Genomic DNA, 107,016 nt, shown 5'->3' with positions numbered 1-107,016 from the left:
CGCGGGTCGATGTCGGGCTGGTCCGGATGTCGGCAATAGCCGACGCGGCGGATCACCTGCGAGCGAGAGTCCATGACCGACAGCGTCGGCGTGGCGGTGTCGTGGTGAACAATCATGGTCGGCGGCGTCCGTCATACACATGGGTGAAGACTGAACGCTTTTGGCTCGCGCCGATACTGTAAGAACTAACAGGTACAGAGTCGGCGCCGCCCAATTCAACTCAAAGATCCTCGATCAGGCTGTCGAGCCATGCATATTCAGTTTTGCTTCGATGCAACTCTTGCATGCTTTTTGTCGCGCAGATAATGCTGTCAGCATTATTGGCGGCCATGTGCGCGCGCATCTGCGGGTTTGCATTGAAGAGATCAACGGCCGTCTGAAGATCCGGAACGTCGCGCATTCCCAGGTAATGGCTGACCCCCGACAGGAACTCACTGTGGTCGTTCATAAAGACATTCAAATATTCGGCTGTCAGTCCACCGCGCATGATGACCTCGGAAACACCGCGCTCCGGAACGTCGTAAACGGTTAGCGGTTCCGATGTCAGAAAAGCACGCGCCTCGACGCCCAGGTAGAAATAATCCGACGCGTTGGGTCCGATGGCCGCGAACCGATCGATTCTGTTGGTGTGCAACATTTCATGGCCCAGCGTCAGGCTCAACGCCCCGGCGCGCAGGTATTTGCGATTGATGAACACCCGGCCATGGAAATCACCTTTGTACATCCAGGCCAAGTGATTGCCGGCAGTATCAACCCCCAGGAATTTATCGTCCCCCCAAAACCCTTGATACTCTTTGGAAACTGCCAATCCTCGCGAGACGCACTCAGAGAATCGCGGCGAAACGCTTTGGTGGTCGGTCCCAAAGTAGCTTTCGTAGACGGCATCGGCTTCCTGGTATTTCAGCGCGATTGCCCGACTGGCATCAGAGAACGTGCTTTGGACCACTCGCAACTCCGAGCGGATAATGGCTGCCTGCTCCGCAGGAAATTGCCGCAACCCACGCGCCACCAGAGTGGTGCCCGCGTCGAGTCCGAGCTCAAACACGTCATCCTTGCCGGTATGAATGCGGTCGCGTTCCAGTTTCCAGGTTTTGCTTTGCGGCTCGAAAAACAGTACCGGACCCGAGGGCTCCAGTTCAGACAACAGGGTCGCTCGATACTCTCCGCTCGTCCGGTCTCGCCTGACCTGGGCGATCTTGCCGGGCGCGATATCGACGTACAGCCGCCCCTTGACCACCCTGAAGCCTTGAGCATTGGCCTCAGCCAGTTTCTCCGGAGGTTTCAACAGATAGTGTTCAAGTGTTTTAACCTCGGGGCGAACAGGCAAAATCCCGGCAGACAGCAATGGGGTAATCGTAACGGCCGGGACTGCAGGAACCGACGCGCCAGGGTCGCGGGCAACCTCCATGTGTGCTTGCTCCGCATCAGGGCGAAAATTCTTTATCGCAGGCCCATCTCCGTCCAGCGGATTGCCGGGTCTTCTGCGGGGTGAATCTACGTCTGCCGGGCTACGGATGGTCGACGAGGTAGTAGCGGGTTTGCGAACAATGCTCATGAAAAAATCCTTTTTTCTAAGTGAATCTCCCCTTAAAAAAAACCGGGCAGACATCGCGACAGTCGTCTATCGCGCAGGCGTCATTACATCCCGAAGCGGACAACGCGGTGCGGTACATATGTATTGCACAGACGTTGGGGTTTTATGCTTTGCCGTGAGTAGCGATTCACACCGAGAAGGAAAAATTTCGCACAGGAAAATCAGAGAGCCTACAGGCCTGTTCCCTTTCCTTTGTCATCTGAAAGGCGCGGACCGGGCCAGGGTGTTTTCGGTCTGGCATTTGCTGAAGATGGCCAAGACGATGGTGGATCGTTCGATTGATTGTCTGGGGATGAAACCTTCTGGCTGAAGTACTTTGTCGCCAGTAAAACCGCTTTCGCGGGCAGGCTCGCACAGTTGGAATGCGTGCTCCTGTGTGTGGCGATGAGTTGCGCAGCAGCCCCCCGCCTGATGGCGTATATTCGCCAAACCTCCATCGCCCCACGCAGCCCAGCCATGAAGCAGACGCCCTCCGACCTTCAACAGATCACCGCCACCACCCTCGGCCACTACAACTCGGTGGCCGAAGACTTTCGCGAAGGCACGCGCGATCACGATGTCAGCCAGAACATTGATGCGCTGTTGCGGCACATTCAGGGTGCCGCGCCGTTCACCATTCTTGATTTCGGCTGCGGCCCAGGGCGGGATTTGCAGACGTTCACACGTTTGGGCCACGTCGCGGTCGGCCTCGACGGCTCGCAGGAGTTTGCGCGCATGGCCCGCGAGGACAGCGGTTGCGAGGTCTTGCAGCAGGACTTTTTGAAACTCGATCTGCCTTCAGAGCGCTTCGATGGTGTTTTCGCCAACGCCGTGCTCTTTCATGTGCCCTTGCAGGAGTTGCCACGGGTATTGCAGCAGTTGCGCAACGCACTGAAACCCGGTGGCGTGCTGTTCAGCTCCAATCCACGCGGGGATAACAGCGAGGGCTGGAACGGGCCGCGGTATGGCGCGTATCACGACCTTGAGGCGTGGCGCCGGTTGCTTACCACGGCCGGGTTCGTCGAACTGGAACATTACTTCCGCCCGGCCGGGCTGCCACGCGAGCAACAACCCTGGCTGGCCAGCGTCTGGCGCAAGGCCTGAGTCAGGGAGCAGCCTGCACCCGGTAGTGGCTGACGGCGCCGTCGGGCGTCAACACCGTGATGCTCTCGCCGGGCAAGGTCTGCCCCTGCACTTCACGCGATGCCTGATCAAAATTGGCCAGCAGTCGAGTGCCGTCTTCAAATGAAGTCTGCTGCACCTGCCGATCCTCGCTCAGCCATTGGAAACCGGTGAGTGCCTGAGTGGCCAGCCGCTCATGCAGCGGGCGGAAAAACGCATCCTGCCGCGCAATCAAAGGTAAGCGCTGCGCCAGCGTCGCCGCACTCAGGTGATACAGCGGCGGCACGTTGTAGAGCAACTGCGTGAGTTCGTTTTCTACCCGTACGTTGCTCAGCTTCAGGCTGTCGAACAACCAGTGATGCGTGGTGATGACCGAGCCGTGAAACACCGCCTGGTACAGCGGCAAACGGCTGGCCGGATCAAAGTGAATGCGTCGATACGGCGCTTTAATCGGCACCGGTTTGAAGAACACCGCCGGTTGCTCGGGTGGATACCATTGGCCCGTGAAGTATTCGGAGTCGCGGTTCTTGCTCATGTCGACATCACCCCATCCGATCACGGGCGTCTGCATACCATGGGCGAACAACACGCCCTGCGCCGTCGTCGCGTTGCCGTCCTCGGAACCGCTGGGCAGTTGCAGCGTTTCATTGATCCAGCGTGATGCCTGGACGTTACCTTCAGCGTTTTGCGCCTGGGTCATCGTCGAGCCCGGCCGATAGCTGTCGAACACCATGCCCGTGGCATACGCGTCGAGGAACCAGCTGTTGAAACCAGCGGCAGCGCTGACCGCTTTGACTCGCTGCTCCAGCAACGGGCGCACGCAACGAGGATCGGTGTAATGGCCCGACTGCTGAAAGCCGGTTTTCGGCTCACCGCTTTGCAGCACGATGGCGCAGTCCACGTTGGCTTTGTCCCCCAGGTGCGCCGTCGTCCAGTCCGGGTTCTCGTCACGGCTCAGCGCCGTCTCGTAGGAGTCGTACGGTGCCATCAGATACCCCGCCGCCACGCCAGCGCGAACCGCCTCAGGATGCCAGAGTCCACCCTCCCAGCCTTCGCCGAGCCCCAGCCACAGGCGTGTCAGCCCGGCACTCTGCAAGCCTTTGATGGTATCGAGCGACAAGGTACTGCCCCAACGCTTAGGATCGTCCGTCAAGGCGTCAACAAACTCAGTGGCCAACTGCGCACGCAGCGCAGCGTACCCGTCGACCAGCGCTTGCATGTCGGGCTGCGCGCGGGCCTGCCAGGTTTTGCGCGCCTGCGTGGCCAGCGCACGGTTGAGACCGCGCAACAGGACGGTTTGCTGGTAGCGGTTGACCACCGTTTGGGTGGCGAGCAGTTGCAATGCCTCACGATCCATCCCGGCGCGCAGCGCGCTGGCGAGCTCGCCCTGGCCGCGTAACTGGCCAAGCAGTGCCGGCCAGTTACGCACATCCTTTGACCCCAGCAGATCATTGCCCCACAGGTAGACATGACTGGCACCCAACAACTTGCTGGCCTGCGGGGTTTTCTCAAGTTTGCTGTTCAGGGTTTCGTAGCGCCCGTTATCGATCAGCCATTGCCGGTAGCGCTTGGCCCCCGCCAACGGCTCGGCCGCGCCCAGGTACAGGCTGAAGGTCAGCGGCGTTGAAGGGGCGAGTGCAGTGAATTGGTGCCGCGCCGCCAACGCCAGCGTGTCGCCGTCAGCGCTGAACAGCAGTTGATTGTTGTAGGGGTTGGTCAGCAACCAGTTGAGGCTGAACCCATCATGCTCAACGCCCCACAGCGGCAGGCTCAGGTCCTGGGTCGTGTTGAATTCGCCCTGCCCCAGCAAAAACTGTCGCCACACCGGATCAGCCCGGGGCACGTAATGTCCTTCGGCCAGTGGCCAGATCAGACCTTTGCCCATGGCGCTGCCGGGTTGGCGCAGGAACTCCAGTTCGGCGGGGTCGCGCGCGGTGATCGAGAAGGACAGGTCACGCTGATCGAGTTCTACGCTGAGCGACCAGGCGCCATCGTCCCATTGCCAATCGAGGCGATTGCCGCGTCTGACCAGTTGGCTGACCTTGTGCGCTTGCCCCCCCGAAGATGCCTGCACGGTCGCGCTGTTGGCCGGGGTGACCCGTAACGCGAGCGTCGCGGGGTCGATCTGCACCTGCCACAGCGAGTTTTCCAACAGCGTTTCGGCCAGCGATGAGGGCGACAGGCACAGGCCGGCCATCAACAGCAGTTGGCGCAGCCAGCAAGCGACAGTCGACATCGGGTGTCCTCCTCCAAATGGAGGAGGGACGGTAACGCAATAAATCATGGTTGTAAGTCAGACCGTTCCCAAAGGTGTAACAGGCGCCCTCAACGGGCCGATGTTGAAGCGTCTTTCTTCGGCTCGCGAATCTTGTACCAGGCCACATACAGCGCCGGCAGGAACAGCAGCGTCAGCAGCGTCGCCACCACGATCCCGCCAATCATCGCGTACGCCATCGGCCCCCAGAACACTTCCCGGGCGATCGGGATCATGCCCATGCTCGCCGCCGCCGCAGTCAGCAGAATGGGCCGGCGTCGATGCTCGGTCGCCTCCACCACCGCATCCCACGGCGCATAGCCTTTGCTCTCGTACTCATCGATTTGCGTCACGAGGATCACCGAGTTACGGATGATGATGCCGATCAGCGCGAGAATCCCGAGGATCGCCACGAAGCCCATCGGCGTGCCGGTCGGCACCAGCGCCAGCACCACGCCGATCAGCCCAAGCGGCGCGACACTGGCCACCAGAAACATCTTCTGCACGCTGTGCAACTGGATCATCAGGAAAGTCGCCATCAGGAACAGCATCAGCGGCAGAACCTTGGCTATCGGCCCCTGAGCTTTGCCGCTTTCTTCGACCGTACCGCCGGTGGCGACCTTGTAGCCCACCGGCAGTTTGTCGGCGAAGGCATCAATCGACGGTTTGAGCAGTTTCACCAGATCGGTCGGCTGGATCTCGTCGCGCACCGACGCCTTGATGGTGATGGTCGGCAAGCGGTCGCGACGCCACACCAGCGGTTGTTCCAGCTCATACCGCACCGTGGCGAATGCCAGCAGTGGAATCGACGCGCCGTTGGGCGTGACGATCTGCAGGTTCTGCAGGGTTTCTGGCGTGCCCCGCTCGGAGTCCACCGCACGACCGACGACGTTGATCAGGTAGATATCATCATCGACCTGGGTCAATGGCGAGCCGCTGACGATGCTGTTCATCACGTTCGCCACGTCTTCGGACGACAGCCCGAGTTGGCGGGCCTTGTCCTGGGCGATGTCGATGCGCAGGACTTTGCCCGGCTCGTTCCAGTCATAGATGATCTCGCCGATGTGCGCGTTCTTGTCCAGTTCGGTGGCCAGGTCGATGGCGTGCTTGCGCACCTGATCGATGTCTTTGCCGCTGACCCGGTACTGGATCGGACGCCCGACCGGCGGGCCCATTTCCAGTGCCTGGACATAACTGCCGATGCCGACGAAATCTTTGCGCAAGCGCTCACGCAAGCGTTGACTCAAGGCCTCGCGTGATTCGAAATTTTTGCTGACGATCACCAGTTGTGCGTAGTACGGGTTTTGCAATTGCTGATCGAGCGGCAGATAGAAGCGGATCGCACCCTGACCGATATAAGTGCTCCAGCGCACGATGTCCGGATCACCCTTGAGGGTTTCTTCCAGTTTGTCGACGACCTTGCGGGTCTCGTTGATCGAGGCGTTCTGCGGCAGGTTCAAGTCGACCAGAATTTCCGGTCGATCCGAGGAGGGAAAGAACTGGTTCTGCACAAACCGCATGCAGAACACCGACAGCGCGAACAACAGCACGGTGATGCCGATCGCCCACCAGCGGTTGCGCATGCACCACAGCAGACCACCGTTGAAGGCCCGCCCGATACGCCCGGGCTCGGCCTCATGGGGTTTCACATTGGCGCTGAGAATGTGGACACCGATGACCGGCGCAAACAACACCGCCACCACCCACGACACCAGCATCGCCACCGCAATCACCGCAAACAGGGTGAAGGTGTATTCACCGGCCGAACTGGCGTTGAGACCGATCGGCACGAACCCGGCCACGGTCACCAGCGTACCGGTGAGCATCGGGAAAGCCGTCGAGGTATAGGCGAACGTGGCGGCCTGCTCCTTGGTCTCGCCCATCTCCAGGCGCGTGACCATCATCTCCACGGTGATCATCGCATCGTCCACCAGCAGGCCGAGGGCAATGATCAGTGCGCCAAGGGAGATCCGCTGCATGGTGATGCCGCTGTATTCCATGAACACAAACACCATCGCCAGCACCAGCGGAATCGAGCACGCCACCACCAGACCGGCGCGCACGCCGAGGCTGACGAAGCTCACGACCAAAACGATGATCACCGCTTCGAACAAAGCGCTGGTGAAACCGCCGACCGCCTCTTCCACCACCACGGCCTGATCGGACACGGTGTGAACGCCGACACCGACCGGCAAGTCTGCCGTGAGCTGATCGATGCGCTCGTGCAGGGCCTTGCCGAAGGCCTGAACGTTGCCGCCCTTCTGCATGGCAATGGCCAGCCCGATGGCCGGCTTGCCGTTGAAGCGGAACTCGGGCGTGGCCGGGTCGACGTAACCGCGACTGATGTCGGCGATGTCGGCCAGACGGTAGAAGCGGTCATTGAGCTTGAGATTCACCTCGGCCAGGTCTTTCTCCGAGGCGAACTGCCCCGAGGTCCGCACGGAAATCCGCTCCGGCCCGGCTTCGATCACCCCTGCCGGGGTCACCGCGTTTTGCGATTGCAGGCTTTGCACAACCTGACGCTGATCGATGCCCAGCGCCGCCAGTTTGCGCGTGGAGAAGTTCAGGTAGATCACTTCATCCTGCTGACCGACCATCTCGATCTTGCCCAGCCCCGGCACATCACGGATCTCCGCCCGGGCCTGTTCCACGTAGTCGCGCAACTGGCGCATCGTCAGGCCGTCGGTGGTAAACGCATACACCGAGCCGTAGACATCACCGAACTCATCGTTGAAACCAGGCCCTTGAATCCCTTTGGGAAACTGGCCGCGAATATCGTCGACTTTCTTGCGCACCTGGTACCAGATTTGCGGAATGTCCTTGGCACTGGTGGTGTCGCGCAGGTACACGTAGACCGTTGATTCACCTGGCCGCGTGTAGCTTTTCACGTAGTCGAGGGAGTCGAGTTCTTCGAGTTTTTTCTCGATGCGGTCGGTGACCTGCTTGAGGGTTTCCTCTTGGGTCGCGCCCGGCCATTTGGTCTGGATCACCATGGTCTTGATGGTGAACGAAGGGTCTTCTTCACGCCCCAGATTGAAGTACGAGAACACCCCCATGAGTAATCCGACGAACATCAGATACCAGACGAAAGACTGATGCTTGATGGCCCATTCGGAGAGGTTGAAAGAGCCTTTCATTGACTGTCCTCGTCAAGATTCACGGATTGTCCGGGTTTGAGGCTGTTGACGCCGGCGCTGACCACCTGCTCACCATTCTTCACACCGCCAGCCAGCACCACGGTGCCGTCGGTGCGACTGATCACGCGAACGTCGCGAGGGCTGACGGTTTTGCTTTGGGTGTCGATCACCCAGACGCGCGATTGGCCATCGACATCCTGTATCGCCGTGGCGGGCAATTCGATGCGTGGTTTGATCGCCGAGCTGAGGGTCACGCTGATCGCCGTGCCGAGACGCAAACCGCTCGGGGTATCGGCCAGGGTCAAGCGTGCGCGGCGGGTGCGCGTAGCGCTTTGTGCCTGAGGCTCGATTTCGCGCAGGGTCGCTGTGGCGTTGATGCTCGGGTCGAGTTGCGCAGCGACCAGAAACACCACGTCGCGGGGGATCTGATCGACCAGGGTGTCGGGCAGGTCGATCACCGCTTCCTTGATATCGGGCTGCGCCAGGGTCACCACTTGCTGGCCGGCCGTCACCACTTGCCCGGCCTCGGCGTTCCACGCGGTGACCACGGCTTTGTGATCGGCGCGTAACTGGGTGTAGCCAAGTTGATCCTTGCTCTGATTGACCGCCGCCTGCGCCTGCTCCAGCGAAGCCTGGGTGGTTTTCAGATCCGTATTGGCGATGTCCAGTTGCGCTTGCGCACCGACCCCGCGATCAAACAGTGCTTGCTGACGCCGGGCGTTGGCCTGAGCGTTGATCAATTGCGCCCGGACCTGCGCCAGATCGCCCTGGGCTGAACGCAATTGGTTCTGCTGGTCGGAGGGGTCGAGGGTGGCGAGCAGCGTGCCCTTTTCAACCTCGGCGCCGACATCGACGTTACGGCTGGCGATGCGCCCGCCCACGCGAAAACCGGTGTTGCTCTCGTAACGCGCCTGAATGCTGCCGGCAAAACGCCCAAGGGTCTCCTCGTTCAGCGCTTGAACCCTGACCGACAGCACCGGACGCACCGGCTCCGGCGGCGGCTCGCTTTTCGAGCACGCGGCCAACAACACCGCCATGAACAACAGCCCCAGACGTTTCATGGCTGTGCTCCCGGTTGCAGATCCTTGTAAGTGTTTTCGGCAATCTCGACTTTGATGCCCGGATGCAACAACTGCCCACCGGCCACAATGACCTTCTCGCCGCCCTTGAGGCCGTCGCTGATGATGACTTTGCCGGTCAGGTATCGGCCGACCGTGACCGTGTGCAATTGCGCTTCACCTTGATCGTCGACCATCCACACCGCCGGTTCACTGACTTTTTTCGTCAGCGCCGACCACGGCAGTTCGACCGCCGACGTGCCACTGCCCTTGGCAGTAGCGCTGACCACCGAACCGAGTTGCATGCCCGGCGGCAGGCTGTCGAGGGTGACTTTGACCTGCACCGTGCCGGACTGCGCCGACACCGCCGGCGTAATTTCGCGCACGGTGCCGGTGGTTTTGATCGCCGGGTTATCCAGCAGGCTGACCACAATCGAACGATCCGAAGGACGCTCGGCCAGTAGCGACTCGTACACGTTGAACACCGCATCACGAGCACCGTCGCGGGCCAGCGTGAAGATCGGCGCAGTCGCCTGAACCACCTGGCCGACTTCGGCCTGACGCTCGGTGATGATGCCCGGTGCATCGGCAATCAATGAGGTGTAGCTGAGTTGATCTTTGGCATTGGCCAATTGCGCCTGCGCTGCGCTCAACGCACTTTGGCTACTGCGCAATGCCGCCTGCGCGGAATCGTATTCGCTCTGGCTGGTGTAACCCTTGGGCAACAGTTTCTGCTGACGCACGAACGCGGCCGCGGTCTGCTTGACCCGCGCCTGTTCGGCGGTCACTTGCGCCTGGGCGGAGTCGACATTGGTCTGCAAATCCTTGGGATCGAGTTTGGCCAACACTTGTCTGGCGCTGACGCGGTCACCGACATCGACCATGCGCTGGATGATCTTGCCACCGACCCGGAACGACAACTCGGTCTGCACCCGCGCCTGCACGTCACCGGTCAGGGTCACGGCGGCGGCGTATTCGGCGGGTTTCACCACTTGCACAAAGACCCGTGGCAAGTAGTCCTCAGGCGCTTCTTTCTTGCCGCAAGCGGTCAACAACGTGAACAGGCCCAGCATGACTGCTGTTTTCAATCCGGGACTCGCCATGCAGACTCCTTCCTGTGTACGAACGTGCAAGTGACGATACGACTGTGAGCTTAGAACAGGGTTCCGCGTCTGTATGCCCGATCCCTATACTCCCTGCGGTCGTTCACGGGGGCATTCCCACGCCGAGCGCCGGAACGATCAATGAGGAGCCCCATGCTCAAGACCCTCGCGGTGGCCAATTACCGCTCAATCAATAAATTGGTGATCCCGCTGGGCCGTCTGAACCTGATCACTGGCCCCAACGGCAGCGGCAAATCCAATCTCTATCGGGCCTTGCGCCTGTTGGCGGAGACCGCTCAGGGTGGCGTGGTCAACGCACTGGCCCGCGAAGGCGGACTGGACTCAACCTTCTGGGCCGGACCGGAAACCATCAGCCGGCGCATGCGCAACGGCGAAGTGGCGATCGAGCCGACGGTGCGCCAGGGCGTGAAGCGTCTGCGCCTGGGCTTTGCCGGGGAGGATTTCAGTTATTCGATTGCCCTCGGCTTGCCTGCACCAACCCACTCCTGTTTCTCGCTTGATCCAGAAATCAAAAAGGAATGCATCTGGGCCGGGCCACTGTATCGCCCGGCCAGCCTGCTGGTGGATCGCGACGGCCCGATGATCCGCGCCCGCGACGGCCGCCGCTGGGACGTGCTGGCGCAACACACACCGAACTTCGACAGCCTGTTCGATCAGGTCGGCAACTTGCGCAGCTCACCGGAAGTGTTCCAGATGCGCGAATTCATTCGGCGCTGGCGCTTTTATGACCACTTTCGCAGCGATGCCGACGCCCCGGCGCGCCAGCCACAACTGGGCACGCGCACGCCGGTGTTGCATCACGATGGCCGGGATCTGGCGGCGGCGTTGCAGACCATCGTCGAAATCGGTGATCCCGAAGCGCTGCGCACCGCCATCAGCGATGCGTTTCCCGGCGCACGGCTCGACATCGCTCCGTTGGCGGGAGGACGTTTCGCCATCGAGTTTTATCAGGAAGGGTTGTTGCGACCGCTGTCGGCGGCGGAGTTGTCGGACGGAACGTTGCGCTATCTGCTGCTGGTCGCGGCATTGCTGACACCGCGACCGCCGTCACTGATGGTGCTCAACGAACCGGAAACCAGCCTGCACCCGGATCTGTTACCGGCGTTGGCACGCTTGATTATCCGCGCCTCTGAGCAGTCTCAGGTATGGGTGGTGTCCCATGCGCGGCGGTTGATATCAGCGTTGCAGCAAGACCCGGAGTGCAACTGCATCGTGCTGGAAAAGACGCTGGGCCAGACCGGGATTGTCGGGCAGCGAGTGCTGGATGAGCCGGCGTGGAATTGGCCTGACTGATGCTGATCCCCACGCGAACGGTTTTACGTGTTGGCGGAGAACAAATAACAAGGCTATTTTTCCTTTTGCTGTAGGAAGGATCTTTTTTTCAAAAAAGGCCTCCAAGGACGAACAGCTTTTGGCCAGACTCCCCCGGCCCAACCATCACAAGGAAGAGAATATGGCTGACTTAAAAGTGCCGCAGCGCCTGGATCCGCAGGACATCGTGAAATTGCTGGTGGCGTTGCGAAGGGCATTAAAGGCCCAGGCGGTCTGAGATCACGGTCAACAGCAACCTCACCCAGCCCTCTCTCGGTGGGCGAGGAAACTGAGCACACACAAAAACGCCGATGACTATTTCCAGCCATCGGCGTTTTCATATCCAAACCCTGGAAGGGGTTTGCCGAATCGTCAAATCAGAACGCCGGCAGTACCGCGCCGTTGTACTTCTTCTCGATGAACGCTTTGACTTGCGGGCTGGTCAGGGCAGCGGCCAGTTTCTTGATGGCGTCGCTGTTCTTGTTGTCCTCACGGGCCACCAGGAAGTTCACGTAAGGCGAGTCGGCGCCTTCGATCACCAGGGCGTCCTTGGTCGGGTTCAACTTGGCTTCCAACGCGTAGTTGGTATTGATCATGTCCAGATCAACTTCGTTCAGAACGCGCGGCAGCATGGCCGACTCCAGTTCCTTGAACTTGAAGTTATGCGGGTTCTTGGCGATGTCTTTTGGGGTCGCCAGGGCGTTTTTCGGGTCTTTCAGTTCGATCAGGCCAGCCTTCTGCAGCAGGATCAGCGCACGGCCGCTGTTGCTGCCTTCGTTCGGGATGGCGATGGTCGCGCCGTCAGGCAGTTCAGCCAGGGTTTTGTATTTGCTCGAGTAGCCACCGAACGGTTCAACGTGAACACCTTGCACGGTTACCAGGTACTTGGACTTGTCGTCCTTGTATTTGCCGGCGTTGAAGCTGTCCAGATAAGGCTTGGTCTGGAAGTAGTTGGCGTCCAGGCGCTTCTCGCCCACTTGCACGTTCGGCTGCACGTAGTCGGTGAAGACTTTGATTTCCAGATCCACGCCTTCTTTGGCGAGGGTCGGTTTGATCAGCTCAAGAATTTCAGCGTGTGGGACCGGCGTCGCCGCCACCACCAGTTTCTCGCCGGCCTGGGCCAGGGAAGCCGTCAGCGCAGCCGCCAATGCGGTAAACAACAGAACCTTTTTCATGCAGTGTCCTTATCGAAAATCACGGTCGTCATCGACGACGGCATCTAATAGCGGTGCCAGTGAAGGGCTATCGCTGGCGTGAAGCGGACAATACCGGGATTTTTTATTCCCGGACAATAACGTTTATTCAGCTTCATATTCCATTTTGTTCATACAGAGTTACACGGCTCAAAGCCTCTCACTCAGGCTAATCAGCCACTCTTTCAATGTCTTGCGCTCGGCCACGCTGCCGCCAATGTCGATGTGCGTCACCAGCCGTTCGATCTGAAGCTGCGGCCCAGACGCCTCGGGCAGGTTCAGGTGCTGCGGCAAAATCTCGTCGCCGGTGCTCACCAGCAAGGCAAAGTGAATGACGTTTTCCAACTCGCGGGTGTTGCCCGGCCAATTGTGTTGCTCAAGCACATGCTGCGCCGCTGCGCTGATCAACGGCACCGGCAGACCCAGTCGCTGGCTATAAATGCCGAGAAAATATTCAGCCAGCGGCAGAATGTCGCCAATGCGTTCGCGCAGCGCCGGCAATGCCAACGGCCCCTCGCTGAGATAGTGATAGAGCCGTTCGTGGAATTTCCCGGCGTCCACCGCTTGCGCCAGATCGATGCTGGTCGCGGCCACCAGACGCACATCCACCGAGCCTGACTGATGCGCACCGACGCGGGTGACTTCGTGGGTTTCCAGCGCGGCAAGCAATTTGATCTGGATCGGCAACGGCAAGTCGCCGATTTCATCGAGGTACAAGGTGCCGCCATTGGCCGAACCGAACCAGCCTGCGCGACTGCTGGCCGAACCGCTGTAACTGCCGGCAGCGTAGCCGAACAGTTCAGCATCGGCGTAGGTCGGGCTGATCGCGCCGCAATTGACCGACACGAACAAGCCGCTGCGATCACTGGCGCGGTGGATGTGCCGGGCAAGCAACTCCTTGCCCGTTCCGGTCTCACCGCGAATCAATACTGAAATCGAACGCGAAGCCAGTTGCTCCAACTCTTCTCGCAACTGCCGCGAGCGCGGATCGACGAACACCAACGCCTTGGCGCGAATGCTCAGGGGGCTTTTTTCCGCATCGGGAAAGGTCAGCAATGGCTGACCGAACATTTCAATACTCATGGCTGACTCCCGCCCACAACCGCCAGCAGACGGGGGCGTTGCAAGAAACAGAAAAATCAGGCGCGACGTCGAGCGTTTTGTTCCATGCGGGTTTGCAGGCGATAGAGATAGGCAAAACCCTGTTCCCAACGCTGATGCCCGGATTTCACATTGATATGCCCGGCGCCAGCGAGAATCCCCGCCTCGGCGCCCCAGTTACGCGCCAGTTCCAGCGCTCGTGGCGCACTGACGGCGGCGTCGTTGTCGGAGCTGACGACCTGGCTTGGGAACGGCAGCAGATCACTCGGAATCGGCGCGAAGTTACGCAGCGCCGGCGCGCAGGTCGCACGCTCGACATCGGCCGGGGCGACCAGCAACGCACCGCGCACCTGACGCAGGTATTGCAGCGGCGCAGTGGCGGCCCAGTGGGCAACGGTGATGCAGCCCAGGCTGTGCGCGATGAGGATGACGGGCGTGCTGTCGGCAGCAATCGCCTCGGCCAGTGCGCCAACCCAGTCCTCGCGGCGCGGGGTCAGCCAGTCGGCCTGTTCCACCCGTGCGCTGTTGGGCAGGCTGTTCTGCCAGTGGGTCTGCCAATGATCTTCTGGCGATCCTTGCCAGCCCGGCACAATCAGGTAGCGAATTGATTCGTTGTGCATGGGGGCGTTCTCCTGCGTGTCTGTTGCTGACCGAGTATAGGGAGGGGATTTATATCCGTTAAGGAATAAGAAGCTATTTATTAATACCCATATCGAATATCAAATAGAAAATGGGTCGGCGCGAGCAAATAAAAAAGGGCCGCACCCTGCCAAGGAGACGGCCCCGGAAAATCAAAAATTCTTTTACCGCGCAGTGATCACCGATAAGTGAGTGATCCCCGTCCCGGGCGACTTCGCTGTCGCCCAAGTGCAGATGCCAGCCACATCATCATCTCCCCACCGTATAAACGTTTCGCGCGAATTTGGTTTCGGTTTTATGAATCTTGAATTTGATTGGTCCCTTGACCGAGCCGTTTTGGACGACATCTACATTATTGATTGACGCACTCTCCCCGCCAGCACGGATCTGCGGGCCACACTCAGAGTCGGTCTACACTCCAGTCAGCGTCATCGCCTTCATCGTTGAGCACCGTGATAAACCATGATGTTTGCACCTGCTCCGCAAAAAACCCGTACCGCAAACATACCACGACTTGTACAGTACGAAATCGATTCTAAAACCAACCTCGGCGCGCGCCTTCGAAGCCAGCAAAGGCAAGTAAACACTGATCTTCACCCACTTCAGGAGAGTCTCAACCTGTCGCGCCGCAGTACGATTGGGTGTAATCCGCATTCAAATCAGACCGATTTACAAGATCAGTCCCCTCTCCCTCTGGGAGAGGGTGGGTAACAGCAACTGTCAGGCCTCCACCGCCTCACCCGACACCACGACCTCATCCTTGCGAACAAACCGATTGGCCCGCCCGAACGTTCCGAAATCATTGAACCGCACGCCCATCTCACGCATCACTTTGTGCGCCACTGGCACGGTCATCTGGCGAATGTAGAACGGCTCCTTCACCACAAAATGGTGAATCCCGTGACTGCTGCCAAAGTTGAAGCAGAACGCCTGCAACGGCCACAACCACCATGGGTTCAACACCTGACATTGCTGCAGCACATTGCCCGGTTCGACATCCCCGTAGTAATGCATGTTCGAACTGATGAAGTGCAGGCAAAACGTGCGCAATACATTCGGGCCGATGATCACCACGGCGGCGATATCAATCACCTGCATCACGGACAACGTGGTCGCCGACCATTCAATCGGCGACCCCATCAGGTAGGCGATGCCATTGGCCGCATGAAAGCCGAGAAACACATACCAGGCGCCCCAATGCACCAGCGCCAGCGGCGCGTAGACCTTCAGCGTGCGTTTGAGGATGCTGAATTTATGCGCCCAGGTTTTCGCCCGCAGCAGGCGGATAAACGCCGACATCACGTTGTCGCCCACCATCAGCAACCGCGCAAAACCCCACGGCTCGCCATTGGTGATCGCCCGCTCTTCCATGTCGGTCTCAGTGCCGGAGACTTTGTGGTGATTGAGGTGCAGATGTCGGCGAATCCATGGGTTGATGGTGCTCGGCCGCGCCAGCCACACCAGACCCATCATCACGTTGTGCGGTACGCGCTGTTTGCGGAAATACATGCTGTGGATCAGGTCGTGCTCAAGCTCATGGGTGAGCGAGGCAAAAAACGCATTGAGTAGCAGGCACACCCACCAGGCCATGTAGCCACTGATGTACAGCGCCGCCGAACCGATCATCCCGACCAGGGCAAAGGCCAGAATCCCCGCCCCAAGTGCATCCTGATGCTTGAGAATCGGGTAGCGCTCGCGCAGTTCCACGCCTTTGGCCAGCACCACTTGGCGAATATGCGCTGATCGCTGGGCTGCATTGTGTCGCTGGGGACTTGCAGAAGTACCGTCCATGCTTCCATCCTCTGGTCATTGATACTCGCATCCTGCCCTGTGCCGATTGCGAACGTGGTAGCCGTGCACGCCAACCTGTTGACCGGAAGCGCCAATCAGCATGAAGGAACCGACCTCCCTCGCCAGTTGGACCCGTGCCTTGCGCAAGCAACTCGATGCGCTGGGGCTGGACAGCGCTGACCTGTGCCAACAGGCCGGGCTTGATCCACAGTTGATGGACGACCCCAACGCGCGCTACCCACTGTCCGGCACCACACGCCTGTGGGAGATCGCGGTGCAGGTCAGCGGTGATCCGGCGATTGGTTTGCGGGTGTCGCGGTTCGTCAGCCCGACCACCTTCCACGCGCTCGGTTATGCGCTGGTCGCCAGTGGCAGTTTGCGCGAGGTATTCGAACGCATCGTGCGCTATCACCCGGTGGTCAGCGATGCGCTGGAACTGGATCTGCGCCGCAGCGACGACCGCTATCTGTTCCGCCTGAAAGTCCCGCCAGGCAATCCCGCGCCGGCCTTCGAAGCCATCGACGCGTTTGCCGCCATCTATGTGCGCACCTGCCGCAATCGCCTGGGGCGTGACTATGCACCGCTGGCGGTGTACTTGCGCCGCCCGGAGCCGGCGGACGCGCATCAATGGCACAAAGTCTTCCGCGCCCCCGTGCATTTCTCATCCGCCGAAGATCGCCTGGAGTTCGCCCTCGCCGACTTCGACAGCCACCTGGACGACGCCAACCCGGAACTGGCCGAACACAACGAAGCGGTACTCAAACGCACCATGGCCCAGCTTCAGCCGCTGACCTGGGAGCGCAAGGTGCGCGACGCCATCGAAGAACAACTGCCCGAAGGCGAGCCCGGCGCCGAACGCATCGCCCAGGCCTTGCACCTGAGCTTGCGCAGCCTGCAACGGCATCTGGCGGATGAAGGTTGTCGCTTCGATACGCTGCTCAACGAGAGCCGCGAGAATCTTGCACTGCAGCATTTGCGTGATCCGCAGTGTTCATTGAGCGAGATCAGCTACCTGCTCGGCTTCGCCGACACCAGCAGCTTCAGCCGCGCGTTCAAGCGCTGGACGGGGCTGACGCCGGGGCAGTTTCGGGATGGGTTGCGCTGAGCGATATTTTTATTGGATTCACTGGCCTCTTCGCGGGCAATCCCGCGAAGGCGTCAGTCAGATCACCACAAAGCCCAGCTCAAACACCGTGCCCGTCGCATCACTACTGACCCGCACCTGGCCGCCATGCAATTGCATGATCGATTGCACAATCGCCAGCCCTAATCCGCCCGAATCACCCGGCTCGGCGCGGGCCGGGTCGACGCGGTAGAAGCGGTCGAACAGTTTGCCCAGATGCTCAGAGGCGATGGCCGGCCCCAGGTTGTGAACCTGTAACCAGCACCAGCCCGGCTCATCGCGACGGCGCAGGCTGATGACGGTGCCGGGATCGGCGTGGCGCACCGCATTGGCCAGCAGGTTGCCGAGGGCACGTTGCAGCAGTTGTTGATCGGCGTGCAGTTCACCGCGCAATTGGTTTTCCAGCAGCAGGCGGCGGTCATCGGCCAAGGCTTCGAAGTATTCACACAGTTCGCTGCCGACGCCGTGCAGCTCCAGCGTACGCCGCTCGAGCGCTCGTTCGGCCTGTTCGGCCCGGGCGAGGAACATCAGGTTTTCGGCCATGCGTTTGAGCCGTTCGAACTCTTCCATGTTCGAGGCCAGCACGTCCTGATACTCCGATGCGCTGCGCGAGTGATTCAGCGCCTGACCGTTGCTCGCCAGCAATGTGTGCAGCGGTGTGCGGATCTCGTGGGCAAGATCGGCAGAAAACTGCGACAAGCGCTGCACGCTGTCCTCCAGACGCGCCAGCATGCCGTTGAGCGCCTGTACCGGCTCAAGCAGTTCGGCGGGCGTGCGGGCGACGGGCAAACGTTGATCGAGGCTGCGCAGATCAATGCCGCGTAACGCTTCGCTCAATTGCCGTAACGGTTGCAGGCCCCGGCGCAGCAACAGCAATCCCAAACTGAAGGCCAGCACGGCACCGAGGCCGACCGCCAGATACAAACACAAACGATAGCTGGCGAGCATCTGTTCGCGCTCACTCAGCACTTTACCGGCGATCACCGTCAGCGACTCGCCGTTGGGCCCTTGCGCTTCGCCGGACAGCAGGGCCAGTTCGGCGCCGTCCGGTGCTTGCCAGGTCAGCACGTCGTGGCGTTGCGGGGTTTGCCCACGGGCGATGGCGTTGATCGGCGGCAAATCGCGGTGACGCGGGTTGATGGCGATCACGTTCGCACCATCGGCGCGGCGCACCAGCAAGAGGCTGTCGAGATTGCCGAGCATGTTCTGGTACAGGCGCGGCCGTGCCTGCAAAGCGTCGAGGCTGTCACTGTCGGCAAGCAAGGCGCGCACTTGCTCCAGACGCCCGAGCAAGGCCAAGTCATCGCGGTAGGCGATTTGCGCGGCGAGCGAGCGGTAAAGGAACACGCCAATCGCGCTCAGCACCAACGCGCAGACCACGGCGAACGCCAGCGCTAGGCGCCAGGCGATCGACCTAGAGCGCATCGTCAGGGGCTTCCAGTTGATAGCCAACCCCGCGCACGGTGTGGATCAGTTTCGGCATATACGGATCATCGACTTTCGCCCGCAGACGACGCACCGCGACTTCTACCATGTTGGTGTCGCTGTCGAAATTCAGGTTCCACACCTGCGAGGCGATCAGCGTGCGCGACAGCACTTCGCCCTGGCGACTGGCGAGCAGTTGCAGCAGGGCGAATTCTTTGTTGGTCAGGGCGATACGCTGGCCGCCCCGACTGACCCGTCGGCGCAGGACGTCGATCTCCAGATCGGCAATGCTGTAAGACTCGGCTTCGCGCATCGGCCCGCGTCGCAGCAGCGTGCGCACCCGCGCCAGCAGTTCGGCGAAAGCGAAGGGTTTGAGCAAGTAGTCGTCGGCGCCCAGTTCGAGGCCACGCACGCGGTCTTCGATGGCGTCCTTGGCGGTGAGGAACAACACCGGCGTGGCGCCGCGCTGACGGATCAGTTGCAGCAATTGCCAGCCATTGAGGCCGGGCAGCATCACGTCCAGGATAATCAGGTCATATTCCTGCTGCTCAATGTAATAGCGCCCGTCGAGGCCATTGAGCGCCACGTCCACAGCAAATCCCGACTCGCCCAGGCCCTTGGCGAGGAAGTTCGCGGTTTTGGCTTCATCTTCTACGACCAGCAAACGCATGGCACACCTCGATTGATCAGGCACACAGGCTAGGCGCCTTCGGCGGTGTTGCCCATTACAAACTTGTAATCAGACTGACGAGGTTCTGACGAAGACGGGCGGATAAGGTGGCGACCTTCGCTTTCGGAGCCTGTCCATGACCCTCAAATACCTTGTAGCCAGCCTGGCCCTCGGCCTCAGCGGCAGCGTTTTCGCTGCCCCCGAACTGCCGCGTCACGCCGACCTCGACCTGAAAACCGCACGCCTGCTGGCCGATACGGCGCAGCGCAATTGCACCGGCACGGTGTCGGTCCTCGACCGTGGCGGCAACTTGTTGGTGACGATGCGCGGCGACGGCGTCGGCCCACACAACACTGCCGCCAGCCAGCGCAAGGCCTACACGGCGCTGTCGACCAAAACCCCAACCCGGCTGTTCGCTGAACGCGCTCGCAGCAACCCGCAAACCGCCAATCTCAATACCCTCGACGAACTGCTGCTACTGGGCGGCGGCATTGCGCTGTTCGCCGGTGATGAACTGGTCGGCGCCATGGGCGTGGCCGGTTCCGGCGGTGGCGAGCAAGACGAAACCTGTGCAATCCGCGCCGCCGACAAGGCCGGCCTGTCCATTACCCGCCCCCAATAAGGAGCTTCATCATGACAACTTTGCGCATGACGTTCGCCGCCCTCGGCCTCAGCGCGTTTTCCAGCCTGGCGTTGGCCGCTGGCAACCCACTGAGCGTCCACGTACTCAATCTGGAAAACGGCCTGCCCTCAGCGGGTGTCAACGTGACGCTGGAAAAACACGTCGGCCAGAACTGGCAACCATTGGCCGAAGGCACCACCAACGAACAGGGACGCATCGGCGAACTGTTCCCGGCCAAACAGCCTTTTGAGGCCGGTGAATACCGCGTGGTGTTCAAGACCGGCGATTATTTCAAGCAAACCAGACGCGAGACGTTTTTCCCGGAGATCCCGGTGATTTTCGAAGTGAAGCAGACGGACCAGCATTACCACATCCCGCTGCTGCTGAGCCCTTACGGCTTCTCGACCTATCGCGGGTCCTGAAATCAACACAGATCAAAAATGTGGGAGCGGGCTCGGTTGCCCGCTAGATCGCGGCGAGGGCGCGCAATCGCTTGGCGTCGAGGATCTCGATTTCGCCATACCCAAGGCCGATAATCCCCTGCCCCTGCAAGTCCTTGAGAATCTGGTTGGTGGTCTGCCGTGACAGCGACAGCATCGACGCCAACTGCTCCTGCGGCAGTTGCAGCACCCGGCGCGGCGCACCGAGTTCGCCGTAGCCCTCGGCGATCATCAGCAATCGATGCGCCAGTCGTGCCGGGGCCGGCAGCAGACTCAGCTGTTCGAGATTGATGAAAGCAAGACGCAGTTTATGGCTCATCAGCAGCGCCAGATGCCGCCAGTACACCGGCTGTTCGTCGAGGATTTTCAGCAGCGTGGCAGGCGGGATATTCAGCAGGGTGCACGGCCCGACCGCATAAGCATCGTGAGTGCGTGGCTGGCCATCGAACAGGCAGATTTCGCCGAACCAGTGCGGCGCTTCCACCAGACTCAGCAACGCCTCCTTGCCCTGCTCGCTGACCGCACCGATGCGCACGGCACCGTCGAGTACCGCGTACAAACCGCACGGTGGATCACCTCGCTGGAACAGCCGTTGCCCCGCCGTCAGCCGCCGCTCCCGGGCCACTGCCAGCAGACTATCCTGAAAGGACGCAGGCAGATGGCTGAACCACTGGCCGGTCAGCAGCCGTGAACGCATATCCATGAACACTCCTGATTGTCGTCTGCCTGACAGTACCAACGCTGAACCCTGGGCATGATGCGATCACCCTACAGGAGGAACAACAATGAAAAGCCTCGTCGATCACCTGAGTCAATACGCCGCCTACCACCGTGATCCGCGCAACATCGCCAGCCACTTTATCGGCATTCCGCTGATTGTAGTGGCCGTGGCTGTTTTGCTGTCGCGCCCCGAGTGGTCGGTGGGGGTGTTGTGGCTATCGCCAGCCGTGCTCGTGGCGCTGGCTTCGGCGTGGTTTTACCTGCGCCTGGAAGTGAAGCTCGGTTTTTTGATGACGGTGCTGATGGGCCTTTCGGTCTGGGCCGGGCACGTGCTGGCGCAGCAGAGCACCCTGGTCTGGCTGAGCAGCGGTATGGCGATGTTTGTGATCGGCTGGGCGATCCAGTTTGTCGGCCATCACTACGAGGGCCGCAAACCGGCGTTTGTCGATGACATTTCGGGGCTGATTGTCGGGCCGCTGTTTGTGGTGGCCGAACTGGCGTTCATGCTCGGGATGCGCCATGAACTGAAAGAGCAGATCGAGGCGCGAGCGGGGGTGGTGCGGGTCAATCCGAATCGGGCGGCGGTGTAGACCGCTTTCGCGAGCAAGCCCGTTCCCACAATGGAATGCGTTCCCACTGCGGGAGCGGGCTTGCTCCGGGCGGCGATGCGACGAAGCTTTTGACGTTAGAGGCTGGCGATTTTCTGCCAGACCTTCGGCTTGAAGAACAGGGTTTCCCCTTTGGCCAGCCCCGTCAGGCTGTCGTGATCCTTCACCACTTCGGCTTCGATCAGATCCGTCTGCCCCTCAACCTTCAGCGTCACCCGCGTGGTCGCACCCAACGGCCGGATATCGCGGACTTCGGCGGCGTGATGATCCTCCAGCTCATGCCGTGACAGCGACACTTCATGGGGACGGAACAGCACATGATTGTCATCGCCCAAGTGCAGACGGTTCGAATCACCCAAGAAGTGATAAACGAAATCGCTGGCCGGGTTTTCGTAGACGTCGCCCGGTGAGCCGATCTGCTCGATCACGCCTTTGTTCATCACCACGATGCGGTCGGCGACTTCCATCGCTTCTTCCTGGTCGTGAGTCACGAACACCGAGGTCAGGTTGATGTCTTCGTGGAGCCGCGCGAGCCAGCGGCGCAGTTCTTTACGCACCTTGGCGTCAAGGGCGCCGAAGGGCTCATCCAGCAACAGCACTTTGGGCTCCACCGCCAACGCACGGGCCAGAGCAATGCGCTGACGCTGACCACCGGACAGTTGCTCCGGGTAACGATCCGCCAACCAATCCAGTTGCACCATGTTCAGCAGTTCATGAACTTTGGTCGCGATCTGGCTTTCGCTCGGGCGCTGGTTTTTCGGTTTCATGCGCAGGCCGAACGCGACGTTGTCGAACACCGTCATGTGGCGGAACAAGGCGTAATGCTGAAACACGAAACCGACGTTGCGATCCCGCACGTCGTGGCCGGACACGTCTTCACCGTGAAAGACGATGTTGCCCTGATCCGGGGTTTCCAGACCGGCAATAATGCGCAGCAAGGTGGTTTTGCCACAGCCGGATGGGCCGAGCAGCGCCACCAGTTCACCGCTTTGAATGTCCAGGCTGATGTTGTCCAGCGCCTTGAACGCATTGAAATTCTTGCTGACGTTACGCACTTCGATCGACATGAATTATTCCTCCGCGGCGCTGGCGCGCAGGCGGTTGATACGGTTTTCGCTCCACTGCTTGGCCAGCAGGATGAAGAGCGCCAGGATCAGCAACAGGCTCGCCACAGCGAACGCGGCCACATGGTTGTATTCGTTGTAGAGAATCTCGACGTGCAGCGGCAAGGTGTTGGTCACCCCGCGAATGTGCCCGGAAACCACCGACACCGCACCGAACTCACCCATGGCCCGCGCCGTACACAACACCACGCCATAGATCAGGCCCCACTTGATGTTGGGCACCGTGACGTGCCAGAACATCTGCCAGCCATTGGCGCCGAGCAGACGCGCGGCTTCCTCTTCCTGCGTGCCTTGTTCCTGCATCAACGGAATCAGCTCACGGGCCACGAACGGCACGGTGACGAAAATCGTCGCCAGCACGATGCCCGGCAATGCAAAGACGATCTGAATGTCGTGATCCTGCAGCCACGGCCCGAACAGGCCTTGAGCGCCGAACATCAGCACGTAGACCAGACCGGCAATGACCGGCGACACCGAGAACGGCAGGTCGATCAGCGTCACCAGTAGGCTTTTTCCACGGAACGCGTACTTGCTCACGCACCACGCCGCGCTGACGCCGAACACCAGGTTCAGCGGCACCGAAATCAGTACGGCGAACACGGTGAGCTTCAGTGCCGACAGTGCATCCGGTTCAAAGATCGCGGTGAAGAATGCGCCAAGGCCATTCTTCAAGCCTTGGGACACCACGATGAACAGCGGCAACAATAGAAACAGCGTGAAAACCAGCCAGCCGAGGCCGATCAGGATTCTGCGCGAAGTGGCACTGCCACGGCGCGCTGCGTTGGCCGAAGAGGCGGCGGCAATAGACGATTGGGACATGTTCGCGCCTCCTTATGGGGTTTCGATGCGCCGCTGCAGCAAGTTGATCAGCAGCAACAGGACAAAGGACACCACCAGCATCAAAACGCCGATGGCGGTGGCGCCGGTGTAATCGTACTGGTCGAGTTTGACCATGATCAGCAGCGGCAAAATCTCGGTTTTCATCGGCATGTTGCCGGCGATGAAAATCACCGAACCGTACTCGCCGACGCCACGGGCAAAAGCCAGGGCAAAACCGGTGAGCCAGGCGGGCAGCAGCGCCGGCACCAGAATGTAACGGAACACCTGCAACGGCTTCGCCCCCAGACACGCAGCAGCTTCTTCGACTTCACGGGGAATGTCGGCCAGCACCGGTTGCACCGTGCGCACCACGAACGGCAGGGTCACGAAGGTCAGCGCCAGGGTGATGCCCAGCGGGGTGTAGGCGATCTTGAAACCCAGGTCTGTGGCGAACTGCCCGACCAGACCGGTCGGCGCGTACAGCGCAGTCAAGGCGATACCCGCCACCGCCGTCGGCAGGGCGAATGGCAGATCGATCATCGCGTCGATGACCTTGCGCCCCGGGAAGGTGTAGCGCACCAGCACCCAGGCCAGCAGCGTGCCGATGATGCCGTTGATGATCGCGGCACACAGCGCGGTACCGAAGCTCAGCTTCAGGGCGGCCAGCACACGCGGCGCGGAGATGATCGTCCAGAACTGATCCCAGGTGAGTTGCGCGGCGTGGACGAACATCGCCGCCAGCGGGATGAGCACAATCAGGCTGAGGTACACCAAGGTGTAACCCAGCGTCAGCCCGAAGCCGGGTATGACGGGGGAGATACGACGCGACATAAAAGTCCTTGGTTAAAAAGCCTTCCGCTGAACGCATCAGGCTCGTGGTGTGGCTGAAGTCAGATTACTGCGCCTGATAAATCTGGTCGAACACGCCACCGTCGTTGAAGAATTTCGGCTGTGCGGCTTTCCAGCCGCCGAAGTCCTTGTCGATGGTCACCAGTTCCAGTGTCGGGAACTGCTGGGCATATCTGGCGGCGACAGCCTTGTCACGCGGACGGTAGAAGTTCTTCGCGGCGATTTCCTGGCCGGCCGGGCTGTACAGGTGTTTGAGATAGGCTTCGGCGATCTGCGCATTGCCCTTCTTCTCGGCGTTCTTGTCGACCACGGCCACGGGCGGTTCAGCGAGGATCGAGAGTGAAGGCACGACGATGTCGAACTTGTCCGTGCCGCCGTCTTCTTTCAGCGCCAGGAACGCTTCGTTTTCCCAGGCCAGCAACACATCACCCTGACCATTGTTGACGAAGGTAATGGTCGAGCCGCGAGCGCCGGTATCGAGAATCGGCACATGCTTGAACAGGGTCTGTACGTACTCCTTGGCTTTGGCTTCATCACCGCCGTTGGCTTTCAGGCCGTAGGCCCAGGCGGCGAGGAAGTTCCAGCGCGCACCGCCGGAAGTTTTCGGGTTAGGCGTAATCACCGAGACGTCGTTCTTGACCAGATCACCCCAGTCCTTGATGCCTTTGGGATTGCCCTTGCGCACCAGGAACACGATGGTCGAGGTGTACGGCGTGCTCGCCTGCGGCAGGCGCTTGTGCCAGTCGGCCGGCAGGGTTTTGCCGAGTTTGGCGATTTCGTCGATGTCACCGGCCAGGGCCAGGGTCACGACGTCGGCACGCAGACCGTCGATCACCCCACGGGCCTGCTTGCCCGAGCCGCCGTGGGATTGCTGGATTTTCACCGTGTCGCCGGCATGATCCTGCTGCCAGAACTGGATGAATTCGGCGTTGTAGTCCTGATACAGCTCACGCGTCGGGTCATACGACACGTTGAGCAGTTCGTAATCCTTGGCAACCGCGCAACCGGCAAACGCAGCACTGGCCACGGCGGCCAACGCGTAACGGCGAATCGACGACATGGTGAAAGCTCCTGGAATTCTGGGTGATGGCTTTTTCTTATGAATATCTGCAATCGAGTTGCCGGTCGGGATCTTTTAGCCCGGTTGCTTGCCCGGCTGCTGCAAGCGGAATTTCTCTTTGCGCTCGATCTGGACCACTTGCGCGTTGTGCACAGTGATCTCCACTGCGCCAAAGCGCAGGTCGCGCAGGGCACTCTGGATCTCACGCAAAATGGTGGCTTCGTCCTGACCGTCAACGCTACGCAGGGATGCGCTCATGGTGCTGCTCCTTTGAAGGGGATTGGCCTGGCAGCGGAGGGCACTGCGTTGGCGTGGGAGCAATATAAGAGAGGCACTGTTATTCTTAAAAATACTATTTAAGAATTTTTATATAACCGAAAAGAATTATCTATACGGACAAGGGGTTGCGATCTGTTGATCTTCAACCGATCAATGGCGCTCGCGACCAATCGATCTCCGGCGCCGGTACCGGCCGTCCAAACCAGTACCCCTGCCCCAGATTGCACTCCTGCTCCAACAGAAACGCCACCTGCTCAACCTGTTCGATGCCCTCGGCATGCACCTGCATGCCCATGCTGCGGGCCAGCGCGATGATCACCCGGACAATCGCCACATCATGTTCGTCCCCGGGCAATCCGGCGACGAACCCCTGATCGATCTTGAGTTTCTGCACCGGCAAGCGCTTGAGCCGCAGCAGCGATGAATAGCCAGTGCCGAAATCATCAATGGCCAAACGAATGCCCAATTCGCGCAAGCGATGCATCTGCTCCAGCGCCACTTCCGGGTCGTCCATCACCGCACTTTCGGTGACCTCCAGTTCCAGATAGGCCGGGTCCAGACCGGTGTCATGCAGCACCTGCGCCACCTGCTGATACAACTCGCGTCGAGCAAACAGCCGCGACGAGACGTTCACTGCAACAAACGCCAGCAACACCCCGGCTTTCAGCCATTGGCACATCTGCCGGCAAGCCTGCTGCATGACCCACGCGTCGATCTCGGCGATCAACCCGGTGCGCTCGGCAATCGGGATGAATTCGGCCGGCGACACCAGGCCGCGCTGCGGATGCTGCCAACGCACCAAGGCTTCAACGCCAATCAGGCGCCCGGTTTTCAGGTCATGCACCGGTTGGTAGTAGACCCGCAGCTCCTGCTGCTCCAGCGCTCGGCGCAATTCGAAAGCGATTTCGACCCGTCGCTGGGCATGGGCCGTCAGCTCTTCGGTGTACAAGGCGTAACCGTTGCGCCCGTTGCTCTTGGCCTTGAACAGCGCAGCATCGGCATTGCGCAGCAGTTGTTCGGCGCTCAGCGCATCGCTGGGAAACAGGCTGATGCCGACACTGGCGTTGATGAACAACTCATGACCTTCGATACAAAACGGCTCTTTGAGCGCGTCGAGAATGCGCCGGGCCAACGCCGCTGCCTGCACCAGTTGTGGACAACACTCGGCCAGCACCGCGAATTCATCGCCTCCGAGTCGCGCCAGAGTGATGCCGGGACCGAACAAGTCCTGCAACCGCGCAGCCACGGCCTTGAGCAGTCGATCACCGACGTTGTGACCGAGGCTGTCGTTGATCATCTTGAAGTGATCCAGATCGAGCATCAGCAGGGCGCAGCCGCGTTTTTGGAGCTGCGCCGAGGCCAGCGCCTGCTCGGCGCGGTCGCTGAACAACAGGCGATTGGGCAGATCGGTCAGCGGATCGTGGTGAGCGAGGTGCTTGAGCTCATGCTCGGAGTGCTTGATCGCACTGATGTCGGAGAACACCGCCACATAGTGACTAAGGCGCCCCTGATCATCGTGTATGACGCGGATGGTTTGCCACTGAGGATAAATTTCGCCGCTTTTACGGCGGTTCCAGATCTCACCGCTCCACTCGCCCTGCGACGCCAGCGTGGCGAACATCGCCTGATAGAAACCCGGCGGATGATGGCCAGACTTGAACAGGCTTGGCTGCTGACCCAGAACTTCCTCGCCTTGGTAACCAGTGATCTCGATGAACGCACGATTGACGTGCACGATCAGCCCACGATGGTTGGTGACCAGTACGCCTTCACGCGTGCAATCGAACACAGCCGCCGCCTGCCGCAGGCGTTCGCGATCAGCATGCCGCTCGCGCAAACGCGCGCCAATCCCCAGAAACGCACACAAACGCGCCCGCGCCAGAAAGATCAGCCCGGCACTGAACGCCGCCAATACATAACCGTTGATCAGTTGCCAACGGGCAAGATCGACGGCGTTATCGAAGAAACTGTTTAATAAATAACCAGTCCCCTGCAGCCAGACGACTGCAACTACAAGATAGAGCAGCGCTGCACGCAAGGCATCGCGATAAGTGGCTGACATTCGGCCGTCCATGTCCCTACAAAAAGGTTGGGATTATAGGTCAAGAAACATCCAGCGACTCTTATCTGAAAGGGTGACTGGTTTTATCTGTGTGCTTGGTGATAATGCAACGGCTGTTTTTATCTTTATCGAGGGCCCTATAGCCTATGTGGTACGAAGGTTTTCTTGGTTTGTCGGCCTGGTCACTGGTCGCCGTAACCCTGCTCATGACCCATGTGACAATTGTCGCCGTCACGGTCTATCTGCACCGTTACTCCGCCCATCGCTCGCTGGAGCTGAATGCCGGGCTCAAACACTTTTTCCGCTTCTGGCTGTGGCTGACCACAGCGCAGAACACCCGCGAATGGACCGCCATCCACCGCAAACACCACGCCAAATGCGAAACCGAAGATGACCCGCACAGCCCGGTCATCAAAGGTCTGTCCACTGTGCTGCGCACCGGCGCCGAACTGTACCGCGCCGAAGCGCAAAACCCCGAGACCCTGCGCATCTATGGCAAAAACTGCCCCGAAGACTGGATCGAACGCAACGTCTACAGCCGCTATCCGCTGCTGGGCGTGGCCATCATGGGCGTCATCGACCTGCTGCTGTTCGGCACCATCGGCATCACCATCTGGGCGATCCAGATGATGTGGATCCCGGTGTGGGCTGCCGGCGTGATCAACGGCCTGGGCCATGCCGTCGGCTACCGCAACTTCGAATGCCGCGACGCGGCGACCAATCTGGTGCCGTGGGGGATCCTGATCGGCGGCGAAGAACTGCATAACAACCATCACACCTACCCCAACTCGGCCAAGCTGTCGGTGAAGAAGTGGGAGTTCGACCTCGGTTGGGCCTGGATCAAAGTCTTCAGCTTCCTGCGTCTGGCCAAGGTGCAACGTGTCGCGCCGATTGCTCACCGTGTCGAAGGCAAGGGCAACCTGGACATGGACACCGCCATGGCGATCCTCAACAACCGCTTCCAGATCATGGCCCAGTACCGCAAGCTGGTCATCGGCCCGCTGGTCAAGCAAGAGCTGGCCAAGGTCGATCATTCGGTGCGTCACCAGTTCCACCGCGCCAAGCGTCTGCTCTCGCGGGAAACCAGCCTGCTGGAAGATCGTCATCACCTGCGTATCCAGACCATGCTCGAGCACAGCCAGGCACTGAAGGTAATTTACGAAAAACGTCTGGCCCTGCAACAGATCTGGGTCAAGACCAGTGCAAATGGCCACGACATGCTCGCCGCCATCAAGGAATGGATTCACGAGGCCGAGGCCAGTGGCATACATTCCCTGCGCGAATTCGCCGACCAGTTGAAAACCTACTCGCTGCGCCCTGCAGCGGTCTGAGACCGTTGATCGGTGCGTCCGGACTCCCGGGCGCACCCATCGGAACTTAGCCCGCAATCCCCTATCTCAAAGACACTTCGCCACCCCGGCGGGCCGTACTGTGGTCGTTGTCGAATTCCGGCACGCCCTTTGAGATCTGTGCCGATGGTCAACAACAACCAAAAAGACTCATCCCTCCCGCAATGGCCCGAGGCCGCGCAAACCCTCATGGCGTTGATGCACGCCCAAGGCGAAGTCGCCCGGCTGAGCGAGCGCGAGCAACTGTTCAGCGCCCTGCTGGTCAGCGTCAATGCCGTGCTGTGGGCCTTCGACTGGGAAACCCGGCAGGTGCTGTACGTCAGCCCCGCCTATGAACGGATTTTCGGCCGCTGCGCCGGCCTCTTGCTCGCCGACTACAACCAGTGGCGCGACAGCATCTACCCCGACGATCTGGACTACGCCGAACGCAGCCTCGCCGACGTCCTGCACAAAGGCGCCGTGGAAGATCGCGAATACCGGATCATTGCCGCCGACGGCCAGGTACGCTGGATCAGCGATAAATGCTTCATCAATCGTCAGGACGAACCCGGACAACCGGTGGTGATTGTCGGTATCGCCGAGGACATCACCGATAAAAAGCAGATGGAAACCGAGTTGCAACGCCTGGCCACTACCGACGTGCTGACCCAAAGCAGCAATCGGCGCCACTTCTTCGAATGCGCCAATCGCGAATTCGAAGAGGCGCGCCTGCAAGGTTCACCACTGGCATTCCTGCTGCTGGATATCGATGACTTCAAAGTGATCAACGACAGCTACGGCCATCCCGTGGGTGACAATGTGCTGCAACGGATCGCCGAGTGCGGTCGCGGTTCGCTGCGACGCGCAGATCTGTTCGGGCGTATTGGTGGGGAAGAGTTTGCCGCCGTGTTCCCCGGCTGCGCGCCAGAGATGGCGATGCAAGTGGCCGAACGGCTGCAACGAGAGATCCAACGCTTGAGTTTCAACCACAACGGCCAGACGTTCGGCATTACGGTGAGCCAGGGTCTGACCAGCCTCAAGGAGGGCGATGGCAGCCTCGACAGCCTGTTCGCCCGTGCGGATGCAGCGATGTACGAAGCCAAACGCCAGGGCAAAAACCGGATCATCTCTGCCTGACAACACAAAACAACTGTGGGGTTGTGAAAACTCCGGTTATTTGCGCATCCGCATCAATTCCGGCAGCCCGATCTTGAGCAACCGCGCCGTGCGGCTCTTCGCCAGTTCCTCAACACCTTCATGCTCCGTCAGGCGAGCCATCTGCGCCGCCATGTTCATCACCAGCGCCTCGCGGGAATACACCCCGCCGCCGAGCTGGTAGACCGAAGCAATCAGCTCACGCAGCTCCAACGGCAAACGCCAGCGTGTACGCAACGCCGAACCATACGCCGCGCCAAACTCGGCCAGCGCGTCGCCGACTTCCTCACACTCATCCAGCTCCCCGCCGGCCTGCTTCCACTCCTGCAGACAGCGCAGCAACGCCAGATCGCCCAAACGATGCAACATGCCGGCGCAATAGCAGCGCTCCTGATCCAGATCGAGCAAGCGCGCCAGGGTGCGAGCGTACTCCGCGGTGTGCAGCGACAGGCCCCAGTAACGCTCGGCATAGTCCGCCAGACACGGATCGCTGAGCCTGGCGCTGCGCTTGAGCGCCAACCCCAGAATCAGGTTCATGCTTTGCCCAGTGCCCAGCCGATGCAGCGCCTGCGCCAACGTCTGCACCGGTGCACCGTGGTGCTGCGCCGCGCTGTTGGCTGCGGCGATCAGTACGGCGGTGATCTGCGGGTCGATGCGGATTTCCTCTTCCAGCAGCTTCAGGTCCAGCCCATTGGGATTGAGGCTGCGTTTGACCGCCACCAGCACATCGGTCATCAGCGGGGCGCCGTCAGTCTGCTCGCGGCGTCGCTCAAGGAACACCGACAAGGTCATGCCCGGCGCGAGTGCCGGCACTTCGCAGAACACTTCCTCACCGGCATTGAGCAACAAACCTTGCAGACGCTCCGTCAGGCTTTCCATGTTCAGGGGTTTGGTCAGGTACGCCGTCGGCGCCAGCGGAAGGGCTTCGCGCACGCTCGCGCTGTCGTTGCGGCTGCTCATCAGAATGAACGGCAGCGGCGGATTGCGTTTGCGCTGGCGCACGCTGCGCAACACGCTCAAGCCATCGACACCGGGCAGCTCCCAATCGACGATGGCCAGGTCATAGGGCACTTCGCTGAGCAGCGAGAGGGCTTGCTGGCCGTCGGCACACAGATCCAGCCGCGCATCGCAGCGCACGTTGAGCAGCACTTGTTTGAGCAGATCACGAGACCATGGGTCGGCCTCGGCAATCAGCACTCGGGGTACGGCGGGTAAATCAACGGCAGTCATGCGCGCTCTCCCTTGCAATGCCTGAACCTTAGCCAATGCGAGCTATTCGATACAGCGCTAAACCTGATGATGTGATTCCACAGACGAAAAAAAACCCGCCGAAGCGGGTTTTTTGTCTATCCAGTCACACAGCGCCCGACCCTACAGCTCGGAGAAGCACTCTTCGATGATCGCCAGACCTTTGTCCAGTTGCTCATCCGGCGAGGTCAGCGGTACGAGTACGCGCAGTACGTTGCCGTAGGTGCCGCAGGACAACAGGATCAGGCCCTTGTCGCGAGCCTTGGCCACAACGGACGCCACAGCGGCAGCGTTCGGCTTGTGGCTGTCGCCGTTCTCGAACAGCTCGACGGCGATCATTGCGCCCAGGGCACGGACTTCGCCGATGACCGGGTACTTGGCCTGGATGGCTTTGAGGCCAGTGACCAGTCGCTCGCCGACAGCCTTGCAGCGATCCAGCAGTTTTTCTTCTTCGAAAACTTCCATCACCGCCAGAGCCGCCGCGCAAGCGATCGGGCTACCGGCGTAAGTGCCGCCCAGGCCGCCTGGAGCGATGGCGTCCATGTATTCGGCCTTGCCGCACACACCGGCCAGCGGGAAGCCGCCAGCGATGGATTTGGCAAAAGTGGTCAGGTCGGCAGCAACGCCCATCTGCTCCATGGCGAAGAAGGTGCCGGTACGGCCAGCGCCGGTCTGCACTTCGTCAGCGATCAACAGAATGCCGTGCTGGTCGCACAGGGCGCGCAGACGCTTCATGAACTCTTTAGGCGCGACGTAGAAACCGCCTTCGCCCTGAACCGGCTCGATGATGATGGCAGCGATGTCACGCGGCTCAGCGTCGTTCTTGAAGATGCGCTCGATGGAAGCGATCGAATCGTCGATGCTCACGCCGTGCAGTTCGTTAGGGTACAGCGCGCGGAAGATGCCGCCTGGCATCAGGCCCATGCCGGCCGAGTAAGGCACGACTTTACCGGTCAGACCCAGAGTCATCATGGTGCGACCGTGGTAAGCGCCGGTAAAGGCGATCACGCCAGCGCGGCCAGTGGCGGCACGGGCGATTTTCACGGCGTTTTCCACCGCTTCGGAACCGGTGGTGACCAGCAGGGTTTTCTTGGCGAAATCACCTGGCACCTTGGCGTTGATTTTTTCGCACAGCTCAACGTACGGCTCGTAGGCCAGCACCTGGAAGCAGGTGTGGGTCAGCTTGTTCAGCTGTTCGGTCACGGCGGCGATGATTTTCGGGTGCACGTGGCCGGTGTTCAGTACAGCGATACCGCCGGCGAAGTCGATGAATTCACGACCTTCAACGTCAGTCACAGTAGCGTTCTTCGCGGATTCGGCGAAGATCGGGTGAATCTGGCCAACACCACGAGGTACGGCAGCGGTACGGCGGGCCATCAGTTCAGCGTTAGTCTTGCTCATTACAGTCCTCATTCGCCGCTCATCGGGCGGCGTGGTTCAAGGATTAAGCGGGAGGAAGCGACGGTGGCAGCATGCGATGATCGACTGCCACGGCGTTCCCGGCCGCAGAGAAAATTCCGGTTTGAAACGACGCAAAGGGACAGCGCTCTCGTGCCCTTTGCGTTTGCAGCAATCCCTTTCCCGGCTTAGATGCCCAGGCAGAGGTATTTGATTTCCAGGTAATCTTCGATGCCGTACTTGGAGCCTTCACGGCCCAGGCCCGACGCCTTGATGCCGCCGAATGGCGCAACTTCGTTGGAGATCAGCCCGGTGTTGACGCCGACCATGCCGTATTCCAGGGCTTCGGCCACACGGAACACACGGCCCAGATCGCGAGCGTAGAAGTAAGAGGCCAGACCGAACTCGGTGTCGTTGGACATCGCGATCACTTCGGCTTCGTCTTTGAAGCGGAACAGCGGCGCCAGCGGACCGAACGTTTCTTCCTTGGCGACCGCTGCGTCTTTCGGCACGTTGGTCAGGATGGTCGGCTCGAAGAAGTTGCCTTCCATCGGCTTGCCACCGGCCAGCACGGTGGCGCCTTTGGCCACGGCGTCAGCGATGTGTTCTTGCACCTTGGCCACGGCTTTTTCGTCGATCAACGGGCCAGTGGTGGTGCCGTCTTCCAGACCGTTGCCGATCTTCAGTTTGGCCACGGCCACTTTCAGCTTCTCGGCGAAGGCGTCGTAGACCGAATCCTGAATGTACAGACGGTTGGCGCAGACGCAGGTCTGACCGTTGTTGCGGTACTTGGAAATGATCGCGCCTTCAACGGCCTTATCCAGGTCTGCGTCGTCGAACACGATGAACGGCGCGTTGCCGCCCAGTTCCAGCGAGACTTTCTTGATGTCCTTGGCACATTCGGCCATCAGTTGACGGCCGATTTCGGTCGAACCGGTGAAGGACAGCTTGCGCACGATCGGGTTGCTGGTCAGCTCGCTGCCGATGTCGCCGGCGCTGCCGGATACCACGCTGAACACGCCCGCAGGAATGCCGGCACGCTGGGCCAGTTCAGCCAGTGCGAATGCGGAGAAAGGGGTTTGCGAAGCAGGCTTGAGCACCATGGTGCAACCGGCAGCCAGCGCCGGGCCGGCCTTACGGGTGATCATCGCGGCCGGGAAGTTCCACGGGGTAATGGCTGCGGTCACGCCGATTGGCTGCTTGATCACGATCAGGCGTTTGTCCGGCTGGTGGCCCGGAATCACGTCACCGTAAATGCGTTTGGCTTCTTCAGCGAACCACTCGATGAACGAAGCGGCGTAAACGATTTCGCCCTTGGCTTCGGCCAGCGGCTTGCCCTGTTCGAGGGTCATCAGGCGAGCGAGGTCGTCCTGGTTTTCGATCATCAGCTCGAACCAGCGACGCAGTTTGCCGGCACGCTCTTTGGCGGTCAGTGCACGCCAGGCCGGCAGCGCTTTATCAGCGGCTTCAATGGCACGGCGGGTTTCGGCAGCACCCATCTTCGGCACGGTACCGAGAATTTCGCCGGTGGCCGGGTTGTTGACCTTGATCGTCTGACCGTTGTCCGCATCGACCCAAGCGCCATCAATGAAGGCTTGCTGGCGGAACAACTGGGTGTCTTTAAGCTGCATGTCGGCTTTCCTTAACAGCACCGCGGCCTGCGCGGAGCAAATTATGATTGTAGAAAGGCGCCTCGCAAGGCTGCCGTCAGGGAAATCAGTGACCGGGTGAGGCGCATCAATCGTGCACGACTCGAAACACCTGCGCTTCAACGCCCAGTCAACGAGCGTTTGAAATCTCAAACGGATCGTAGGAGCAAAGGGTTTAAAGGACAATAGGGCGTTCGAAAAAAAGAACAAAAACGGCGTGTTTGTGAAGTTTTTCAGATCAACGAGCAAAAAACCCCCACCGCAGGAAAACCATAGAACACCCCCGTCAAAGCGCCAAGCGAGGGTTTTGCAGGACGTTACCGCTTTATGGAATACAGCGACTCCAGCCGACACGCGCACTGACAATACGCCCCAAAACCCGGCATGGACGCCCTGACCCGACCTAGGTATGATGTCGCCCGCTGCACCAGTAGCTCAGCTGGATAGAGTACTGCCCTCCGAAGGCAGGGGTCGTGGGTTCGAATCCCGCCTGGTGCACCATCTTCTTTCCCTTGTATTACAAGGGGATAGCGCTCCTGACAGAAACCTGTCCTAGTCCTGAAAGTCGTTTTTGCCACAAATTTGCCACACTTAATGTGGCGGGAATGGTCGAAATGGCAACAATCAGGAATCGCGGCGAGTATCAGTGGGAAGCGCAAATCCGTCGCAAGGGCTATCCAGCCCAAAGAAAAACCTTCGAAACCAAAGCAGATGCCCAGGCCTGGGCGCGAATGATCGAAAGCGAAATCGACCGAGGCATTTTTGTCTCTCGCGTCGAGGCAGAGCGCACCGCCTTTCATCAACTCATTGATCGCTACATCTCAGAGATCGCTCCGAAGCACAAAGGCGCGTACTCGGAAATCAAACGTCTGGAAGCGCTCAAGCGTCATCCGCTGGCTAAGCGCATCGTTGCCACCCTCACCTCCTCCGACTTTGCCCGCTACCGTGACGAGCGCCTGAAAATCCGCAAGGGCAATACGGTCAAGCGTGAGCTGGCATTGTTTCAATGCGTGATTGAGGTCGCTCGCCGCGAATGGGGAATCCATCTTGCCGAGAATCCGGTGCGGATGGTCAGCCGCCCTAGCTATAACGACGAACGCTCGCGGCGGCTGGACCCGGTTGAGGAGCAGTACATTCTCAGCGCCCTTGAGCTTCGAGAGCGCCATGCTGATGGCACCTATGCAGATGCGTCGCACAATCCTTGGATACGGCCCATCGTTCAATTGGCGATTGAGACAGCCATGCGCCGTGGCGAAATTTTCGAGCTGCGCTGGAAGCATGTGAACCTAGATCGCAGGACCGCGCATCTTCCAGCGACTAAGAACGGACTGCCCAGAACCGTCCCGCTTTCACCAAAGGCTATTCAGCTGTTGAAGGATTTGCCGCGCTCGCTGTGCGGTCGAGTCTTCCCCACCACCGCCGACGCTCTCAAGAAGGCCTTTGTGCGAGGCCTGGAGCGAGCGAGGCTGAAATACCTGGGGGATTGCGGGGCGGCGCAGGTAACGCCTCAGGAAGACTTCCTGATCAATCTACGCTTTCACGACCTGAGGCATGAAGCGACATGTCGGCTTGCGACCAAGCTGCCGAATTTGATCGAGCTTGCCAGCGTAACGGGACATCGGGAAGTGAACATGCTGAAGCGTTACTACAACATCACCGCAGAAGAGCTCGCGGCAAAGCTGGCTTGATCAGACCTATGACTACTTCTCAATGGTCAGCTTAGAGCTGACCATTGATCTTGCAACACGCCCGCGCGAACTCAGCATAGGTGCACGGGGCCCTGTTGCCGGGTCAACAATCGCCCGTTGTTGCGGCCTCCTTCCTTCAGAAAACATGTCATCTGTTAAAAAGCTGTCCTAGTGATTGAGCGGCTGATTGGCAAAAGCTGGGCTCACCAGATCAATCGAGCGATAAAGCGATGACAGTAGATTATGAAACTATCCAGAAAATACAGAAGCTTGGCGACGATGTTCTGATTGGCGTGGTTGAAGTAGCAGCGCTGACCGGCTTCAGCGTGCTTACGGTCCGTCAGCGCAAACTGCCGAGGCTTGAGCCTGTACCGGGACTGTCAAGGTTGAGATGGAGACTGGGTGATCTGAGGACTTGGATGCGCACCGGCAACACAGAAAGTCGAGATTCAGCCACCGTCATCGCACCTGTTTCACATCCGAAACGCACAGGGAGGCCCACAAAGAAAGCGCAGGTGGAGGCGCGACAATGACCTGTCCTAGCTCGATTCATCTCCTTTGCACCGGAAGCAGTGAGCATGAGTAGACAACGAACCATTCGGGACCAGAATTTTTGGCGCTCCCCACGCTTACTGAATTGCACCACCGAGGACAAAGTTGCTTTGCTGCACCTGTTAACGGCTCCTGACAGCAACATTACGGGCGTATACCCACTTGTTCCACGCATTGCCGGAGCAGAAATTGGATGGACGGCGGATCAGTGGTTGCAGGTCATCCATCGCCTCCAAGATGAAGACCTAGCCAGGTATGACAACGTCAGACTCATAGTTTGGGTAAAAATCTGGTGGGATCACCACTCTGCTACTCAAGTGACAGGGCCAAAACTACGAGCCAGAGCGTTGGAAGAAATTCGCCGTATACCAAGCGAGTGGCTAGACGACTTTCTGAATGACTTCAAAGAAAGGCTGAACGACGACCAGCAGGATTGGATAGATGAATCCCTCCGGCCGCGCTCAAAGCGATACGTAGAAGAAGACTCGATACTACACGGATGCCATATCGATACCGTATCAGCCGGTGTCATACCTAACACTAAACCTCAACCCAAACTCTCAACCAAAACACCAACGTCTTCGCCCACCTCTTACGAATTGGATATGTCAGGAATCCCTCCTGAACATCGGACGGATGTCCACAGAGCGCTTGTGAAGGCGAAGGTAAGCGGAAAACTTAGACATAGGCCGCAACTCGTAGTCAACGCGATGGCAGAAAATTACCGATCTGCTTCAGGTAAACCACATAGCGCCATGGCCTTAACTCTGTATCTGGCCGAGAATCTGAATGGCGGTAACGAAGTGAACTAGGTTTGTCTGAAGCCAACTCAAACGGGGAGGATGAATGCTATGGCTAGAAGGAGTCGTGCCGCCGTTGAGCGAATAATCCTCCAAGCTCGGATATGGGGGTGGGATATGTCCTGGTCGTTCAGCATGGCCACGCCTACCGATACCAGGCCAATCGGTCACCATTATTCAGAGCATATTGCGCTCAAGCTTTACGGCTCCGTCCGATACCCTGAAGCATTCAAGTACCCAACCTTAGAATGCTACCTACACGTTGACCCATTACTCCTAAGCGACAAGTCGGTTCCTCGCTGCATCGGCTCAATGCAGGCGACTGGCAAAAAACTCATCGCTTATGTCGCCGTTCACAACGACCGCTTGAACAGCTTAGTCATCGCTGCAAGTCGACTTGTTGCCCTGGAGATTAATGCGGAGCCCCTGAGGTACCGCAAGGCTAAGGTGATGGGTATCCACCTAAGCACCGAGCTGGAGTCTGACTGGTAATGGTTCTTTTGATCATAGGGCGCTAGTGTCCAGTGCTCGCTTACTAGACCTCCCCGGTGCCGAGCAACGAATGACGAGGCTCAAAACCCTAATTCCTCGTCGAAGTAATCGCTATCCAGTTTCGGTAGTTTTAGAAGCCGGGACGTTACCCCGACCTCGTGGTCCATCATCAGGTTGACTAGTCGGATGCCATCCACCAGCACCATGCCTTCCACTGAGCGGACAAAGTCGATGCCTTGGGCAGTGAAACCCGACGTAGTGATAAATACCCCTCGCTTGGCCTTTTGCCCAGCAAGTGCTCCATAGAACGCTTGCAACTCAGGACGGCCTACAGTGCCTTGCCAGCGTTTTGCTTGGACATAAACTTTTTCCAGTCCGAGCTTATCAAGCGAAATTACCCCATCAATTCCGCCATCTCCGCTTCCACCAACACGCTGCAAATCGTTTCGGCTAGCCCCGTAGCCAAGGCTGTGCAAGACGTCGAGCACAATGACTTCGAAGCGGTTGGGACTGACTTGTAGCAGGTTATCCAGCAGATCGGCAGCTGTTGCATCGCGTAGTTCACGCAGAGCCTGCTCCAACCGATCGTCTGGGCTCACAGTTGCTGATATAGGTGTAGCTGCGTCTTGCTCTCGCCCATCTAGCGGGACGGCATCTGTGGGGTTCCTAAGCTTCACGTCCATGAAGCCGATGGCGAGTTGCTCAACCTGACCCGCAGTTAGCGGTGACGGGTGCTCTGTTGAATAAGCAGTGCCAGCTTCGGTTAGCTTCCAGTAGCCTCGTTTGGCGCTGGAGGATAATCCTGCGCGTTTGAGACGGTCGTGAGCCCATCCAGCACGGTTCTTATAGGTCGCTTGCCCACTCGCAATCAGCTCTTGCCGCTGTGGTTCGGATAAATTCAAAGCCCGGGCCGCAGCTTCATGCGCGTCGCGTGCTGTCGCACCTTCCGGATTAGCCGCCAGGTAACGCAAGATTGGCTCAATGAATTTGTCGTATGTAGGAACGGACATCAGGATTCCTTTCGCAAGGTTGCCAGCGTGGGCAAATTTAGTAAGCCGCATGTTATTCGGAGCACTCGGTTACCTCGAGGCCTAATGAGCTTGCTAGCCCTCGCGCTTCTGAATCTACCCGTAAGCGGCTGACCACTGCTTGCGCTCGCGCCTTCTCTTTGGCCAGATACTCTTCGATAAAACACTCAACAATCTGCCCCTGACTCAGGCTTGGCGCCGATATCTGACGCTTGAGCCTGTTCAGAATTTTGCGCGCGCTGAGTTGGGCCGCTTCCCGCAGATATGCCCCCAATAGAAGATCGCGAAAAACCCATTCAGAGATCCATCCCTTCGCGAATGCCCAGAACAACAACCGATGGTAGGTATCCCAAGCCATGCGCGAATGGCCACTCAGATAACGGCGCAGGATTCGACCGTCGGCGTCCCTAAAACCATAAATCCCAAGCTCAGTAAGCAATCGCTCCAGCTTGACCTTGGACATACCCGACTTCAGAGCAATACCAGAGAACAGGTACTCGACCATATCCACAGGCACGCGGACAACGAAATTTTTCCTACCGGTGTCCTCATGACGCTTGATCTCACGAAAGACAAACTGGAAAGCTTCTGTTGGGTCGATGTCCGGATGAGATAGCTGCATCTCGCTATTCTTTGGCTAATGGGCGCGGCTGTCAAAGGAGTGCCCAACAGGTTAGTCAATACAAGTATCGGCACTGGAGACGCGAAGCCCGCGAAACTTGGAAGCTCACCGAAGTGCTATGCCGCACGTGATACTTTGAGTGCCGCCCAAAATGAACCCGGTAAATCATTCGAGCACGGCGTCTGAGGTGAATTGGTGCAATCGCTCCCAACGATTCCGGTGCGGAAAAACATAGTGGGATGAATCCAAAAGACAACTGCTGCCTACTACCGCCCATGCGGAGCCTGGGCAATAGCAGCCAGCCTGATAATTAACTGATTATGACCTCGCACTACACAATGAAACGTGCGAACTCCGTAATGAAAACGACGACCCGCATGCCGACTTTTTCGCGAAAATCGTTCAATACATGAGGAGCTATTTGTCCCTCACGAACGCTGGCGGGGCAATGCGCCGTCGGCGACGGCTAGGATCGAAAGAGTCAAGCAAAACGTCCTTGATGCGCTGAGCGGAAATTTCGAGCCCTTCAGGGGAGGCTTTTCGGATAGCACAAATCAACCGCTCACGATTGGAGCGCTTCAGACGCATAATCTCGGCGAAGCTACTTTCGTCGTCACTGGATTGTTCCATAACAACCTCCAAGGCATCTTGAGAGCATCACCGGAGTACTAAACGGCAGTGTCAAATAGCTCTCTCAGATTCGTCACTTTAGCCTTTGTGCTTCCGCATCACCACAAGCGTCCAAAAATCGTCTCACGCTTATCAGCGTCAAGCATACACACATGCTGCTTTCTCTTGTTCTGCAGCAGAAAGTCACTCAAGGCTAGGGGCAACTCGGTAAATCCCAGCCGTCGCTCTACCGTCTTTCACGCCGTCCAATCGTCTCATCCTCAGCTGCTGATGAGTTACGCATTTTTCGCACATGTAATCGTCTTGAATTTGTCTTTTTTTCGTACCCCGTGGCGCCCCCTAAATGCCAACGCCTCTTGCCCCCTGCTGTAACCGGGTAGTGCAAAAATCATCTAAATTCTGAGAGGAAAGACTAGGACAAGGTAGGGTTTGCTATACCGCCAGTACCTGGCGCCTCGCAACCGGAATGCACCAGTCGTTCCACTCCCTCTGCATTGCCTACCTTCCCTGCTCAGGGCAAGCCCCGAGACCCCGACACATGAGCCGGAGCGAGCAACGCCGACGCACAGGATGGCTGCCGGCAATTCGTTGCTTTGAGGAAGAAAAAGCACTGGTACGCGAGAAAGCCCAGGACAGCGGAATGAGTGTTGGTCAGTCGTGCTGCCCGCCGCATTGAAGCGACAGACCAGAAGCAAAAATTGACTCCCACGTCATCAACGAGCTGCGGCGCCTAGGCGGCCTTCAGAAGCATCTTTTCACAGAGGGCAACGGCGCGCTTTCTAAGGAGTACGCAAACCGAGGCTATCAAGCGTATCGGGTGTTGAGGTAAACCCGTTGGCCCCTTGGTGACTCACAGCCCTGTACGTATCTCATGCATTGCCAGGACTTCGTGCTCTGCTAGACCATGACTGCACTGTTCCAACCCTGCCGTCGAGCTCAGCACTTGATGCTCGATTTCCTGTTGCTCCAACAATCTTCCCAACAAGATGACCTCACCGTCCGCCTCCAGCTTACGAAGCTGCTCAGGACAGCTAAACGCCCAACGATCAAGTATTTGCCAGCCACGGGCGTGATAAGAAGGAGAGCGGCGGATGGATTCAATAGTGGTGCTCGCCAACACGTTGGCCGCGATCGATAGCGGCGTGCTGTCACTGTGCATAGGCGTCTCCCACCTTGCGAAGACGTGTAATCATTCTTGTGTTTTGCGCGATCGAAGAAGACCGGAAGCCGCCTTTTTGCTTCAGCTCTCCGATGTGCTGATGGGAAAATCCGAGAGCAGAAAGGGTGGAGACATCATCGCGGGCAAGAGCCAGATTAGCCGAGCGCATCATCGCATTGGCCTGCTCCAGTCGAATGATATCTATCGGCACAGGAATGCTGCTGACGGGATAGCTCATAGATTGCTCCTACTGAATGATGAACTGACGCTCAAGAATGGTAGTCCAGAGGCGTCACTAGGTACCAAGCAACGTATCAAGTCGAGCCTCCGTATTGAGTACCTCTGTCGGCTTCAAAACGAGGCTGAACACGGGAACATCAAAATTGCTGGTCAGTACCTCCAACCGATGATTGTGCTTTCCTACCGGGACGATCCGCCAAGCATTAATTTCGTCAAACCTGAAGAAATGCTCTGCACCTTTGACTGGGTAGGCCAACAGCCTACGTGCAGATCCATCGATACCCAGGTAGGCATCGTTGATCTTTGCGAATACTTCGAGCTGCGGTTGAAAACCTGCGTTCTGGAAACCTGCAACCAGCTGCTTAAGCTTCTCTGCATAGCGTTGGTTAACACGCCAAAACAACCAGCCCCCTCCGACGAAGTAGAAAGCCAGAGCCCAGAACAACCATCGAACGGCCGGATCAGCACCGCCAGCAAACCCCATAAAGAAGGGTAGGTTGAAACCGCACAAAACCACTACAACCAGCAACAACGCACCAACCGGCAAACTCCCGACAATCCATAGCACTCGGAATAGCTCCCAAATCTGCCTCATCATTTTCACTCGCGCCAATGTGCAGCACAAAATATCTGAAATTCAGATATCTTAAAAGCAGATATAGTTTAGTCAGCCGCCCCTCCATATACGCGGCCATGACCAAAGCTATCTATCGACGTGAGCATGAGATTTTACTTCAAGTGCTAAAACGCATGCGCGTCGAGTCCGGAATGACTCAAGCACAGTGCTCTGCCGCCCTCGGTAGACCGCAGTCATTCATGAGTGATGTGGAGCGAGGAGTCAGAAGGCTCGATATTGTTCAGCTTCGCGATCTTTGTCTCGTCCTTAAGACTGATCTCTCAATCTTTTCCCAAGCGTACGAGCAAGCCCTTAACGATGGGTGATGCATGCATCCAATCCTGTTCGGTTCCGACAGGACATGAATGGGCCGAGATCGGCCAGGAATGGACAGTCGCCGCCCGCGACGAAGCTATGCTGAACCGCTGACTGGGTCGCGATATCCCCGTGGTAGGGCTGATCTATGCTGGCTGCGAAAAACACCGCACAGCCCTGGCCGAGCGCCAAGTAACGCGAGTCGAGACGGAGCGGGATTTGGGATAAACGTGCGTCGTAGGATGTGTTGATCAAAGCGAATCCCATCGGCAGCGATCGCGGCAACCGCAAAATGAAATGATGGGTATTGCCAGCTCAATCAATCCTACGAACTACGAACGCAGACCTTTTCCAGCTAACACGTGGCGATTCACAACAGTCATGTTTTACTACGGCCATATGAAGATCGCAGAGCATCATCAATGAGTGAGCAAATAATCGAACAAGGCTTTATCGACAAGCTGATTGAGCTCAAATACAGCTACCGCCCAGACATCAGAGACCGCGCCTCGCTAGAGCGCAACTTTCGCGAGAAATTCGAGGCCCTCAACCGTGTTCGCCTCACTGATGGCGAATTTGCTCGCCTGCTCGACGAGATCGTTACCCCTGATGTGTTTTCTGCGGCGCGTACCCTGCGCGAGCGTAATGCCTTCACCCGCGAAGACGGCACCCCGCTGAACTACACACTGGTCAATATCAAAGACTGGTGCAAAAACACCTTCGAGGTGGTCAATCAGCTGCGCATCAACACCGACAACAGCCACCACAGGTACGATGTGCTCATCCTCATCAACGGTGTGCCGTGCGTTCAAGTTGAGCTGAAAACGCTGGGTATTAATCCGCGCCGCGCCATGGAGCAAATCGTCGAATACAAAAACGACCCTGGCAACGGCTACACCAAAACCTTGCTTTGCTTCCTGCAGATGTTCATCGTCAGCAACCGCGACAACACTTACTACTTTGCCAACAATAACGCCCGCCACTTCTCGTTCAACGCCGATGAGCGCTTCCTGCCCATCTATCAGTTTGCTGACGAAGCGAACAAAAAGATTAACTACCTCGACCGCTTCGCCGAGACCTTCCTCGTCAAATGCACACTCGGCCAAACACTCAGCCGCTACATGGTGCTGATCGCTACTGAGCAGAAGATCATGATGATGCGCCCGTATCAGGTCTATGCCGTCAAAGCAATTGTCAACTGCATCGAACAAAACTGCGGCAACGGCTATATCTGGCACACCACCGGCAGCGGCAAAACACTCACGTCCTTCAAAGCGTCCACCTTGCTCAAGGACAACCCAGAGATCGAGAAATGCCTCTTTGTGGTCGACCGCAAGGACCTAGACCGCCAGACCCGTGAGGAATTCAACAAGTTCCAGGAAGGGTGCGTCGAAGAAAACACCAACACGGCTACGCTGGTACGTCGTCTGCTTTCCGAGGACTACGCCGACAAGGTGATCGTCACCACCATCCAGAAGCTCGGCCTCGCCTTGGATGAAAACAGCAAACGTAACAAGCAGCGCAAACGGAATGACCAGCTCACCTACAAAGAGCAGTTGGCCCCGCTGCGCGACAAACGCATTGTGTTCATCTTCGATGAATGCCACCGCTCCCAGTTTGGCGAGAACCACAAAGCCATCAAAGAGTTCTTTCCCAAAGCCCAGCTCTTTGGATTTACCGGCACCCCCATCTTTGAAGAGAACGCCTCACGGGTGAAAGTGGAAGAACAGCAGGCTTCTTACCAAACTACAGATGAGCTTTTTCAGAAGCAGCTGCACGCTTACACCATTACCCATGCGATTGAAGACACCAACGTGCTGCGCTTCCATATCGACTTCTTCAAACCAGAAGGCAAAAAGACACCCAAGCCTGGGGAAAGCTTGGCCAAGCGAGCCGTGGTCGAAGCCATTCTTGCCAAGCACGACATGGCAACCGCCCAGCGCCGTTTCAATGCCATTTTGGCTACGGCCAGCATCAATGACGCCATCGAATACCACAGGCTTTTTGCCGAACTGCAACACACCAAACAACTGGCCGACACTGACTACGAGCCGCTGAATATCGCCTGCGTGTTCTCGCCGCCTGCCGAAGATAATGCGGATGTCAAACAAATCCAGGAAGACTTGCCGCAAGAAAAGCAGGACAACGACGAAGACCCAGAAGGCAAAAAAGCAGCGCTCAAAGCCATCCTGACCGAGTACAACACCCGCTACGGCAGCAACCACAGCGTCAGCGAGTTCGATCTCTACTATCAAGACGTGCAAAAGCGCATCAAAGACCAGCAATGGCCCAATACCGACCACCCGCATACGCAGAAAATCGACATCACTATTGTGGTCGACATGCTGCTCACCGGCTTCGATTCCAAATACCTGAACACTCTCTACGTGGATAAAAACCTCAAGTACCACGGTTTGATCCAGGCGTTTTCGCGCACCAACCGTGTACTTAATAGCACCAAGCCCTACGGCAACATTCTTGATTTTCGCCAGCAGCAAGAAGCGGTAGATATAGCCATCTCTCGGTTCTCAGGTGAACAAACTGACAAACAGGCCCGCGAAATCTGGCTGGTGGACAAAGCCCCTGTGGTTATTGAAAAACTACAAGCTGCCGTACAAAAGCTGGATGACTTCATGCAATCGCAGGGCGTGGCCTGCGCACCGGAGGCCGTGCATAACCTGAAAGGCGACGATGCCCGCGCCGCTTTTATCGGCCACTTCAAGGAAGTGCAGCGTCTCAAAATCCAGCTTGATCAATACACAGACCTCACCGAAGACAATGCCGCCGCCATTGAACACATCCTCCCAAAGGAAAACCTGCTGGGGTTTCGCGGTGCTTATCTGGAAACCGCCCAGCGACTCAAGGCCCAGCAAGATAAAAACGGTAAGGGCATACATGGCAAAGCCGATGTAGTGGACCAGCTAGATTTCGAGTTCGTGCTATTCGCCTCCGCCGTAATTGACTACGACTATATCGTGGGGCTGATGTCGCGCTTCTCACAGCAAGAGCCCAGCAAGCAGAAGATGAGTCGCGATCAGCTCATTGGGTTGATCCAGGCTGATGCCAAGTTTATGAACGAGCGCGACGACATTGCTGCCTACATCACCACCCTCAAAGCCGGTGAAGGCCTTAGCGAAACCGCTATCCGCGACGGCTATACCCGCTTCAAACAACAAAAAGACGTCGTCGAACTTGCCGACATCGCAGGCAGACACCACCTGGATCCAGCTGCCTTACAAAGTTTTGTGAATGGCATTCTCCAGCGCATGGTCTTCGACGGTGAACAGCTCAGTGACCTCATGGCTCCGCTCGACCTCGGTTGGAAATTACGTGCCCAGGCCGAACTGGCGCTGATGAAAGAATTGCACGACCTACTTATCAGGCGCGCCCACGGCCGCGACATCTCAGGACTTAGCGCGTATGAGCAGTAAGATAAAAACAAACGGCACGATGGAAAACAGCAAGCCCGCGCTGGTGCCGAAACTGCGGTTTCCGGAGTTCCGGGAGGCGGCGGGGTGGAGATATATCCCTCTAAATCATTTGGCGATTCGTGCTAAGCAGAAAAATCGAGACAAAAAAATTGATCGCGTGCTGACCAACTCTGCTGAGTTTGGTGTAGTGGATCAGCGAGATTTTTTTGATAAGGACATCGCTACGCAAGGAAAGCTTGAGGGCTATTTTGTTGTTGAGCTGGGAAGCTACGTCTACAACCCTCGCATATCGTCAACAGCGCCGGTAGGTCCGATATCAAAGAACAAAATTGGCACAGGGGTAATGTCGCCGCTGTATACAGTTTTTAAGTTCAAAGACGAAAGAAACGATTTTTACGAATATTTTTTCAAGACTACCGGCTGGCACACCTACATGCGGCATGCATCTAGCACTGGTGCGCGCCACGATAGGATGGCCATATCAAGCGACGACTTCTTAGCAATGCCTTTGCCTGCGTCGTCATCAGAAGAACAACAAAAAATCGCTGATTGTCTAAATTCACTGGACGCATTAATAGCTACTCAATGCCGCAAAGTAAACGCACTCAAGTCCCATAAAAAAGGGCTGATGCAGCAGCTTTTCCCCCTCGAAGGCGAAATCCAACCCAATCTGCGCTTTCCTGACTTCCGAGAGTCATGGGTCGACATTAAACTCGACAGCCTCAGCATCAGCATATCATCGGGTAGAGACAAGCTCGATCCTGAAGGAGATATTGATCTTTACGGATCGACTAGCGTTATCGGAAAAACGAGAAACCCAAGCTTTAGCGGCGAACGGATACTAATTGCCAGAGTTGGCGCAAATGCTGGATTATTGACCAAAGCAAAGGGCACGTTTGGAGTAACCGACAATACTATCGTTGTCAGCCTTAGACCTTCAATCAATATTGATTTTGTATTTTATTACTTGGAAAGCATCAATATTAACAGACTCATCTTCGGCTCGGGGCAGCCACTGATAACTGGGAGTATTTTAAAAAACCTGCCAATTATGATTCCTTCCGATCTGGAGCAACGAAAGATCTCAGCCTGCCTGTCATCACTCGATGATCTGATCATTACCCAAGGCCTCAAGCTTGAAGCCATGAAGGCCCACAAATTTGGCTTAATGCAGCAGCTTTTCCCATTACTTGCAGAGATCGACGCGTGATGCCTTCTTCTTTTGCTAATTTAACGAATTTAGCACTCCACCTACGCGACGCATTGAATACCAAAAAAATTGTTATTCTCTATGCTTTCAACGGCACTGGAAAAACACGTCTTTCTACGGCATTCAAAGACCTTGGCAAGATCGATGGTGAGCCTGACACCCTTTATTTCAACGCATTCACTGAAGACCTTTTTTACTGGGATAACGACCTTGAGGAAGACCGAGAGCGCAAGCTTAAAATAAACCGCAATTCGCGGTTCATCACCGCACTGTGGGAGCTAGAGATGGAAACTCGAATTCGCCCATTTCTCGCCCGCTATGCGGATTTCGATTTCCGAATTGACACCGAAAATTGGGATGTTATCTTTTCGCGAAAAATACCTAATCCAAATTTCGATGAGAGCGAGACTAACTCTCTAGAAGAACGTACGAAGATGGAAACCCATATTAAGATTTCCCGCGGTGAAGAAAACATTTTCATCTGGTGCTTTTTTCTCGCCGTTGTTCAGCTGGTACTGGATGACACGGAATCTTATAGCTGGGTAAAATACATTTATATCGACGATCCAATTTCCTCTCTCGACGAACATAACGCAATAACCGTCGCTAATCATCTGGCGCAACTGTTAACCAAATCCGACAACATGCCTAAGGCAGTTATTTCTTCGCACCATGTTTTGTTCTTTAACGTCCTAAGCAACGAATTGAAGAAGAAAGCCTATCGCCACTTCATTAAAAAGGGTGCCACCCCAGGAAACTATATACTAGAGGACACAACCAGCAAGCCATTTCTGCACCACCTTGCGACACTGGTTGAACTCAACGAGTCAGTTACCACAGGCGCCATATATACACACCACTTCAACATGCTACGTCGCGTAATGGAACAGACAGCAAATTTTTTCGACTTGAAAGGCTGGGATGACTGCATCAAGATTGAGAATGATGACCAAGATAGAACTCTACACAAAAGAATCATCGATCTAATGAGCCATGGCGATTACTCGATATATGAGCCTAGGGAAATGATGGGTGAAAACAAAGAACACTTTCAAATAATTTTCAGAAACTTCATTGCCACTTATCCTTTTAACGAGACGCTGTTCTCCAGCGAAACTAATTAATCACTATGACCGAAAATCAAAAGCAACTTGGCAAAACCCTTTGGGCCATTGCCGATCAATTGCGCGGAGCTATGGATGCGGATGATTTCCGCGACTACATGCTCTCCTTCCTTTTCCTTCGCTACCTCTCTGACAACTATGAAATAGCGTCCAAGAAGGAGCTTGGAAAAGATTACCCAGAGTTGCCCCTAGACGTTTTTCAAAAAACGGGGGCAGTGACACCTCTGCAAATCTGGTATGAGGAGAACAAGGAGGACATCCCAGCCTTCGAGAAGCAGATGCGCCGCAAGGTGCATTACGTCATTGAGCCGGCGCACCTCTGGAACAGCATCGCCAATATGGCCCGCACCCAAGATGATGAACTGCTCACTACGCTGCAAGCTGGCTTTAAATACATCGAAACCGAGTCCTTTGAGAGTACCTTCCAAGGCCTTTTCTCGGAAATCGATCTGGGGTCCCCCAAGCTGGGCAGGAATTACACGGAGCGCAACACTAAGCTCTGCATCATTATCCAGAAAATCGCCGAGGGCCTAGCAGACTTCTCCACAGATATTGATGCACTAGGCGATGCCTACGAATACTTGATCGGGCAGTTTGCCGCAGGTTCAGGCAAGAAGGCAGGCGAGTTTTATACGCCTCAACAAATTTCCGACGTTCTGTCTGCCATAGTCACCCTTGACAGCCAAGACCCAACAAGCGGCACCAAAAAACGCTTGGAAAGTGTGTTGGACTTCGCCTGCGGCTCCGGCTCGCTGCTGCTCAACGTGCGTAAGCGCATGGGATCGCATGGCATCGGCAAAATTTATGGCCAGGAAAAGAACATCACCACCTACAACTTGGCTCGTATGAACATGCTGCTGCACGGGGTGAAGGACACCGAGTTCGAGATTTACCACGGCGACACGTTGAGTAACGACTGGGACATTCTGCGCGAACTAAACCCCGCTAAAAAACCTACGTTTGATGCCATCGTCGCCAACCCGCCCTTCAGCTACCGCTGGGACCCAACAGAAGCCATGGCCGATGACGTGCGCTTCAAAAACTACGGCCTGGCCCCTAAATCGGCTGCAGATTTTGCCTTTCTTCTCCACGGCTTTCACTTTTTGAAAGACGAGGGTGTAATGGCCATCATTCTGCCCCACGGTGTGTTATTCCGTGGCGGAGCTGAAGAGCGCATCCGCACCAAGTTGCTCAAAGACGGTCATATCGACACCGTTATCGGCTTGCCATCAAACCTTTTTTACTCCACCGGTATTCCGGTTTGCATTCTCGTACTCAAAAAATGCAAGCAACCGGACGACGTTCTGTTCATCAACGCGGCTGAGCACTTCGTCAACGGCAAGCGCCAAAACCAGCTTACGGACGATCACATCGCCAAAATAATCAAGACCTACCAGACCCGTGAACCAGAGTCCCGCTATTCGCGCCGGGTGGAGATGGAGGAGATTGAAAAGAACGGCTACAACCTGAATATTTCCCGCTACATTAGCACGACAACCGCAGAGGCAGAGATTGACTTAAAGGCCGTCAATTACGAGCTGGTGGCGCTGGAAGAAACCATTCAGAAGGCACGAGATAAACACAATACGTTCCTGGAAGAACTGGGCCTACCGCTGTTAGTTTAAACTGCAAAGCCATTCAATAAGACTGCATAACGCGGCACTGCACGGACGCTATTGCCTTGTTATGCGGGTATTAATCACAACCTCTAGCCAGTGTAGGTTCATCGTAGTTTGGTGGCTCGCCAGTGACGATCTGCAAGTCCTGGGCGGCAATTTCTTTGCCGTTCTTGATTCCCGCTCGGCGGTCAAGCCGATCGTCTGCTTATGGCCGCTTACTGCGCTTCACCACTCAGACTGAATCCAGTCGATTAGGTGCGTGGCGAGTTTAGCTTTTGATCAAAATGCCACAAACTTGCCACACTCGCCCCGCTTACCGAGGCGAAAACCCGCTAACTCCAGCTACCACAACCCTTTGATTTCCCGGCTAATCCACGCTAACGTATTGATTCTAAACGTCGACTTTTAGGACTCCGAAGGCAGGGGTCGTGGGTTCGAATCCCGCCTGGTGCACCATTGATTTAAACGAAAAAGCCCCGGACTGTTGTGGTCCGGGGCTTTTTTGTGGGCGTCGGCTTTTCGGGTGAATAATTCCAGCTTTTTGATCAATGAAGCCTCGGCCGGGCGGGCAGTTGTCAACTTAGAGTTGACAACTGCCTTCAAACGCAACGACCAAAAGCCATGAGTTGCTGGGTTTCACCGAGCATCCAAACTTCAACCATCACTCCGTCGTCCAATCAAACTCATCGTAATCCTCATCCTCTTCGTCTTCCTCCCCAACCTCCTCTTCAAAGACGTCCTCTTCCTCAAGCACATCCTCTTCCTGCTGGCTCAGCAGAAACTCCTTACGCGCTTCGGTAATCGCGCGGCGCATCTCTTCGCCTTTTTGCGGGCAGTTGAGGAGTTGGGCGATGCGGTCGATTTTTGGTGCCACGGTGTTCTCCAGCGATTCAGCTATGGCCCGATATTGCGCGTTTTTGCGGGGCAATGCCAAATGGCTGGGCGAACAGGCGGTCAGTTCTGCTGGATTTGCTTGAGCCGGGCGTCGAGGTCGGCGTTCGGGTAGCGTTTGTGCAGTTGGTTAAACAGGGTGTCGGCGACTTTTGATTGGCCGGATTCGCGCAGGCGCAGGACTTCGCGCAGTTGTTCGTCGAGGCCGTTGGCGGGGGCGGCGGCGCGTTTGCTGAGTTTGGCTTCGTCGGCGCGGTTGGATTGGCTTTGCATAGGCGCGGCCATTTCCGCCATCGGTGCGGGGGCGGCCAGTGATTGCGCTTCGGGCGCTTGTTTACGGGCCATTGAGGCAGCGGGTTTGGCCGCCGGGGCGAAGTCGAATTGGGGTTGCGGTTCGGGGGCGCGTTGCACCAGTGACAGCATCAGGGCCACGCCGGCGAGGCTGGCGAATGCGACTTGCCAGCGTGGTTTGCGGCAGGCGTCGAGCCAGCGTTGCCACAGGCCTGGCTTCGGTGCCGAGACTTCGCGGTGGGCAGCCTTGAGGATGAACGCGTCGAGGTGCGCGGGCGGTTCAGCATTGTGCTGTTCGCGAACATGTTTGATCACAGGATCTTCGGGTGTCTGGCGGGCGTCAGTCATGTCAGTACCTCCTCGGCCAGCAGCCGACGCAGTTTTTGCTGGGCGTAGCGCAAGCGGCTCTTGACGGTTTCCAGCGGTGTTTCGGTGAGGCTGGCGATTTGTGCCAGGTCGAGGTCGCCGTGGGCGCGCAGTAGGAACACTTCGCGCTGGTCGGCGGGCAGGTTTTGCAGAGCGGTTTCGAGGCGTTGGCTGTCGCGGCTGAGGCTCAACAGTTGCTCGGGATCGGTCGCCTCGTCACTGACAGCGTGGGTTTGCTCATCGTAACTGTCGTGCAGCGGTTGCTGGGCGCCGTGCTTGCGCCAGTGATCGATCAGGCGATTGCGGGCGATCTGGAACAGCCATGTACGAAAGGTCGCCCGTCCTTGTGGCTGACTGGCGCTGCGGATCAGGCTCAACCAGGTTTCCTGAAACACTTCGTCGGCCAGTTCGGGTTTGCCGCTCAAGCCGAGCAGGAACCGATACAAAGCTTGGCGATGGCGGGCGTACAAGATCTCGAACGCCGCGCCGTCGCCCTCGCGGTAGCGCGCCAGCAACGCTTCATCGCTGCTGGCGGTTGAGCTGTCTGGCGAAGCAAACAGCTGACTGATGAAGCCTTTGAGGCGACTCACTATTCAATCCGTCGCTCAGTGGGCTGCGCATTCGATGCGGTTGAAGTGCGCAGGCTCTGCGCCAGTTCGACCAATTGCACGAACTCGTTGCGCAGGCCGAAACGGTCATCGCCTCGCGCGCCACGGGCCAGCGCTTCGGTGTCCTTGAGGCTGAAATCGCCGGTGTAGCGACCGTCCTTGAGTTGCTGGGAAAACGCAGCAACCGCCGCCGCAAAGCGCAGGTCTTCGCTGGCCGGTGCAACCTGATTGGCAATCGGCCGCTCGATCAGCAGACTTTTCCCACCTTCGGGCTGTTGATATCGCACACGCAGCATCGCCAATTCTCCGTTCTTCTGCGCAACAACCGCACGCGATTGACCATAGCGCAGTGGCTCCAGCCAGCCCTTCTCGCCTGCCGGAACAATTTCGTACAGCGCGGTCACCGTGTGTCCTGCGCCGATTTCGCCTGCATCGACTTTGTCATTGCTGAAATCCTCACGCTTGAGTGCACGGTTTTCGTAGCCGAGCAGGCGATATTCACTGACCTGCGCCGGGTTGAACTCCACCTGCAATTTGACGTTTTTCGCCACCACGGCAAGGGTCGAGGCGAGTTGATCGACCAATACTTTGCGTGCTTCGCGCAGGTTGTCGATGTAGGCGTAGTTGCCATCGCCAGCGTCCGCCAGTTGTTCCATCAGGTGTTCATTGTAGTTATCCACACCGAAACCCAGGGTGGTCAGGGAAATTCCGGTTTTACGTTTATCCACAGCCATTTGTTTAAGGCTGTCGAAGTCGCTGACGCCGACGTTGAAATCACCGTCGGTGGCCAGCAGGATGCGGTTGATGCCTTTGGGGATGAACGCCTGTTGGGCCATTTGATAGGCCAGTTCGATGCCCGACGCGCCAGCGGTCGAGCCGCCGGCGGTCAATTGCTCGATGGCGTTACGAATCCTGGCTTTTTCCCGCCCGGAAGTGGGTTCAAGCACTACGCGGGCGTCGCCGGCATACACGACCAGCGACACCCTGTCCTGCTCGCGCAATTGATCGACCAGCAGTTTCAGTGTGCTTTTGACCATCGGCAGACCTTCGCGGCGATCCATCGAGCCGGACACGTCCACCAGAAACACCAGATTGGCCGGGGCCAGTTCTGCCACGGCGCGGTCGGAAGCCTTGATGCCGATGCGCAGCAAGCGTGTGTGCGGGTTCCATGGCGACGCCGCCAGTTCGGTGGTCACGCCAAACGGTGAGCCGTCACTGGGCAAGGCGTAGTCATAAGGGAAGTAATTGACCATTTCCTCCAGCCGCACCGCGCCTTCCGGCGGCAGGCGTCCCTGATTGAGCAAGCGACGGACATTGGCATAGGCGCCCGTGTCGACGTCGGCGCTGAAGGTCGAGACCGGGGTTTGGGCCACGCTGTGGATGGGGTTGTCGGCCAGCGTTTGATATTGCTCACGCGGCTCGTCGCGATAGCCTTGTGGATAACTTTCCCGCGCAGGCATCGCTGCGAAACTGGCAATCGGTGCAGGGCGAACACTGCGCTTGGCCTGCGCACTGTCGGCCAGCATCGCCTCCTGTTGAACCGATGTCCGGGCCGGCGCGGGGACAGCAACGGATTGCGGGTTGGAGGAAACACCGCAACCGGCGATGGACAACAGCACGCTGACCGCAGCAGGTCGCAGAAAAGGCAGGGAACGGGACATGGGGCTGACCTCGGGATGAAATTGATCATTCATCCACTGAGACGGGCCGTCCGTTGCATTCGGGTTAACGCCGTTGAAATATTTCTGCTGTGGATAACGCCGCAGACTTCGCAGCGTTCTCAGCGCATTCAAAACAGGCTGAGCGGTACATTCGCCACCAGACGGAACTCGTCGTAACTGCCGTCGATCTGCCCGCCACTCGCGCGGTGGTTATAGACGATACTGCGCAGCGCCGTATTTTTCAGGGTGCCGGACTGCACCACGTAGGCGAGCATCAAGCCATTTTCGTTGTGCTTGGCACCGTCCAGCCCGCGCACGTTGTAGCCGGTGTTGCGTCCGTCGCGGTCGCCGCTGTAGTGGGTGCCATCGATGCCCCAGCCCTTGGCGTGCCACAGGCTGGCGGTCAGGCCCGGCACGCCGTAGCTGGCGAGGTCGAAGTCATAGCGCAGTTGCCAGGATTTTTCGTTCGGACCGTTGTAGTCCGAGTACAGCGAGTTGGCCATGTAGTTGCCTGTGGACTCCCACACGTAGTCGAAATATTCATCGCCGAACACCTGCTGCCACGCCGCTGTCAGACCGTGGGCGCCTGATCGAGTACGCGCTGCGGATCGAACGCGTACAGCGCATTGATGCTCGGTTCCCAGCGCTCGATGTGCGCCAGCAGGTGATCGTAGTAGTCCAGCGGCGACAACTTACCGCTGGCAAACAAGGCCAGCAGTTGTGCCGCCGACAAGTCATGTAAATCAGTCATCCAATAGCCGTCCGTGCAAAACCATAGTGCGCAGGCTGCAAAATGTCTGCCTTAGCGCTCGGCAACCAGCGTCTGACTGGTTTGAGCCGTATCGCGCCCACCGAAATATGCGGCGCAGGCAACGCCCACCGCGCCCATCACCAGGCTGTACGCCACGCACACCCACGGGCTCCACGGCATCAGCCCGATCAACAACAGCGGTGTGGTGCTCGCCCACAGTGCATAGGCAATGTTGTAGGTAAACGAAATGCCCGAGACGCGGATGTGTGCGGGAAACAGGCTAACCATCACCGACGGCACTGCGCCGACCACACCACACCCCAATCCCGCCAGCGCATACGCCAGCCCCAGCCACGCACCGCCACTGATCAGGCAGCCATAAAGCAGGGCCACGCCGACCGGCAGCAGCACGCTGTACAACATGACCGTGCGCCAGGCGCCGAGCCGGTCGACGATCAACCCGGCCAGCACACAACCGATATTCAGGAAGACAATACCGAGGCTGCTCAGGGCGAATGTATGGCCGGGGCTCATGCCGAAGCTTTTTTGCATGACCGTCGGGGTGATCACCACCAGCACCACCACTGCCGACGTCAGCACGCAGGTCAGAATCATCGCCGGCAACAACATGTGCCGATGCTCGCGCATCACGGTGCGCAACGGCAGTTCGGCGTCAGCCTCACGGCGCGCCTGCAAAGCCATGAACACCGGCGTCTCGCTCAGCCAGCGACGCAGCCAGACACCGATCACGCCGAACAGTCCGCCGAGCAGAAACGGAAAGCGCCACGCGTAATCAAGAATTTCGGCAGGGGTGAATATTTGCGCCAGCAGGGTCGCGGTCAGCGCTCCGAGCAAATAGCCAAAGGTCAGTCCGGCTTGCAGGAAACCCAGCGCATAACCGCGATGACCGGCCGGCGCGTGCTCGGCGACGAACACCCAGGCACTCGGCACTTCCCCACCGACTGCGGCGCCTTGCAACACACGCAGCAGCAACAGCAGCAACGGTGCGAAGTAACCAATCTGAGCGTAGGTCGGCATGATGCCAATCAGCAGGCAGGGCAACGCCATCATCAAGATGCTCAGGCTGAACACGCGCTTGCGCCCCAGCTGATCGGCGAAGTGCGCCATCAGAATTCCGCCGAGCGGTCGTGCCAGATAGCCAGTGACAAAAATGCCGAAGCTTTGCAGCAATCTCAGCCACTGCGGCATTTCTGGCGGAAAGAACAGCTGACTGAGGGTCAGCGCGAAAAACACGAAGATGATGAAGTCGTAGATTTCCAGTGCACCACCCAGGGCTGCGAGGCCCAGGGTCTTGTAGTCAGACCTGGAAAACCAATGGGATCGCGAACCGGTCAGGGCAGTCATGGGCAAACTCTGAATAGACAGATAGAGAAAACGACGCCTGCCAACAAGGGCCCGAACGAACGGCCCCCCAGGTGCGCCAACTGATCAATTTCAACAGCGCGACATCGTCCACGCAAAAGGTCATGTAAACAACCAAACCGAGGCTCTGTGTTGCTTTTTAGCCGAAATCTGTACATTGAGTTTTCTTCCGATTAAACAATAATCAGGCCTGCCTAACTCCCTGAATATCTGGCCAATCATGGAAGAAATTACAAGTAACTTCGCCGATTTTGCTAATCCTGACATAGAATCCATTGCCATCGTCCGGGGACGTGTCCTACAGGCGTTACAACAGTATTTGCTTGAGCGTGACTTCAAACAGTTGATGCCGATTCTGATGTCGCCCATCACAGATCCGCTGAATCACGCGGTGTATCCCGCTGAACTTCAATATGAAGAACGGCGCCTGAAACTGACCGCCAGCATGATCTTCCACAAGCAGTTGGCATTGACCGCCAAAGGCCACGACAAGATCTTTATCGTGGCGCCGAACATCCGCCTGGAAAAGGCCGAGATCAAGGATTCGGAAAACCATTTGCTGGAGTTCTCGCAGTTCGATTTCGAGATCCGCGACGGTGACATGCATCAGGTCATGGCCCTTATTGAAGGCCTGATAAAGCATGTGTTCGCCGAGGTCACTGAAGCACTGCGCCGCCGAACTGTCCCAACTCGGCCGCCAACTGCCGCATTTCGCCACAGCGTTCCCGATCTACAGCTGCGACGCGTTGCGCGCCGAACATGGCGACGACTTCGAGAAGATCATGTCGGCCAAAGCGCACACGCCGTTTTTCGTCACCAACTACCGTCGCGAGTTCTACGATCGCGAAACCCCGGGCAAGCGCGGCACGTACAACAACTATGACCTGATCTATCCCGATGGCTATGGCGAAGCCCTGTCCGGCGCGGTGCGTGAGTTCGAATACAAGCAGATCGTCTACCGAATGAATGAGCTGTCGATGGACCTGCAGCCGTTCGCCAACTACCTGGAAGTCGCCCGGCGCGTCTGGCGCAGTGGCCCAAACGCTATCAGCTGTTGCAACACGCGCGGGGCATGAACCTGATCGCCCACCGCCACGGGCTGTTCGCGCAAGCGCATGTGCGCCAACGCCTGGAAGCCTTGCCAAGTTTTCACAACGCCAGGTTCCGCTTCGCCGAAGGGGCAAGGATTGCCCCCACCGTAGACCTGAACAGCTCACCGGCTGCGGTGTTTCTACTGCACCCACAGAGCGAACGCATCGACGCTGATTACGACGCATGGCGTGGATGGGAAAGGGATGGGTTGTAACCACTGACGCCCCCGACCACGGGGCTTAACAAGGAAGAGAGCCATGAGCCTGCATACCCGAACCAAACGACTTACCGTTCCTCAATTGGTCGCGATGAAGGGGCAACAGAAAATTGTCTCCCTGACTGCCTATACGAGCTGGATGGCCAGATTGATGGACCCTGTTGTCGACTTCATCCTGGTGGGTGACTCGACCAACATGGTCGGACTTGGCCGCCACTCAACGCTGGACATGAGCCTGGAGGAAACCATCGTTTTCACCCGCGCCGTGGTCAGCAGTACCCGGCTGGCCTGCGTAATCGCCGATATGCCGTTTGGCAGCTATCAGGAATCGCCGCAGCAGGCCTACCGCAACTGCGCGCAGGTGATGGCGCGCACCGGTTGCGATGCGGTCAAGCTCGAAGGCGGCGCGGTGTTCGCCGAAACCGTGGAGTTTCTGGTCAAACGCGGCATCCCGGTGATGGCGCATCTCGGCCTGATGCCGCAATACGTCAACACCATGGGCGGCTTCAAGGCCCAGGGCATGAATGAGGCTGGCGCCATGAACCTCGAAGCCGATGCACGCGCACATAGTGAGGCCGGTGCGTTCAGTCTGTTGCTCGAAGGCGTGGCCGAAGGCGTGGCGCGCCGGATCAGCGACTTTTCCCCCGTGCCGACCATCGGCATCGGTGCTTCACCGGCGTGCGATGGTCAGGTGCTGGTGACCGAGGACATGCTAGGGCTGGGCGGTGATCACGTACCGCGCTTCGTCAAGCAATACACCGATGTTGGCGCGCAGATTCGCCAGGCGTGTGAGGCGTTCGCCGACGAAGTGCGCGCCGGCACATTCCCCGAACCCCGGCATTGCTATGGCATCAACTGAGCGCCGGCCATCGAACCTTCATCCTGAATGGCCTGAGTCAGCACTTTCAGTGCGTGGGTGATGTCCTTGCTCCAGTCGATGGTGTAGCTCAGGCGCAAATGATGCTGCCACGCCCCCTGCTGGCTGAAGATTTCGCCGGGTGCAATCACGATGCGTTTGGCCAACAAGCGCTCAAATACCCCGCGCATGTTCACCGGGCGCGTGGCCTCGATCCAGAACGCCGCGCCGCCCTGCGGCGCGACAATGCGTAACTGACCCTCCGTGTGTTCGTGCAGCATGGCTTTCATGCGCTGCATGCGGTCGATCAGCATGCTGCGCAACATCTGCGTGTGTTGGTCGATGCGCCGTGTGGTGTAGAGCTTGGCAATCGCTTTTTGCCGAATCGGCGACAAACGAAAGGCTCGCTCCAGAAACAGCCGATGCAGCTCGGGCCCTTGAAAGCGGCTGAGCACAAAGCCATACGGCGCCTCCGAACCGATGATCTTGTCGAACGTGGAAAACACCAGCAGCCGTTCCGGGTCGGCAAAGTCACGGTAGCGCGCGGCTTCAGGGACGAAGCTGAATTCGCCATAGCAGTCATTTTCGAACAGCCAGACCCGCCGTTCCGCCAGCCAGCGGCAGATCACTTGCTTGTCTTCGGCGGGCATCAGGCTGCCGTGGGGAATGTTCACGGTGGAGGACAATATCGCCAGAGTGATGGGTTCTCGCTGCAACAACGCCTGGACTTTGAGCAAGTCAAAGCGGCCATCGTCACCCAGAGGCACTTCGATGACGCGGATGTTCGCCGCGTGCAGTTGCCGCAGAATCGCCCACGAGCACGGCGATTCCACCAGCGCCACAGTGCCGGTCAGCTTCAACGCCTCAAGGGACAAATCAAGCACGCTGCGCAGATCGGAACCGATGTAAACGTGCTCGGCACGCCAGTAGCAGCGCGTCGAACGGGTGTAACGATCGGCCAGAACACTGCGCAATTCGGTTTCGCCAAACGGTTGATACAGCGGCGCATGCGAGCGCGGGTATTGGCGCGTCAGTTCGCGTTCGGTCATCAATAACGGGTTTTCCAGCGACAGCAGCATGGCCGGGGCATCACTGCTCAGCGCCAGCATTCCCGGTTGCCGGGCGTTGGAGAACACGTTGTCGAGCAGGTTCGGCGAGCCTTCGTTGATCAGCGCGGATGGCATGGCGCGGGTGTAGTAGCCAAGCTTGGGCCTGGCGTAGATACGCCCTTGGTCTTCCAGCAAGGAATAGGCGTATTTGGTCGTGGACACTGACACATTCAAGCGCTGCGCCAATTGTCGCAGCGACGGCAGCTTCTGTTCTCCCTCAGGGCTCGCAGCTTCGATCAGTTCGACGAGATAGCGGTATACGGCCTGATAGGCAAATGTCGAATCTTTATTTGGGTTCATGCTCAATCGCTTTAAATCCTGGTGCGTTAGGTACTGCGCTTACCACGCGCGGTCGGGACCACGGGGAAAACGCTTGCACTCGGCCATCCATGCCAACGCTCGGGCATCGAACGGATGCCCGCAGGTTTGAAAACATCATCAGCAATGGACGTTGCGAAGGGGTGAAGTCGCTATCTGGAACCAGCGGGGTGTTGCGCAAGTTTTCCGCTGGATGAATCACGCACATCATCCATAGGGTAAGCCTCCTGCCCGGCGTCGATCGTCAGGAACAGCGCCGATAGTGCTCGCTTTTATCAGTCGATACCAAGCGCGACCGCATTCAGCGATGATAACGCCGCACCACGCTGCTGTTACGCAGCACATGGCCTTTGATTTTTTCCATCAGTTCGGCGCGGGTCAAACCGGCCGGCAGTGCGTCCGGGGCCAGATCCAGGGCGTAGAGCTGAATGATGTAATGGTGCGCGCTGTCACCGACCGGCGGGCATGGGCCCATGTAGTGGGTGTTGCCCTTGCTGTTGGTACCGCCGACGCCTTGATGGTTCGATTTGGCGCCCACACCGGCCGGAATCTGCCGGGTGCTGGCTTTGATGCCGTAATGAATCCAGTGATCGACGCCCAAACCTTTCTGGCCGTCCGGGTCGTGCATGACAATCGCGTAGCTCAGGGTGCCAGCGGGACCTGCGCTCCAGCTCAGGGCCGGCGACTGGTTCTTGCCGTTGCAGCCCGGCGCATCGCTGGCCGCTGCCGAGGTGAACAGTCGATTATCGGAAACACCGGGGATGCTGAGCGTGAAACGCTCCTGGGCCTGCGCCGGAAACTGCACGCAAAGGGCAACGGCAATGGCCGCCAGCCAAGGGTTGAGAGAGGTCAATCGGGTCATTCCGGGAGCACCTTGTACAGTGAGGCCGTCGTCGGCCTGCAAACTATAGCTGTACCTGCCGTGCCATGGCAGCAGCAAATGCCCGAACCTCGCACCGCGCCGCACACTCACGAGAGCAATACCCGCGAGCAAACCCTGCGCGGTGCCGCCCGTTCAGCGGCTCATGGGCTCAGCCGCTGACGATTGTCGTCGTCCTCGGCATGCAGAAAGATCACGCGCGGGTGCTCCAACGGCGCCAAGGGTGGCGGCAGCTCCGCCAGTTCCACCGGCCGCAAGTTCAGCACCACGTTGCTCACGTCACCCTCTTGATCGTTGTGAATGGTCATCACCCCGGGCGTACGCAGCTTCTGCAAACGCTCGTCGCACAGCTTGAAGCTCTTGCTCAACCCCTCGTCATCGGCCACCGGCGCTGGCAAACGGCGTTGAGCGAAACCGCGGCTTTTGCGCTGTTGGTAACGCGCCCAAGCGATCAGGATCACCGCGTTGACCACCGCCACCCACAGATAAATCTGCAAGGTGGCCAGCGCATCAAACGCCGAGCTATCGATCCGCGGCGCACCTTCGTGGCTTTCGATCAGCGGCCACAACCCTCGCACCATCAGATACAACAGACCAATCCAGGCAATAACGGTAAAGAATGCATCGACCACGACCAGAAACGGCCGCTGGCGAGTCCGGATGATTTTCATTTGATAACCTCCTCTTCATCGTCCCCGATCGGTTTGATACCCCGATCAGGACTGACCCAGCGCGCACGCTTCTGATGTTGACCAAACAGCACCTTGGGGAAACTCACAAGCGTGGTCAGCAAGCTGACTAGCCAGAACGCAATCGGGTACCACACCACCCAGAACATGGTTTTGCCCAGCCCCGGTTCGTAGCGCCGATCAATGATGATGCTGACGGCGAACTGCACGAGGCAGACGAAGGCCAGCAACAACCCGGTAAACGCCGGCGGCATCAGGTGATCCACGGCGATGGCTTCGGGCATGACCACGAACTTGCCGACACCCCAGAAGATCACCGACAGCAGGAAGGTGAACGCCCAACCGGTCGACAAGCAGTATTCGAACAACAGCGGCCACAGATAACGATGGCGGTATTGCCAGATCCCGCGGATGTTCTTGAACAGCACCTCGGCGCCGCCCTGGGCCCAACGCAGACGCTGCTTCCACAAACCAGCGAGGGTTTCCGGCATCAGGATCCAGCACAGTGCGCGCGGCTCGTAGAAGATGCTCCAGTGGTCCAGTTGCAGCTTCCAGCTGATGTCGATGTCTTCGGTGATCATGTCCGGGCTCCAGTAACCGACCCGGTGCAGCGCGGTGCGGCGGAACGCGACGATCACACCCGACACGGTGAAGATCCGCCCGAATACCCGCTGCGTGCGTTTGATCAAACCGATGATCGAGGAGAACTCACCCACCTGCACCCGCCCGACCAGCGTCGAGCGTGTACGAATCCGTGGGTTGCCGGTGACCGCGCCGAGGCGGTTGTTATCCAGCATGGGCGCCACCAGATAGGCCGCCGTGTTCGGCGCCAGCAGCGCGTCACCGTCGATGCACACCAGATATTCGCTGCGCGCGGCGATAGCGCCCATGCGCAGGGCGACTGCCTTGCCCTGGTTTTCTGCCAGGTGCAGAACCCGCAATCGCGGGTCTTCCTTGGCCAGCCGGTCGAGCACTTGGGCGGTGTTGTCCTTGGAGCCGTCATTGATCGCGATGACTTCGATGTTCGGGTAATGCTGGGCCAGCGCCGCATGGATGGTGTCGGCGGCGTTGTCGCCTTCGTTGTAGCAAGGGATCAGGATCGAGATCAGCGGCTCGCCGGCCAGTGGTGGCGGCAGCGTGTCGTCCTTCCAGGGCCAGTGGCGTTCCCAGTGCAGCCAGAAATACAGGCCACCGGCAATCCACAGCCCCGACATGAACAACGGGTAGAAGAACACGAAGTCCATCAGGAACTGCCCGGTGACGAGGAAAATCAGTCCCAGCGGCACGCCAAGAACAAGCGCCAGAACAAGCAGGGCTAACAGTCTATCCAGCATGTCATGGGTTCCATTTGTTGGAGAACGCGGGCCGGACGGTTTTCAGCTCCGGCAGGTTGTCGAGGAAGTTGTCCGGGTAGTAACCGAAACTGGTCGCGCCCTGACGTTTGAGACGGCTCATCCAGTCAGCCAATTGCTGGCTGTCGATGTCGGCCTGGTCCTTTTTCGTCCAGTCCCGTGCCTGCAATTCGAACACCGTGCGATCCAGTGCGCCGGGACGGGCCTTGACCGTGTCGACCAACGCTTCGAGCCACGGCCCGGATTGCGCCTGAGTCTGTTTTTCCATGAGTGGCATGGCCATCGGGGCCGTCCAGTCGTAGGTGGCGAGGAAGTCGTCGAGGTTCTGCGCGTACCACGCTTCGCTCTCGGGATTGAGCATCGGTTCGGCAAAGATGTTGCGCGCGGTCTTCACCTGCGGGCCGCGAATGGCGCGAACCTTGGCCGTCAGCTCGTTGGTGAAATCAATCAGGTAGCGGCTCTTGAAACGCGTCCAGCGCTGCATGGCAGCCGGATCATCACGCAGCGCTGCAATCGAGCCCGGCAAGCCGTTGGCCGCGTAGACTTTGAGCGCCGCCGGGCTGGCGTCTTCGAAGTCCGAGAGCACCGCGTCATCGTGATAGAGAATGCCGTCGACCGACGTCAGGCGCGCCACGTCCTCGTAGATTTCACCGATGATCCGTCGTACTTCAGGGTCGAACGGTGACAAGCGTTGATACTGATCCGGGTCCACCGAGGTGGTGCCGGTTTTTGGGTCCCAACGGGTCACGCGCGGCAGTTTTGAGTCCAGACCAAAACTCAGCACCGGCATCCACGCGAAGACCTTCACATTCGCGCGGGTGCGCAGTTGCCAGGCAACGCGGTCGAAAATGTCCGCACGCATGGGCAGATGGCGGTTGGGGAAGTACAGCGAGTGCACCAGACCATCGCCCTTCGGGTCGCCGAACGCCTGCAGGAACACGGTATTGGCGCCCATGTCGGCCATGCGCTGGATCAGCTTGCCGAGGTTGATTTCCTGCTGCGCCGGGTCCGGGTCGTAGACGTTGTCCAGATCCACATGCACCACCCGCATCACCGCATCGGACTGCACCTCGACGACGCTGCTGGCGAAATGTTCGCCATCCGGGTCAGAGGCGACCAAAAAGCGCGGGCTGCTCATCAGGTTGTCGAGGCTGTCTAGGCCGTCGTTCAGGGTCAGGGCCATCTGATAGCCCTGTTCATCGACCACCGTCAGCGACGTGCCGTCTGCCGCACCGTAAGGCCAGACCCAGACACGCGGCTTATGGCCGGTGACCTTGCGGATTTTTTCCGTGATGGCCGCTACGTCGGTGCGAATTCGCGCCTGAAATTCGGCCTCGGTTTCGTAGCGTTTGGTCTGAGGGTTATAGCCCCGGGTAGCCGCCGCAGGCTGCAGGTTGCCTTGCGGGTTGGCCAGGATGCCTTTGTGGCTGGCATCGGTGTGGGCGGCGATTTCCACCAGCCCGGAGCGCGAGATTTCGCGCACCTGATCCCAGGTCAGAAAGTCGGAGCGAGCACGCGGCGTGCCGGCGAAATCCACCGGTTGATCGAGCGGTGTATCGAGCCAGGTGCCGACTGGCGCCAGCAGCGCATGCCAGTTGTAGGCGCGCAGCACTGGCAACACACGGGTGTAGAAACTGGCATAACCGTCGTCGAAGCTGAGCAGGATGGCCTTGGCTGGCAACTGCGGCCCGCCCTTGCGTGCAGCCATGATCTGATCGACCGTAACCGGCTGGTAATTGTTTTCCCGCAGCCACGCGAGTTGCTCGATCAGGCGCTCGGTACGCACCGCCACCACGGCCTGATCGGGGTCGACATCCTCGACGTCGTGATAGGCGATACCGAGTACGTGATTTTTCGGCCACGGCTTTTCGCTGGCCGCCACCGGGCGCTCGGACGGCGGGGCGAACGCCGGGGCTTGCTGGGCACAGGCGCTGACCAGCAGCACCCCCAGCAGAAGGATGAAACGCGAAGTCAAAGGCATCTTCAAACTCTTCTAGAAGCGGAAAGTGAGGTCGACGAGCAGACGCAAATCGGATTCCCGGTCACCGTCGTAAGGCCGGTTGATCACACTCAACATGCCTCCCACCTCGAATACGTCGTTCCAGGCATAGCGCTGGCCATAACCGAGCAACGCCATGCCTCCGGTGCCCTGGTCGCGCTGGCTGTAAGTGCCTGCCCCGACCTGGAACTGCTGACTCCACGAGGTTTCGTAGCGGTGGTAGAGCACATGATTGACGTTCAGCAGCGGCATGACGCTGAAGTCCGCCTTCGGGTTGAAGTACGGCACGTCTGCGGAGTTGGAGTTGTGGCTGGTGCCGACCTCAAGACCGGCGTCGACCTGCACGTTCGGTGCGCTGTAGAGACCTTCACGCCCGGTCAGCAAGGCTTCGACCCGGTTGTTGCCATCGCTGAAGTGCGAAGGGCTGACGGACAGGCGCCACTCGCGACTTTCATTGGCACGCCAGCGAATGAAGCCGCTGCCGCCATTGGCGGTGATGTCGCTGTTCAAGGCCCGCAGCGGGGTTTGCGCCGACAGGTATTCGAGGCTGGCGCCATACTGCCAGTGGTCGTTGATATCGCGGGCAATCGCCAGTCGTGCGCCGAGTTTGTCGCCGAAACCATAAGCGTGATTGGAAACCTCGGCTTCCAGGCTCATGTCACGGCTGCGCCGCTCCAGACCCACACGCTGGAAACGGTGATGACCGGTGCCTTCGGCGAAGTCGCCGGTGGCATAGCCGACCCCGGCAAACACGCGCCAGTCTTCATCGATCGGCGGGCTGTACAAGGTGCTTTCGATACCGAAATCCTTGCTGCCGGCAACCGCCCCGGTATCGCCGCTGTTGCCGCCGTAAGCCTTGCCACCATAGCTTTCGACACGCAACTGGGCCATGTCATGCACGTCGTGCTGGCGGGCCAGGCGCTGTGCTTGCCGGTTATCCGGGAAGCGCTCGATCACGTCGTCGGTCAGCGCATCCATTTGCCGCCATTGCTGCAACTCCATCGCGGTTTGGGCTTGAGCGATTTCCAGGCCCATATTGCGCGGCGCCATGGCCTCGGTTTCCTTGAGCAGGTTCTCGGCGCGGCGCGGCCAGTTACGGGCCAGGTACAAATCAGCCTGGGCCAGACGCAAACCGATGTTGCCCGGCGCCTGCCCGACCAGCACCTGCAAACGCTCTTCGCCATGGGGCAAATCGGATGCGTAAGTGCCGGCCTGCGCAGCGAGTTGCTGGGCATCCATCCATTCGTCGTTGGGGTTGCCGATGGGCAGACCTTTGAGCTCGATACGCGGGCGCTGAGACTTGGCTGCATCCTCGGCCACGGTTCGGGCTTCATCGGCGCGATCACTTTCGAGCAGCGAGTAATACAGCGCGGTCGTGTCTTCCAGGCGATCACCGACATCGGCGTCCGGTGCCGAAAGCACTTGGCGGTAGAGGTCAGTGGCGATTTCCGGTTCGCGTTGATCCAGATAGGACGACGCCACCCAGCGTTGGGCATAGGTCGGCACCGTCACGCCTTCGGCTTGCAGCTTTTCGTATTCAGCAATGACGTCTGCGGTACGCGCCCGCGCCTTGAGCGCGCCCATGCGGTCGATGCGCCAGCGGATCACGTCGTCGTGAGCCGTCGCGTCCGGTGTCCAGGTGGCGAGCAGTTTGTCGTAATCGGCCAACGCCCGGTCAGCGATCACATAGCGTTCTTTTTCGCTGCGGGTGGCCAACTCCGCCAGACGCACGCGCTCGGCGGCCAGATCGCCTTCGAGGCGACGCAGGGTCACCGGATCGATCAGACCCGGACGCTGATGGGCCAGCCGCAGCGCCGGCTCCGGCAGACGAGCCTTTTGCAGCGCAACCACGTATTCGCGGGCGACTTCAGGTTTGTTGCCGGCGCGAATGAACGCCTGATCGTATTCAAACAGGGCGTCGTAAGGTTTGTTGGCGCGGGTCAGGGCATAGCCCAGGGCGAGGCGGCGTGACGGGTCGTCGGGTTTGGCGGCCACCAGCGCTTTGGCGCGCGAGACCGACTCATCGGGCTTGCCGGCGTCAGCCTGGGTCAAGGCCAGGCCCAGTTGCAGGTCGGCATTGTCCGGCTCCAGCGCCAGTGCCTTGTTATAGACCTGAGTGGCCTGATCCCAACGTTTGAGGTTGCGATAAGCACGGGCGGTGGCGGTCAGCGCCTGAATCGGCAGTACCCGGTCGCGGCCCTGGGTTTCATAAACCTTGACCACTTCGGCGTCGAGCCCGGCCCAACCGGCAATTTGCAGGTGATCGCTGATCTGCCCAGTGGTTGCCAGACCCGGCGGCACCTGACGCAGCACGGTCAGCGCAGGCGTGTAATGCCCCGCACGAGCATCGAGCACCCGTTGATCGTACTCAGTGTCGGCAAGCGCCAGCGCCGGCCACAGCAACTGGCTACAGAGCGCGATTCGAATCCAGGGGCGTAGACCACGATGTAATACAGGACCATCAATACGCGGCATTCGTCAGCATCCTTACATGGCCAGCCGGGTCGTCATGCCCTTTTTGCCCAATTCGTAACGGAGACTGGGTGAAAAACACTCAGCCAAGCTCAGTCGGGCAGTTTTGCACGCAAGCATGGACCAGGATTCAGAACACAATAATTGTTCAGATTCACGGGAACGGCTTAGCCGGGATGCCGAAAAGCCAAACGCCAGACAGCAAAACGCCCGGCGTCTGCGCAATGCAGAGGCCGGGCGTTGCTATTTAGAGCGCAGTATTACTGCACTTGCGTGACGCCTGCGAACTTGCTCATCAGGAAGCCAACGAACTGCTCAACGGTCATCTTCTGGCCGTTGAATTCCACCTGATTGGCGGCGTAATGCAGCTTGGTCACGACGTTGGTGCCATCGACGGTCGCCAATTGCGAACCAACGGCCATGGCGGAGAACATGTCGGCGGTGCCGCTGGCCCCATCGACGATGGCTTTGGCGTCGGTCTGACCATCAAGCTGCGCCTGTACGCTGAGCAGATCGACCAGCATCGGCTTGGACACCGTGACATTGAGGTCGAGCAGCGCGATCAACTGTCTGGCCAGTTGATCCGGCGGCAGATCCATCGACTGCGGCTTGGTCAGGTCGATCACCAGATTGGCGCGGCTCTCACCGTTGGCGGTCTTGAGCGACAGGTTTTCCAGTGCCACTTGCGGGCCAGCGGCCAGCAATTTCTGCAAGTCGGCTTTGACCTGGGCCGATTCGGCTTCGGTCAGATTCAGCTCAGGTGCCGGCAGGCCAGCAGCGGCCGCTTCGGCCGCGGCTTTTTCGTACGGCTGCAATTTGGTCTGGTAGACCTGCATCAGCGACATCGTCGACGGGATGTCGAGGTTCTTCAGGCTCATGGCCATACTGGCCGAACCGATTTTCTTGTCGTTGAGGGTGACTTCGCCGATCTGGTAGTCCGCACGGCCGGCCGCATTGCTGCCGTTTTCCTCGGTGAAGTTCTTCATTTCGAAGTTCTTCACGCCGAGCACCGATTGCTTGGCGCCGAAGGTGGTTTTGCTGTTGGACAGTTCCAGGGTGTTGCTGCCGGTGTAGTAGCCGTAGCTGCTCTTGGTGAGGTTGCTGGCCAGGGTCAAACCGTTGAGTTCGATCTGCACCGGCGCCTGATCTTCAGCCACAGAGACCAGTTTCAGGCTGTCCATGTAACCGTCAGCCTTGACCTTCTGCGCTTGGGCGCTGGCGGAGATGTCCATGGTCAGGCCAGAAAATTTCAGGCTCGACTGATCATCCAGAGCGATTTCCAGTGGCAACAGGTCGACAGTGCTGGTGGTGGATTCGTCGTAGCCGATGTTGGTCACGCCTTTGAGCGGTGCGGCGCCCTTGGTGGCGGCGAACCATTTTTCAGTGGCTGGACTCTTTTCGAGTTCGTAATTGCTGGTGGCCATGACCGGCAACCATTTCAGCGACACCAGACGCGAGAAAGGCAGCGGGCCGTGCTCGAGGTGATCGACAAACAGCAATTCAACCGGCGCATCGCCGAACATTTCGCCTTCGGCTTTGAGGCGATAGTGCGCGGTGCTGGTGAAGGTGTGACGCTCCAGCGACACCAGTTCCAGCGACATCGTGCCGTTGGAGCCGGCCATGGCGGTTTGCAGCTCTTTGTTGGTATTGGTGACGGCGTTGTTCAACACGCCTTCGATCTTGGTCCCGGTGTACCAGGCCCCGCCTGCACTGATCGCGCCGATGGCAACAACAATTCCGAGTAGCACGCCTGCTGATTTATTCATGAATGACCTGATCGATTTCCGTGGCTGAAAGTGGGGTCGTCTTCCCTGAACCCGTGACCGGGTTGCGGCTCGACTCCGCTGAAATGAGGGGTGGAGATTAGCACTGGGGCGCATGATGGCCCAATGTTTAAAGGTTAAAGAGTGTCTATGGGGAGTGTGGACAGCTGGCAAGCCGGGAGAGTTTCAGTGCTGCTCGGTCCGCCTTCGCGAGCACGCCCGCGCCCACAGGAGCGTGGTGCTGAGCACACATCTCCTGTGGGCGCGGGCGTGCTCGCGAAGAGGCCAGATCATTCAACGACAGATCAGGAATACTGAACCTCGATCTCATCGAGCTGATGATCAAAGCTTTTGAGGCGTGCGGTCCAGGTGTACACCAGCACTTCAAAGTCCCGATCGATCACCGCCCCGCCCGGCCCATCGGCGCGCGGGTCGCAGTAGTCGAGTTGATAGCGCTCGCGGGCCATGGCGGTGGCGACGTCGGACAGTTCACGGGCATTGTTCAGCCAGTGCCAGCCCTCGCTGTCGATCTGCTTGTCGAGTTCCAGACACTGCTTTTTCAGCGCTTCGAGGCTTTTTTCCAGCGGCGTGCCGGTGAGTTCGCCCATGACTTCGGCGAAGGTGCGGCCGGGCTGCCAGTAGCTGCCCCAGAAATACCGGTCGAACACGGTTTCGACCCGGCGCAGGGCGACTTTGGTGTCCCAGATCAGCACCAGCGTCTTGCCCTGTTCAAGCTGTCTTTTTTTGACCCGCTGAACCTGGACCGACGCCCACGCCACCACGACGATTGCCATGACCGCAATCAGCGCCACGGCGCTGTCGAGGAAAACCATGGCCTTGTCGATCTGGTGGGCCAGCATGATGCCGTAGAAATAGGTGGCCGAGAGCAGCACCAACGCTGCGAGGGCGCACCAGAAGCCGAGAGCGTAAGGGTTTTTCATTATTGGTTTCCCCTAGACCAGCGCTAGCGATGTGCGCTGAAGGGGCGCTTTGCTCGGGGCGCCCTTTCAACACTTCAAAGCATAGCTATGGCCTCAGGGTTTGCTCGGGCTTGAAGCTTGCGTTCGTCCGCTTTCCCAACCGCCGCCGAGGGCGAGGAACAAATCGATCTGGCTCATGGCGACTTGCGTGTTGGCAGCGGCCAGTTGCGCGGTGACATCGGTGTAGGTGCGGGTCGCTTGCAAGTCGGCGAGAAACGACTCGCGGCCGGCCTGGAAGAAGCGGTGTGTCTGGTCGGCGGCCCGTTTCGCCGACTGCGCGGCATCGGCCAGCGCGTCACGGCGTTGCAGCACAGCGCTGTACTGCGCAAGGCCCGTCTGGGTTTCGCGGATGGCGTTGAGCACCACGCCATCGAAATGCGCCAGTGCGCCTTGCGCCGCCGCTTCGGCTTCGCGGATGCGCGCGCGGGCGCCGTTGGTCGGCACCTTCCAGCTCAACGACGGGCCAAAGCCCCAGCGGTTGGTCGAGGGATCACCCAAGTCGTCGATGATGCCGACAGTGCCGATGGTCGCGCCGATGCTGATGTCCGGGTACAACTCGCCCGTGGCGACGCCGATCCCGGCCGTCGAGGCCGCCAGACGCCGTTCCGCCTGACGAATATCCGGGCGGCGCTTGAGCAGCGCGGCGCCATCGCCGACCGGCACCCGTTGGGCGATTTTCGGCAACTCGGCGCAGGTCGCGGTGCCGGCCGGCAACTGATCGACCGGTCTGGCCAGCAGCATCGACAGGCGAAACAGCCCGGCCTGACGCGCTGCTTCATAACGCGGCATTTCAGCGCGCAAGGATTTGAATTGGGTTTGCGAGCGGGTGACCTGGGTTTCATCACCACGCCCGGCATCGCGCAAGCGCTGCGTCAGCGTGGTGCTTTGCGATTGCAAGTCGAGGGAATGCTGGGCGATTTCTCGCTCTTCATTGGCCGCGCAAACCTGGGTATAGGCGCGAACCACGTCGGCCACCAATGTGATCCGTGCGGTGTCAGCAGCGGCTTGAGTCGCATCGGCATTGGCCTTCGCGCCTTCGATCCCGCGTTGCAGGGTGCCCCACAGGTCAAACTGATACGAAGCGCTGAGGCCTATGTCGGCGACGTTGGCCACTGGCACTTTCTCTGGCAGCAAAAATGCCTGACCGGATTCCTGCAAACGCTGTGCGCCCATCTTCACCCCGGCGCTCCAGCCACCCGCGGCCTCGGCCTCGTCGACTTGAGCGCGAGACCGCGCAAGGTTCGCTGCCGCCACGCGCAGATCCGTGTTGGAGGCCATGGCTTGCTGCACCAGTTGATCTAGGCGCGGATCCTTGTACAACCGCCACCAGTGCGCTGGCACCGGCGCCGACACCACGGGTTTGCCGGCCACCGCCAATTCACCCTGAAAATCCTTGCGCTGGACCGCCGCGTCCTCGGGCACCTGATAGTCCGGCCCGACCATCTGACAGGCCGAGAGCATCACGCCCAAGCCTGCGATCAGCAGGGCCCTGTTCATGGCGCGGACTCCTGTTTTTGATCGCCGATGATCGAAACAGTGGCGGTACGCCCGGCGATCATGCGGAAGTCCGCCGGCACCTCATCAAAGGCAATACGTACGGGAATCCGCTGCGCCAGGCGCACCCAACTGAACGCCGGGTTGACGTTGGGCAGCAGGTTACTGCCGCTGGTGCGGTCACGGTCTTCGATGCCGGCGACGATGCTTTCGACATGCCCGCGCAGCCTGGCGCGGTCGCCGACCACGCGGATATCCACCGACTGGCCGACATGGATGCCGTCGAGTTTGGTCTCTTCGAAATAGCCGTCGATATGAAACGAGTTGCTGTCGACCACCGACAGCACCGGACGCCCGGCGGTAACGAATTCCTGAGCACGCGGCGCCCGGTCGTTGACGTAACCGTCCACCGGGCTGCGGATTACCGAGCGGTCGAGGTTGAGCTGGGCGCTGTCCACCGTCACCCGCGCTTCGGCCAGTGCCGACTGCGCACGGGCCACGCGAGACTGGCTTGCTTCCAGTTGCTCAGCCGGCACCAGGTTGCCCAGGCCACGATTACGCTTGGCTTCGCGTTGTGCTTGCGCGAGCGTTTCCTCGCGATCGGCGGCGGCCGCTTTGGCTTGGCGCAGGGCCAGTTTGAATCGATCCTGGTCGATGCTGAACAGCACCTGACCCCGTTTGATCAACTGGTTGTCTTTCACCTCGACCTGCTGGATCAGCCCGGAGACGTCCGGGGCAATCTGCACGATGTCGGCACGGATGTGGCCGTCACGGGTCCACGGCGCAAACATGTAATACATCACCATGCGCCAGACGAGGACAACGGCAAAAGTCACGATCAGCAGGGTCAGTACCACGCGACCGATGGTCAAAAACGGTTTTTTCATGTCATCAGGTATCGACTGAGTGAGTCCACGCCGTACAGCAGCACGGCGTAGAGGGCCACGTTGAACAATGCCCGGTGCCAGACCAGACGGTAAAAGTGCAGACGTGTCAGCACGCCATGCACCAGCAAAAACAGCACATACGTGATGCCCATCAACACCAGCAAGGTCGGCAGAAAGATGCCGCTGATGTCCAGATCACCAATCATAGGGGCGCTCCATCGGGCAACGGTTCTTCGGGCTCGGCGCTGGAAACGAATTCGACGCCGGGCAACAGCGCCAGACGCAGACCGCTCAAGGCGTGCAACAGGTGGAAACGGGTTTCTTCGTCGCCGTGGCCATTGAGTGCACGGCGCGTGCGGTCCATGGTCATCAGCAACGGACTCGGCGCCGGCAGGCGTTCGCCAGCCTTGAGGCAGGCGCGGAAGTACTCGCCGACCTCGACCACCACTTGCTGCAACAGCGCCTTCGGCACGCCGGTGACCCGTGGGGTGTAGGCGAGCAAATCGAGCAGGTTCAGACCCACGCGCACTTCACGCATGGCGATGCCGGTGTCCTGGCCGGTGAGGGCAAGACGCGGCAGGTGCTGCATCAGGCGATCGAGCAACTGCACGCCCAACTTGCGGTGTTCGGCAAGGTTGGCCGGCTCGGTCATGTCGACGATGTCTTTCCAACTGAAACGGGTCAGGCGCTTGGCCGCCAGCTCGGCGCCGAACGGGCGCGCCACCAGCGTCCAGATGAACGCGAACAACAGGCCCATCGGCCCCGCCAGGTTGGAATTCACGAAGGCGAAAAAGTCCGCATCGTAAGCGCCCTGAATGCTGATGAACGATGAGGTGTTGACCAGCGTCAGGAGCATGCCGAGGTAGAAACGCGGCTGCACCGTCAGGGTACCGATGCAGATGAACGGGATGGCAAACGCCAGGACCAGCATCGGGAAGTCATGCAGGTTGGGCAGAATCAGAAACAGATACAGACTGGCGAACAGCACCGACATGCCCGTCCAGAAAAAGAACCGGTAGATCTGCGGCGCCGGGTCGTCCATCGAGGCGAAGAAGCTGCACGCCACCGCCGCCAGAATCACTGCGCTGCCGCCGTCCGGCCAGCCCAGCAGAATCCACAGCAGCGAAGCGACGATGATCGCCAGAATGGTCGAGGCCACCGAATAGAGCATCAGCCCGCGATCAAGAAACGGCGTCAGGCGACCGAGGCGCCAGTGGCGATACACCGCGCGCCAGCTGTCCTGACGCTCACACACAATCGCCGCCTGCAGACTGCGGCAGTCTTGCCACAGATCGATGAATTCACCGAGGCGATAGATCGCGTTGGAGAAGAGCAATTGTCTGCGATCCTCCAGCGCCTGCGTGCTCGGTTGCAGGGCCTGGAGCTGGTCTTTCAGGGCTTGCCAGCGTTGCAGATCGGCGTCCTGGTGAGCGAGCCAGTCACGGGTCGCCGCCAACAGCGGCGCGAACTGTTCTGCCAGTTCCGGGGTGCGCCGCTCGAGGGCGTAGAGCGAATCTTCGAGGGCGTCGATGACCGGCAACAGATGGATCATGCGCCCGCGCAGTTCCTTGGTATTGCGCACGGTTTGCGGCAGCGAACCTTCATGGGGTAACTGGCCGATCATCAATTCCAGGCTGTTGAAATTGGCCACCATGGCCATGCGCAGGGCCGTGACTGCTTCAGGCTGCACGTCGCGGCTGAGAAACTTCAGGCTGTAGCTGGTCGCATCGATGAACCATTTACCGACGGCATCGTTGAACACCGGCGCCAAGCGGCGTGGCCAGAACATCGCGCCGACCACAGCGGCGACGGCAATGCCGAGGAAAATCTCTTCGGTACGTGCTTGTGCGACATCCCACACCGCCAGCGGGTTATCCACCACCGGCAAGGCAATCAGCGGCAAGGTGTAGCCGGCAAGCATCAGCGCGTAACTGTTGGCGGTGCGCAAATGCAGGGATAGAAACAGCAAAATACCCGTCCACAGCGCGATGACGACTACCAGCACATAAGGGCTCTGCACGAACATCGGCACGAAAAAAACCGCCGCCGCTGCGCCGAGAAAGGTACCGATTGCACGGTACAACGCCTTGGAGCTGGTCGGCCCGAGGAACGGGCTGGAGACGATGTACACCGTGGCCATCGCCCAATACGGACGCGGCATTTGCATGAGCAAGGCGATGTACAACGCGATCATCGACGCGGCAAAAGTACGAACTCCGTAGAACCAGTCGCGGGTCGGCGGAATGCCTGAGAAAAAACCGTTCAAGAATTGACCACCAGCGGCGGATTCGCCGCCTCAAAAGCCCTGAGTACCCGAAGCGTAGCTTCCAGATCGCTCTGATCAATCCCGTCGAGCACTTCGTGACGCAGGCGCACCAGTTCGACTTCCACCGCGTGCACCAGCTCACGACCGGTGTCGGTCAGGCTCAGGCATTTGGCGCGGCGATCCTGCACATCCTCGGTGCGGCGCACGTAACCCGATTGGCACAACTGATCGAGCAGACGCACCAGCGACGGGCTCTCCATCCCGGCCGCCTGCGCCACCTGCACCTGACGCACACCCTCACCCAAACGCCCGATCATCAATAAAGGGACGGCGCAGGCTTCGGAGATTCCATAGTTGACCAGCGTGGTCTGGCAGATCTTGCGCCAATGCCTGGCGGCCACCACCATGGCACTGCTGATGTTCATCTGGAGAGCGTCGAGGGTATCGGGCACGGGACAAGGCACACTGTTAGTTTGCTAACTATCAATATCGCATTGCGAGGGAAATTCAGTCAAGTTTTGAAACAAAGTGATTGTCAGCCGAAGAGAAACGACGAGGTGGGGACCTGTTAGCGTTTTTGGGCCTTCTCGTAAACTCTGCTGCGCTCACGCTGACCTGAAGCGACGACAACTCGCTCATCGATTACTTGATAGACCAAACGGTAACCCGACGTTTTGAGTTTGATTTTGTAACAGTTGGGCATCCCGTGGAGTGCATCAGCCGGGACTCTCGGCAGCGCCAATCTTTCGGCGAGCTTCTTTTTTCAATTGATCTCGGAGCGAATGATTTCTGCCAGTTCCAAATCATCAAGCCGTTCCATCATTGCTTCGTAAACATCGGCTGGCATCCATCCGGCAGGAAGTGATCACCCTTCGGTCAGGCCTACCGCCCCGTACGCAACAACACATTCAATTGATCAACCACCTCCGCCCAATCGGCATCGTCCAGAATTTCGTCGCGCAAAAAATCAGCCTGACTCTTGGTCCAGAAAAACGCGTCTGCCAGGTGCAATTCGGGTTTGAGCGGAGAATGGCTCGTGATGAATTGGTCGATGCTGACGGGGTCGTTGTCCAGGCCGAGTTGTTTGAACAGGGATGGCAGGCTATGGGTGGGGCTTTCCATGGGGGAACTCCTTGGGAACATGGTGTCCGGGCGATTATTCGCGAGCGGCATCCAAGGGGTCGCGGTCACCTGTGGGAGCGGGCTTGCGCGCGAAAGCGCCAACGCGAACACCACAAAACCTGATGACTCAACTCCCGGCCTGATGCACCTCGGCGCTGCATTGGAACGGTTGTAGCGGTGTGTTTGAGTCTAGTTCGGCGAGTTGCAGGCGCAGGAAAATCCGCTCACTGGACACATCCGCACACTGATCAACATTCAACCAGTTCAAGGCTCAACTAGACTCAAAGAAGCACACCCATGACGCGCCCGGAGGGTCACGTGAACAGTCGATGTTGTGCGTTTCTCTGGTTACTGCTGTTGAGCAGCTCGGCGATCGCCGCCGATGTTCCACTGTCGTCGGTCAACCCGATCGGCCTCTGGCTGGTCACCCTCGGTATCGTTTTTCTGATTGCCGAAGCCGCACTGCCCAATTACGGCGTGATTGGTCTGGGCGGGATCATCATGTTCGTGATTGGCGCGCTGATGCTGGGCAATGCTGACTTGCCGGTGCCGATGATGATCGGTCTGGGTCTGGTCAGCGCTTTGCTGTTGCTTGCGCTGATCATCCGCGCCCTGAAAACCCGACCGCGCCACGCCGTCAGTGGCGATGCCGGCCTGGTCGGCAGTGTGACGGCAATAACCACGGTGCAGACTGAAGATGCCCATCACGGCTGGATACACCTGCAAGGTGAGCAATGGCAGGTGCACAGCGCGACACCGCTGCACAGCGGACAATCGGTACGCGTAGTGGGGCGCAAGGGCTTACTGCTGAAAGTCGCCGCGGCTGACGCGGCTCGACACGGAGAGTGATCATGGGTCTGCAAATCGGTTTTTTCGCGCTGCTGTTATTGGTGATCGCCCTCGCCGCGTCGACGTTTCGCATCCTGCGCGAATACGAACGCGGCGTGGTGTTCCAGCTCGGGCGCTTCTGGCAAGTCAAAGGTCCCGGGCTGATCCTGCTGATTCCGGTGGTTCAGCAAATGGTTCGGGTCGACTTGCGCACCATCGTTCTCGATGTACCGCCGCAGGATGTGATCACCCGCGACAACGTTTCGGTGAAGGTCAATGCAGTGCTGTACTTTCGCGTGCTCGACCCACAAAAGGCGATCATTCAGGTCGAGAACTTCCTCTCCGCCACCAGCCAGTTGGCTCAGACCACCCTGCGTGCGGTACTGGGCAAGCATGAGCTGGATGAATTGCTGGCCGAGCGCGAGCAGTTGAACATCGACATCCAGCAAGTGCTCGACGCCCAGACTGACGTGTGGGGCATCAAGGTCGCCAACGTTGAGATCAAGCACGTCGACCTCAATGAGTCGATGGTGCGCGCCATCGCCAAACAGGCCGAAGCCGAACGGGAACGACGGGCCAAGGTGATTCACGCCGAAGGCGAGTTGCAGGCCTCGGAAAAACTCATGCAGGCCGCCGAAATGCTCGGCCGTCAGCCAGGGGCCATGCAGTTGCGTTATATGCAGACCTTGAGTTCGATTGCCGGCGACAAGAGTTCGACCATCGTCTTTCCGCTGCCGATCGAGTTACTCAAGGGGATGGCGGATTTGTCGGCCAAGTCCTGAGATGACGCAAGCGTTCCAGCGCTTCATAGGGCGCGTGCGCGAAATGTTGCACATGCCTGTGCAACAACGCCGAAGCCGCGCCGCGCTTTTCGTCGCTGTCGGCGACGAACGTCCGTGAGGGCTGCTTGGCATGTTGCGCCGTCGCCGCGAACGCCTGCTGAAGCTGCTCAGCGCTCAACTGAAAAAAACTTGCCAATCGCCCTGCCATCGCCCCGGGCAACTCGCTGTAATTGACGGGCAGCCCACCTGACACTTCGCATTGCGTCCTACCCGCCTCCAGCAATCGACCCAAGCGCCGGGCAATGAAATCTTCACGCCCCTCAAACGGCAAACCGTCCTCCAGCACGCAGTCGCCGAGCATGCCCGGCACCATGTGCATGCCCGGGCGGCGCAGGTGGGAAACGGCGATTTCCAACGGGTCGCGATACAGAAACAACCATGGCGTATCAGGAAAACAGTCTTGCAGGAGCGGCCACTCACCGATGTTCCACGCATCAAGCTTGATCACCAACCGCTGCTCCACGCCTCGACGACGCTGCCCGTAAGCCGAGAGCAATCCGCTGATAGCGGCTCGACGTTCAGACGCCGGCAGATCGCTGCGCAACAAGGCGTCCAGCGGCGGTGGTTCCGAGACGACGATGTGGTCATCGAGCCGGGCGAGCATCTGGCTGATCAGCGTCGAACCGCAGCGCGAGGCGTGCAAAATGAATGCGCTCGGCGGCGCCCCCGGACTTTGCGCCTGCCAATCGGTCAGCGCCGACAGCGGCGTCTGTCGACGAAATGCCTGATTGAACGGCAGGCGCAACGCCTCCTCGACCGCGTCGCGAAAAAAGGGCTGATGCAGTGGCGTATCGCCGAACCAGCACCAATCCACCTGCCAACGCCCTGCGACCGGCCAGACACGCACCGGTAACCAGCCGTCCAGGTTCAGCCGCTCCATTGTTCGTTCCATTGCCGCCGTCCCTGGCGCATCGCCGCGCGCAGTTCCTCGCTAGAGAACGGCAAGCCCTGTTCGGCGGCCAGTTCGAGGGTTCGCGTGATGAACTGTTCAGGGTCGTTGAGTGCCCGCAAGGTTGAGGACAGCGAGGCATCCTCAGCGACCAGTCGCTGAAAACGCTGCAGCGCCGTGTCGGCCCATTGCGCTGGAGGCGTACTCGGCAGCCCTTCATCAATCATCCGTGCAAGCCAGGCGCCAGGCCGGCAATCGAGCACCAGATGAACCCGCGTCGAGGTATCGCGGTTAACCACCCGATGCGGTCGTGCCAGATCGAGAAACCAGCATTGCCCCGCCATCATCGGCACACGTTGACCGTCGAGCCAGAAATCCACATCGGGTGGACTGAGCAACGGAATGTGCAGGCGCACATCGGCGTCCGGCTCGGCGAGATCGTAGTCGCGGTGCTCATGAATTCGCCCACCGGGGCCCAACCGCAACAATCGCGCACTGACGATGTCCAGCGGCAAATCCCGCAGACCGTGGCGCCAGCGTTCATCCAGCAGCCAAGGCGCGCGCAGTAACGGTTGACCGCGTCCGGGCGACAATTCGGTCAGCGCATCGGCCGCCGAAATCAGCGCCACGCCGCTCCAGTCTCCCGAGAAATATTGCGTGTTGAAGTGACTGCGCCAGGCGTCTTCGGCAATCGCCGCCAGCGCTTGTAACAACAGTGGCAAATCCACCGGCACCGGCAGTCGCGAATACGCCGGACGGCTCATGTCTTGGGCAGCACCGAGCAATCACCGAGCCAGGTCAACAGACGATCAAGGCAGGCCTCAACGGTCTGCGTACCCGTATCGAGCACCAACGAGGCCTGCAACGGTGGCTCATACGGTGCCGAGACCCCGGTAAACCCGGCCAACTCACCCCGTCGCGCCCGAGCGTAATGCCCTTTCGGATCACGCTGCTCGCACACTGCCAATGAGGCGCTGCACCAGACCTCGCGATAGTCCTCGCCCAAACGCTGGGCAAACATTTCTCGCAGTTCGGCCAATGGCGCAATCATTGCCAGAATCACGATCTGACCATTTTCCACCAGCAAAGCGGCGAGCTCGCTGGCGCGGCGAATGTTTTCCTGGCGATCCGCGTCACTGAATCCCAAATCGCGATTGAGCCCGGTACGCAAGCTATCGCCATCAAGCACCACCGTTTGCCAGCCACACCCGAACATCGTGGCGTGCAGCGCTTGAGCCAGCGTCGATTTGCCCGCCGCCGGCAAACCGGTCAGCAGAATGGCCGCACCGCGATGGCCATTGCGGACCTCGCGCTGCATACGGCTGATGCTGGCGCTTGGCGCCAGCACGTCATTGCGCGGAGGCATTCGCCACCACTGGCAACGAGATATCCCCCGCCGCCCACGCCGACTCACGATTGGCCAGTGCGTTGGCGATCGCCTGCACGTCCGTGGACTGCACTTGATCCGGTAACGGATCGAGCCCGGCACTGGCGAAGATCTGGCCGTAGGCATTGCGCAGGTCGGCGTAAGAAAGATCACGACGCAGGTCGGCTTGCAGGTTGTTCAGCTCACCCTGAATCAACTCCAGCTCACCAATGCCGGCGGCCTGATGACGATTGCGCAACTGGCCAACGATTTGCCCGTCAATGTCGGACAACTGCTGGCTGGTCTTGAACTGGCGCAACGCCTCTTGATAGTTGGCATTGGCCACATAGAGCTGCGCCAGCACTGCAATCGACATTGCCTGACGCCGTGCAGTGGCGACTTCTTCGCCGGCCTTGGCGACGTTGATCGCCGCCGGAGCAGAGATCACGTTGAACAGGTTCCAGGTGATTTTCACGCCGTAGTCGGCCCAGCCTTGCTCGACGAGGAACGAGTTGCTGTCGTAATGCCCGCCGGCCGAAAACTCCAGACCCGGCAGCAAGCGCAGCATGGCTTTGCGGGTCTCGGCGGCGCTGATGCGCGTCTGGTAATCCTGCTCGCGCAGTTCCGGACGGCTGGTCAAAGCCTCCTGTTCGAGTTTCGCCAGATCGACCTTGAGTTCGGGAACCTGATAACCATCATCAGTGGCCAACGTGAGATTTGTGCCCAGCGGCAGATTGATCAGGGTGGCCAGTTCGGTTTTCGCCAGCGACAGCGCACGGCGCTGCTCCTCCAATTGCCGCGTGGCTTCGATGAGTGAGCGCTGATAACCCAAGGCCTGAACCGGGTCGCCAATGCGCTGCTCGCTCATGCTCTGGCTGTTTTTCCGGGCCGTGTCGACCCGCGCCATCAGGCTGTCGATCTGCTTGAGCAGACGTTCGGCGGCCATCGCTCGCCAGTACGCCGAGCGCACATCCTGGACGATGGTGTTGATCACTTTGCGCCGACGCTCCTGCACGATCAGGCGCTGGTCACCCTGCTGTTTGGCGCTGATATAGCTGACACCGAAGTCGAGGACGTTCCAGACCATGGTCAGATCCGCCACTTCGCGATCACGATCCTGCGAGGTCGACGGTTCCAGCGACTGGGTGCCGGTGCGCACGCTCTGGCTACTGGAAGCACTGACGTTGTTACGCCCCACATACCCGGCATCCAGCGCCATGCGCGGCAACATGTCGAAACTGGCGAGGTCGAGCTGCCGCTTGGCCAGCGCTTCCTCCATGATCTTCAAGCGGCCTTCAAGGTTGTACTTCACTGCGCGGGCCATGGCCTGATGCAGCGTCAGGGGGCCGCGCAGCGGTTCCTGATCCTTGTACATGTTTTGCAGGTCGGTTCTGGCCCGCTGCTCACTGACACTGCGCTCAATCGGTTCGCTGGTGACTGCACACCCGCTGATCGCCAGCGCCAGCAGGCTGGCGCCGAACAACTTCTGACTTCTTTTCATCCGTGGATCGCCCCTAGGTCCCGCTCAGTGTTAAGTAGTTGTGTGTTGTCAGGCCGATATTTCGCTGATGCCGGCCTGTTGCAGAGCGGACGCCAGGTTGTCGACCCGGTGCTGCTCGCTGTCTTTGAGTTGCTGCAGTTGCTCAACCAGAGACGGGGCGCCAAACACGCCACGCAGCCCTTGGGAAACATCGCCAGCCTTGATCGAATGGCTGCCGAAGGCATTCAGCGAATCACGCGCGGCCTCGCTGTTCTGATTGAACAGACTGGAGAGCGTGCTGGTGCCGAACACCCCGCCATCACCGCCGCCAAAGCCAAGGAAACCATGGCCGGCGCCGTCACCAACGTTGTCACTGCTGCTGAACACCTGAGCAAGGAAACTCGGGCTCAGGGCACCGTGGTTCATGAATATGTCGCCCAGGGGGCGGATGCCGTTGCCGATCACCCGTTGTTCGAACAACGGCGTAAAAGTCAGCGGTGAGCCAAGGTCGCCCGTCGGGGCGCTGAACACGATCGGTTGCAGCGCGGTGTAAGGCACATCGGGGAACGTCACCGGATCACTGCTGCGGAACTGTGGATTCGGCGAGACCACGAAGGTCGGCGTCGTAGCCGTGTTCACCACGTAGTTGCCGGACTGGCTCACACCGCTGCCGCTATTGCCCGCCAGGTCACTGACGCCGCCCCGGTTGACGGTAATCGCATTGCTGGCGCTGCTGACATTGGCGCTTGGCGTCAGGGTCGCAGTCCAGGTCTTGCCGCCGTCGTTGCTGCTCAGGTTGGACAAGGTGCCATTGGCGACACTGATATCAGAGAGATCAAAACCGCTGACCGCCTCATTGAAGGTGATCGTCACCTGCGAGGTCTGGCCAACACCCAGGTTCGGATTGGCGACCACCACCGTGGCGGTCGGCCGTTCGCTATCCAGGGCATAGTTGTTCGACACCGCCACGGTGCTGCCGACGTTGCCCGCCAGATCCGTGACGTTGCTCGTGTCGAGCGCGATGAAATTGCTCGGGTCGGTCACATTGGCGGTTGGCGTGAACATGGCGGTCCAGGTTTTGCCGCCGTCATTGCTGCTCAGGTTGCTCAATTCGCCGTTGGTCACGCTCAGGTCGGACAGGTCGAAGTTGCTCACCGCCTCGCTGAAGGTGAACGTCACAGTGGTGGTCTGGCCGATACCCAGAGTCGGGTTGGCGACCACGATGCTCACCGTTGGCCGGGTCGCGTCGAGCACGTAATTATTGGAGATGGCGATGCTCGCACCGAGGTTGCCGGCCAGGTCCTGCACGCCGGCAGTGTCGATCACGATCAGGTTGGTCGCATCATTGACGTTGGCAGTCGGCGTCAGCGTGGCGATCCAGGTGATGCCGCCATCGCTGCTGCTCAGGTTCGACAGCGTGCCGTTGGCGACGCTGATGTCCGACAGGTCAAAGCCGCTCACCGCTTCACTGAAGGTGATCGTCACGGTGGTGGTTTCGCCGATGCCCAGGCGATTGTCGGCCACCACGATCGTGGCAGTGGGCAGTGCGGTGTCGATCGCGAAATTATTCGAGTCCGTGGTGCCCACGCCGCTGTTGCCCGATATATTGACCACACCGCTGTTGTCGAGGGTGATGACGTTGGTCGTGTCAGTGATATTGCCGGTGGGTGTGAACGTCGCCGTCCAGGTAATGCTGCCGTCAATGCTCACGACGTTGCTCAGGGCGCCATTGACGATGGTCAGATCAGCGTTACTGAAGTCTGCGACGGCCTCGCTGAAGGTAATGGTCACCGTCGAGGTTTCCCCGGCCTTGAGCGCGGTGTCTGCGACAACAATGGTTGCGGTCGGCACTTCGGTCAGCACCGCGTAATTGCCCGAGTTGGTGGAGCCGGTGCCGGCATTACCGGCCAGATCGCTGATGCCGGTATTGTTCAGGGTGATCAGGTTGGTGAAGTCGCTGACGCCAATGGTCGGGGTAAACGTAGCCGTCCAGGTGATACCGCCGTCGCTCGACGACACGTTGCTCAGCGTGCCATTGGCGACGCTCAGGTCGGAATTGTCGAAACCGGTCACCGCTTCGCTGAAGGTGATGGTCACGGTCGCTGTTTCACCGGGGCGCAGATCGTTGTCGCTCATGACGATCGTGGCGGTCGGACGCTGACTGTCGACGGCGTAGTTGTTCGAATCGGTGGTGCCGCTCCCGGCATTGCCTGCCCCGTCAACGACACCGGTGTTGTCCAGGGTGATCAGGTTGCTGGTGTCGGTGATGCCGGCCGCTGGGGTAAACGTCGCGGTATAAGTGATGTTGTCCGAGGTGCTCAGCCCGGAAAGTGTGCCGTTTTCGGCGGTCAGGTCAGCCAGGGTGAACCCGGTCACCGCCTCGCTGAAGGTGATGGTCACCGTGGTGGTCTGGCCAACGCCCAACGCCGTGTCCGCCACCACAATGGTCGCGGTCGGACGCTGGGTGTCGATGGCGTAATTATTCGAATCAGTGGTGCCGACCCCCACGTTGCCAGACCCGCTCTGCACCCCGGTATTGTCCAGGGTAATCAGGTTGGTCGCGTCGGTGATATTGGCGCTCGGGGTAAAGGTCGCCGTCCAGGTAATGCCGCCGTCGCTGCTGCTCACGGCGCTCAGCGTGCCGTTGGCGATGGTCAGGTCGGCATTACTGAAGCCCATCACGGCCTCGGAGAAGGTGATCGTCACCGTGGTGGTCTCGCCGATGCTCAGGCTGTTGTCGGCGACCACGATCGTGGCCGTCGGCACCATCGTGTCGATCACGAAATTGCCGGAGTTGGTGACGCCGGTGCCGGCGTTACCGGCCAGGTCAGCGATGCCGGTGTTGTTCAGGCCTATAACGTTGCTCGTATCGTTGACCCCGAGTGTGGGCGTGTACGTCGCCGTCCAGGTGATGCCGCCATCGCTGCTGCTCACGGCGGTCAACGTGCCATTGGGAATGTTCAGATCGGCGTTGGTGAAGCCTGTCACTGCCTCGGAAAAGGTGATGGTCACCAGCGAGGTTTCACCGGCACTGAGGCTGGTATCGGCCAGCACGATGGTCGCGGTCGGGCGTAGCGTGTCGATGGCGTAGTTGTTCGAATCGGTGGTGCCGCTGCCGGCGTTACCGGCCAGGTCAGCGATGCCGGTGTTGTCCAGGGTCACCAGGTTGGTGGCGTCGGTGATATTGCTGGTCGGGGTGAACGTTGCCGTCCAGGTGACACCGCCATCGCTGCTGCTCACGGCCGTCAGCGTGCCATTGGCGATGGTCAGATCGGCGTTGCTGAACCCGTTCACCGCTTCGGAGAAGGTGACGGTCACCAACGATGTGTCGCCGATTTTCAAGGCAGTGTCGGCGAACACGACGGTGGCCGTCGGGCGCTGGTTGTCGATGGCGTAGTTGTTGGAGTCGGTGGTGCCGCTGCCGGCATTGCCGTTCGAGTCACTGACCCCGCTGTTGTCCAGGGTGATCAGGTTGGTGGCATCGGTAATGTTGGCGGTCGGCGTGAAGGTTGCCGTCCAGGTGATCCCCCCATCGCTGCTGCTCACGGCGCTCAGCGTGCCATTGGCGATGGTCAGGTCGGCATTACTGAAACCCGTCACGGCTTCAGAGAAGGTGATGGTCACCAACGAGGTTTCGCCGATTCTCAAGGCGTTGTCGGCGACGACGATGGTCGCGGTCGGACGCTGCGTGTCGATGGCGTAGTTGTTCGAATCGGTGGTGCCGCTGCCGGCATTGCCGGACAGATCGGAGATACCGGTGTTGTCCAGGGTGATCAGGTTGGTGGTATCGCTGACGTTATTGGTTGGCGTGAAGGTCGCCGTCCAGGTGATCCCGCCGTCGCTGCTGCTCAAACCGCTCACGCTGCCGTTGGCCACGGACAGATCGGCGGTGGTGAAACCGGTCACGGCCTCGCTGAACGTGATGGTGACCTGCGAGGTTTCCCCAGCCTTGAGCGCGGTGTCCGCGACGACAAGGGTGGCCGTCGGGCGCACAGTGTCGATCGCGTAATTGTTGGAATCGGTCGTACCGCTGCCGGCGTTACCGGCCAGATCAGCGATCCCGGTGTTATCCAGCGTGACCACGTTAGTGGTGTCGGTGACACCGGCGCTCGGCGTAAACGTCGCCGTCCAGGTAATACCTCCGTCGCTGCTGCTCACGGCGGACAACGTACCGTTGGCGATGGTCAGGTCGGCGTTGGTGAAACCGCTGACCGCTTCAGTGAAGGTGATGGTCACCAGCGACGTTTCACCGATTTTCAGGGCCGTGTCAGCGACAACGACAGTGGCTGTCGGGCGCTGGGTATCGATCACATAGTTGCTGGAATTGGTGGTTCCGATACCCACGGTACCGTCAGAGACGGTCGCCACACCGGTGTTGTCCAGAGTGATGACGTTGGTGGTGTCGGCAATCCCGTTGGTCGGCGTGAAAGTCGCGGTCCAGGTGATTCCGCCATCGCTGCTGCTCACGGCCGTCAACGTGCCGTTGGCGATGGTCAGGTCGGCATTGGTGAAACCGGTGACTGCCGTATTGAAGGTGATGGTCACCAGCGAGGTTTCGCCAATTTTCAGGGCGCTGTCCGCCAGTACGATGGTCGCGGTCGGTGGCTCGACGTAGTTGGGGTTGTACGTGCCGCCGGTACTGTAAACCGCAGCCGTGGAACTGGGCGAAGCGCCTGCCGAGCCGCTGTTTGAAGGACCGCCAACACCACTGGCCGCCGCGTTGCCGGTCATGGCGGCGACGTTGGCAGCGGTGATCAATACCGTACCGCCGTTGTTCCAGATGGCCCCGACGCCACGGCCACCATCACCGCCGTTGGCAAGGTTGCCGCCGCTGCCACCCCCACCGCCGCCACCACCCGCCGCGAGGTTGTTGCTGATGACTGACGTGCCGATGACTTTCAAGGTGCCGGTCGAGGCGTTGTAAATACCGCCGGCCGCGCTGCCACCAACGCCGCCGACCGCGTTCCAGCCCGAACCACCACCGCCGCCACCAATGGACAGCGTGCCATTGGTCGCGGAGCCGCCGTTGCCGCCGTGACTGTAGCCGGAGGCGCCATTGCCGCCGACGCCGCCAATGTTGGTACCGCCGCGCCCGCCCATGTCGTTCTGGGTGTAGCCGCCGCCATAACCACCGGTATTGGCAGTGCCGGCCCCACCGGCATAGCTCAAGTTGCCTGGGCCTGTCGAACCGCCATGGCCACCGTTACCGCCACCGATCCCACCGCCGCCACCGCCGCCGCCGCCGGAGTATCCACCGGACACGCCACCACCACCGCCGCCACCGGAAGCGGCGTTGGCAGTCACCGTCACGTTATTGAGCGTAAGAATGCCGGCGTTGAAAATCCCGCCACCCATGGCGCCCGCCGCTGCCGCGCCACCGTTACCGCCGTTGCCGGCCACCAGTCCCTTGGTAATCACCAGCCCGTCCAGTGTCACGGTGCTGCCGGAAGTGACTTCCACCACACGGGTCTTGTATTGCCCATCGAGGGTCACGTCAGCCACGCCGTCGTTATTCAGATCGCCATCGACGGTGATGTTCTTGTTGATCAACAACTCGGAGTTGAGCTGCACGGTCATGCCGGCGTTGAACGTGACAATGTCGCCGTTTTGCGCAGACGCCAGTGCGGTACGCAACGAGCCGACACCCGAGTCGAGGTTGTTAGTCGCGGTCCAGGTGGCCAGGCCCCACTGATATTCGCTCATGGCCTTGGTCGACAGGACGTTGGCGCTTTCGATGGTGCCGGTGGCAATTTCCAGATCCCAGTCGCCGCCGACACCGGTGCGGTTGTTCGAAGCGGCCACATCCCGGCCGGTCAGCTGCGCCAGCGAGTCGACGAAACTCAAGCCGCGATCCCCCTCGACGGTGTAGCAGCCGTAGATCAGAATGTCGCCGCCAACGTTCATGTCCTTGCCGATTTCGCCGAGGATCGCACTGCGTTGCGCGACGTTGTCGGCAGACAGATAACTGTTGCCCAGCCACAGATCGCCGGCGTTGCCGTGGGCAATGATCTGCACCGAGCTGACGCCTTGATGCTGATCGAGATAATCGGCGATCTGTTGCAAGCCGTCCTGGGTCGCGTCGAGTTTCACCACCTGAGTGCCGGGAGCAATGCCCTGGAGCAGGCTGTCGGCGTCCTTGACCCGGGAATCGACGAACACCACGCTCTGACCCGGCACGGCGACGGGGCTGGCGGCTGGTGTCGCATCGGCCTGACCGTGGGTGTCCTTGCTGGCCACCGGCTGATCGGCCGTCGGCGTTTTCGCTGCATCCGCCGTGGCGTGGCTGTCAGCCTGGGCAGCGGTATCGGCCACCGTTGCCGCAACGGCACCGTCGAACAGCATGCGCGGCTCCAGCGACATGATCATCGGCGCGGCAAGCGTCTGCTGACATTCGGTTACTCGCGACTTCTGCTTGCTCCACCACATGCTGCTCACCCGGATTCGAACACAGTTATTGACGCATCAATGAAAAACGCCGCGATCAACTGATCGCGGCGTCGGACTTCATACGAATGACATTGGCAGCGCTGGCTGAGCCATCGAGCCAAAAAGACAAATCAGCGTATTGCTTGAACAGGTCCGGCGGCAGAATCGTGCGCCGCGACTCCAGAGCGACCTTGGGTTTGACCTTGTGCAGGCCGGCAACGCCCAGGGCTTGATCGAATTGCGGCGCGTCGTACGCCAGATGGTCAAAATCGTGTTCGAACCATGGCTCGCCGATAAAATCGTAGACCAGCCGCAGTACCCGCTCCGGGGCCTGGGTCAGCAAGTCGTAATCGATGATCAGCAGCGAGTCGGCGTGCTCGCCGTAATAGGCTTCCTTGAGCGCCGCCCAGGCAAAACCCACCAGCCGGTTACGCTGAGCCAGGGTTTCGCAGCGGCTGTAGACCGTGTTGCGCTCGACGGCGTCGCCGAACAGCTTGGTGTTTTCGTAAGGATTGGCGCGGTAGAGGCGTTCAAGGCTGTCCATCACCCACGCGACGTTGCGCACGCAAGCGATGATTTTGGCGTTGGGGAACAGGTCGTTGAGCGCGGGCAGCCGCGAGCTCCATTGACGGTTGGTGTCGAACACCACCGGTTTGTCGGTCTTGTCGGCGTAGTAGGAATCGAAAAGACCCCGCAGCAAACGGCGGCGCGTCTCGGTGTCGATCACCGCGCCGAACTCACTGCCGGCGCTGCATTGCTCCAGCACACTGGCAAACAGCGAGCCCACCGGGCTGGTCATACCGGCGTGAAACCGCGGATTCTGCAACAGGATCGCAGAAAGCAGGGTCGAGCCTGAGCGCGGCAAACCGGCGACAAAGTGGAACTGCTGCAATCCATTCACCGTAATCGGAAGTCCTTTTGTTCGACGAAGCGTAGTTCAAGAACAACCCTACGACTAGTAGTGTTTTGACATCATTCAAGAGCAAAAAGGACTAACCGGTTAAATTTTTATCGCGAATAAAAAGGTGAATCGATTAAGTCCGCGCAGGACTTATTCCACTGCCGGCTTCACGACGAATAATCGCGCTTGCGCCCCACCGGCGCGCACCTCGGCGCCGACTTGCCAAGTCGCCGGCAATGGCAGGAATTCTCCAGGTTCATCGAGCGTTCCCACCAGCCAGACCCGGCGATAGCCCGTCAGTTCGGCCAAGCTGTCGAGGTAGACGCCAGGGGTGGCCAGCGTGCCAAAACCGTACTCGTTCGGCCGCGTCGAATGGCCGTCCGCGCGGGGTGGCGTGTAGAGACGCACTTGAGCGCCGGTTTGATCGTAATAGACGTAGCTCAGGTACCAGAGCATGTCGCTGATGACGATGCCGTCACCGGGCTGGAAGTGCTGATTGACGTAACTCACCATATGGTCGAGTTGATCATTGCTGTCGACCGTGGCGTTGTTGTTCACGCCAATCAGTTCGACCCCGACCAGCGACACCAGCACCGCCAGCGCCAGGCCCCGTACACGACTGTACAAACGGTCGATGGCCAACGCCGCAAGCATCGGCAGGCCCAACGCAAACGCCGTCAGGTAGCGTTCGATGAACACCGGGGTGATGAACGACACCGCAAACACCAGCAACAGCGGCAGGCCGGTGTAGAGCGCCAGCAGCACACTGCCGTGCGACACGCTGCGGTCGCGGGCCAATGCCACCCCGGCCAGCACCAGCAAGGCCATTGGCATCGCGATGAAGACCAGCAGCGGCAGGTTTGCGCCATCATCCTGAATCAGCCAGGACCAGATCATCGCCGGCAACGAGGTCAGGCTCACGGGGTCTTCCCAGCCCACATCGCCAGCGGCCTTGAGCTGTTCCATGTGCTGCATCAGATTCAGCAGTTTGGGTAACCACGGCAGATAAAGTCCGGCAATGGCCAGGTTCGCCAGCCACCATGGCAGTTGTTGAATATGCCGGAATCGATAACCGCGTTGGGTACGAATCACGCCCAGATAAATCCAGTGACTCAACGCCGCCAACACCGCGAAGTAATGGGTGTAGAGCGCCGCGCTCATCAACAGCACGTAAAACACCCGATAACGCCTGCGTTGCGCATGTCTGATCCAGTAGACCAACGCCAGGCTCGCCGCAATGAGCAACAGCCCGAGCAGCGAATACATGCGCACTTCCTGGCTATAGCGCACCGCCGTGGGCAGCAACGCCAGCAGCACTCCGGCGATGATCGCGGCGCGGCGGGTGGCCAACCGATCCACCAGCCACACCCCTGCGCCCACCACAGCAATACCCAATAGCGCGCTGAGGCAACGGATCGCGAAAATCCCGTCACCGAACAGTTCGATCCAGCCATGCAGCAGCATGAAGTACAGCGGCGGATGCACATCGAACGCCGCATGGTTCCAGATCCCGCCCAGCGAATAACGCGCCAGCAGCAGGCTGGAACCTTCGTCGCCCCAGATCGCGGCGGCCGTCAAATCGTAAAAACGCACAATCGCGGCCAGCGCCATGATGGGCAGCAGCCATTGTTTTTTCGCCCAAAGGATCACTCGCCAGTTGCCGAACCAGGAGCCGGGTGTTGCCTGGGGGTCTTGCGTGTCGCCAACCGGCGTGACTCTGTTTAGCGTCATTGTTTCCTCTGGCCCGTGGCAAAACACTGCTAATGCAGATCCCCCGAAACCTGCCGGTCACTTTAGGTCAGCCACGCGACAGCCGTCGATGCCGGCGTACTGTTTCACGACATTCGGCAACCTCGCCGATCCGGGTCTACGCTGAGCCGTGGCGTAATCTGGCAAAGGAGGGGGAGGCATCACCGCAGCCTGAATCCTCGCGCGGCCCGCCGACCATCAATCAGAAGGGAGAGGACTTTATGGACGTTTACATGGGCACTGTTTTGACGTTTGCCTTCAACTATGCGCCCAGCGGCTGGGCCTTGTGCAACGGTCAGATGATGAGTGTTTCGCAATACAGCGCGCTGTTTGCGTTGCTGGGCACCAACTATGGCGGCAACGGTGTCCAGACGTTCGGACTGCCCAACCTGCAGAGCCGAATGCCGGTCTGCCAGGGCACCGGTCCCGGCCTGTCGACTCGCGTAATGGGTGAAATTTCCGGCACTGAAGCCGTCATACCGACCCTCAATAATCTGCCGAACCACACTCACTCACTGGCTGGCCTCACGGCCACCACCACCGTGCAACTGGCCAACCCGGCGAGCAACCCGTTGGGCGCCCCGACGGCCACCAACGCCTATATCGGTGCTTCGGGCACCGGGCCCGGTCTGGCGAATATCTTCTCGGACGCACAAGGCGCTTCGCCCGTCGCCCTCAAAGGTGCGCAGACCGCGATCAGCGGGACCATCACCCCCACGGGCAACGGCCAGTCGATGGCGATCATGAACCCGTATCTGGTGCTCAACTTCAGCATCGCGCTGCAAGGCATTTTCCCGTCCCGCAACTGACCGACTGCCGGGGGTGGCTACCCTCCCCCGGTTTCCTGACTGGCTGGAGCGAAACCATGTTGCAAACGGTTCAAAGCCAACATTTCCAGGCGCTGCTGGGCCGGATTGGCACCCTGCACCTGCCCGATGGCAGTGCACTGCAGATCCATATCGAACACCTCGAAGAGCAGCCCGCCGCAAAAATGCGCTACAGCGAGCGAATGCCATTCAGTGTCGAACTGAGAAGTCTGGAGCCGACTGAATTTGTCGACGGATTGTGTGCGCTGGAACTGCCGGAAATCGGGCGAGTGCAGGACATCTTCGTGTCCCGGGTGCCGCCGATGGGGCGGGATCCGCAGTTGGGCTATTTCCACATCACCTTCAACTGACTCAACAACAATCCCCCGGTGGGAGCGGGTTTGCTCCCACCGGGGGATTTGGATTTCAGGCCGCAGGGTCGAGGTTGTCGAGGGCTTGGTTGATGGTCAGTTCGCCGAGCATCACGACCTGCTGGATGCCCAGCAAGGTGTGGCGGTAGGGCGCGTCCAGCAAACCGGCGAAATCACTGAGCCTCACGCAAGGTTGTGTAGCCTGGGTCCGCGTCCGGGAATGTCGCTTGAACATTGCCGTTCAAGACCCGGCTCCTGCCGGGGGTTTATTGGGGATACCAGACAAGTCTTTCGGCGGCCGGATTGCTTTCTTCCACGGCAAATCCCAGTGCCAGATAGTGCCGGCGTGCCTGGGGATTGCTGCGCCAGACCACCGTCGCCACCGGGCAGCGAATCTGCTGCGCGGCTTTCTGCACGCCTTGCAGCACGGCGCGGCCAAAACCCTGGCCACGCGTCGGCGGGATGAACGCCAGATACAACACGCGGATTTCGTTGGCGCCGAAATCGGTGCTCAAGGCACCGATGGCCGTGCCGAGTTTTTCCACCACGTAGTGCATGGCGTTGGGGTAGTTATCCCCCATGCCCTGCTCCTGCACCTGAAACTGCTGGGCGGCCAGTTGCTGCACCTGTTCCGGCTCGCCGTCGATCCACTGCAGATCCGGCCGCGCCGTTTGATACAGGCTTTGCAGAAATGGCCCGTCGGTTGCCCGCGAAGGCCGCACCACCAATCCCTCTGCTGCCACTGCTGCGTTATCCGTCATCGCCGCTCTCCGTTAAAAACCGCTTTCCCTGACCCCCAGCGCCGCCATCCGTCGCCATGCCACACCCAGCAACGACTCGCCGCGCCCCTGCAACACGACCACGCCGCGCAACGGTTGCGGCGGCGTCGGCACGCTATCGAGCACACTCAAGCGCGCGCCATATTGCGCCTGCACCGGTTCAGCCCGTTGCTGTTGATCGCGGCGTACAGCAATCGGCCCGTGGTGATCGGACGTCAGCGCTTCCTGATCGACGTAGGCCACGCCGTTGGTGTCGATTTCATCCAGTTGCACCGCGAGCGCCGGGTGCATCGGGTCGTCGGCGATGAACCGGCCGCTGGCGCCGGGTTTGACCCGCCACAACTGCGCTTCGGCCAGATAACCGCGCATGCGTGTGCCGTCCTCGACGACCCGGGCCAGTGCATCCTTGCTCGAAATCCAGCGCCCGACGCTCAGGTTCGGCAGCAAATCACGCACATATCCGGCGTGCGGGGCGCGCAGCAACAGGCGTTCACGTCGGGCGGTGAGCCCGCGGTATTCGGCCACTGCTTCGGCCAGTTTTTGTTCAACGACACCGGCGTCCGCCGCTGTTTCACTGCGGCCGGCCTGCCGGCGCATCAGCAACTGCTGGATCTGGATTTCCCGCCGCACGATGGCGCGCTTCGAATCGAGATCCGGGGATTCCAGCTCGATCAGCACATCCCCTTGGGCCACCTTCTGACCGTCCTGCACTTTCACCGCTTTGACCCGCGCCGCGGTGGGTGCATACAGAGCGCTTGCACGTCCGGCCTGCAACATCGTTGGCAGTTCCACAGCGCTGCGCCAAGGCACCACTAGCACCAGCAACAACCCCAGCAATGCCAGACTGAAAAGCAACACGCGCGGGCCATGCGCCTGCTCGCGGCGGCTCCACCACTGGCGCCACTCACGCATGATCGGCAGAAAGATGAACCACACCAGTTCCACCAGCATCAGGAAGATCCCCAACACCTTGAAGAACAGGTGATAGACCGCCAACGCGATCCCGAAAAACAACGCCGCACGCCATAACCACGAGCCATACCCCCAGATCAGCAAACGCCGTTGCATTTTCGGCGACCAAGGCTCCGGCGCGGGTGCGCCATAACCGAACAAAAACTCGCGCAAGCGCCAGCGACACAAGGCAAACGCCCGGCCCTGAAGGTTGTCGACCTGCCACAAATCGCTGATCAGAAAGTAGCCGTCAAAACGCATGAAGGGATTGAGATTGACCACCAGCGTGGTGATCCAGGTGGCGCTGGCGAGCATGAACGCCGCCGTGCGTCCCGGGCCATCAGGCAAGAACGACCACGCCAGCAGCGCGATGCACGCCAACAGCAACTCAGCCATCACGCCACCGGCGCCAATCAACAACCGTGCGCGACGATCATTGACGCGCCAGGCATCGCTGACATCGGTGTAGAACATCGGCAGCAGCACCATGAACGCCACGCCCATGCTCTGCACCCGACACCCGGCGCGCTTGGCCATGAACGCGTGGCCGAACTCGTGACACAGCTTGGCAAAAAACAGCGCCACGCCGAACGCCAATGCGCCGCCGAGGCTGAACAGGTGCGGAAAGGTGCCGATAAACCGCTGCCAGTCCCGCGAGACCAGAAACACCCCAAGCGCCAACGTCGCCGGCAAACCGTAGCGCAACACACGTGGGCCGAAGCGTTCCAGCCACGGCCAGGCGCGATTGAGAAAGGCGTCAGGACGCCACAGCGGTATACGGAAAAACAGGTACTGATGCAGAAGGATTTGCCACAGGCTCTGTTTCTGCGCCAGGGCCTTGAGCCGGTAGCTGGCGCGCTGTTGATCGTCGAGGGCACTGATCAGATCGTGCCCACGGAGAAACTCCAGCAATTGCTCAAGCTCGGTGCCGTCCAGCGGCAGGCCCGGCTCACGATTGGCCGCACGCAGGACCTGATCGGCATCGCCCAGCGACCAGTGGCGCAACAGGCGCATCGCCGCCGCGCCCAGTTTGAAATAACGCCCGCGCACCGGGTCGGCCAGGGTCCAGCGTGGCGAGCCGTCCAATGCTGGCGCTGCGGGCGACAGTTGCAGGTCGGCACGCAGGCTCGGCAGGTTCATTTACAGGCCCACGCTCTGGCGCAGACCGGCCAATGGGCGACGCAACAGGTACAGCGCCAGCGGCGCACGGTCACCGAATATTTTCGCCGTACCGCGCAGGCCGATGCGCGGCGGTGCGTCGACGAAATTGGCGTCGAGCCGATACGCCAGTTGCCCGCCAGCGGTCGGTTGTGCCTCGTAGGCCGAGCGCTCCAGCGTCGCGTGGTGGCGCTTCAAGGGATCGCTGTCGAGAAACAACGCGATCTCGGCACCGGGCGCTAACGATATCGCGTCGCCCACCGCCAGTTCGATACGCAGTTCGGCCTGGTTCGGGTCGGCAATTTCCATCAGCCGTTCACCGGTCTGCACGGGTTTGCCGGTCAAGCGTTCGGCATCGGCAAACACCGCGATACCATCGCGTTCGGCACGCACTTCGCTGCGGTTGAGCAACTCGCGGGCGTAGTCGCGTTCGGCGCGTTTTTGCTCGACGCGCGCGGCCAGCAAGTCGATCCGCGAGTTGGACTCGGCATCGGTGAACGAGCGTTGGGAATTGGATTTGAGTTCGGCCTCGGCCACATCCAATGCCCGTTCGGCCACATCGGCCTGAGCCGTGAGGGTGGTGTTTTCGAAGCGCAGCAACAGTTCGCCGGTTTTCACCGTTTGATTGGGTTTGACCAGAAACTCGGCGATCACCCCGTCCAGCGGCGCCGCCACCACACGGCCGCCCAGCGGCACCACTTCGGCCGGTGCCAGCACCGATTGACGCACCGGAATCAACAACCCGAGCAACAGCGCCGCGACCAGTGCCACCTGACGTTTACGCGTCCAGCGCAACCGCCAGGGTTTGCGTGGCTGCAGCGCCAGCCAGGCGTGGCTGTAGGTGTCGCCCAGTTGCGAGAGCAAAACTTGTTCGGAAGGATTCCACGGCACATCGCGGGCCAGCCACAAGCCGCCGAACACCTGTCCATCCCGATCAATCAACGGCAGCCAGAACACTTGTGCGGCGGACAAACTGCGCCAATCGGCCTGGATCGATTCGCCGAGCGACTGCGGCGCAATCACCCGCGCCTGCTGCAGCACATCCTGCTTGAACAACTGCGCCACGGCTTGCTCGACAAACGCCACGAACGGCGCATTGGGCTCCACCGCGCTGACGCCGGTCACCGCTTGCACCTTGCCTGCGATCAACAACGCGGCATGGCGAAAACCGAACAGCGACTGGCCGTCATTGACCAGGCTGTAGGCCAGTTGGGACGCGTCGCGGGCCGTGCGGGTCTGGCGTTCGAGGTCGAGAAACCGCGCAAAGACCTGCTCGGCACCGCCGCTGACCGGGGCGTTCAATTGAGCTCCGCAAAATGCGCCGTACCGCTCATGCCGGCCAGCAAGCCTTTGGCTTCGGGGAGAGAGGCGACCAGCAACAAGGTCTGACTGCCCTCATCGATTCGCGCGCCGAGGCGTTTGACCGTGGCCTCGAGCGGTTGACCTGTTTCATCGGGAACAAAGGAAAACGTCTGGCCAGGCTTGAGTTTGGCCATCCAGCGCGACGGGACCAACAGATGGATTTCCAGTGTGCGGTTATCGACCACATCCAGCAGCGGCGCGCCGGCCGACACGCTCTCATAGCGCTTGACCTTGCGCTCCACCACTTGCCCGTCAAATGGCGCAATCACGCTGCAGCGTTTGACCTGCACCTGATAAACCTGAGATTGCGCCTGGGTTTCGCTGACCTTGGCCTGCGCCCGCGCCACTTCGAAACGCCCGACGGAATTGAGCGCGGCCAATTGTTTGTTGTGCGCCAATTCTTCACCGGCGCCACGGCTGGCCGCTTGCGCAGCATTGAGTTGCGCCTGATAGGCCGAGCAATCGAACCGGGCCAGCACGTCGCCCTTCTTGAACGACTCGCCCTCACTGAACGGCAACTCGACAATCCGCCCGGACAGCTCACTGGCCAGAATCGCCTGATCCCGAGCGCGAAGCACACCCCGCGCCTCACTGCTCGCGGTACCCGCCCCGGCCGCTGGGCTATCGAGCAGCGGATCGTCTAGCCCGGGCGTTTGCGCCTGAACGGCACACGTTACAAAGGTCAATCCAAAAACCCAACCACGAAAACGCTGCATAACCGCTACTCCCTGACGGATGTGCGGAGTCTACGACAGCGAGGGTTAGCGTCAAGCGAAAGGCCAGCATTGCGCCTTTGTCTTTGGTTTAAGCAGATCGCAAGTGCTCAGGTCAGCCCATCGAAAATATAACCCTGATGGAATATTCCATAGCGCCCATATTCGCCTCCCATGAAGAGGGATATCGAATACACCGACGCGTTAGGCAACTGGTGGGAAGACCTGACTGAAAACGAGCAGAGTTGTGTGGCTGCAAGCGTCAAACTGCTGGGTCAATTCGGACCGGGTTTACGCTTTCCGCACAGTAATGCGATCAACGGAGCGCGGCACGGCCATTTACGAGAACTGCGAGTTCAACATGCCGGACGGCCGTATCGCATTCTTGATGCGTTTGATCCAAGACGTTGCGCAGTACTATTGATCGGTGGAGACAAAACCGGTCAGGACCGCTGGCATGAAGTCAATGTCCCGCTCGCCGATCAACCGATCGGCTGTACGCTGAGCATCTAGAAACATTGCGCAACTATATCCATGCGATGGGCGGCGAACTTGAAATCATCGCAACGTTTCCCGAAGGGCAAATCAAAATCAAAAATTTCGCAGATTGAGCACCCGAAGTCCGCTTCAACCTGTGACACCTTCTGCTGACGATCTACTCGGCAGCCTGCACATCACATCGAATTCGTCGATTTGATCCGTTTTTGCGACAACCTCAGCGTTGCGCCATCTTGTCGACCGGATACACCGACTCCCATCCCCCACCCAACGCCCGGTACAACCCGACCATCGCCAGCGACACCGCGGTCGAACTCTCCACCCACTGCTCCTGAGTCGCGAGCAACGCGCTCTGCACGGTAAGGACGTTGACGAAGTCGACCACGCCTTCGACGTATTGCCGTTGTGCGGTGCGCAGGGCGATCTGGTTCTGGCGCACGGCTTCGGCGAGGCGGCCTGCGCGGCGCTGGCTGGCGTTATAGGCGGTCAGTTCCAGCAACAGGCTGATCGCGTTGATCAGTTGCGATTGGCGCTGCTCCAGTGCCGGCAGCCGCGATTCGATGGCCGCGACTTGTGCGGCGGCTTCGGCGACTTCCAGATTGGCGTCGGCGGCTTCGGTTTCCCGGCGCACGCGGCCCCAGACATCCAGTTCCCATGAGGCGGATAAACCGGCGTCCCACAGGTTGAAGGCCGAATCGCCGTTGTGTCCGGATGGGTCGCTCAGCCCCTTGGCACTGTTGCGTTCGCGCCCATAGCCAGCGGTGGCGGCGGTATTGGGGTAGCGGTCGGCGCCGATCACCCGGCGTGCGGCGCGACTTTGTTGCAGCCGGCTGCTGGCCAGTTGCAGGTCGAGGTTACTGTGCACGGCGCGCTGGGTCAGGGCCGAGAGTTGCGGGTCGTGGAAGACTTCCCACCAGCGTTCGTTCAGGGGTTCGCTGACCGCTTGGCCGGGGGCTGATTTGGCGGGTTTGGCCCAATCGGCGATCTGCGTGGCTACCGGCTTTTGGAAGTCAGGGCCCACGGTGCAGGCGGTAAGGCCAGCGGCAATTACGACGGTGGATATCAGGCGCTGCAACTGGCCTCTTCGCGAGCAAGCCCGCTCCCACACTGGAATGCATTTCAATGTGGGAGCGGGCTTGCCCGCGATGAGGCCACTGAAGATCTAGCGCTCGTGCAGCGCCTCGGCACGCGCCCGAATGATCGGTTTGAGCAGATAGCTCAACACTGACTTCTTGCCGGTGATGATATCCACCGACGCCACCATTCCGGGGATGATCAGCAACGGCTTCTCATCGGTGCCCAAGTGGCTGCGATCGGTGCGCAACTTGATCACGTAATACGTGGTTTTCTTGTCTTCGTCGGTAATGGTGTCTGCGCCAATCTGCTCAAGCTTGGCTTTGAGCCCACCATAAATGGTGTAGTCATACGCGGTGAATTTCACCGTCGCTTCCTGCCCTGGATGCAGGAACGCGATGTCTTGCGGGCGGATCTTGGCTTCGACCAGCAACGTGTCGTCCAACGGTACGATTTCCACCATGTCGCTGCCCGGCTGGATCACGCCGCCGATGGTGTTGACCAGTAACTTGTTGACGATGCCGCGCACCGGCGACGTGACCAGTGTCCGGCTGACGCGGTCTTCCAGCGCCTTGCCGGTGGCCTTGGCCTTGTTCAGGTCAGTGCGCGCTTCGTTGAGTTGAGTGAGCGCTTCGCTGCGGAACTTGCCGCGCGTCTCGTCGATCTTGCGCTGCACTTCCTTGATCGCCGATTCGGCGCGCGGGATGGCCAGCGTAGTGGCATCGAGCTGACCACGGGTTTCGACTTCGGCACGCTTGAGCCGCAGCACTTCAACCGGGGAAACCGCGCCCTGCGCCACCAGCGGCTCGGACATGTTGATTTCCTGACGCTGCAAACCGAGTTGCTGGCGGTACTGCGCCTGCTTGGAGGTGAACTCGCGCAGCTCTTGCTGACGCTGGATCAACTGCTCCTGCAAACCGCCGATCTCGTCGTGCAGCTGCTGGCGACGGCTGATGTACAGCGATTCTTCGCTTTTGGCTTGGCCCGGAACAGCTTTGAGCACGTCCTCGGGGAAGTTCAGCGGTCGGTCATCGACCTCGGCACTCAGACGCTCGACCCGCAGCACCATCGACAGCCTGTCGGCCTCGGTTTCGCCAACGTTGGAGGCAAATCGCGTGTCGTCCAGGCGAATCAGCGGCGCACCGGCCTCGACGATCTGGCCTTCCTTGACGTAGAGCTCAGTAACGATGCCGCCCTCAAGGTTCTGGATTTTCTGGATCTTCGAAGACGGAATGGCCTTGCCCTCGCCTTTGGTCACTTCGTCGATCACGGCGAAATTGGCCCAGAGCATGAGGAACACGAAAAAGCCGATGATCGCCCATATCGTCAGACGAACGACGCGCGGGGCGTCTTCGATCAGCGCTTTGTTGACCTCTGGCAGTGGCTGGCCCTGCAGCGAGGCAGAACCCTTGAAGTAGCGACGGATCGACTCCTTGATACCCGACTTAAGCAACACTGATCTGCCCCTTCTTCAACGCTTCCATCACGGCGGCTTTCGGGCCATCGGCGAGAATCTGTCCGCGGTCGACCACCAGCAGGCGATCCACCAGCGACAGCAGCGACGCCCGGTGCGTCACCAGCACCACGGTCTTGTTTTCGATCACCGCCGCGAGGCGTTGCTTGAGGCGTTCTTCGCCGGTGTTGTCCATGGCGCTGGTCGGTTCGTCCATCAGCAGAATCGGCGGATTGAGCAACAATGCCCGGGCCAGGGCGACATTCTGGCGCTGGCCGCCGGACAGGTTCTGCCCGCGCTCGCCCACTTGCAGCTCATAACCTTGCGGGTGCAAACGGGCGAATTCGTGGACGCCGGCCAGTTCGGCGGCCTGCAGGACGAGTTCGTCCTCTACATAACGCGCGCCGGACACCAGGTTGTCACGCAGGGTGCCGGCCAGCAGTTGAATGTCTTGCGGCACATAGCCGATGTTGTAGCGCAACTCGCTGACGTCGATCTGACGGATGTCCACACCGTCGACCAGCAACGCGCCGTCGTCCGGTTGATACAGGCCCACCAGCAGCTTGGCGAGGGAGCTTTTGCCAGAGCCGCTGCGACCGATGATGCCGATCTTCTCGCCGGGACGGATCACCAGGTTGATGTTCTTCAGCGCCGGGTTCTGTTGTTCCGGGTAGGTGAAGTTGAGCTGGCGGCATTCGATGGCACCTTGCAGAACCTTGCGGCTCAGCGGGCGCTCTTCGAAATTGCGTTCCTGCGGCAGCTCCATCATCTGGTCGACCGAGGTCATGGTCACTCGCGCTTGCTGGTAGCGCGTCAGCAGGCCGGACAGCGACGCCAGCGGGCTCAGTGCGCGACCGCTGAGCATGTAGCACGCAATCAGACCGCCCATGCTGAGGTTGCCGGCGATGATCTGGTACACGCCGAAGACGATCATGATCACCCCGGCCAGTTGCTGGATCAGCAGGGTGATGTTCATCGCCAGGCCGGAAAGCATTTTCACCCGCAGTTCGAGGCGGCTGAGGGTGCCAATGGTCTGTTCCCACTGGTATTGGCGTTCGCTTTCGGCGTTGTTGACCTTGACCGCGTCTAGGCCGGCGAGGGTTTCGATCAGGCTCGACTGACGCTCGGCGCCGAGGGCCATGGTGCGTTCCATGGTGGCCACCAGCGGCTTCTGCAACGCGTAGCCGATGGCCAGGGCAATCGGGAACGCCAGCACCGGAATCCACACCAGATGCCCGCCAAGAATGGCGATGACAATGAAGATCAGGATGGTGAACGGCAGATCGATCAGGCTGGTCAGGGTCAGCGAGGCCAGGAAGTCACGCAGGCTCTGAAACTCATGGATGTTCTGTGCGAAGCTGCCGACCCGCGCCGGCCGATGCTTCATGGCCATGCCGACGATGCGCTCGAACAGCGTCGCAGAGATGATCAGGTCGGTTTTCTTGCCGGCCAGATCCAGACACAGGCTGCGCAGGCTCTTGAGAATCAGGTCGAACATGTAGGCGCCGGTGATACCCAGTGCGAGCACCCACAGGGTGGCCTCAGCCTGGTTCGGCACCACGCGGTCGTAGACGTTCATCACGAACAGCGGCGCGGCCATGGCGATGATATTGATCAGGAAACTGGCGGCAATGGCGTCGGCATACAGCCAGCGCGAACGCTTGAGGGTGTCACGGAACCACGAGCGTGCACGCGGGATCAGCGTGCCGTGGTTGACGTCGAATTTATGTTGGGGTTGGGCGAAGAAGACTTTGCCGGTGTAATCGTCGGCGAGCAGTTCACGACTGACCACGGACTCGCCACCATCGCTTTCGCTGAGCAGCACCCGCGCTTCATTTTCACCTTGCCAGCCGAGCATGACGGCACTGCGGCCATCCTTGAGCAACAACAACGCCGGCATGGCGATCGCCGGAATCTCTTCCAGTTTGCGCTGCAGCACTCGACCCTGCAGGCCGGCGCGAGCCGCCGCGCGAGGCAGCAACTCGACACTCAAACGTTGTTTGGGCAGCGGCAGGCCGGTGGTCAGCATCGCCGCGCTGGCAGGTTTCTGGTGCAGCATGCAAAGGGCGAGCAGACCATCCAGCAACGGATCGTCGTGCAACGCGCGTGGATCATGACTGAGATGAACTCGACTGACTTCTGATTCCACGCTCGACACTCTTTGACTGTTTAAAAGGGATAACTCAATTCATCCCAGGTAACTGCACCTTGGGTTTCACGTCGTTTTGCACAACGGATGCCAACGGTGCGACCACTCCCTGGCTTCTGAGCAACTCGCCCATGGTCGCCTTGATTCGGTATTGAGTAAATAACTGAATGTTTTTGATTTCAGCCAGACGCCGCGAAGCGGTGAACAACTCGTTTTCGCTGTCGAGCAAGTCAAGCAGAGTGCGCTCGCCGAGGCTGAACTGACGCTGGTAAGCGGTACGCACCGCCATGCTGTGATCGACGTACTGCTGAGCGATCGGCACCTGAGCATTGGCGTTGTTGAGGGCGTTCCAGGCCAGGCCCAGTTCTTCATTCAATTGACGCAAGGCGTTGTTGCGGATGTCCAGCGCCTGGTTCGACAGGTACGACTTGGATTCCAGGTCAGCCTTGTTGCTGCCACCCGAATACAGGTTGAAGCGCATGCGCAGCATAGCCTGCCATTCGTTGTTGTGACCGTTCTGGCCGTCGAGGTCGTTGTCGGCGGTGCGGCCCAACTCGGCGTCGAAGCGTGGGTAGAAGGTCGACTTGGCGGCTTCGTACTGTTTCTCGGCAGCCGCAATATCGGACTCGGCCGAGCGCAGGATCGGGCTGTTTTCCAGCATCTGCGTGCGGGCTTCATTGAGGTTGGCCGGCATCATCGCCATGAACGGCGCCGGACGCTCCAACTGATCGGGCATCTGGCCGACAGCGCTGAGGAAGTTGGTTTCAGAGTCGGCGAGGTTGGTTTGCTCGGTGATCAGGTTGTTGCGGGCCTGAGCCATCCGCGCTTCGGCTTGATCAAGATCGGCACCGCTGCCGACACCGCGCTGGGTGCGCAGTTGAATCTGGTCATAGATGCGCTGATGGCTCTTGAGGTTTTCCTCGGCCAGACGCACGAATTCGCGGCGGGTCAGCACGTCCAGATACACCTGGGCCACCGTCAGCGCGGTGCGCTCGGACGTGCCAAGCAACGAGTAGGCGCGCGAGTTGACGGTGGCTTGTTGACGCCCGACTTCGCTGGACGTCGCGAAACCGTCGAAGACCATTTGCGAGAGACGTAAACTTGACTCGCTGCGGTTCAGGGTTTCCCAGTGATTGCCACCACCGTTGGCTCGCGTGGTCACGCTGTCGGTGCCTTCACGACCATAACCGCCGAGCAGATCGACCTTCGGCAGGTATCCACCTTTGGCTGCCTTTAATTGATAATCCGCGGCCAAACGACTGTTGACCCCTGCCTGGATTTCCGGATGGACATCCAGCGCCTGTTGCATGGCTTGCGGTAGGGATTGTGCTTGTACGAACGATGCGGCGAGGGCGAACGGTAGGGCCTTGAGCAGATGCAAACGCATGATAAAGATTTCCCAGAACTTCTTGTCTTGAATCACAGCAAAACGTGGTGCTGCGTCGGATGATTGGCAACCGGAATGACCGTATGTCGGAAAGTTCAAAATAGGAACTGGATCACACGCTGAAGGACAGGTCGCCGCGGAAATATCAATGTGACATTAGTGGGGCGATTGTTTAGGATGGCACCCAGAAGGTCAATAGTTTGGCATAAAGTTAATCGCGAAAGAATATAGCCAAATTATTGACAAAACCATGCGTCAAACTTGTTTCGCAAATTTTTAAAGTACGTCCAGACTGAAATGGCGCAGACGCCATCAGGTCTATGGAAGTCAACTGAACGTGACACCCCGGAGAGTCTTCAATGAGCAGTGTTGTTGCCATCGTCAAAAGCATTGTCGGTCAGGTTTTCGTGGTGTCGCCGGAAGGCGTACGCCGCGTACTCGTTGAAGGCGACCGCCTGTTTGTCGGCGACCAGATCGACACCGGCCTCTCCGGCGCCGTGTCGCTTGAACTGGCTGATGGCCGCACCCTCGATCTGGGTCGCGACACTCAATGGAGCGCCAGCGCGCCCGACTCCAGCACTGACCTGGCCGAAGCCACCGCACAGGCCGCGCCGTCGGTAGAAGAACTGCAACAAGCCATCGCCGCCGGTGTCGACCCGACCACCGCGCTGGAAGCCACCGCAGCCGGCGCCACTGCCGCGGGTACGGGCGGTGCCGCCGGTGGTGGTCACAGCTTCGTGCTGCTTGATGCCACGGCCGGCAGCGTTGACCCGACCATTGGTTTCCCGACAGCGGGCATCGATTCAGCTGCGCAAGCGGCTCAGAACATCACCGGCGGCCAGACCACCGACACCACCAACAACGCTCTGCGTGAATCGACCCTGAGCCTCAGCGCCACGCCGACCATCACCGAAGCCGGCGGCGTGCTGGTGTACACCGCGACCCTGACTCAGGCGCCGCTGACGGACCTGACCATCACCCTGTCCAACGGCGCAGTAATCGTGATCCCGGCCGGCTCGACCACTGGCACCGTCAACGTGCCGCTGGCGCCGAACGACACCGTTTATAACGACCCGACCCAGATCGACGTGACCGTCACCGGCACCACTGGCGGTAACGGCATCACCGTGACCCCGCCGACCACCCCGGCCACCACCCAGGTCACCGACACCATCGACACCACCACCGTCACCCTGACGGCGGGATCGAGCGTCACCGAGGGCGGTCAGATCACCTATACCGCGACCCTGACCAATCCGGCGCAAACCCCGGTGACCGTCACCCTGTCGAACGGGTCGACCATCACCATTGGCGCGGGCCAGACGACCGGCACCGTCAACGTGCCGACCCCGGCCAACGACGTGTACAACAACGGCAGCACCGTCACCACGACCATCACCGGTGCCACGGGTGGCAACTTCGAAAACCTGGTGCCGAACCCGACACCGGCGGTGACCACCATCACCGATTCGATCGACACCACCGGCCTGACCCTGACCGCGACCGGTACCGTGGTCGAGGGAGGCCAGATCACCTACACCGCGACCCTGACCAACCCGGCGCAAACCCCGGTGACCATCACCCTGTCGAACGGCTCGACCATCACCATTGGCGCGGGCCAGACGACCGGCACCGTCAACGTGCCGACCGCGCCAAACGACGTCTACAACAATGGCACCACCGTCAGCACCACAATTACCGGCGCTACCGGTGGCAACTTTGAAAACCTGGTGCCGAACACCACGCCAGCGACCACCACCGTCACCGATTCGATCGACACCACCAGCGTGAGCCTCTCCGCGACCGGCACCGTCGTCGAGGGTGGCCAGATCACCTACACCGCGACCCTGACCAACCCGGCGCAAACCCCGGTGACCGTCACCCTGTCGAACGGGTCGACCATCACCATTGAGGCCGGCAAAACGACCGGCACCGTCAACGTGCCGACCGCGCCAAACGACGTCTACAACAATGGCACCACTGTCAGCACCACAATTACCGGCGCTACCGGTGGCAACTTTGAAAACCTGGTGCCGAACACCACGCCAGCGACTACCACCATTACCGACTCGATCGATACCACCAATCTGTCGCTGAGTGCCACTGGCTCGGTGGCAGAGGGTGGTTCGATCGTTTACACCGCGACCCTGACCAACGCTGCTGGCTCGCCAGTGACTGTGACCTTGTCGAACGGCGCAGTGATTACCATCGAGGCGGGCAAGACCACTGGCACCGTGACCGTTCCGGCGCCAGCCGATGACGTCTATAAAGACGCCGGCAAAGTTGAAGCAACCATTTCGACTGCTACTGGTGGCAACTTCGAGAACCTAGTGCCGAGCACTGTCCCGGCCGTGACTGAAGTGACCGATACCATCGACACTTCGACCGTCAAACTGACGGCTGATACTTCCGTGGCTGAGGGTGGCACCGTTACTTACACCGCCACTGTTGGTGCGCCGGTGACTGGTTCGCCAGTCGTGGTGACCCTGGCCAACGGCCAGAACATCACCATCGAAGTGGGTAAAACCACCGGCACTGTGACTACCACTGCGCCGAACGATGCGCTGGCCGGTAACGCACCGCTGACCAACTCGATCACGGGGGTTTCTGGCGGCAACTACGAAGACCTCGTGGCCGACAAGACCCCGGTTTCGACTACGGTCACCGACGTCGTCGACACCACCAACCTGACGCTGAGCGCCACCGACTCGGTCGCCGAGGGCGGCTCAATCGTCTACACCGCCACCCTGACCAACGCTGCTGGCTCGCCAGTCACTGTGACCCTGAGCAACGGCTCGGTGATCACCATCGAGGCCGGTAAAACCATCGGCACTGTGACTGTTCCTGCGCCGGCTGATGACGTTTACAAAGATGCCGGCAAGGTCGAGGCAACCATTTCGACTGCCACCGGCGGCAACTTCGAGAACCTGGTGCCGAGCACCGTTCCGGCCGTTACCAACGTCACCGATACAATCGACACCTCGACCGTCAAACTGACGGCCGATACTTCCGTGGCTGAAGGCGGCACCGTCACTTACACCGCCACGGTGGGTGCTCCGGTTACCGGTTCGCCAGTCGTGGTAACTCTGGCCAACGGCCAGAACATCACCATCGAAGTCGGCAAAACCACCGGCACCGTGACCACCACTGCGCCAAACGATGCGCTGACCGGTCATGCGCCACTGACCAATGCAATCACTGACGTAACCGGCGGCAACTACGAAAATCTCGTGGCCGACAAAACGCCAGTCAGCACCACCGTGACTGACACCGTCGACACCACCAACCTGTCGCTCAGCGCCACCGATTCTGTGGCCGAGGGCGGTTCGATTGTTTACACCGCCACCCTGACCAACGCCGCTGGCTCGCCAGTGACTGTGACCTTGTCGAACGGCGCAGTGATCACCATCGAGGCGGGCAAGACCACGGGCACCGTCACTGTTCCGGCTCCAGCCGATGACGTCTATAAAGATGCCGGCAAAGTCGAAGCAACCATTTCCACCGCGACTGGCGGCAACTTCGAGAACCTGGTGCCAAGCACTGTTCCGGCCGTGACTGAAGTGACCGACACCATCGACACTTCGACCGTCAAACTGACGGCTGATACTTCCGTGGCCGAGGGTGGCACCGTTACTTACACCGCAACCGTGGGCGCCCCGGTCACGGGTTCGCCAGTCGTGGTAACTCTGGCCAACGGTCAAAACATCACCATCGAAGTGGGTAAAACCACTGGCACCGTGACCACCACCGCGCCTAACGACGCATTGGTTGGTCAGGCACCGCTGACCACCTCGATCACTGGTGTAACCGGCGGCAACTACGAAAACCTCGTAGCCGACAAAACACCAGTCAGCACCACGGTGACTGACACCGTCGACACCACCAACCTGTCGCTGTCAGCGACCGGTACCGTGGCTGAGGGCGGCTCAATCGTCTACACCGCCACCCTGACCAACGCTGCTGGCTCGCCAGTCACCGT

86 protein-coding genes, 1 tRNA gene and 7 pseudogenes are annotated in these 107,016 nt (G+C 59.5%); 29 read left to right on the top strand and 65 right to left on the bottom strand.

The annotated features are described in order from the left end of the window. Positions 1-220: 220 nt before the first annotated feature. Positions 221-1,555, bottom strand: coding sequence for a hypothetical protein (locus ACIOWA_RS07035; RefSeq protein WP_401158962.1), 1,335 nt, complete (start codon positions 1,553-1,555; stop codon positions 221-223). On the opposite strand from ACIOWA_RS07035, the gene ACIOWA_RS07030 reads away from it, so the two are divergent. Continuing rightward, positions 1,554-1,904, top strand: a complete 351-nt coding sequence (locus tag ACIOWA_RS07030; protein WP_339431584.1) for a hypothetical protein — start codon at positions 1,554-1,556, stop codon at positions 1,902-1,904. The two genes, ACIOWA_RS07035 and ACIOWA_RS07030, sit on opposite strands and share 2 nt — an antisense overlap. A 146-nt stretch (positions 1,905-2,050) precedes the next feature. Continuing rightward, entirely contained in the window at positions 2,051-2,677 is a 627-nt protein-coding gene (locus ACIOWA_RS07025) for a methyltransferase domain-containing protein (RefSeq protein WP_339431585.1), read from the top strand. Between the two features lies 1 nt (position 2,678). Here the strand turns inward: ACIOWA_RS07025 and ACIOWA_RS07020 are convergent, their stop codons facing one another. From ACIOWA_RS07020 to ACIOWA_RS07005, 4 genes are all read right to left on the bottom strand, one after another. Next, positions 2,679-4,931 (bottom strand): glycoside hydrolase, encoded by a 2,253-nt coding sequence (locus ACIOWA_RS07020; RefSeq protein WP_339431586.1) that lies wholly within the window; start codon positions 4,929-4,931, stop codon positions 2,679-2,681. An 89-nt stretch (positions 4,932-5,020) separates the two neighbouring features. Further along, positions 5,021-8,086, bottom strand: a complete 3,066-nt coding sequence (locus ACIOWA_RS07015) for an efflux RND transporter permease subunit (protein WP_339431587.1) — start codon at positions 8,084-8,086, stop codon at positions 5,021-5,023. After that, complete coding sequence (locus ACIOWA_RS07010) at positions 8,083-9,147, bottom strand: efflux RND transporter periplasmic adaptor subunit (protein WP_339463951.1); 1,065 nt, start codon at positions 9,145-9,147, stop codon at positions 8,083-8,085. The genes ACIOWA_RS07015 and ACIOWA_RS07010 overlap by 4 nt, the downstream gene beginning before the upstream one ends. Next, the gene (locus tag ACIOWA_RS07005; protein WP_339431589.1) at positions 9,144-10,247 is read right to left on the bottom strand and encodes an efflux RND transporter periplasmic adaptor subunit; all 1,104 of its coding nucleotides are present in this window, start codon (positions 10,245-10,247) and stop codon (positions 9,144-9,146) included. The genes ACIOWA_RS07010 and ACIOWA_RS07005 overlap by 4 nt, the downstream gene beginning before the upstream one ends. A 153-nt stretch (positions 10,248-10,400) precedes the next feature. On the opposite strand from ACIOWA_RS07005, the gene ACIOWA_RS07000 reads away from it, so the two are divergent. After that, a complete protein-coding gene (locus ACIOWA_RS07000; RefSeq protein ID WP_339431590.1) occupies positions 10,401-11,561 on the top strand; it encodes an AAA family ATPase in 1,161 nt (386 codons plus the stop codon). Between the two features lie 395 nt (positions 11,562-11,956). Here the strand turns inward: ACIOWA_RS07000 and ACIOWA_RS06995 are convergent, their stop codons facing one another. The 4 genes from ACIOWA_RS06995 to ACIOWA_RS06980 all read right to left on the bottom strand — a co-directional run bounded on the left by ACIOWA_RS06995 (position 11,957) and on the right by ACIOWA_RS06980 (position 16,303). Continuing rightward, entirely contained in the window at positions 11,957-12,754 is a 798-nt protein-coding gene (locus ACIOWA_RS06995) for a MetQ/NlpA family ABC transporter substrate-binding protein (RefSeq protein ID WP_339431591.1), read from the bottom strand. Positions 12,755-12,922: 168 nt separating this feature from the next. Then, complete coding sequence (locus tag ACIOWA_RS06990) at positions 12,923-13,855, bottom strand: sigma 54-interacting transcriptional regulator (protein WP_401158957.1); 933 nt, start codon at positions 13,853-13,855, stop codon at positions 12,923-12,925. Positions 13,856-13,911: 56 nt separating this feature from the next. Continuing rightward, entirely contained in the window at positions 13,912-14,493 is a 582-nt protein-coding gene (locus tag ACIOWA_RS06985; RefSeq protein ID WP_401158955.1) for an alpha/beta hydrolase, read from the bottom strand. A 739-nt stretch (positions 14,494-15,232) separates the two neighbouring features. Beyond that, positions 15,233-16,303, bottom strand: a complete 1,071-nt coding sequence (locus ACIOWA_RS06980; RefSeq protein WP_401158954.1) for a fatty acid desaturase — start codon at positions 16,301-16,303, stop codon at positions 15,233-15,235. A 100-nt stretch (positions 16,304-16,403) separates the two neighbouring features. Between ACIOWA_RS06980 and ACIOWA_RS06975 the strand changes: the two genes are divergently transcribed. Continuing rightward, complete coding sequence (locus ACIOWA_RS06975) at positions 16,404-17,408, top strand: AraC family transcriptional regulator (protein WP_401158952.1); 1,005 nt, start codon at positions 16,404-16,406, stop codon at positions 17,406-17,408. Between the two features lie 57 nt (positions 17,409-17,465). On the opposite strand, the gene ACIOWA_RS06970 is transcribed toward ACIOWA_RS06975, so the two are convergent. Together ACIOWA_RS06970 and ACIOWA_RS06965 are read right to left on the bottom strand one after the other, a co-directional pair. Then, a complete protein-coding gene (locus ACIOWA_RS06970) occupies positions 17,466-18,851 on the bottom strand; it encodes a heavy metal sensor histidine kinase (protein WP_401158950.1) in 1,386 nt (461 codons plus the stop codon). Beyond that, positions 18,841-19,521 (bottom strand): heavy metal response regulator transcription factor, encoded by a 681-nt coding sequence (locus ACIOWA_RS06965; protein WP_339431597.1) that lies wholly within the window; start codon positions 19,519-19,521, stop codon positions 18,841-18,843. The genes ACIOWA_RS06970 and ACIOWA_RS06965 overlap by 11 nt, the downstream gene beginning before the upstream one ends. Before the next feature lie 136 nt (positions 19,522-19,657). On the opposite strand from ACIOWA_RS06965, the gene ACIOWA_RS06960 reads away from it, so the two are divergent. Both ACIOWA_RS06960 and uraH read left to right on the top strand, forming a co-directional pair. Beyond that, a complete protein-coding gene (locus ACIOWA_RS06960) occupies positions 19,658-20,143 on the top strand; it encodes a heme-binding protein (RefSeq protein ID WP_339431598.1) in 486 nt (161 codons plus the stop codon). An 11-nt stretch (positions 20,144-20,154) separates the two neighbouring features. After that, on the top strand, positions 20,155-20,565 hold the full coding sequence (gene uraH / locus ACIOWA_RS06955) for a hydroxyisourate hydrolase (RefSeq protein WP_339431599.1): 411 nt from the start codon (positions 20,155-20,157) through the stop codon (positions 20,563-20,565). Between the two features lie 43 nt (positions 20,566-20,608). Here the strand turns inward: uraH and ACIOWA_RS06950 are convergent, their stop codons facing one another. Further along, positions 20,609-21,286: a Crp/Fnr family transcriptional regulator gene (locus ACIOWA_RS06950; protein ID WP_339431600.1), complete on the bottom strand. Its 678-nt coding sequence runs from the start codon at positions 21,284-21,286 to the stop codon at positions 20,609-20,611. Between the two features lie 82 nt (positions 21,287-21,368). Between ACIOWA_RS06950 and ACIOWA_RS06945 the strand changes: the two genes are divergently transcribed. Next, a complete protein-coding gene (locus ACIOWA_RS06945; RefSeq protein ID WP_401158947.1) occupies positions 21,369-21,893 on the top strand; it encodes a DUF962 domain-containing protein in 525 nt (174 codons plus the stop codon). A gap of 95 nt (positions 21,894-21,988) precedes the next feature. On the opposite strand, the gene ACIOWA_RS06940 is transcribed toward ACIOWA_RS06945, so the two are convergent. The 6 genes from ACIOWA_RS06940 to dibA form a co-directional block, all read right to left on the bottom strand. Beyond that, a complete protein-coding gene (locus tag ACIOWA_RS06940) occupies positions 21,989-22,978 on the bottom strand; it encodes a sulfate ABC transporter ATP-binding protein (protein ID WP_339431602.1) in 990 nt (329 codons plus the stop codon). 3 nt (positions 22,979-22,981) lie between these two features. After that, a complete protein-coding gene (cysW, locus tag ACIOWA_RS06935; protein WP_339431603.1) occupies positions 22,982-23,854 on the bottom strand; it encodes a sulfate ABC transporter permease subunit CysW in 873 nt (290 codons plus the stop codon). Between the two features lie 12 nt (positions 23,855-23,866). Continuing rightward, complete coding sequence (gene cysT / locus ACIOWA_RS06930) at positions 23,867-24,685, bottom strand: sulfate ABC transporter permease subunit CysT (RefSeq protein WP_221730987.1); 819 nt, start codon at positions 24,683-24,685, stop codon at positions 23,867-23,869. A 64-nt stretch (positions 24,686-24,749) separates the two neighbouring features. Beyond that, complete coding sequence (locus ACIOWA_RS06925; RefSeq protein WP_401158944.1) at positions 24,750-25,763, bottom strand: sulfate ABC transporter substrate-binding protein; 1,014 nt, start codon at positions 25,761-25,763, stop codon at positions 24,750-24,752. 75 nt (positions 25,764-25,838) lie between these two features. Further along, entirely contained in the window at positions 25,839-26,021 is a 183-nt protein-coding gene (gene oscA / locus ACIOWA_RS06920) for a sulfur starvation response protein OscA (protein WP_041477433.1), read from the bottom strand. 163 nt (positions 26,022-26,184) lie between these two features. Next, on the bottom strand, positions 26,185-28,104 hold the full coding sequence (gene dibA / locus ACIOWA_RS06915) for a phosphodiesterase DibA (protein ID WP_401158942.1): 1,920 nt from the start codon (positions 28,102-28,104) through the stop codon (positions 26,185-26,187). Positions 28,105-28,250: 146 nt separating this feature from the next. On the opposite strand from dibA, the gene desA reads away from it, so the two are divergent. Further along, positions 28,251-29,435 carry a delta-9 fatty acid desaturase DesA gene (gene desA, locus ACIOWA_RS06910; protein ID WP_339538145.1) on the top strand — a complete coding sequence of 395 codons (1,185 nt, stop codon included), beginning with the start codon at positions 28,251-28,253 and terminating at the stop codon, positions 29,433-29,435. A 144-nt stretch (positions 29,436-29,579) separates the two neighbouring features. Continuing rightward, positions 29,580-30,569: a GGDEF domain-containing protein gene (locus ACIOWA_RS06905; protein WP_401158939.1), complete on the top strand. Its 990-nt coding sequence runs from the start codon at positions 29,580-29,582 to the stop codon at positions 30,567-30,569. Positions 30,570-30,605: 36 nt separating this feature from the next. Here the strand turns inward: ACIOWA_RS06905 and ACIOWA_RS06900 are convergent, their stop codons facing one another. From ACIOWA_RS06900 to gabD, 3 genes are all read right to left on the bottom strand, one after another. Beyond that, a complete protein-coding gene (locus tag ACIOWA_RS06900) occupies positions 30,606-31,817 on the bottom strand; it encodes an HDOD domain-containing protein (RefSeq protein ID WP_401158937.1) in 1,212 nt (403 codons plus the stop codon). 141 nt (positions 31,818-31,958) lie between these two features. Then, positions 31,959-33,236: a 4-aminobutyrate--2-oxoglutarate transaminase gene (gabT, locus tag ACIOWA_RS06895; protein WP_339431609.1), complete on the bottom strand. Its 1,278-nt coding sequence runs from the start codon at positions 33,234-33,236 to the stop codon at positions 31,959-31,961. Positions 33,237-33,421: 185 nt separating this feature from the next. Next, a complete protein-coding gene (gene gabD / locus ACIOWA_RS06890) occupies positions 33,422-34,864 on the bottom strand; it encodes an NADP-dependent succinate-semialdehyde dehydrogenase (protein ID WP_339431610.1) in 1,443 nt (480 codons plus the stop codon). Between the two features lie 442 nt (positions 34,865-35,306). Between gabD and ACIOWA_RS06885 the strand changes: the two genes are divergently transcribed. From ACIOWA_RS06885 to ACIOWA_RS06870, 4 genes are all read left to right on the top strand, one after another. Beyond that, positions 35,307-35,383, top strand: a tRNA-Arg gene (locus tag ACIOWA_RS06885). Then, positions 35,356-36,570: a site-specific integrase gene (locus ACIOWA_RS06880; RefSeq protein ID WP_401158934.1), complete on the top strand. Its 1,215-nt coding sequence runs from the start codon at positions 35,356-35,358 to the stop codon at positions 36,568-36,570. Before ACIOWA_RS06885 ends, ACIOWA_RS06880 begins: the two co-directional genes overlap by 28 nt. Positions 36,571-37,148: 578 nt before the next feature. After that, positions 37,149-37,934: a hypothetical protein gene (locus ACIOWA_RS06875; protein WP_401158933.1), complete on the top strand. Its 786-nt coding sequence runs from the start codon at positions 37,149-37,151 to the stop codon at positions 37,932-37,934. 105 nt (positions 37,935-38,039) lie between these two features. Then, positions 38,040-38,414 (top strand): hypothetical protein, encoded by a 375-nt coding sequence (locus tag ACIOWA_RS06870; protein ID WP_401158930.1) that lies wholly within the window; start codon positions 38,040-38,042, stop codon positions 38,412-38,414. Between the two features lie 80 nt (positions 38,415-38,494). Here the strand turns inward: ACIOWA_RS06870 and ACIOWA_RS06865 are convergent, their stop codons facing one another. From ACIOWA_RS06865 to ACIOWA_RS06845, 5 genes are all read right to left on the bottom strand, one after another. After that, on the bottom strand, positions 38,495-39,424 hold the full coding sequence (locus ACIOWA_RS06865) for a restriction endonuclease (protein WP_401158928.1): 930 nt from the start codon (positions 39,422-39,424) through the stop codon (positions 38,495-38,497). Between the two features lie 52 nt (positions 39,425-39,476). Continuing rightward, on the bottom strand, positions 39,477-40,064 hold the full coding sequence (locus tag ACIOWA_RS06860; protein WP_401158926.1) for a hypothetical protein: 588 nt from the start codon (positions 40,062-40,064) through the stop codon (positions 39,477-39,479). Between the two features lie 1,480 nt (positions 40,065-41,544). Next, a complete protein-coding gene (locus tag ACIOWA_RS06855) occupies positions 41,545-41,853 on the bottom strand; it encodes a hypothetical protein (protein ID WP_401158924.1) in 309 nt (102 codons plus the stop codon). Then, the gene (locus ACIOWA_RS06850) at positions 41,843-42,091 is read right to left on the bottom strand and encodes a hypothetical protein (RefSeq protein ID WP_401158922.1); all 249 of its coding nucleotides are present in this window, start codon (positions 42,089-42,091) and stop codon (positions 41,843-41,845) included. The genes ACIOWA_RS06855 and ACIOWA_RS06850 overlap by 11 nt, the downstream gene beginning before the upstream one ends. Positions 42,092-42,148: 57 nt before the next feature. Next, positions 42,149-42,661 (bottom strand): hypothetical protein, encoded by a 513-nt coding sequence (locus ACIOWA_RS06845; protein ID WP_401158920.1) that lies wholly within the window; start codon positions 42,659-42,661, stop codon positions 42,149-42,151. 125 nt (positions 42,662-42,786) lie between these two features. On the opposite strand from ACIOWA_RS06845, the gene ACIOWA_RS06840 reads away from it, so the two are divergent. The 5 genes from ACIOWA_RS06840 to ACIOWA_RS06820 all read left to right on the top strand — a co-directional run bounded on the left by ACIOWA_RS06840 (position 42,787) and on the right by ACIOWA_RS06820 (position 50,414). Continuing rightward, positions 42,787-43,035 carry a helix-turn-helix domain-containing protein gene (locus ACIOWA_RS06840; RefSeq protein WP_401158917.1) on the top strand — a complete coding sequence of 83 codons (249 nt, stop codon included), beginning with the start codon at positions 42,787-42,789 and terminating at the stop codon, positions 43,033-43,035. A gap of 411 nt (positions 43,036-43,446) precedes the next feature. Next, a complete protein-coding gene (locus ACIOWA_RS06835; RefSeq protein ID WP_401158915.1) occupies positions 43,447-46,455 on the top strand; it encodes a type I restriction endonuclease subunit R in 3,009 nt (1,002 codons plus the stop codon). Further along, positions 46,445-47,665, top strand: a complete 1,221-nt coding sequence (locus tag ACIOWA_RS06830) for a restriction endonuclease subunit S (protein ID WP_401158913.1) — start codon at positions 46,445-46,447, stop codon at positions 47,663-47,665. Before ACIOWA_RS06835 ends, ACIOWA_RS06830 begins: the two co-directional genes overlap by 11 nt. Beyond that, positions 47,665-48,789: an AAA family ATPase gene (locus ACIOWA_RS06825; protein WP_401158971.1), complete on the top strand. Its 1,125-nt coding sequence runs from the start codon at positions 47,665-47,667 to the stop codon at positions 48,787-48,789. The genes ACIOWA_RS06830 and ACIOWA_RS06825 overlap by 1 nt, the downstream gene beginning before the upstream one ends. 5 nt (positions 48,790-48,794) lie before the next feature. Then, the gene (locus tag ACIOWA_RS06820) at positions 48,795-50,414 is read left to right on the top strand and encodes a type I restriction-modification system subunit M (protein WP_401158911.1); all 1,620 of its coding nucleotides are present in this window, start codon (positions 48,795-48,797) and stop codon (positions 50,412-50,414) included. Between the two features lie 655 nt (positions 50,415-51,069). Here the strand turns inward: ACIOWA_RS06820 and ACIOWA_RS06815 are convergent. From ACIOWA_RS06815 to ACIOWA_RS06785, 7 genes and pseudogenes are all read right to left on the bottom strand, one after another. Beyond that, positions 51,070-51,342 (bottom strand): hypothetical protein, encoded by a 273-nt coding sequence (locus ACIOWA_RS06815; protein ID WP_339431611.1) that lies wholly within the window; start codon positions 51,340-51,342, stop codon positions 51,070-51,072. A 20-nt stretch (positions 51,343-51,362) separates the two neighbouring features. Beyond that, entirely contained in the window at positions 51,363-51,938 is a 576-nt protein-coding gene (locus ACIOWA_RS06810; RefSeq protein WP_401158909.1) for a hypothetical protein, read from the bottom strand. After that, the gene (locus ACIOWA_RS06805; RefSeq protein WP_401158969.1) at positions 51,935-52,516 is read right to left on the bottom strand and encodes an RNA polymerase sigma factor; all 582 of its coding nucleotides are present in this window, start codon (positions 52,514-52,516) and stop codon (positions 51,935-51,937) included. The genes ACIOWA_RS06810 and ACIOWA_RS06805 overlap by 4 nt, the downstream gene beginning before the upstream one ends. A 29-nt stretch (positions 52,517-52,545) precedes the next feature. After that, complete coding sequence (locus ACIOWA_RS06800) at positions 52,546-54,225, bottom strand: von Willebrand factor type A domain-containing protein (RefSeq protein WP_401158907.1); 1,680 nt, start codon at positions 54,223-54,225, stop codon at positions 52,546-52,548. A gap of 128 nt (positions 54,226-54,353) precedes the next feature. Further along, positions 54,354-54,809 (bottom strand): annotated as a pseudogene (locus ACIOWA_RS06795) (OprD family outer membrane porin); the annotation flags it as partial. Continuing rightward, positions 54,809-54,976 (bottom strand): annotated as a pseudogene (locus tag ACIOWA_RS06790) (amidase); the annotation flags it as partial. The pseudogenes ACIOWA_RS06790 and ACIOWA_RS06795, both read right to left, overlap by 1 nt. A gap of 51 nt (positions 54,977-55,027) precedes the next feature. Then, entirely contained in the window at positions 55,028-56,341 is a 1,314-nt protein-coding gene (locus ACIOWA_RS06785) for an MFS transporter (protein WP_401158905.1), read from the bottom strand. Between the two features lie 238 nt (positions 56,342-56,579). Between ACIOWA_RS06785 and ACIOWA_RS06780 the strand changes: the two genes are divergently transcribed. From ACIOWA_RS06780 to panB, 4 genes are read left to right on the top strand one after another with little or no spacing between them, the layout of a single operon-like run. After that, a complete protein-coding gene (locus tag ACIOWA_RS06780; RefSeq protein ID WP_401158903.1) occupies positions 56,580-57,242 on the top strand; it encodes an amino acid--tRNA ligase-related protein in 663 nt (220 codons plus the stop codon). Next, positions 57,142-57,435: a hypothetical protein gene (locus ACIOWA_RS06775; protein ID WP_401158901.1), complete on the top strand. Its 294-nt coding sequence runs from the start codon at positions 57,142-57,144 to the stop codon at positions 57,433-57,435. The genes ACIOWA_RS06780 and ACIOWA_RS06775 overlap by 101 nt, the downstream gene beginning before the upstream one ends. Beyond that, positions 57,432-57,665 carry a hypothetical protein gene (locus ACIOWA_RS06770; protein WP_401158899.1) on the top strand — a complete coding sequence of 78 codons (234 nt, stop codon included), beginning with the start codon at positions 57,432-57,434 and terminating at the stop codon, positions 57,663-57,665. The genes ACIOWA_RS06775 and ACIOWA_RS06770 overlap by 4 nt, the downstream gene beginning before the upstream one ends. A 43-nt stretch (positions 57,666-57,708) precedes the next feature. After that, a complete protein-coding gene (panB, locus tag ACIOWA_RS06765; protein WP_339431620.1) occupies positions 57,709-58,527 on the top strand; it encodes a 3-methyl-2-oxobutanoate hydroxymethyltransferase in 819 nt (272 codons plus the stop codon). On the opposite strand, the gene ACIOWA_RS06760 is transcribed toward panB, so the two are convergent. The 16 genes and pseudogenes from ACIOWA_RS06760 to ACIOWA_RS06685 form a co-directional block, all read right to left on the bottom strand. Further along, positions 58,512-59,933 (bottom strand): PLP-dependent aminotransferase family protein, encoded by a 1,422-nt coding sequence (locus ACIOWA_RS06760; protein ID WP_401158896.1) that lies wholly within the window; start codon positions 59,931-59,933, stop codon positions 58,512-58,514. The two genes, panB and ACIOWA_RS06760, sit on opposite strands and share 16 nt — an antisense overlap. Positions 59,934-60,252: 319 nt before the next feature. After that, entirely contained in the window at positions 60,253-60,813 is a 561-nt protein-coding gene (locus tag ACIOWA_RS06755) for a YbhB/YbcL family Raf kinase inhibitor-like protein (RefSeq protein ID WP_339431622.1), read from the bottom strand. Positions 60,814-60,974: 161 nt separating this feature from the next. Then, on the bottom strand, positions 60,975-61,502 hold the full coding sequence (gene pgaD / locus ACIOWA_RS06750; RefSeq protein ID WP_401158894.1) for a poly-beta-1,6-N-acetyl-D-glucosamine biosynthesis protein PgaD: 528 nt from the start codon (positions 61,500-61,502) through the stop codon (positions 60,975-60,977). Next, positions 61,499-62,854, bottom strand: coding sequence for a poly-beta-1,6-N-acetyl-D-glucosamine synthase (pgaC, locus tag ACIOWA_RS06745; RefSeq protein ID WP_339431624.1), 1,356 nt, complete (start codon positions 62,852-62,854; stop codon positions 61,499-61,501). The genes pgaD and pgaC overlap by 4 nt, the downstream gene beginning before the upstream one ends. A 1-nt stretch (position 62,855) precedes the next feature. Beyond that, positions 62,856-64,853 carry a poly-beta-1,6-N-acetyl-D-glucosamine N-deacetylase PgaB gene (gene pgaB, locus ACIOWA_RS06740; RefSeq protein ID WP_401158892.1) on the bottom strand — a complete coding sequence of 666 codons (1,998 nt, stop codon included), beginning with the start codon at positions 64,851-64,853 and terminating at the stop codon, positions 62,856-62,858. A 12-nt stretch (positions 64,854-64,865) separates the two neighbouring features. Continuing rightward, entirely contained in the window at positions 64,866-67,346 is a 2,481-nt protein-coding gene (gene pgaA, locus ACIOWA_RS06735) for a poly-beta-1,6 N-acetyl-D-glucosamine export porin PgaA (protein WP_401158890.1), read from the bottom strand. 257 nt (positions 67,347-67,603) lie between these two features. Next, a complete protein-coding gene (locus tag ACIOWA_RS06730) occupies positions 67,604-69,109 on the bottom strand; it encodes a YdgA family protein (protein WP_401158888.1) in 1,506 nt (501 codons plus the stop codon). A gap of 302 nt (positions 69,110-69,411) precedes the next feature. Continuing rightward, the gene (locus ACIOWA_RS06725; protein ID WP_221730958.1) at positions 69,412-70,047 is read right to left on the bottom strand and encodes an NADH:ubiquinone oxidoreductase subunit N; all 636 of its coding nucleotides are present in this window, start codon (positions 70,045-70,047) and stop codon (positions 69,412-69,414) included. A gap of 93 nt (positions 70,048-70,140) precedes the next feature. Beyond that, the gene (locus ACIOWA_RS06720) at positions 70,141-71,583 is read right to left on the bottom strand and encodes an efflux transporter outer membrane subunit (RefSeq protein WP_401158886.1); all 1,443 of its coding nucleotides are present in this window, start codon (positions 71,581-71,583) and stop codon (positions 70,141-70,143) included. Beyond that, positions 71,580-72,467: an efflux RND transporter periplasmic adaptor subunit gene (locus ACIOWA_RS06715; RefSeq protein ID WP_401158884.1), complete on the bottom strand. Its 888-nt coding sequence runs from the start codon at positions 72,465-72,467 to the stop codon at positions 71,580-71,582. The genes ACIOWA_RS06720 and ACIOWA_RS06715 overlap by 4 nt, the downstream gene beginning before the upstream one ends. After that, complete coding sequence (locus ACIOWA_RS06710; RefSeq protein WP_027611129.1) at positions 72,464-72,673, bottom strand: DUF1656 domain-containing protein; 210 nt, start codon at positions 72,671-72,673, stop codon at positions 72,464-72,466. Before ACIOWA_RS06710 ends, ACIOWA_RS06715 begins: the two co-directional genes overlap by 4 nt. Next, on the bottom strand, positions 72,670-74,733 hold the full coding sequence (locus ACIOWA_RS06705; RefSeq protein ID WP_339431630.1) for an FUSC family protein: 2,064 nt from the start codon (positions 74,731-74,733) through the stop codon (positions 72,670-72,672). Before ACIOWA_RS06705 ends, ACIOWA_RS06710 begins: the two co-directional genes overlap by 4 nt. Next, entirely contained in the window at positions 74,730-75,158 is a 429-nt protein-coding gene (locus ACIOWA_RS06700; RefSeq protein WP_339431666.1) for a MarR family transcriptional regulator, read from the bottom strand. Before ACIOWA_RS06700 ends, ACIOWA_RS06705 begins: the two co-directional genes overlap by 4 nt. Positions 75,159-75,301: 143 nt before the next feature. Next, positions 75,302-75,518: pseudogene (locus tag ACIOWA_RS06695) on the bottom strand (type II toxin-antitoxin system RelE/ParE family toxin); the annotation flags it as partial. After that, a pseudogene (locus tag ACIOWA_RS06690) lies at positions 75,509-75,580 on the bottom strand (antitoxin); the annotation flags it as partial. The pseudogenes ACIOWA_RS06690 and ACIOWA_RS06695, both read right to left, overlap by 10 nt. Positions 75,581-75,615: 35 nt before the next feature. Continuing rightward, complete coding sequence (locus ACIOWA_RS06685; RefSeq protein WP_339495756.1) at positions 75,616-75,855, bottom strand: DUF2789 domain-containing protein; 240 nt, start codon at positions 75,853-75,855, stop codon at positions 75,616-75,618. Positions 75,856-76,173: 318 nt separating this feature from the next. Here ACIOWA_RS06685 and ACIOWA_RS06680 point away from each other — a divergent pair, with 318 nt between their 5' ends. Beyond that, positions 76,174-76,704 (top strand): NfeD family protein, encoded by a 531-nt coding sequence (locus ACIOWA_RS06680; RefSeq protein WP_401158880.1) that lies wholly within the window; start codon positions 76,174-76,176, stop codon positions 76,702-76,704. A 2-nt stretch (positions 76,705-76,706) separates the two neighbouring features. After that, entirely contained in the window at positions 76,707-77,465 is a 759-nt protein-coding gene (locus tag ACIOWA_RS06675) for a slipin family protein (protein ID WP_339431633.1), read from the top strand. On the opposite strand, the gene ACIOWA_RS06670 is transcribed toward ACIOWA_RS06675, so the two are convergent. From ACIOWA_RS06670 to ACIOWA_RS06640, 7 genes are all read right to left on the bottom strand, one after another. Continuing rightward, the gene (locus tag ACIOWA_RS06670) at positions 77,431-78,405 is read right to left on the bottom strand and encodes a sulfotransferase family protein (protein WP_401158966.1); all 975 of its coding nucleotides are present in this window, start codon (positions 78,403-78,405) and stop codon (positions 77,431-77,433) included. The two genes, ACIOWA_RS06675 and ACIOWA_RS06670, sit on opposite strands and share 35 nt — an antisense overlap. Further along, entirely contained in the window at positions 78,393-79,178 is a 786-nt protein-coding gene (locus ACIOWA_RS06665; RefSeq protein ID WP_401158878.1) for an aspartyl/asparaginyl beta-hydroxylase domain-containing protein, read from the bottom strand. Before ACIOWA_RS06665 ends, ACIOWA_RS06670 begins: the two co-directional genes overlap by 13 nt. Continuing rightward, positions 79,175-79,780 (bottom strand): adenylyl-sulfate kinase, encoded by a 606-nt coding sequence (gene cysC, locus ACIOWA_RS06660; protein ID WP_401158876.1) that lies wholly within the window; start codon positions 79,778-79,780, stop codon positions 79,175-79,177. Before cysC ends, ACIOWA_RS06665 begins: the two co-directional genes overlap by 4 nt. Then, on the bottom strand, positions 79,764-81,281 hold the full coding sequence (locus ACIOWA_RS06655; RefSeq protein WP_339431636.1) for a TolC family protein: 1,518 nt from the start codon (positions 81,279-81,281) through the stop codon (positions 79,764-79,766). The genes cysC and ACIOWA_RS06655 overlap by 17 nt, the downstream gene beginning before the upstream one ends. 48 nt (positions 81,282-81,329) lie before the next feature. After that, complete coding sequence (locus ACIOWA_RS06650) at positions 81,330-87,686, bottom strand: Ig-like domain-containing protein (protein ID WP_401158874.1); 6,357 nt, start codon at positions 87,684-87,686, stop codon at positions 81,330-81,332. A gap of 55 nt (positions 87,687-87,741) precedes the next feature. Continuing rightward, the gene (locus ACIOWA_RS06645) at positions 87,742-88,587 is read right to left on the bottom strand and encodes a sulfotransferase (protein ID WP_339431638.1); all 846 of its coding nucleotides are present in this window, start codon (positions 88,585-88,587) and stop codon (positions 87,742-87,744) included. A 150-nt stretch (positions 88,588-88,737) separates the two neighbouring features. Beyond that, positions 88,738-90,318 carry a glycosyltransferase family 39 protein gene (locus tag ACIOWA_RS06640; protein ID WP_401158872.1) on the bottom strand — a complete coding sequence of 527 codons (1,581 nt, stop codon included), beginning with the start codon at positions 90,316-90,318 and terminating at the stop codon, positions 88,738-88,740. A gap of 239 nt (positions 90,319-90,557) precedes the next feature. Here ACIOWA_RS06640 and ACIOWA_RS06635 point away from each other — a divergent pair, with 239 nt between their 5' ends. Both ACIOWA_RS06635 and ACIOWA_RS06630 read left to right on the top strand, forming a co-directional pair. Then, on the top strand, positions 90,558-91,145 hold the full coding sequence (locus ACIOWA_RS06635; RefSeq protein ID WP_339431640.1) for a tail fiber protein: 588 nt from the start codon (positions 90,558-90,560) through the stop codon (positions 91,143-91,145). 56 nt (positions 91,146-91,201) lie between these two features. Continuing rightward, complete coding sequence (locus tag ACIOWA_RS06630) at positions 91,202-91,513, top strand: DUF6916 family protein (RefSeq protein WP_339431641.1); 312 nt, start codon at positions 91,202-91,204, stop codon at positions 91,511-91,513. A 55-nt stretch (positions 91,514-91,568) separates the two neighbouring features. On the opposite strand, the pseudogene ACIOWA_RS06625 reads toward ACIOWA_RS06630, so the two are convergent. The 5 genes and pseudogenes from ACIOWA_RS06625 to ACIOWA_RS06605 all read right to left on the bottom strand — a co-directional run. After that, a pseudogene (locus tag ACIOWA_RS06625) lies at positions 91,569-91,700 on the bottom strand (DUF6124 family protein); the annotation flags it as partial. 79 nt (positions 91,701-91,779) lie between these two features. Next, positions 91,780-92,274, bottom strand: a complete 495-nt coding sequence (locus ACIOWA_RS06620) for a GNAT family N-acetyltransferase (RefSeq protein ID WP_401158870.1) — start codon at positions 92,272-92,274, stop codon at positions 91,780-91,782. Between the two features lie 12 nt (positions 92,275-92,286). Further along, positions 92,287-94,383, bottom strand: coding sequence for a biotin/lipoyl-binding protein (locus ACIOWA_RS06615; RefSeq protein ID WP_401158868.1), 2,097 nt, complete (start codon positions 94,381-94,383; stop codon positions 92,287-92,289). Further along, the gene (locus ACIOWA_RS06610; protein ID WP_339431656.1) at positions 94,384-95,703 is read right to left on the bottom strand and encodes an HlyD family efflux transporter periplasmic adaptor subunit; all 1,320 of its coding nucleotides are present in this window, start codon (positions 95,701-95,703) and stop codon (positions 94,384-94,386) included. After that, the gene (locus ACIOWA_RS06605) at positions 95,700-96,479 is read right to left on the bottom strand and encodes an efflux RND transporter periplasmic adaptor subunit (protein WP_339431657.1); all 780 of its coding nucleotides are present in this window, start codon (positions 96,477-96,479) and stop codon (positions 95,700-95,702) included. Before ACIOWA_RS06605 ends, ACIOWA_RS06610 begins: the two co-directional genes overlap by 4 nt. Before the next feature lie 171 nt (positions 96,480-96,650). On the opposite strand from ACIOWA_RS06605, the pseudogene ACIOWA_RS06600 reads away from it, so the two are divergent. Then, a pseudogene (locus ACIOWA_RS06600) lies at positions 96,651-96,997 on the top strand (type II toxin-antitoxin system RelE/ParE family toxin); the annotation flags it as partial. Further along, positions 96,983-97,087 (top strand): annotated as a pseudogene (locus tag ACIOWA_RS06595) (transcriptional regulator); the annotation flags it as partial. The pseudogenes ACIOWA_RS06600 and ACIOWA_RS06595, both read left to right, overlap by 15 nt. A 104-nt stretch (positions 97,088-97,191) precedes the next feature. Here ACIOWA_RS06595 and ACIOWA_RS06590 read toward each other — a convergent pair. From ACIOWA_RS06590 to ACIOWA_RS06575, 4 genes are read right to left on the bottom strand one after another with little or no spacing between them, the layout of a single operon-like run. Further along, entirely contained in the window at positions 97,192-98,088 is an 897-nt protein-coding gene (locus ACIOWA_RS06590; RefSeq protein WP_401158964.1) for a TolC family protein, read from the bottom strand. Positions 98,089-98,136: 48 nt separating this feature from the next. Further along, positions 98,137-99,504: an HlyD family type I secretion periplasmic adaptor subunit gene (locus ACIOWA_RS06585; protein ID WP_339431659.1), complete on the bottom strand. Its 1,368-nt coding sequence runs from the start codon at positions 99,502-99,504 to the stop codon at positions 98,137-98,139. Continuing rightward, positions 99,494-101,650, bottom strand: a complete 2,157-nt coding sequence (locus ACIOWA_RS06580; protein ID WP_339431660.1) for a type I secretion system permease/ATPase — start codon at positions 101,648-101,650, stop codon at positions 99,494-99,496. The genes ACIOWA_RS06585 and ACIOWA_RS06580 overlap by 11 nt, the downstream gene beginning before the upstream one ends. 34 nt (positions 101,651-101,684) lie before the next feature. Next, positions 101,685-103,037, bottom strand: coding sequence for a TolC family outer membrane protein (locus tag ACIOWA_RS06575; protein WP_339431661.1), 1,353 nt, complete (start codon positions 103,035-103,037; stop codon positions 101,685-101,687). 359 nt (positions 103,038-103,396) lie between these two features. On the opposite strand from ACIOWA_RS06575, the gene ACIOWA_RS06570 reads away from it, so the two are divergent. Further along, the coding region (locus ACIOWA_RS06570) for a retention module-containing protein (RefSeq protein WP_401158864.1) at positions 103,397-107,016 on the top strand (3,620 nt) is incomplete at its 3' end.

This window comes from Pseudomonas sp. NPDC087614, assembly GCF_044743485.1.
Classification (GTDB): domain Bacteria; phylum Pseudomonadota; class Gammaproteobacteria; order Pseudomonadales; family Pseudomonadaceae; genus Aquipseudomonas; species Aquipseudomonas baetica_A.
Note: the sequence above shows the minus strand (reverse complement) of the source record. Positions and strands in the feature narration are given on the sequence as shown.

Excerpts from the sequence above, each read along its gene's own strand:
- ACIOWA_RS06800 (WP_401158907.1), bottom strand. The coding sequence starts at position 54,225 with ATGTCCCGTTCCCTGCCTTTTCTGCGACCTGCTGCGGTCAGCGTGCTG.
- pgaB (WP_401158892.1), bottom strand. The coding sequence starts at position 64,853 with ATGCCTTTGACTTCGCGTTTCATCCTTCTGCTGGGGGTGCTGCTGGTC.
- ACIOWA_RS06855 (WP_401158924.1), bottom strand. The coding sequence starts at position 41,853 with ATGCACAGTGACAGCACGCCGCTATCGATCGCGGCCAACGTGTTGGCG.
- ACIOWA_RS06945 (WP_401158947.1), top strand. The coding sequence starts at position 21,369 with ATGAAAAGCCTCGTCGATCACCTGAGTCAATACGCCGCCTACCACCGT.
- ACIOWA_RS06840 (WP_401158917.1), top strand. The coding sequence starts at position 42,787 with ATGACCAAAGCTATCTATCGACGTGAGCATGAGATTTTACTTCAAGTG.
- ACIOWA_RS06665 (WP_401158878.1), bottom strand. The coding sequence starts at position 79,178 with ATGAGCCGTCCGGCGTATTCGCGACTGCCGGTGCCGGTGGATTTGCCA.
- ACIOWA_RS06700 (WP_339431666.1), bottom strand. The coding sequence starts at position 75,158 with ATGAACATCAGCAGTGCCATGGTGGTGGCCGCCAGGCATTGGCGCAAG.
- ACIOWA_RS06865 (WP_401158928.1), bottom strand. The coding sequence starts at position 39,424 with ATGTCCGTTCCTACATACGACAAATTCATTGAGCCAATCTTGCGTTAC.
- ACIOWA_RS07035 (WP_401158962.1), bottom strand. The coding sequence starts at position 1,555 with ATGAGCATTGTTCGCAAACCCGCTACTACCTCGTCGACCATCCGTAGC.
- ACIOWA_RS06990 (WP_401158957.1), bottom strand. The coding sequence starts at position 13,855 with ATGAGTATTGAAATGTTCGGTCAGCCATTGCTGACCTTTCCCGATGCG.
- ACIOWA_RS06730 (WP_401158888.1), bottom strand. The coding sequence starts at position 69,109 with ATGAATAAATCAGCAGGCGTGCTACTCGGAATTGTTGTTGCCATCGGC.
- ACIOWA_RS06965 (WP_339431597.1), bottom strand. The coding sequence starts at position 19,521 with ATGCGTTTGCTGGTCGTAGAAGATGAAGCCAAAACCGCGAACTTCCTC.
- ACIOWA_RS07030 (WP_339431584.1), top strand. The coding sequence starts at position 1,554 with ATGAAAAAATCCTTTTTTCTAAGTGAATCTCCCCTTAAAAAAAACCGG.
- gabT (WP_339431609.1), bottom strand. The coding sequence starts at position 33,236 with ATGAGCAAGACTAACGCTGAACTGATGGCCCGCCGTACCGCTGCCGTA.
- ACIOWA_RS07015 (WP_339431587.1), bottom strand. The coding sequence starts at position 8,086 with ATGAAAGGCTCTTTCAACCTCTCCGAATGGGCCATCAAGCATCAGTCT.
- ACIOWA_RS06775 (WP_401158901.1), top strand. The coding sequence starts at position 57,142 with ATGTCGGCCAAAGCGCACACGCCGTTTTTCGTCACCAACTACCGTCGC.
- pgaD (WP_401158894.1), bottom strand. The coding sequence starts at position 61,502 with ATGAAAATCATCCGGACTCGCCAGCGGCCGTTTCTGGTCGTGGTCGAT.
- ACIOWA_RS06640 (WP_401158872.1), bottom strand. The coding sequence starts at position 90,318 with ATGACGCTAAACAGAGTCACGCCGGTTGGCGACACGCAAGACCCCCAG.
- ACIOWA_RS06755 (WP_339431622.1), bottom strand. The coding sequence starts at position 60,813 with ATGACCCGATTGACCTCTCTCAACCCTTGGCTGGCGGCCATTGCCGTT.
- ACIOWA_RS07010 (WP_339463951.1), bottom strand. The coding sequence starts at position 9,147 with ATGAAACGTCTGGGGCTGTTGTTCATGGCGGTGTTGTTGGCCGCGTGC.
- cysW (WP_339431603.1), bottom strand. The coding sequence starts at position 23,854 with ATGTCCCAATCGTCTATTGCCGCCGCCTCTTCGGCCAACGCAGCGCGC.
- oscA (WP_041477433.1), bottom strand. The coding sequence starts at position 26,021 with ATGAGCGCATCCCTGCGTAGCGTTGACGGTCAGGACGAAGCCACCATT.
- ACIOWA_RS06820 (WP_401158911.1), top strand. The coding sequence starts at position 48,795 with ATGACCGAAAATCAAAAGCAACTTGGCAAAACCCTTTGGGCCATTGCC.
- ACIOWA_RS06870 (WP_401158930.1), top strand. The coding sequence starts at position 38,040 with ATGTCCTGGTCGTTCAGCATGGCCACGCCTACCGATACCAGGCCAATC.
- ACIOWA_RS06615 (WP_401158868.1), bottom strand. The coding sequence starts at position 94,383 with ATGAACCTGCCGAGCCTGCGTGCCGACCTGCAACTGTCGCCCGCAGCG.
- ACIOWA_RS06655 (WP_339431636.1), bottom strand. The coding sequence starts at position 81,281 with ATGAAAAGAAGTCAGAAGTTGTTCGGCGCCAGCCTGCTGGCGCTGGCG.
- cysT (WP_221730987.1), bottom strand. The coding sequence starts at position 24,685 with ATGTCGCGTCGTATCTCCCCCGTCATACCCGGCTTCGGGCTGACGCTG.
- ACIOWA_RS06630 (WP_339431641.1), top strand. The coding sequence starts at position 91,202 with ATGTTGCAAACGGTTCAAAGCCAACATTTCCAGGCGCTGCTGGGCCGG.
- ACIOWA_RS07020 (WP_339431586.1), bottom strand. The coding sequence starts at position 4,931 with ATGTCGACTGTCGCTTGCTGGCTGCGCCAACTGCTGTTGATGGCCGGC.
- desA (WP_339538145.1), top strand. The coding sequence starts at position 28,251 with ATGTGGTACGAAGGTTTTCTTGGTTTGTCGGCCTGGTCACTGGTCGCC.
- ACIOWA_RS06635 (WP_339431640.1), top strand. The coding sequence starts at position 90,558 with ATGGACGTTTACATGGGCACTGTTTTGACGTTTGCCTTCAACTATGCG.
- ACIOWA_RS06785 (WP_401158905.1), bottom strand. The coding sequence starts at position 56,341 with ATGACTGCCCTGACCGGTTCGCGATCCCATTGGTTTTCCAGGTCTGAC.
- ACIOWA_RS06835 (WP_401158915.1), top strand. The coding sequence starts at position 43,447 with ATGAGTGAGCAAATAATCGAACAAGGCTTTATCGACAAGCTGATTGAG.
- ACIOWA_RS06900 (WP_401158937.1), bottom strand. The coding sequence starts at position 31,817 with ATGACTGCCGTTGATTTACCCGCCGTACCCCGAGTGCTGATTGCCGAG.
- ACIOWA_RS06925 (WP_401158944.1), bottom strand. The coding sequence starts at position 25,763 with ATGTCGTCGATTCGCCGTTACGCGTTGGCCGCCGTGGCCAGTGCTGCG.
- ACIOWA_RS06720 (WP_401158886.1), bottom strand. The coding sequence starts at position 71,583 with ATGAACAGGGCCCTGCTGATCGCAGGCTTGGGCGTGATGCTCTCGGCC.
- ACIOWA_RS07000 (WP_339431590.1), top strand. The coding sequence starts at position 10,401 with ATGCTCAAGACCCTCGCGGTGGCCAATTACCGCTCAATCAATAAATTG.
- ACIOWA_RS06810 (WP_401158909.1), bottom strand. The coding sequence starts at position 51,938 with ATGACTGACGCCCGCCAGACACCCGAAGATCCTGTGATCAAACATGTT.
- ACIOWA_RS06760 (WP_401158896.1), bottom strand. The coding sequence starts at position 59,933 with ATGAACCCAAATAAAGATTCGACATTTGCCTATCAGGCCGTATACCGC.
- ACIOWA_RS06875 (WP_401158933.1), top strand. The coding sequence starts at position 37,149 with ATGAGTAGACAACGAACCATTCGGGACCAGAATTTTTGGCGCTCCCCA.
- ACIOWA_RS06620 (WP_401158870.1), bottom strand. The coding sequence starts at position 92,274 with ATGACGGATAACGCAGCAGTGGCAGCAGAGGGATTGGTGGTGCGGCCT.
- ACIOWA_RS06780 (WP_401158903.1), top strand. The coding sequence starts at position 56,580 with ATGGAAGAAATTACAAGTAACTTCGCCGATTTTGCTAATCCTGACATA.
- ACIOWA_RS06825 (WP_401158971.1), top strand. The coding sequence starts at position 47,665 with ATGCCTTCTTCTTTTGCTAATTTAACGAATTTAGCACTCCACCTACGC.
- gabD (WP_339431610.1), bottom strand. The coding sequence starts at position 34,864 with ATGCAGCTTAAAGACACCCAGTTGTTCCGCCAGCAAGCCTTCATTGAT.
- ACIOWA_RS06970 (WP_401158950.1), bottom strand. The coding sequence starts at position 18,851 with ATGCGCTCTAGGTCGATCGCCTGGCGCCTAGCGCTGGCGTTCGCCGTG.
- pgaA (WP_401158890.1), bottom strand. The coding sequence starts at position 67,346 with ATGCCGCGTATTGATGGTCCTGTATTACATCGTGGTCTACGCCCCTGG.
- ACIOWA_RS06670 (WP_401158966.1), bottom strand. The coding sequence starts at position 78,405 with ATGGAGCGGCTGAACCTGGACGGCTGGTTACCGGTGCGTGTCTGGCCG.
- ACIOWA_RS06830 (WP_401158913.1), top strand. The coding sequence starts at position 46,445 with ATGAGCAGTAAGATAAAAACAAACGGCACGATGGAAAACAGCAAGCCC.
- ACIOWA_RS06575 (WP_339431661.1), bottom strand. The coding sequence starts at position 103,037 with ATGCGTTTGCATCTGCTCAAGGCCCTACCGTTCGCCCTCGCCGCATCG.
- dibA (WP_401158942.1), bottom strand. The coding sequence starts at position 28,104 with ATGTCAGCCACTTATCGCGATGCCTTGCGTGCAGCGCTGCTCTATCTT.
- pgaC (WP_339431624.1), bottom strand. The coding sequence starts at position 62,854 with ATGCTGGATAGACTGTTAGCCCTGCTTGTTCTGGCGCTTGTTCTTGGC.
- ACIOWA_RS06940 (WP_339431602.1), bottom strand. The coding sequence starts at position 22,978 with ATGTCGATCGAAGTGCGTAACGTCAGCAAGAATTTCAATGCGTTCAAG.
- ACIOWA_RS06605 (WP_339431657.1), bottom strand. The coding sequence starts at position 96,479 with ATGCAGCGTTTTCGTGGTTGGGTTTTTGGATTGACCTTTGTAACGTGT.
- ACIOWA_RS06710 (WP_027611129.1), bottom strand. The coding sequence starts at position 72,673 with ATGATTGGTGATCTGGACATCAGCGGCATCTTTCTGCCGACCTTGCTG.
- ACIOWA_RS06960 (WP_339431598.1), top strand. The coding sequence starts at position 19,658 with ATGACCCTCAAATACCTTGTAGCCAGCCTGGCCCTCGGCCTCAGCGGC.
- ACIOWA_RS06675 (WP_339431633.1), top strand. The coding sequence starts at position 76,707 with ATGGGTCTGCAAATCGGTTTTTTCGCGCTGCTGTTATTGGTGATCGCC.
- ACIOWA_RS06980 (WP_401158954.1), bottom strand. The coding sequence starts at position 16,303 with ATGGACGGTACTTCTGCAAGTCCCCAGCGACACAATGCAGCCCAGCGA.
- ACIOWA_RS06860 (WP_401158926.1), bottom strand. The coding sequence starts at position 40,064 with ATGCAGCTATCTCATCCGGACATCGACCCAACAGAAGCTTTCCAGTTT.
- ACIOWA_RS06995 (WP_339431591.1), bottom strand. The coding sequence starts at position 12,754 with ATGAAAAAGGTTCTGTTGTTTACCGCATTGGCGGCTGCGCTGACGGCT.
- panB (WP_339431620.1), top strand. The coding sequence starts at position 57,709 with ATGAGCCTGCATACCCGAACCAAACGACTTACCGTTCCTCAATTGGTC.
- ACIOWA_RS06725 (WP_221730958.1), bottom strand. The coding sequence starts at position 70,047 with ATGAAAAACCCTTACGCTCTCGGCTTCTGGTGCGCCCTCGCAGCGTTG.
- uraH (WP_339431599.1), top strand. The coding sequence starts at position 20,155 with ATGACAACTTTGCGCATGACGTTCGCCGCCCTCGGCCTCAGCGCGTTT.
- ACIOWA_RS06985 (WP_401158955.1), bottom strand. The coding sequence starts at position 14,493 with ATGCACAACGAATCAATTCGCTACCTGATTGTGCCGGGCTGGCAAGGA.
- ACIOWA_RS07025 (WP_339431585.1), top strand. The coding sequence starts at position 2,051 with ATGAAGCAGACGCCCTCCGACCTTCAACAGATCACCGCCACCACCCTC.
- cysC (WP_401158876.1), bottom strand. The coding sequence starts at position 79,780 with ATGCCTCCGCGCAATGACGTGCTGGCGCCAAGCGCCAGCATCAGCCGT.
- ACIOWA_RS06905 (WP_401158939.1), top strand. The coding sequence starts at position 29,580 with ATGGTCAACAACAACCAAAAAGACTCATCCCTCCCGCAATGGCCCGAG.
- ACIOWA_RS06650 (WP_401158874.1), bottom strand. The coding sequence starts at position 87,686 with ATGTGGTGGAGCAAGCAGAAGTCGCGAGTAACCGAATGTCAGCAGACG.
- ACIOWA_RS06850 (WP_401158922.1), bottom strand. The coding sequence starts at position 42,091 with ATGAGCTATCCCGTCAGCAGCATTCCTGTGCCGATAGATATCATTCGA.
- ACIOWA_RS07005 (WP_339431589.1), bottom strand. The coding sequence starts at position 10,247 with ATGGCGAGTCCCGGATTGAAAACAGCAGTCATGCTGGGCCTGTTCACG.
- ACIOWA_RS06685 (WP_339495756.1), bottom strand. The coding sequence starts at position 75,855 with ATGGAAAGCCCCACCCATAGCCTGCCATCCCTGTTCAAACAACTCGGC.
- ACIOWA_RS06770 (WP_401158899.1), top strand. The coding sequence starts at position 57,432 with ATGAACCTGATCGCCCACCGCCACGGGCTGTTCGCGCAAGCGCATGTG.
- ACIOWA_RS06715 (WP_401158884.1), bottom strand. The coding sequence starts at position 72,467 with ATGAAAAAACCGTTTTTGACCATCGGTCGCGTGGTACTGACCCTGCTG.
- ACIOWA_RS06950 (WP_339431600.1), bottom strand. The coding sequence starts at position 21,286 with ATGGATATGCGTTCACGGCTGCTGACCGGCCAGTGGTTCAGCCATCTG.
- ACIOWA_RS06975 (WP_401158952.1), top strand. The coding sequence starts at position 16,404 with ATGAAGGAACCGACCTCCCTCGCCAGTTGGACCCGTGCCTTGCGCAAG.